Here is a 115,343-nt window from a genome sequence, read left to right as displayed (position 1 = left end):
GACCATTACCAACAAAGAGTAAGCTCATACCAAAAAAAAGCGGCAACATCGAACGGATCATGCGGATACTACTTGACATTTTTACTAACTACTCCAAATAAAAACGCCCCGATAGGCATAGGCGCAAGACCGATTAAAATACCTGCGATGTCAAGCATCTCTTTTCTTTTAAGCACTAAAAATCCCAAAATCAAAACCGCATAAGCAAGTAAACGATAAGGCACAAATGCGGCTGTTAAATTTAGATCTTTTAGTTTGATCTTTTGCTTTTTAAGCCTTTCTTTTTCATTTTTTAGACTAAATTCTTTAACATCTTCGCCCTGCTTATATTGGCTATCTTGCTCGCCCCACTCCTCTTCCTCTTCATCATCAAGCTCTTTTTGCATGGCTAAAATTTCATCTTTATCGTCTCTCATGCGAGCGTTTACTCGTCTTTGATAGCTTTTAAACGTGGCAAAAAGTATAAGTAGCGACGAAAAAAATGCAACCTGAGAGCTAAGTATGAAATTTAGCGATACAAACGAGCCTAAAACAAGCAAAATAAGCCAAAAAACAAGATAAAGCAAGGCAAGAGTTTTAATCACTCATCATCCTCTTTTGCGTCTTTGTATCCTTTGTATCTGTTTTCGTCCTTTAGTTCGTCAAGACTTTTTATCTGAGCCTTGTAAGCTTTATGGACGTTTAGTGCAGCAGCAGCGACACCAAAAGCAAGACCAACAAATATCATGGCGTTCCAGCCAGTTAAGCTTTTTAGCCAAAAGCCAAGCCCTACGCCGATAGCTACGGCTACGACCATGGATATACCAAGACTTAACTTCTCGGCTCCGTTTACAACTTCGTTTATTTTGATTTTAGCCATTTTTTATCTCGTTAAATGCCTCTTTTGCAGCGTTTACCGCAAATTCTATATCGCTTTCATTCATAGGCTCGCATATAAATCCCGTCTCAAACTGACTAGGAGCTAGATAAACTCCGCGCTTTAGCATAGCTGCATGAAATTTAGCAAACATTTTTGTATCGCTTTTTAATGCATCTTCGTAATTTCTAACAGGTTTGCTAGTAAAAAAGTATCCAAACATAGAGCCCCTAACATCGGTTTGGATGTCTATACCGACACTTTTTGCTGCGTCTTTAAAACCGTCCGTTAATTTTCTTGCTAAATTTTCAAGCTTAGCGTATAAATTTTTATTTGAGTTTATCTTGCTAAGAGCTGCTATACCCGCGCTCATAGCGACAGGATTACCGCTTAATGTCCCTGCCTGATAAACCGCACCATCAGGACTTAAGCAGTTCATTATCTGCGCTTTTCCGCCAAACGCCGCAACATTAAGCCCTCCTCCTATAACCTTGCCAAATGTCACAAGATCAGCCTTTACTCCATGAAAAGGCAAAGAGCCAAATTCCGAAGCCCTAAAACCGCTCATAACCTCATCAAGTATCAACACTGCGCCAAATTTATCGCACAACTCCCTAAGAGCTGCTAAAAACTCCTTTTGCGCAGGGACAAGTCCCATATTTCCCGCGATAGGCTCGATTATCACGGCTCCGATTTGCGCATCTGAATTAAAAATTTTCTCAACGCTTGATATGTCGTTGTATATTGCTAAATGCGTATTTTTTACCGTATCTTGCGGAACTCCGCCGCTTGAAGCATTACCGTAAGTAGTAGCGCCGCTTCCTGCTTTAATAAGCAAAGCATCAGAATGTCCGTGGTAACAACCTTCAAATTTGATAAGTCCATCTTTATTTGTATATCCTCTAGCAACTCTTATGGCACTCATTGTAGCTTCCGTGCCCGAAGATACGAAGCGAATTTTTTCTATATTTTCAAATTTATCGCAAACCATTTTTGCCAAAACTGTTTCATTTAATGTCGGCGCACCAAAGCTTAAGCCCTTTTTGGCTGAATTTATAACGGCATCTTCTATATCTTTATCGCAATGTCCAAATATTAGCGGTCCCCAGCTTTGAATAAAGTCAAGATATTTTCTGCCCTCGATATCATAAATATACGCACCTTCGCCATGGTCTATTATCAGCGGTTCACCGCCAACACTACCAAATGCACGAACAGGCGAATTTACGCCTCCCGGGATAAATTCTTTAGCTTGTTTAAAGGCCTCTTTATTTGTCATTTTTTCTTTCCTTTTGATTTAGTTTTTTTACTTTCTTCTTTTAAATTTGTGATGTATTCATATAGTATCAAACTCTCTTCTTCGGTCAAAAAGTAGCTTGGCATCATGCCTTTTGGCTCTTCTAAAGCCCGCTCAAATACCTCATAGCTTACATTATTTATCGCAGGAGCTCTTAGCTCTGCATCAACAAACTTTTCGCTATCTTTACTCTTTTGTTTAAATTTTGATATCACGCTACCTTGGGCGTTAGCTCCGTGACACTTATCGCAACCTATGCCGCGAGGGTTTGAGTATAGCATTTTTGCGTATTCTTTTTTAGTTATAAAGTCGGCTCCATATACCGAAAATAAAATCAAAAAAAATAAAAAAAATGCTCTCATCTACCTTCCGTTTTTTAAATTTTAATAAATTTTTGGATATGATACAATCTTTGTGATTAAAATAGCATTTAAGCGAGGTAAAAATGACCATTTTAGACGGAAAAGCCGTTAGTGCAAAAGTAAAACAGGAAGTTGCCATAGAAGCTAGCAAACTAAAAGCAGCAGGCGTTGAGCCGGCTCTTGCAGTGATATTAGTCGGAGAAGATAAGGCTAGTCAAACTTACGTAGCGTCAAAAGAAAAGGCTTGTATAGCTGCAGGTATCGGCTCTATAATGCACAGACTTCTGCAAAGCACAAGTCAAAGTGAGCTTTTAGCACTTATAAATGTTTTAAATTTAGACGATAGCGTTGATGGGATTTTAGTCCAACTTCCCCTTCCAAAACACATAGATACAAATAGCGTCCTTGAAGCGATCCGCCCTGAAAAAGATGTAGACGGTTTTCATGCCATAAATGTCGGAAAACTCGTTAGCGGACTTGATGGTTTTGCGCCGTGCACTCCATTTGGTATCATGAGAATATTAAAAGAGTACAACATAGATGTAGCTGGACTAAACGCCGTTGTTATCGGACGAAGCAATATAGTCGGCAAACCTATGGCAAATTTACTTTTAAACGCGTCTGCTACAGTTACAGTAACTCACAGCAAGACTAAAAATTTAAAAGAAATTTGTGCTGGTGCAGACCTTATCGTGGCGGCCATCGGAAAGCCTTATTTTGTAACCGCGGACATGGTTAAAGAGGGGGCGATAGTCGTTGATGTGGGTATAAACCGCCTTGATGACGGAAGACTTGTTGGGGATGTGGACTTTGACGGGGTTGCTTCAAAATGTAGTTTTATCACGCCGGTTCCTGGAGGCGTTGGACCAATGACAATAGCTATGCTTTTAAACAACACTATAATCTCAGCTAAAAATCGCGCAAAAAAATTAGGATTAAATTTTTAAAGAAAGAAGATAATGAAGAAATTTTTAGGTAAATTATACGATTTTTCAAGTAGCTGGACAGGTACTGTTATAATCGTATTATTAGTTATATTTTTTGTAGCACAGGCGTTTGTTATACCGTCTGGATCTATGAAAAATACACTTTTAATAGGCGATCATTTATTTGTTAAAAAATTTAGCTACGGGATTCCTACGCCTAGAATTCCTTGGCTTGAAGTAAAAGTCATGCCTGAGCTAAACAGCAACGGACATCTAATCACAGCCGATGGCCCAAAACGTGGTGATATCGTTGTTTTCCGCTATCCTTACGATGATAAAATTCACTATGTTAAAAGAAATTTTGCGATCGGCGAAGACGAAGTCGTCTTTAGTGAAAAACAAACTTTTTTGCGACCGCATGAAGGCGATGAGTATATAAGAGCAAATTACGATCAAAACGACATAGTAGAGCTTGATGGCAAACTCTTTGTTAAAGAACCTTATAAATTTAGCGGTGTTCACTATGATGAAAACGTAAATATGTTTGAGCAAATGATTTATTACCTAAATGCAGGCAAACTAGCCATGAAACCGCTAAGAGTAAGCTCTCTAGCACCAAATGACAAATACGGCTTTAACGCATTTTACTTTAAAGTGCCAAAAGATGAGTATTTTATGATGGGAGATAACCGCGATCACTCAAATGATAGTAGATTTTGGGGAAGCGTAAGATATGAGCATATAGTTGGTAAGCCTTGGTTTATTTACTTTAGCTGGGATAGCGACTATCGCATAAGATGGGAGCGCATAGGAAGATTTGTCGATACGGTACAAAACGACGATAAATTTATAAATTTTGCACTAAAAGAGAATGAAGTAGATGGACTTCACTAATATAAACATAGTTGAAATTTTAACCATAGTAATCTGCCTAGTCATAGCCATTGTAGGTCATGAGATAGCCCATGGCCTAGCGGCTTATAAATTTGGCGATATGGCCGCTAAAAATCAAAATCGCCTAAGTATAAACCCTATCCGTCACATTGATATGTTTGGCACGATAATCATCCCTGCGGCACTTTATCTAACAAGCGGTTTTGTACTAGGATGGGCTAAACCAGTCCCCGTTAATCTTACCACCGTTATGAGAAACGGTGGCCATAAAGGCGCTATCATAGTTGCTCTTGCTGGCATAGCATACAACTTTATCCTAGCGGCATTTGCATTTTTTGTGCTAAAATTTTTAAATTTTGGATTTGCGGAAGCTAAATTTATCTACACTTTTCTTGTTATAAATTTATTCTTAGGGCTTTTTAATCTCTATCCGATCCCGCCACTTGACGGATCAAAGGCATTAGAATACGCTTTAAGATCTTTTAGACTTAGCAGCATGGCAAATTTGATAACAAGCCTTGAAAAATACGGCTTTATTATACTTGTTGTGATATTAATATCACCGTTTAAAGAGCAGTTTTTTGCACCTATAACTTATATTTTTAAGCTACTTCATTCCATGCTTTGAGATTGAATTTTAGTTTAATGCTATTTGCGATATAATCTTGAAATTTTAAATCAAACGGAATACTCATGCAAATAGACAAAATTTTTATCGCTAGTGATCATGCAGGTTTTGGACTAAAAAAAGAGCTTAAAAACTCACTTTCAAACATCGGTTACGAGATCATCGACCTTGGTGCAGACGACGCTACTACAAGTGTTGATTATCCTGACTTTTCTCACAAAATGGCAAAAAATTTAGATGATAACTGCTATGGAATTTTAATATGCGGAACAGGTATCGGCATATCAATCGCAGCAAATCGCCACGCAAACATACGTTGCGCACTTTGCCATGATGAATTTACTGCTCGCCTAGCAAGACAGCATAACGACGCAAACGTCATCGCAATGGGAGCTAGAACTATAGGCACAGGAGTTGCACTAGATATGATAAAAGTCTTTCTAAACACCGAATTTGAAGGCGGAAGACACGAAAGAAGAGTTAAAAAGATAGAACCGCAAAAGGAAAATTCATGATAACCGAGTGGATATTTCTTACCTGCTTGATATGTGCGTGTATATATTTAGCAGTTATGGTTTTTTACTTTAAAACCTTGCTAAAAAAAGAGCGCGTCACAAAAGATTTTATGAAAAACAACCTCCAGGACACAGAGATCGTTATACGAAAACTACAAATCCAACTTCAACGAAGCCTTGGAAATATCGACATACTAACAGACGAACTAAACAAAAGCAAAAACGATGTAACTTCACTTAGAACGAGAAATTCGCAATACCGCTTAGAAAACGACAAACTTCGCGGCAGAATTCGTGAGCTTGAAGGCAAGATCGAAGCATTGCTATAAATATCATAAATTTTTAAGGATCAAGATGAAAGAACTAAATTTAGAACAAAAAGAGTATTTACTAAACTCCATCCGCCAAGTGCATGACTTTCCAAAGCCCGGTATCGTGTTTCGCGATATAACCACGCTTTTAAACGACAAAGAAGCATTTAACTTTTTAATAGACCACCTGGTTGCAAGATACGGCGAGATGGAGATTGATTTTATCGCAGGGATAGAGTCGAGAGGGTTTATATTTGGCGCGGCGCTTGCAGCAAGACTAAGGCTGCCTTTTGTTCCGATACGAAAACCTAAAAAACTGCCCTATATCACGATCTCTCAAAAATACTCACTTGAATACGGCGTTGATGAAGTGCAAATTCACATCGATGCCTTTAGAGAAAAACAAAATGCAAAAGTTCTTTTAATAGACGATCTAATAGCCACCGGAGGCACTGCAAAAGCCTCTGTAGAGCTTATAAATCAAACAAATGCAACCTGCATTGAAGCCTGTTTTTTAATAGATCTAAAAGAGCTTGGCGGGAGTAACAATCTAAAAAATTTAACCAAAATTTACAGCGTATTGGAGTTGTGAGATGGAAGAGACATTAAAAAATTTAATGTTAAACTACCATCAATACGCTTATGTTATATTGTTTTTTTGGTGCATTATGGAAGGGGAACTAGCTCTTATTTTAGGTGGTATACTAGCACACGAAGGTCATGTGGATGTGGCTTTGGCTATATTTGTAGCAGGTATAGGAGCTTTTGTCGGGGATCAAATTTACTTTTATCTAGGCAGGTACAATAAAAAATACATAGCTAAAAAATTAGTCGCTCAGCGGAGGAAATTTGCCATAGCGCATATCATGCTTAAAAAATACGGCTGGCCTATTATCTTTATCCAACGCTACATGTATGGATTTCGTGTAATAATCCCGATGAGTATCGGACTAACTAGATATAGCGCTAAAAAATACGCATTTATAAATTTAATAAGTGGCTGGTGCTGGGCTGCGATCACGATACTTTTAGCTTGGGTGTTTGGACAAGCCATTTGGGATACGATAAACATCATCGAAGCGCACTGGTATGTTGCCATACCGCTTATAGGTGCATTTTTGGCTGCTTTGTTTTTTGGTTTTAGAAGCATAGAAAATAAAATTTTAAAAGAAAGGAAAAACAGAAGAGATGAAATTTCAAATAACCGATAAAAACATCGGTAGCGTAAAAGCTGACTGTGAGTTGGTTTTTATAATAGATAAAAATTTTGAAAATAAATTTATAAAAGATAAAGAAGCTTTTGAATTTTTTGGATTTGACGGAGAGGGAGCGCAACTTGTTCAATCTTCAAATACAATTTACGTAGGCATACCAAAACTCGAAGCAGACGAACTAAGACTTGGTGCGTCAAAAGCTTATGGCGCGATTAAAAATTTAAAGATAAAAAGTCTAAAAGTAGCAAGCTATCACGTAGGTTGCGATAGATTAAGTATACAAAGTATAGTAGAAGGTTTTTTGCTTGGAAGTTATGAGTTTAATAAATACAAAAGTAAAAATCAACCGGTTTCATTAGAAGAAGTGATAATCTCAACCCAAGAGCTAAATGACGTAAAAATCGACCTTGACAAAGCCAAAAAAGGGGTAAAACAAGGTGAAATAATAGCAAGTGCAACAAATTTCAGCAAAGATATCGTAAACGAAATTCCTGAAATTTACACTCCTTTAAAAATGGCAAAAGATGCCAAGGATCTTGCAAAAGAGCTAAAAAACGTAACTTGCGAAGTATACGATGAGAAATTTTTAGAAAAAGAGAAGATGAATGCCTTTTTAGCGGTAAATCGCGCCTCGGCAAATCCTCCTCGCCTAATACATCTTACTTACAAACCAAAAGACGCTAAAAAACGCATAGTATTTGTAGGCAAAGGGCTTACTTACGATAGTGGCGGACTTAGCTTAAAACCGGCTGACTATATGCTAACAATGAAGTCGGATAAGAGCGGAGCTGCTGCTGCTATGGGTATCATAAAAGGAGCGAGCGAGCTAAATTTGCCTTTTGAAATTCATGCGATACTTGGTGCTACGGAAAATATGATAGGCGGTAACGCTTACAAGCCGGACGACGTGCTTATCTCACGCTCTGGCGTGACTATCGAAGTGCGCAACACCGATGCCGAGGGTCGTTTGGTTTTAGCCGACTGTCTAAGTTTTGCACAAGACTTAAAGCCTGATTTGCTTATAGATATGGCTACTTTAACAGGTGCTTGCGTAGTAGGACTTGGCGAATACACTAGTGCAATAATGGGCAACAACGAGGAGCTAAAGCACGAATTTAAGACAAAAAGTAAAGCAAGCGGTGAGTTAACCACGGTGCTAGAATTTAACCCACATCTAAGAGAACTTGTAAAAAGCCAGATAGCAGATATAAGCAACACGGCTTCAAGTAGATACGGCGGAGCTATAACGGCAGGCATTTTCTTAGATAAATTTATCAAAGATGAGTATAAAGATATCTGGATGCACCAAGATATCGCAGGTCCCGCATATACCGAAAAAGCCTGGGGCTATAACCAATCAGGCGCTACTGGTGCCGGAGTAAGAATGAATTTATACTATCTAAACGCCATGGCAAAGGAGCTGTAATGGGATTAAGCGTAGGTATTGTAGGACTTCCAAATGTTGGTAAATCAACCACTTTTAATGCACTAACAAAAGCACAAAATGCCCAAAGCGCCAACTATCCGTTTTGCACTATAGAGCCAAACAAAGCCGTAGTGGCTGTGCCTGATAAAAGGCTAAACGAGCTTGCAAAGATAGTAAATCCAAATCGCATACAATACTCAACTATCGAATTTGTTGATATCGCGGGTCTTGTTAAAGGTGCAAGCACCGGCGAAGGGCTAGGAAACAAATTTCTATCAAACATCAGAGAGACCGAGGTTATACTGCATATTGTGCGTTGCTTTGATGATGAAAATATCACGCACGTTGAAGGCGGAGTTGATCCTATAAGAGATATAGAGATCATTCAAACCGAGCTGATACTAGCCGACATAGAACAACTAAATAAAAAATGCGAACGCCTAACTCGTGAAGCCAAAGCAAATGCAAAAGGTGCTAAAGAAACTCTTGCTCTAGCAAATGAACTTCTAAACCATCTAAACGAAGGCAAAAGTGCTAGTAGCTTTGAAAAACGAGAAGATGAGGCTTTTATAAATTTAAATAAAGAACTAAGACTACTTAGTGCCAAAGAGGTGATTTATGGCGCAAATGTCAATGAAGACGGTATCGCAGAAGATAACCAATACGTAAAAGAACTAAAAGATTTTGCCAAGAGCTCTGATCACGAGGTTATCAAACTATGCGCAAAGATAGAAGAAGAGCTTGTGGGTATGGATGATGATGAGGCGCATGAGTTTTTGGCTTCGCTTGGAGCACAAGAAAGCGGTCTTGAAAAGATAATCCGCACAAGCTTTGCCAAGCTAAATTTGATCAGCTACTTTACTGCCGGAGTGGTTGAAGTTCGAGCCTGGACGATCACAAACGGCTGGAAAGCCCCAAAAGCCGCAAGCGTCATACATAACGACTTTGAAAGAGGGTTCATTAGAGCCGAGGTTATAAGCTATGACGACTTCATATCGTGTGGCGGTGAAAACGGAGCCAAAGAAGCCGGTAAAATGCGCCTTGAAGGTAAGGACTATGTCGTTACTGACGGAGATGTTATGCATTTTAGATTTAACGTATAAGCTTGTTAAATCCCGATCACAAATTCTCAAATTTAAAACACGGCACAAAAACGGCGAGAAATTCCTCGCCGATAATTGTTTTTTACTCTTAAATTTAACGACTCATGGTTGTTTTAATACCCTTTTAAAAAGAGATAATTGCTAACAAGTTGCCTAAAATAGGCTAAAAACACGCAAGCGTCGGTATTCCAATGATTATTTTATTCGATAAATTTTTACCTATTTTTACCACAATTTACCGCATAAAGTAAATCGCTTTGGCACAAATTTGGCACAAATTCTACGCCCAACCAATATCTCCACCATAGTTTCCAAAGTCCCCATTCACACCATTTGTTCCACCGTTAGTAGGATCTTGTCATTACACACTCTCCGCTCTATTCCTCCAACCATTAGCGTATATTTTTAACTTTGGATTTTTGGTTATTAACCTGTTATAATGTGTTAGCTCTAGAGTATCATACTTTTTATCAAACTCTTTTACATCACAGCTATTTATGTCCATTAGTGTCTGCTCGCCAAATTTTCCATCAGCGGTTACCCCTAAAACCATTTGAGCTGCTGCAATGGCTAATTTCATTCCGGCATTTACACCAAAAATAAATATCTCATTTGCTATAAGTTGTGAGTTTATCTCATCGCCTCTCATTTTATTCCAGTAATTATCTTTATAAAATTTAGCTGTCATAGATTGAAGCACTGGGTCTTTGTATAAAATCTTTGAAACTGCTTTTATGTCATACCCTGTTACTTTTAGAGTGTCTTTTATGGTGTAAGCTGTGTAGCCTTGTAAGTCATTACCTTCAAGCAGTTTGCGCTCAGTGCCAGTCTCACGTGAAGTAGCGCGTAGCTTGTTAAGGCTCGCACCATTTGCGAAAAATACCGCTTTGTTTGTGTCGATTTTCTCTCTATCAAGCAACGTGCTAAACTCAAGCGTTTTTGCTAGATCTGGTGTTTGGATGTAGCCATCAAGTGTCTGAACACCAGAGGTATTGAATAAGCCGTTTATCAAACGATATCCTATTATAATAGAATTAAAGAAAAACAATCCAAAAGATCATGCAAGAGTTACTTACATAAGCCTATATGAACAAGTCAAAAAATACAAAGAAGGGTTAAAACAAATTTTAACCGAACCAAATAAAAATGACATCAGACATGAGGACATCAAAGCAATATGTATCGTATCTGAATTTACTAGTACTGATGGATCACTTAAGATTAGTATAGATAATAATGAATTTAAAAAATTAAGAGATGATAATACCTATGTCTATACATATGCTCAATTGTTAGAAAATGCAAAAAATATGTATAAAGAATTTATAGATATTGTCAAAAGAAGAAAAATAATTCCTAGTTTATCTTAAGTTGAATACTATGTAAAATATAACACTAATTGGTATTTAAAATGAGAGTAAAAAGATTGGATATTTTAACCACTATCATTCTAAACGCAAGATTCTCTCGTTCTTAATGCACGGATACAGATAGCGTAACTTTGATCAAAGATCTTAAGGTAAAAGGTGCCGGTGCAACACTTAAAAGAGGTACTCTTGTAAAAAATATCAAACCTACAAACAAAGACACAGAGATCGAGGGCAAGATCGATAAAATGGGCGTTATAGTGCTTAAAACAGAATTTCTAAAGAAAGCATAACAACAAATGCCTACTTAAATTTGTAGTAGGCGCCCTACTTTATCTTTATAAAATTCCTCGTAAAGTCAAACCTAAAAGTCAGTAAATTTTGAAGTATACCAAATAGCACCATAAATGTTATAAAACTACTGCCGCCGTAACTAAAAAATGGCAATGGAACGCCGACTACAGGGGCGTAGCCGATAGTCATCGAGATATTAACCCCTACATATATAAATATCAAAACCGCGATCCCCGTCGTCACCACTTGTGTAAAATAATCTTTTTTAAGCATGTAGTTTAAGCTCAAAAGATGAAAGATCAAAAGTCCATAAGCCCCAAGAAGTCCGAGTGCACCGTAAAACCCAAAACGCTCGATATTATAAGCAAATATAAAATCACTAGTCGCAATGGGTAAAAATTTAAAATGCGTCTGAGTGGCTTCATCTTTTGGTTTGCCTTTTAAGCCACCGCTTCCGATCGCGATTATACTTTGTTGAACGTGATAGCTGGGCTTTTCCGATAAAAAGTCGGTTATGCGCTTTTTTTGATAATCATGTAAATTTTCATAAAGTATCGGAGCGCTAACACCTATTATCACGGCTATGCTTATCCAAATTTTCTTATCCACACCGATAACAAAAAGCACTGCGTAACCAACTAGTAAAAGCACAAGAGCCGTGCCAAGATCGGGCTCTTTCATTATCAAAACAAAGGGCAAAATTATATAAAAACTAAGTCTAAAAAACTCTTTTAAATTATAGCCGTTTTCACCCGGCGGTCGTTTTTTTATAAGATATGCAAGCATTAATAAAAATGCCGGTTTCATTATTTCCGAAGGTTGTATAGTAAAGTGCACGAAAGGGATTTCAAGCCATCTTCTTGCACCAAGCTTACTTACGCCAAATATATCAACCGAAAGCAAAAGCAAGATATTTACCCAGTAAAGTGCCGGTATAAGCCACTCAAGCCTTCTAATTGGTAGTAAGAAAAAAAACATAAAAGCCAAGCCGCCGACGCCAAAATAAACAAGCTGTTTATTTGCTAAAACGGCATTTGCCTCAGATACTAAAACATATGAAAGCACGATAATCGGAAGTATAAACAAAGGCTGCAAAAAGTCAAAATGTGTTAAAATACGCCTATCAAAAACTATCAATTACGCTAACCTTGTTTTTGGTTTAATCATAACACGAAAAGGTAAAATTTTGGTTGAAGTCATAATAACTTGTGCCGACAGACTTGACGTAAGCGTTGCAAATGAGCTTAAAATTTCACGCAACCAAGCTTCAAAACTTATTAAAGACGCCCTTGTAAAGGTAAATTCTAAAACTATATTAAAACCATCTTTTTTGACATCTTTACAAGATAAAATTTCTATAAATTTCGGCGAAGCAAAAGAGATTAAAAACGAATTTGAGGTAAATTTTGACATACCTATCATTTACGAAGACGAGGATTTATTGGTCTTAAACAAACCCCCACACATAGTGGTTCACGGTGCGCCAAGTGTTAAAGAAGCCACTCTTGTTGAGTGGTTAAACGACAAAGGATATATGCTTTCAAATTTAAACGGCGATGTTAGAGCAGGCATAGTTCACAGACTAGACAAAGGCACTAGCGGGGCTATCGTCGTAGCTAAAAATAACACCGCACACGCCGCATTAAGCGAGCAGTTAAATGACAAAAGCATGGGAAGAATTTACTTGGCGCTTACAGACTTGCCGCTTAAACAAAACTGCATCATCGATAGAGCTATTGGGCGCAATAGCTCCAACCGCCTAAAAAAAGCTGTCGTTAGCGACGGCAAAAGCGCAAAAAGCGCATTTTTAAATTTAGTCTCAAATGACGGCTTAAATTTGATCGCCGCAAAGCTTTTTACGGGCAGAACTCACCAAATTCGTGTTCATTTAGCAAGTATTAATCGCCATATTTTAGGAGATGATTTATACGGTTTTAAGAGCGAAAAGAGTAAAATAAATAGAGTTATGCTTCACGCGTATATGCTTTACTTCATCCACCCGCGAACCGGCGAGATGGTCGAATTTATCGCGCCGTTGTATGATGATTTTAAAAATTTACTAGATAAAAAAATATCCAAGGAGTTACTTGATGAAAAAATTTGTCCTAAGTTTATTAATGCCTCTTTTGGCGATACTTCTAGCTGGTTGTGCATCTAAAATTCCGACACAACAAAGCGCCTCTTTGCCGACCATTACAAATTTAAAAACGATCTCGGATATGACCGAAATCGGTTTTGAGTGGACGCCAACAAACGACGAAAATGTCGCCGGCTACTACTTATATCGCTCAAATCCAAACACACCTAATGCAAGTATGCAAATCGTAGCCGACATAAAAGATCGCTTTGCAACTCACTACGTAGATACAGACTTAGCACCTGAAACCACATACTCATATCAAATGAGAAGCTACTCGCAAAATGCGATTTCACCGGCTGGTGCTACAGTAAATGCAACGACTAAAGCCCTGCTTGAGTCAGTTCCGTTTCTACAAGCAATAGCAGGACTACCAAATCGCGTAAAAATCATCTGGAGACCACATCCTGATCTTCGCGTAGTAAGCTATGTCGTAGAAAGGAGCAATGCTTCAGAAAACAAATGGAGAAGCGTTGCAACCGTTAAAGGTCGCCTAAATGCCGAGTATATCGACACTGATGTTAAAAGTGGAAGATCTTATGAGTATAGAATTCTAGTAAAAACAAGCTCCGGGGTAACATCAAAACCAAGCGCGGTCGTAAAAGCAACTACAAAGGAGTTGCCCTAGCCCAGTTATAAATTTACAAGCAACGACCAATGTGCCTAAAAAGATCATTCTAAGCTGGGACAGCAACGTTGGAGAGGATTTTGCTCATTATAGAATTTATAGAACCTCAAGCAAAATTTTACCTTATACGCTAGTTGATAAAACCACGTCAAATTCATACGAGGATCTTATAAATTCCAACGGCGTTCAAAGATATTATAAAGTAACGGTTATGGACAAGGATCAGCTTGAAAGCCTAAAGCAAAAAGAGCCTACAGCCGGTCAAACGCTTAGTTCGCCAAGCACTCCTGCCTTTACTTCGATAAGTTTTGACGGCACAGCTATAAATTTAAGCTGGAATGTGGTTGATAGAGCTGTGTCATACACTCTTTATAGAGAGGGTGGCGGAGTTGAAAAAATCATAAGCGATATAGCTCAAACAAACTATAGCGACGCAGCGATACAAGTCGGCGTTACTTATAATTACAGGGTCATTAGCGTCGATGAATTCGGTCTTGGCTCGGACAAATCAGACAAAGTAGAGATAAACACAAAATAATGCCAAATTTCATAGCTAAAAATTTAGAAAATAAACCTTATCCATTCGGTAAAGACGATGTGGAATTTTTATGGGAAGCCTGCGGTAGAACAGAAAAGCTCATCTACACCAAAAGTGGCGATGAAGACTTTTTTATCATTACAAAAAAACAAGGTAGTGGCGAGAATTTCGTTATTAAAGGCGAAAAGCTTACCAAACCTTCACGTGTAGGACTTTTACAAAAAGCACTTTGTATTTATCGCGACGAAAACACGAGCGAAGTTTTAAGTGAAGCCTTTGCGGTAAAAAACAACCGTTTAACTCAAAAAACAAGCTTTATCGCAGATATTAAAGAATTTTTAGAAGAGTTTAACGAACTAAAAGAAAAATTTCCTAAAATTTTTATAGAGATAGGATTTGGCTCTGGAAGGCATCTTCTTTTTCAAGCGCAAAATAACCAAAACGCACTAGTTGTCGGCATAGAGGTTTATAAGCCGAGTATCGAACAAGTAGCAAAACTTGCAAAAGTTAAAAATTTAGACAACATACGACTTATAAACACTGACGCAAGGCTACTTTTATCACTTGTGGGCTCAAATTTGGTAGATAAAATTTTCCTTCATTTTCCTGTGCCTTGGGATAAGGCAGAGCATAGACGCGTGGTGTCAAAAAGCTTTGCCATAGAGTGCGAACGAGTGCTTAAAAGCGGCGGAAATTTCGAGCTCAGGACTGACTCTAGGGAGTATTGCGACTTTAGTATTATGCATTTTTTAAATTTTAAAGACTCAGAGCTAAGCATATATAAAAATAGAAATTTACAGATAAGTAGCAAATACGAAGATCGATGGAAGATGCAACAAAAAGACATCTATGATGTTATATATACCTGCAAGAATGATTCCGAACAAGAAAAATTAGATGATAGAATGGACTTTACAGGTGGCTATGACGTTAAAAATTTAACTAAAAATTTCAAGAATGAAACATTTAAATTTGATGACTTCTTCATACATTTTGAAGAAATTTATACTATAGACGACAATGAAATTTTACTCAAAGTAGCTTTTGGCGCATTTAATAAACCGGAACAATGCTTTGTTAAAGTAAATGAAAACGAGTGTGAGTATTTCATCAAAAAACCACTTTTAACAAGAGAGAATTTAAAAGCTCATAATGTCTTAAAGGAGTATTTGGCAAATGCAGCAAATTATCAGCGCTCGTAACCTAACCCTTGCTTACGAACGTAATGAAGTTGTTATAAATAGCGCAAATTTGGATATTTTTGCAAATGACTTTGTCTTTATAACAGGCAAAAGTGGAAGTGGTAAATCAACCCTACTAAAGTCATTTTATGGGGAGATAACGCCGAGTGCGGGTGACTTAAATATCTGCATGACCTCACTTGTGGATATCGATACTAAAAAATTAAGCGAACTTAGACAACGCATAGGTATTATCTTCCAAAACTATCGGTTAATAAACGAGTGGAGCGTGGAGCGCAATGTCATGCTTCCGCTTATCATAAAAGGCATAGCCCAAAGTGTATGCAAAAAGCAAGTCGCAAAGCTTTTAAAACATGTTAATATGCTACATAAAGCCGATAAATACCCAATGGAGCTAAGTGGTGGAGAGCAGCAAAGGGTTGCCATGGCAAGGGCGTTAGCGCACAATCCAAATTTGCTTCTTTGCGATGAGCCAACAGGAAATTTAGACGAATACTCAAGCGATGTTATATGGTCGCTACTTAAGTCTGCAAGGGAATTTTTAGGCACAACTATAGTTGTTGTAACTCACCACATACCGCCTACTTTTCGCATACCGTATAGGCATTTTTCTATAGAAAACGGGGGCGTTCATGAGATCGCTTAAAAACCACCTAGGCTTTCTTTTACCTCTTATCTCCCTGCTTTTTGCGGTAGAATTTAGCATAACTTCAGACAAGATCGTAAAAAACTATGAAGCTTTAATGGGCAGAGACTACAACATTGTAATAGTCTCTCTTAAAGAGCTAACCGATACCGACATAAAACCGGTCATAAAGAGCTTTTTATCGCTTGAGCCGCTAAGCGCACAAAAGATAATAGACAGGCTATCAGATGATATTTCAGCTAAAAATTTATCTATCCTACAAAATGCTTTACCGAAATTTTACTCGTTAAAACTTAGCGAATTTCCAACTCCAAAAACCATGAACGAGATAAAAGATAAAATTCAAAAAATGGAAAGCATAAGCAAAGTAGAAACTTTTTCAAGTACACACGACAAAGTCTATAAAATTTTAAATTTAACAAAAATGCTATCAAATATGTTCATGTGGATACTTGCCTTTGTAGGCTCTATGCTTATGTTTAAACAAGCTAGAATTTGGCTTTACGAACACAAAGAACGCATAGAGATCATGACGCTTTTTGGTGCACCGTTTTGGCTTAAAAGTGCTATGCTTTACAGGATCGCCGTAATAGACAGTATACTTTCTTCGATTTTAGTTAGTGTATTTTTTTACTTTTTGCCAGACATTGAGTTTTTTAACTCAATCGCAAAAGAGATAGATGTGGCATTGCCAAGACTAAATTTCGAGCAAGAACCAGCCATGCTTTTTGGCGTGGCAATAGCGCTTAGTATATTTACCGTAAGCCTTGTTATGAGAAGAGTTAAAAAAGATAATATATGAGAAAATTTCTTTCTTTGCTACTTATTTGTGCACTTTTTAGCTTAAATTTAGAGGCTTCACAAACAAAAGAAAAGATAAAAAGCTCAAAAACATCTCTAAGATCGAGCGAAGAAATGTCAAAGCAGCTTAACAAAAAACTAGAAGACCTTGCAAGCGATATCGTAAGCGGCAACAAAAAACTTAGACAAATCACAAACGATATAGCAAATTTAAAAGAGCAAATTTCAGCCCTTGAAGCAAACGCCACAAGTGCAAATAGCGAACTTGAAAAGCTAACCAAGCAAAACAAAGAGCTGATACAAACACAAAAAGAGCTTGAGCAAAATATCATTAGAATTATCGCCGAAGATCTTTCTTTTGAATTATTTTTATCACAAGATGAAAAGAGCCAAAGCACAGACTCCATAATGGTTTCTCAAATTTTAACAAAGCTAAATAGTATAGTTAAAGAGGATTATAAAAAATTAACAAAAACATACGAAGAGACCGTTAATCACATCAAAAACCAATCAAACAAAATAGAAAAAATTCAAACAAGTATAAAAAACTATAAGCAAAAACAAAATGAACTTCTAGCACTTGAAGAAAACCAAAAAAGCACGATCAGTAGCCTAAAACGCGATAAAGAAATTTATACAAAAAAGCTTGCCAAACTACAAATTCAACAAGACGAACTTAGAAAAACACTAGAACAACTATCCATCATGCAAAAAAGAGAGGACGCAAAAGCAGCCGAACTTGAACGCCAAAGACAAGCCCAAACCTCTAAAAGACAAGGCGGCACAAAGGATAGCAACCTAGATGTTAAACAAATGGGCTCAAGCTACCAAACAAGCGCGGTTAAAAAATACACCGGTACCAAAACTATAGCTCCGCTTGACGGATTTAGCGTAAAGCAAAAATTTGGCAACTACGTGGATCCGATCTACAATATTAAAATTTTCAACGAGTCCGTAGTCCTTCGCTCAAATACGCCAAACGCAAAGGTTAAAAGCGTGTTAAACGGCAAAGTGGTATTTGCCAAAGAAACACAACTGCTTGACCGAGTAGTTATTATCGAAAACGAAAATGGTATACACACGATATATGCGCACCTTAGCCAAATAGCACCTACTATAAAAGTCGGCACAAGGGTTCAAAAAGGCTATGTTATCGGACGCGTTATAGACGACTTAACATTTGAAGTAACGCAGAAAAACTACCACATCGATCCGCTTGAATTAATCAGCTTAAAATAAATTTACTCGGATATTAGCTAAATTTAAACCCTTTTTAGTTAAAATTCGTGAATTTTAAGGAGCATAATAATGAGTAAAAAGAAGCGTGTATTGGTAAAATTTTCAGGCGAGGCATTAGCCGGAGAAAACGGCTTTGGCATTGATAGCAGTATACTAAAATTTATTGCAGGCGAGATAAAAGAGCTCGTAGAAAACAACATTGAAGTCGGCATAGTGATCGGCGGAGGAAATATCATACGCGGAGTAAGCGCAGCAAAAGACGGTATTATCAGACGAACAAGCGGTGATCATATGGGTATGCTTGCAACCGTCATAAACTCTATCGCTATGCGTGAAGCACTTGAAAGAGGCGGGCTTGACGTTCGCGTTCAAAGCGCCATCAAAATGGAAGCGATCTGCGAAACATTTATCGTAGGAAGAGCCCAACGCCATCTTGAAAAAGGCAGAGTTGTTATCTTTGCCGCAGGAACAGGAAATCCTTTCTTTACAACCGATACTGCAGCTACGCTTCGTGCTATCGAGATAGGATCTGATGTTATCATAAAAGCAACAAAGGTAGATGGAGTTTATGACAAAGATCCTAATAAATTTAGCGATGCAAGACTACTTAAAGCCCTAACTTATGAGCAAGCTATGAGCGATGATATAAAAGTTATGGATGATACGGCAATAGCCTTGGCAAAAGATAATTCACTGCCGATTTTAGTATGCAATATGTTTAAAGAAGGCAATCTTTTAAAGATCATAAACGAAGACGAAAACGCACTATATTCGATTGTCAAATAAATAAATTCAAAGGATAAAAATGAGAACAGAACAAGTAACCGCAAGAGCGCTAAAGCAAACCGGAGATGACCGCTATAAACTATCACTTATCGTAGCTAAACGCGCCGAAGCACTGGCAAACGGTGCACCTGCGCTTGTTGATACGGATGTGAGCAAGATGAAATTTGCCGACATAGCACTGCTTGAAGTTGCAGAAGGAAAAATCGGTTTAGAGGCTATTGTTGAAGAATAGTATATTCATAGAAGAGCTCATAGACGAGATAGTAGCGTGCAAAAACGTCTCTGACGCTACGGCTTTGTTGTTTTCGCTATACGAACGAAGTGAACTGATAGAAAAAGGCGTAGAGCGTTGCATTATCTCACATGTTGGACAATACAGAAAAAGTGGTGAGCCTTACGCCATCCACCCAATACTTGTTGCTTGCATAGTAGCATATATGGGCGGAGATGAAAGCATGATAGCAGCCGCTCTTTTGCATGATGTAGTAGAAGACACAAGTGCTACGCTTGAGGATGTAAGAAGTGAATTTAGCGATGAAGTAGCAAAGCTAGTAGAGGGGCTTACAAAAATAGTTGCGATCAGAGAGGACAAGCTTGTAAGCTCGGACAGCAACGAAAAACTTGCAAATTCAGCTCTTACTTTTAGAAGAATGCTTCTTATATCGATAGAGGATGTTCGCGTTTTAGTCGTTAAACTTTGCGATAGAACGCACAACATGCTAACCCTTGAGGCACTTGCCCCTGAAAAGCAAAGAAGGATAGCCGAAGAGACGCTAATGGTTTATGCGCCTATCGCTCACAGACTTGGAATTTCTTCTATCAAAAATATACTTGAGGATCTTAGCTTTAAATACATACTTCCTCAAGAATTTCAAAAAATTCATGACTATCTTGACGAACACAAGCAACAACTTGCGCTTAAACTAAATTCTTTTCATGAAAAAGTAAGTCAATTTCTACTTCAAAACGGTTTTAGCGAAGGTTCGTTTGAGATACAAAAACGTATCAAACATTACTACTCGATATATCTAAAAATGCAAAGAAAAGGCATTTCGATAGAAGAGGTTCTTGACCTACTTGCCATTCGTATCATAGTCAAGGAGCCACTTGATTGCTATCTTGCACTTGGAAATTTACATATAAATTTCAATCCGCTCATCTCGCGTTTTAAAGACTATATAGCACTTCCAAAGCAAAACGGCTACCAAACTATACACACAACGATATTTGACGCAAAAAGTATTTTTGAAGTTCAAATAAGAACTTACGACATGCATAATACCGCCGAATACGGTGTAGCAGCCCACTGGAAATACAAAAACGGTGGCACTATGCTAAATCCAAAGCTTGACTGGCTAAATGATATAGGCATGCAAAATGAAGCCGAAAACAACCCCGAAGAGCTTTACGAATACGCAAAAGACAGCCTTTATATCGAAGATATCGCGGTATATTCGCCAAAAGGGACGGTATTTACGCTTCCTAGAGGCGCTACGGCTCTTGACTATGCTTATGAAGTGCACACAGAGGTTGGACTTTACGCAAAAGAGGCCTTTATAAACCGCATAAAAGTTCCGCTTCTAACCGAACTTAAAAACGGAGATATCGTTCGTATTGTAACAGGAGACGAAGCCAAATACCGCTGCTCATGGATAAGTAGCGTAAAAACAGGCAAAGCAAGAGCAACGATACGTTCGTTTTGTAAACAAAAGATAAAAGATATAAATAACAAAATAGCGATCGATATACTAAAATCAGCCTTTGACGTGCCAAAAGAAAAAATTTTAGATTGGCTAGAGCAAGAAAAATCAACCAAAAAGATATTTAAAGCCGCAACCGACTCGATCTATCTACAAGAAGTAGCAAATGCACTTAAAAAATATGTCAAAAAAGAAAAACCGTTTTTATTAAGTCTTGGCGACAAATACCAAATCAAAAAGCAAAAATTTGAAAATATCGTGATATATTCAAACCACAAAATTTCAAATGTAGAATTTGACTACTGCTGTAATCCAAAACGCGGCGATAATATCATCGGCTTTAAATCCGGTCACAATGTCATCGTTCATCACAAGCTTTGCGAACGAGCCGCTAAGATGCTAGAAAAAGATGAAGAAGTTATCTTTGTAAAGTGGACCAGAAATGCTCCACATAGGTATAAAATTTTGCTTAATCTTGAAAACCGCAAAGGAGCTTTGGCTGAATTTTTAACATATCTTGCACGACTTGACGTAAATTTGGCTACAATCACATTAAACGAATCAAAAGACGTGACAGGCGAAGTGTTTGTTCTAAGCATAGAAATAGCAGAAAACATAGATGCCAATATGATAAGAGATAAGCTTAAAGAGCGTTTTAAGATCATTGATTTTATCTCGACAAACGACCCGTATCATAATTAAATTTAAGTAAGGAGAACGAGTGATTGATTTAAATAAAATAATGCAAGAGATCAAAAAAGGCGTTGCCGAAATGATCGATGAAGAAAGAGTGCTTAATCTTATAAAAAATTTCTACGAAAATGGCGAGAATTTCTACGTAAAAGCAGGATTTGACCCAACAGCACCCGACTTGCACTTAGGGCACTCGGTTGTTTTAAACAAAATGGCACTACTTCAACAACACGGAGCCATTATACAATTTCTAATAGGTGATTTTACTGGACAGATTGGTGATCCTACCGGCAAATCTGCAACTCGCAAGAAGCTTGACCGAGAAACGGTTTTAAAAAATGCCAAAACATACGAAGAGCAAGTTTTTAAAATTTTAGACCCAAGCAAAACCAAGATAATGTTTAACTCTACTTGGTGTAACGAACTTGGAGCGGCAGGTGTTATCGAACTAACTAGCACATTTCCTGTAGCTCGTATGATAGAGCGCGATGACTTTGAAAAAAGACTAAAAGCAGGAACCCCGATAAGCATTAGCGAATTTATGTATCCGCTACTTCAAGGATACGACAGTGTTGCTATGAAATGCGACATCGAAATGGGAGGAACGGATCAGAAATTTAACCTTTTAATGGGACGAACTTTGCAACGTGTTTATAATATCGGTAAAGAGCAAGCAGTTATCATGATGCCTCTTCTTGAAGGTCTTGACGGTGTTAATAAAATGAGTAAAAGCTTAGGCAACTACATCGGTGTAACCGATAATGCAAATGATATGTTCGCTAAGACGCTAAGCATATCAGACGAGCTTATGTGGCGCTGGTATGAGCTTTTAAGTCAAAAAAGCGTTGATGAGATCGCAGCTCTTAAAGAGGCTGTCAAAAACGGCTCTTACCATCCTAAAAAAGCAAAAGAGGACTTGGCTTTTGAGATAACAGCTCGCTATCATGATGAAGAAGCAGCCCAAAAAGCACGTGATGAGTTTAATAACGTTCATGCCTCAGGCGAACTTCCAAGCGATATAAAAGAATTTAGTATGAATGAACCGGTTTGGATAGTAGAGGCATTAACACACTGTGGACTTACTCCTACAAATTCTCAAGCAAGGCGCGATATAGCGGTAAATGCTGTAAGTATCGATCAAAATAAAATAAAAGACGAACAGCTTAAACTAAACAAAGGCGAATACGTCTTACAAGTTGGCAAGAAAAAATTTGCCAGATTAAAGGTTATATGATGGATTTAAAACCGGTTAAAATAGGCCAATACGAGCTTAAAATTCCTATCATTCAAGGTGGCATGGGTCTTGGTATAAGCTGGGACAAACTTGCTTCTGCCGTTAGCATGGAGGGCGGACTTGGAGTCATTAGCTCCGTTGGAACAGGTCACTATGAAAATCGTAGCCACATAAGTAAAGAACTAAATTTAAAACCTCTTGGAAGTGAAAATTTCTACTCTGCAGCAGGATTAAAAGCCATAATAGACAACGCTCGCAAAGTATGCGGCGATATACCACTTGGCGTAAATATCATGTATGCGGCAAACGACTACGCAAGAGTAGTAAAAGACGCATGTGAAGCGGGTTTTAACATAATCATATCTGGCGCAGGACTACCTACAAATTTACCTGAATTTACACAAGAATTTAAGCATCTTGCGCTCGTTCCTATCGTAAGTTCAGCCAAAGCACTCAAAATCATCTGCAAACGTTGGACACAAAGATACAACCGCCTGCCAGATGCCGTTGTTCTTGAGGGACCTTTAAGCGGAGGACATCAAGGCTTTACGTATGAGCAATGCACAGACCCTGAGTATCAACTTGAAAAGCTAATCCCGCAGGTAAAAGAAGAGATAAAGCAATGGGGCGACTTTCCGCTCTTTGCGGCAGGAGGAATTTGGGATAAAAACGATATCGAAAAAGCCATCTCTCTTGGTGCAGACGGTGTTCAAATGGGAACTCGTTTTATCGGAACTCACGAGTGCGATGCCAGTGATAACTTTAAGCAAATGTTGCTTGATGCAAAACAAGAGGATATAGAGCTTATAAAAAGCCCTGTCGGCTACCCTGCAAGAGGTATTAAGACAAATTTATTTTCACTAATCGAGAAAAAAATAGCACCCAAAATTCAGTGCATAAGCAACTGCGTAGCGCCTTGTGGACACGGCAAAGAAGCAAAAATGGTAGGATACTGTATCGCCGATAGACTTTATGATGCTTATGCCGGAGTTAAAGAAACAGGTCTGTTTTTTACAGGCGCAAACGGATATAGACTAAACGAGATAATAAGCGTGAAAGAGCTGATCAAAAAGCTAACACAAGGCGAAAATGCATAAATTTTTAGCCCTGTTTTTGTTTTTAGCAATAGCGCTTTTTGGTGCTAATGAGAGCCAAGTGTTTGCAAATTTCGACAAGAGCTTTGCAAATGCTACGGCTACACAAAAAGCAACAATGCATGAAAATATTAAGCGAATTTATGTCCAAGCCATCATAAAAAACGATATAAATTTAAAAAAAGAGAGCTTAGAGCGACTCATAACTAGCGCAAAAGCACTAAAATTAGACTCTAAGTCATACATAGCCGACCTAAACAAATTAAAGGGTGTAAAAACAACAACCAAAACCACAAAAAGAGAAACTCCGCAGCAACAATCCACAAAACCTCTTTACATGTTAAGTGCAAGCAAGATGGATGATACATTGGTTTTAAAATTTAACCAATCACTTGATGGTATAAAACTTAAAAATTTCTCATTAAACCAAAAAGGAGCATATAGAAATGTCATCGACATAGAGGCGATTTTAAACGGAAAGAGTTTAAATTATAAAAATTTCATAGTCGATAGTATCCGCATAGCGCAATTTGATAAAAAAACAGTTCGCATAGTATTTAGCGACTCTTCACAAAAAACAATAAAAGCGGACGTAAAAGACAATACTCTAATCATCACTACGGATAATTTCATATCAAAAGAAAACATAAAAATCGCAAAAACAAGCACTAAAATACAAACTCAAACACAGAGTAAAGCTATACCGCAAACACCGGTGGCAAAGAAAAATAAAATAATAGTCATCGATCCCGGTCATGGCGGAACAGACCCTGGAGCGGTAAACGGCAGTTTAAAAGAAAAAGTTGCCGTCTTAGCGGTCTCACAAAAACTTGGCGAATACCTTCAAAAAAGTGGCTATACGGTATATTTTACAAGAAATAACGACAAATTTATCAACCTAAGGACAAGAACCAAATTTGCAAATGACAAAAATGCAGATCTATTTTTATCCATACATGCAAATGCCGCACCAAACGCACAAAAAGCAAAAACAATGCACGGCATAGAGACATTTTTTCTCTCTCCCGCAAGATCTGAACGAAGCAAAAATGCTGCCGCTCTTGAAAACAAATCAGATATCGAAGAGATGAATTATTTCTCCCAGCAAACATTTTTAAATTTCTTAAACCGCGAAAAAATCATCGCTTCAAACAAACTAGGCATAGACATGCAACGTGAAATTTTATCGCAGGCAAGACGTGTTTATAAAGCTACGGACGGCGGAGTAAGAGAAGCTCCGTTTTGGGTGCTCGTAGGAGCATTAATGCCTGCTGTGCTAATAGAAATCGGTTATATCACACACCCAACAGAAGGCAAGATGTTATATGATAGCGCATATCAAAACGCACTTGCAAAAGGTATAGCAAACGGCGTTGAAAGCTATTTTGCTAAAAACAGATGAATACGGCAATTATAAATTTCAAAGACAAGATCGCCTGTAACGAAGAATTTAACGATATTTACTTTAATACTAGCGATCCTCTATGCGAAAGTAAATACGTTTTTGCAAGTGCTGTAGATGAAATTTTTGAAGATCAAGATAGTTTCATCGTGGCAGAGCTTGGCTTTGGGGCAGGCTTAAATTTCTTAACGCTTTGCAATAAATTTAAAAATACAGACAAAAAGCTTCACTTTGTTAGTATTGAAATGACCCCCATTTCACCAAACGATCTACAAGAAATTTATAAAAAGCTTAACGCCTTTAAGCTTTTGAGTAAAAAACTAATTAGTCTATATCCTCCTATCATTAGTGGTATACACAGGATAGAATTTAGCCCAAATATCACTCTTGATCTGTGCTTTGGCGAAGCAAAAGAAATTTTACCGGAACTTGACTTTGAGGCTGATGTTTGGTTTATGGATGGCTTTGCTCCAAGTAAAAATAGTTCAATGTGGGACGAAGAAATTTTTAAAGAGGTCGCTCGTTTAAGTAAGATAGAGGCAGTTATAAGGACATATTCGTGTGCAAAAATCGTACGCGAAAATTTTATAAAATCAGGCTTTGAACTAACTTTACTAAAAGGATACGGCAAAAAACGACAGATGAGTCGTGCGGTATTAAAGCATAAAACACAAAGCAGCGTAAATCCATGGTTTCAAAGAGCAAAAACTACAAATTTAAGTAAAAATTCACACGTCATTATTGTAGGCGCGGGCATAGCAGGTCTTGCAACCGCTTATGAACTAAGTAAAAACGGCATACGGGTAACCTTAATGGAAAAAGAAAATTCAGTTGCCACAAACGGTTCCGGTAATATCTCCGGAGCGCTAATGCCGTTAATCACAAAGCCTGAAGTAAATTTAGGTCGAATGCATCTTAACGCATTTTTACAAGCGGTAAGATTTTATAAAAACACTCTAAGCAAACAAGAGATAAATTTTACAGGCTGTATCGAATACGCCTATGACGAACTTTTAAAAAGACGTTATGAGAGCAGGTTTAGCGATGACTCAAAAGGTATTTTTGACTATGACGAAAGCGCAAAGCCATATCCTGCACTGCTCATAAAAGACGGAGCGCATGTTTGCCCCATAAAAGCCTGTAAAAAACTAGCCAAAGAGTTTGAAGTCTTACTCTCGCACAAATACCTAAGCCATAAACACCTAAAAAACGGCAAAATAAGCATAAAATTTAAACACGATAAAAAGACAAAAAGCATAAAAGCCGACTTTTTGATCTTTGCGGCAGGAAGCGAAAGCACGGAAATTTTTGGCGACAAAGATATCACTATAAGTTCAGTTAGAGGACAGGTTACACATATAGAAAAAATTTTAAATAACACCATGCCTCTAAGTGCACTTGGCTATATCTGTCCTGCTAAAAACAACATACAAATAATCGGCGCAACATATGCCAGAGGTGATATTGACCCCAATCCAAGAGCAGATGATGACAACGAAAATTTAAACAAACTAAGCGATTTTATAGATATTAAAAATACCAGGATTATCTCGCAAAAAGTAGGATTTCGAAGCTATAGCGCGGATCGTTTCCCAATTATCGGCGCGCTACATGACGAAGAGTATTATAAAAGCGTTTACAAGGATTTGTTTTGGACAAAGCATAAAGCAAATAACGCCCTACCCAAATACGAACAAAATGTTTTTGTAAATTTTGCCCACGGTTCAAGAGGTCTAGGCACTGCGATACTTGGCGCAAAACTTATAGGAGATCTTGTTTTAAATCGCCCTCTTTGCATAGAAAAAAGTCTATTTAACGACCTTCATCCGGCTAGATTTTTAGTGAGAAAACTAAAACGAGCTAAAATTTAGCTCGCCGTTAAAGTCTGGTTTTCATCCTATCAAATTCGTCTTTTATGACTTGTTCGTTTGGCTCGGCAGTCATTTTATTTATCGCATCTCCCCAGATACTTACAACCACAATAGCAATACTTGAAGCTATGATACCCGGTAAAATTTCATAAACATAAGAATTTAACCCGGAGCTTATCCAAAACAACACCGTTGCACCGCCTGCTATCATCCCAACCAACGCACCAAGCGCGCTCATACGCTTCCAATACAAGCTAAAAAGTAGCACAGGACCAAAACTAGCTCCAAACCCAGCCCATGCGTTACCAACGACATTTAAAACGCTCTCTTTTGAGCCAAAAGCTAAAATAGTAGCCACCAAAGCAACCGCCACAACAGCGTATCTACCGATAGCAACCTGCGTCGAAGTTGAAATTTCTTTTTTATAAAAAGCTAGGATAAAGTCCTTTGTCACAGAACTTGAGCTAACCAAAAGTTGGCTTGAAATAGTGCTCATGATAGCGGCTAAAACAGCCGAGATTATAATTCCTAGCAAAAACGGCGAAAACAACTCTTCGCCAAGCTTTAAAAAGACCGTTTCAGGGTCTCCAAGCCCTCCTTTTGTAGAAAAATAAACAAATCCTATAAGTCCGCTCATCATAGCTCCGGCAAGACCTATCGTCATCCAGCCTATGCCGATACGACGAGCCTGGGCAAGCTCTTGCGAATTTCTTATCGCCATAAATCTAACAATGATATGCGGTTGTCCAAAGTAGCCAAAACCCCACGCCATAAGACCCAAAATTCCCCAAAAAGTTTGGTTGGCAAAAGGGTCTAAATGGGCAGTGCTAAGCTTTGAAATTTCCGCCCATAAATTTGTATTTTCCGGTAAATTTAGATTAAAAAAGGCAGTTAACGGGATAGCGACAAGCACAAAAAACATAAGTGTTCCTTGAAAAGCGTCTGTTATGCAAACAGCGCGAAAACCACCAAAAAAAGTATAAAACACAACTATTGCCAAGGTAAATATCGCTCCATAATTAAACGGCAAACCAAAAAAGGCCTCGAAGCTCTTTCCGCCTGCGATTATCCCGCTACTTACATAAAGCGTAAAAAACACAAGGATGATAAGCCCTGATACTATACGTAAAATTTTGGTTCTATCCTTAAAGCGATTTTCTAAAAAATCAGGTATCGTGATACTATCACTTGCAACCTCTGTATAAACACGAAGACGCTTTGCTAAAAGCAAGTAATTCAGATAAGCTCCTATGATAAGTCCAATTACCATCCAGATATTTGCGATACCAACGGCGTAAAGTGCTCCAGGCACGCCAAGAAGCATCCAGCCACTCATATCGCTAGCTCCCGCACTAAGCGCTGTAACTATGGGTCCTAAGCGACGATTATCAAGTAGATACTCTCCCATATTTGCGTTTTTATTATACGAATACCTTCCGACAAAAAGTAAAAATCCAAAATAAAGCGCAATCGCGACATAAGCCCCAATGCCCATGATAGTCCTTTTTAACAAAATATAAAGTTTTTATTTTATTAAAAGTTTTTTTAAAAGCTAATCAAACCCGCTTCAATTGTTGCAAATTTGATAAATTTAAGCAAAAAAATATCAATTTTTTCGTATTATTATAAGCTTATGAATTTGATAAAGGGCAAGTATTGTTTAACGAAAAATTTTTAAAAATTCTCTTTTTTGTTCTTATAGTAACCATAGGCGCTTACTACACATATCCGACAGAAATGAACGAGATACAACAAACGGCATACTTAAAGAGTTATGGCGTAACGCTTGGTCTTGCATTTGGTGGCATACTAATCGGCATTGCGCTTGGGTTTTTCCTAGCGTTTTTAAAATTTTTAAATGTAAAAGTATTAAATTTTATCATCGACGAGTATATTGATATACTTCGCGGAACTCCGATTATTATCCAGCTTCTTATATTTTCAGTAGTTATATTTGCAACTTGGAGTGATAACTTTTATGTAGCCATCATTGCACTAGGACTAAATAGCTCGGCTTATGTAGCAGAGATCGTGCGAAGCGGTATAAACAGCGTAGATCGCGGTCAAATGGAGGCCGCGCGAGCAATGGGACTAAACTACTATGTTTCCATGCGCGAGATAGTTATGCCGCAAGCTACTAAAAATATCCTACCCGCTCTTGCTAATGAATTTATATCTTTATTTAAGGAAACTTCGGTCGTAGGTTATATAAGCGTGGTTGACATAACTATGCAAAGCAAGAGCTTGCAGGCTGTATTTTACAACCCAAAACCGATACTTTTTACAGGACTTGTTTATTATGTTAGTATTAAATTTTTCGCGCTTTTGGTTAGACTACTTGAAAAAAGGCTAAATCGCCATGATTGAGATTAGAAATTTAAACAAAAACTACGGTGATTTGCAAGTTTTAAAAGACATCAACGTTGACATTAAAGAGGGCGAGATAATCGCCATAATAGGTCCAAGCGGTGGAGGTAAAAGCACATTTTTGCGTTGCATAAACCGCCTTGAAGAGCCGTCAAGCGGACATATAAAGATAAAAGGCGAAGATATAACTGACAAAAACACGGATATAAATAAAATTCGTCAAAAAGTAAGCATGGTTTTTCAGCACTTTAATCTTTTTGCAAACAAAAACGTCCTCGAAAATTTAATCCTAGCTCCGATAAAAGCGGAAATTTTAAACAAAGAAGAGGCCATCAAAAAGGCTGACGAACTACTAAAAAGTGTCGGACTAAGCGACAAAAGAGAAGCTTTCCCACACAAACTGTCAGGCGGTCAAAAACAACGCATTGCTATAGCAAGAAGTTTGGCCATGAGTCCTGATGTTATTTTGTTTGACGAGCCGACATCAGCCCTTGACCCAGAGATGATAGGTGAAGTGCTTGATATAATGAAAGACGTTGCAAACAAAGGACTTACGATGCTTGTTGTTACACATGAGATGGGCTTCGCTAAAAACGTAGCAAATAGAATTTTCTTCATGGACGGCGGAAGGATAACGGTTGATGATACGCCTAAAAATGTATTTGAAAATCCACAAAATCCACGCTTAAGAGAATTCTTGGGTAAAGTTTTAAATCACTAAATTTTAAAGGAGATAGATATGAGAAAATTTTTAGCACTTGTTGCTGTTGGGCTTTTGGGTGTATTAAACGCACAAACGTTAAAAGTTGGCATGAGTATGGATTACCCGCCGTTTGAATTTATAAACGATCAAGCTAAACCTAGTGGATTTGACGTAGAGTTAATAGAAGCAATATCTAAAAAAATAGGCGTTGAAGTAACTTTACACAACATCAGCTTTGACGGACTTATCCCTGCATTAAAAGCAGGCAAGATAAATGCCGTAATGTCGGCCATGAGCGCAACTGACGACAGAAGAAAATCGGTTGATTTTACAGACTCTTACTATGCTACAGAGAATTTATTTATCCGCAAAAAAGGCTCTGACATAAACGAAAACAACATAAAAGGTAAAAAAATAGGCGTTCAACTAGGCACTGTTCAAGAGGCTGCAGCAAACATGATAGAGGGTGCTAAAGTGGTTCCTTCTGATAATATCCTAGGCGCTATTATGGGATTAAAAGTAGGCAAAGTAGATATCGTTTTAGTTGATAGTTCTATCGGATATGGTTATTTAAAACAAAATAGCGACTTAGAAGAATTTTTAAAGCTACCTGACGGAAGCGAAGGCTTTTCGATAGCATTTGATAAAGGTAAACAAACAGAAATCATAGGCAAGATAAACAAAGCTCTAGAGGAGCTAAAAGCAGACGGCACTTCTGACGCCATAGCTAAAAAATACGATCTACAATAAGTCTTTAAATTTTAAGGAGAAGTGTGAAAAACATACTTATTATCGCCGGTTCTGATAGTGTAGGAGGAGCTGGCGCTCAAGCCGACATAAAAACTTGCGAAGCCTTTGGTTGTTATAGCGCAACAGCAATGACGGTTTTTGTTTGCGAAAACACTCAGGTTACTTACGATATTTCAGGTATTAGCGCGAATTTTGTTGATTCACAAATTAGAGGCATAACCGAAGAGCTAGAGATAGATGCGATAAAAGTCGGTATGCTTTTTAACAAAGACGTCATACAAGTTGTTAAAAACTGGCTACCTAAATTTAACGTCCCTATCGTAATCGACCCTGTTTGCATCAGTAAATCAAACGTAAAGCTAATCGAAGATGAAGCCATATCTGCACTCAAGGAGTTGCTAAGCTTTGCAACAATTGCTACTCCAAACAGATATGAGGCAAGAGAGCTATTTAACAACGACTTTACAAACATTCCTTGTGATGTTATCGTTAAAAAGCAAGTTGTGGACGACAAAAGCGTTGATACACTATATAGAAAAGATGGCTCAAGCCAAAATTTCGCCACTCCTTTGGCCGATCCGCTAATCATGCACGGAGCCGGTTGCACATTTTCAACCGCCATCGCTTGCTCTTTAGCACAAGGCTTAAGCTTGGAGGAGTCTATCGCGAAAGCTAAAAACTATGTCTATCAAGCCATACAAAATGGACTTACAACAAAACTTGGTAAAAATCTTCTAAACCATAAAATAAAAATATGAGTGAAATTTACGCTTTAAGCGACGATGTTTTAACGCCCGATGAAACTATCGTCGCACAAGTGGATGAAATTTTACGATTTGGCGTTAAATACTTTCAATTTCGCTCCAAAAAAGCTGTTAAAAATCAAGCAGTAGCGCGTGAAATTTTATCACTTTGCCAAAAATATAACGCCAAATTTATCGTAAACGATGACATATATTTTGCAAAAAGTATAGGAGCAAATGCCGTTCATTTAGGTAAAGATGACACTGATATAAATAAAGCTCGTGAAATTTTAGGCAAGGACACATTTATCGGGGTTAGCTGCTACAACGATGTAAATTTGGCCATAAAAGCCCAAGAAGACGGAGCTAGCTATGTGGCGTTTGGCTCTGTATTTTCCAGCCAAACCAAACCAAACGCACCGAGAGTTAGCCTAGAAACATTAAAAAAAGCAAAAGAAATTTTAAACATTCCAATTTGTGCGATAGGAGGGATAAATGCTAGTAATATAGATCAAATTTACGACCTAGACATCGACCTAATCGCTGTTGTAACCGCCATATATCGGCCAAATTCTATCACTAAAAATTTAAAAGCCCTATCCCATAATCGCATATAAAGAGCGCTCTTCCGCCCACATATCGCGATACTTTTTGATACTCTCTTTAATGGCATTAATCAAATAATCAACATCCTCAAATGTATGTGTATAGTGTAAACTTACCCTGACCCAGCCCGGCTTTTGCGAAGTGGCAACATCGTCTTTCATACCAAGTAGCTCATGACCATAAGGTCCGGCGCATGCACACCCTGCCCTAGTTTGTATGCCATAGTCGTTGCTTAAAAGCGCAGCAAAATCATACGGCGAAATATCTTTAATATTAAACGAAAATATTGGTAGTTTTTTAAGATCTTTCGGGCGATAATTTATCAAGTCTGGAATTTGAGCTATGCCTTGCTCAAAATACTCTCCAAGCTCGTTTTCATTTTCACAGATATTATCAAACCCTATCTCGCCTCTTAATTCATACGCAAATCTAGCTCTAACAAGCTGAGTAATGGGAGGTGTTCCACCTTGCTCTAGCTGTTCTGTATCTTTAACAAACATATGCGATCTTCTACTAACGTAACTTACGGTGCCTCCGCCGGCAAAAGTCGGCTCCTCATCGGTTGCTAGCTCTTTTTTGATAGCAAGTAGTCCACAGCTTCCAACTCCTCCAAGGAGTTTATGCGGAGAGAGAAAAAGAGCATCAAAGTAGTTGCAATCAACATTTGCATATGCACTAAAACTCGCTGCATCTAACGCCAAAATACCACCATAACGCCTTACAAGCTCATATACTTTCTTATAATCACTAATAACGCCAGTTACGTTTGAGGCTACGCTAAAGCTAGCTATGATCTCTCTTTTTGAGTTTAGTTGTAAAATTTGCTCTAAATTCGTAAAGTCTATGCCGCCCTCTTTGCTAAGCCCCACTCTTACAACATCACACATAGCCTCTCTAAAACTTACTTCATTTGAGTGGTGTTCATAAGGTCCGATGATAACAAGCGGGGAGTTTGACGTAGGTTTTATGTGGTATCTTTTTCTGGTTTTTGGAGGTATATAAAGCCCTGTTAGCTCTTGAAATTTTTTAATAGCTGCCGTAGAGCCGTATCCGCAAGGAAGCAGATAAAAGCTATCATCAAGCCCTAGCAATTGTTTAAGTTTTTTTCTTGATTCTTCATATAAATTTTGAGTCGCAACCGCGCTTGAAGAACTATCCGAGTGTGTATTTGCATAGCTTTTAAGCATCTGTCTTATGCGGTCTTCTATACTTTCATAAGCTAGTCCTGAAGCCGTATAGTCAAAATAATAAATTCCATCTTGTAAGATAATATTTCTTCTAATATGCTCTAAATTTATCAAAAAACAACCCTTTTATTTTAAGTGAAGATTATAGCCGTTTTTGCTAAATTTTATGTTACAATAAAGTCGCAAGGAGCCAAAAATCAAATCTTTAAACTCAACATATATCAGAATGAAACACCTTGAGATCGATGAACTTATTAAATTTCATCTTGTGTTTGATGATTTTGAGCTTAAAGGATCGTATTACGATGTTTTTGAAGCGATAGAGAGTGAAATTTTAAAAAACTACAAAAATTTCATGGCTAGATTTTACTTTCAAAGCGATAGAGAGCAAGCCATAAAATCAGCTCTTATAAAACTAGCAAGAAGCGATAGAAAAAAATTTAATATCCTTAAAATTCTACCTAAAAATTTAGCCAACAAAGTCTATGCCGAGCTTTTTAAAAAGGACTTTTTATTTGTAGAAAAAAGCAGAGAAGAGCCTGTAAAACGCATAAAACACCAGAGTTTAAAAAAGAGCGAACGCAGATATAAGATAGAAGATAAAATGCACTTTAGCAGCCATTTCTCAAGATTTTGGTTTAGGTTTATAGAGCCAAATTTAGAACTTTTAAAAAACGGGGACGAAAAAAAGCTTTTAGAGATCATCAAAAGCGAATTTGACCAATACGCAAGCCTTGGCTTTGAGCTTCTTTGCGGCGAGTTGATGGCTAAAATTTTAGGCATAAAAGATCATATAGACAGCTTTTGGAAAAAACGAATAGAGATAGATATTTTTTTGCAATTTAACGATAAGCTTGTAGTTGGTGAAGCAAAATACAAAGAGAGAAAAATTTGCAAAAACATATTAAATTTACTACTTTATAAGTGTAAAAAACTTGACATAAACCCGGACATTATAATGCTGTTTTCAAGAAACGGCTTTAGTAAAGAGCTAAGAGAGCTAAAAGATGAGCGGGTTAGACTTTATGAGATTAAAGATTTTGAAAGGTTGCTTAATGACTAACCAAAACATCCAAGACGGCTTAAAAAGCCTAATCGAACAAACATATCTTATCGAACAAGAGTATAAAAATTTACACTATTCTTATGAAAATCTACAAAAGATCATAAAAGACGTGGTGGACGTCATGCCTACCGCACTTTGGGTGCTAAATAGCGACGGAACGCTTTTTTTGCAAAATTCACAAGCCATAAAAGACTCCGAACTTTTTCAAAATATAAATTTAAACACTCCTGGCGAGATAGAATTTAAAGGTTGTGTTTATCTCATTAAAATCGCAAACAAAGATGATAAAAAAATCGTCTCCGCAGTAGATATAACAAATGAAAAGCGCAATGAAAGACTAGCTTCTATGGGACAAGTGGCGGCTCATTTAGCCCACGAGATAAGAAACCCAATCGGCTCTGTCTCGCTTTTAACAAGCACGCTTTTACGAAAAGCCGATGATAGGATCAAACCTATGGTTGGTGAGATACAAAAGGCGATCTGGCGAGTAGAACGTATCATAAAAGCAACTTTGCTCTTTACAAAAGGTGTTCAGATAAATCCTGATGTATTTAATTTTCTAGAGCTCAAAGAGGAGTGTGAAGAGGCGATAAAATCCTACACATACTCAAAGGATATTAAATTTGATCTCAGGTTTAAAAGCGCCTTTTATAACGCCGATAAAGACTTGCTTGGCATGGTTTTTCAAAATTTAATATTTAATGCGATAGACGCGATAGAAGAGAGTGAGGATGAGAGTGGCGAAGTCGCACTAAGCTATGAAAAGACCCCACAAGAGCATAAATTTTATATCAGAGATAGCGGAGTGAAAATCAATGATAAAAAGATGGTTTTTGAGCCATTTAAGACAAGCAAGCTAAAAGGCAACGGACTTGGTTTGTCCCTTTGCCTGCAAATTATTCTAGCTCACAAGGGCAGCATAGAAGTAACCTTGTCGCCAAAAACTTTTTGTATAAGCTTGCCGATATATAAAAAATAGCAAAAACTACTAAATTTGATGTAAAATTTAGTAGTTTATATGCGCTTTTGTATCCACACACAAAAAATGATAGTATCTTGCATTTAAAATGATAGTAATTAGGTTATTTGTATCGTTTTACTATCATTTTAAACACCAATTATTAAGCTTTTAAAAGTCTTTTAATTCTTAAAAACAACAATTTACTTACCTAATAGGTCTAAAATCCCTCATAAGCCCCATAAATTTACCAATTATATAACATTTATAAAAAGTCAAGATCGCCAATATCGTTTTGTAAGACGGAGGCGATAGGCTGATCCGCTCCGCTTGTTTTTACATTTAGCTTATTTTCAGTGGCTATTTTTGAAGCTATGCCAAACAAGCTAGTATTTTGCCAACTTCTACGCTTGGCTATCTTTCCTGGATTTGCAAAATTTACGGCAGTAGCTCTTACTTCTGTTGTGTTGGCTTTGTAATCACGCGTGGCGGTTTGGACTGAGAATTTACCGCAGTGAAATAGATTGTCGCTATACCCAAGCCAAAGATCTAGCTGATCCCCAAATATGGGTTTAGCATATATGCCATTAACAACTAGGCTTATCTCATCGCTTTCATGTCCTTCTTTATCTTCGTAATTTAAACTTATTAAATTTGATTTGATTTTGGCGGTTATGTCGTTACCTTTGGCTAGGAGTTTAAAATTTGGCACTCTTACCATAGCGTCTTTTCCTTTTTAACTACATTTTCTTTTATATCAGGTAAAAAGACTTTATCTCCAGCCTTTAAAATAGCGTTTAAATGACTATTAAAAGCTAAAATTTCAGCAAAGTTTTCCAGTGTGCTGTAATGTTTATAAACGATAGCATCTAAGCGCTCGCCGTCTTTTGCTATGTAGATTTTACTCATCATAATCCCTTTTAAGCTCCAAACTAAACCCTTGTGTAAAAAATAGTCCATTATCAGTAAAGACTGCTTGGCTCTCGCTTATCTTTGTTATCACAAATTTGCCTAGATATTTGCCATATCCAGTTACTAGCACATAGCTAAGTCCCGCACTAGCTAAATCGTAAAGTGGTTTTAATGCACTTTGTTTATCGCCATTATTTGGCAAAGTGTGTGCATCTATCTTTATACTCTCGCTTCCTAAATTTGTGCGAAATAGTGCTGGGTGATTAGATATTCTCTCGTTTGCACTGATGCTGTTAAAATCCTTGCAGAACTTTTTAGAGGACAACCCAGCCCTTTTATACTCATCCCACTCTTTTAGTATTTTTAGCTTCTCATTTACGCTCTCTTGCTCACTTTGGCTTAGGTTAAAGTATGATATTCTCTCACTTTCGCTTGTTTTTGTGCTGTTTTTACCTACTATCTCACTAAATTTTATTTGGCTATACTCACCATCTTTTAGCATACACACACCCACATCACTATCTAGTTTTCCGCTCTTTATGCATGAAGTTATTTGAGCCACTTCTACCTCAAAGAGTAGCTTCACGCCGCCACGACTTCGCACCTTAGCATCAGTTATACGGATAAATGGGTATTTTTGGGAATTTCTACGAGTTGCTTCTTTTAAGGCACTAAGACTAACATTGAAAATAACAGAAGCAACCGCAGTTTCAGCATATAACATCAGCTAGCCTTTTCATTGTCATCGCTCTTAAATACGTCAGGCATATTTTCTATTATCCCTTCACTCAAAAGTGCTTCAAATACCTTCTTTGAGCTTCCTTTTGCTGTGTTGTATTTTCCGACTGTTTCGCCATTGATTACAGCATATGTAGTTCTTTGTTCTAAATTGTGCTTTTTAGCCCATTGTCTAATGCTTATACAATTATCGTCAAAGTATTTTCTTATCACTTTTGCTCCTTTCGTATAAATTCAGCAAACATTTGCAGAATTTATATTTTTAAGATATAATTCAGCAAACATTTGCAGAATTATATAGTATTTTAACCTTATTGTCAAGGTATAAAAACTATATTTTGAATAAAACGAGGTATAAAAACTATGGATGATAAAGTAATTTTTGAGAATATGAAAAAGTTTTTTAATGTATCAAGTCTTGAAGATGTAGCCGAAAAAATGGGCTATAGTAGAAATACTGCGAGCACTTGGCGTTCAAAAGGACTAACATCATCAGTAAAATTAAAATTTACAAGCCTAAGTGTTGATAAGGTAAAAAAACCACAAAATATCAAGGTAAATCTAAGGTATTTTGATGATGTTGCTGCAAGTGCAGGATATGGAGCTATAAATTCTAGTGAAAATTTTAGTCTTATTCCAGTTAGTGGTGAATTTTTAGAAAAAGTTCTAAAAGTACCTGTAAAAAACTATGATGTTATAAGGGTTTTTGGTGACAGCATGGAGCCATTTGCCCAAAACGGAGATATGGTTATTATTGATTTAGATGCGGATATAAAAAATGGAGATATAATCATAGCTAATATCGGCGGTGATGTGTATATGAAAAAATTTCTTAGAAATCCAATACAAAAAGAGATTAAACTAACATCGCTTAATAGTTTTTATCAAGATATAGTATTGACAGAAGATGAGATTGTAGAGCTAAAAATCATTGGCAAGGTTAGATGCAAATTTTCCCTTGATATGAAAGTCTATTAATGAAAGCTTAAAACGTGTCTTAATTAAAAAATGTATTTTTAAGTTTAGTGGCATATTGTTTATTGTTTTATGATTGTGTCTTAATATAAGTGCTTGAAAAAACGCTATTTAAAAGCATTAAGCCACATTAAGTTTTATTAAGACACATTTTTTGCTAAATTTTGTGTCTTAATCGCCTATAAAAATAAACCATATTTTTATAGTAAAGTATCAAAGCTTAAAATTTTCCTTGATTTTTTCCAGCCTTTAAAGGGCTTTTAAATGTCGTTTATTTGGGTTTTTAAGGTGTTTAAAGCAGAGCCATTTTTCCACTACGTTTGGGACAAAACAGCCATTTTGGGACTATAGGGATTTTTTGGCACAAAAATTTCCGCATTTAAAATGCTTACAACTATCCACACAATCCCCATATTTAGGGACTTTCATAAAAAAATCGCTAAAATTTTTCACTCTCATTTTCTCTACCCCCTCACAGCTTTATCCAGCCATTAAATTTAAGGCTTTTTGTCCGAAGTTATCTCCAACGATAAATTCCGTGTTGTAGACAAAAATTTCATCCGTTTGGCTGTTTTTAATCTTTAACACAAGGCGTTTGTTGTTTTTATCGACTCCTGCTTGATGTTCGTCAAAACCAAGCGTGTAAAGTTTTGTTATCTTGTCTTTACTTAGTTCATTTAAATCCAAAATAACCTCTAAAAGCTCGTATTCTTTTACTTTTTGCGGAGCTTGTTTCTCATCTTTTTTAGCATAGTTGCCAAACTGTTTTAGTTTTCTAGTTTCAAATTTAAGCTCACCTGCCTCACTAAGAGTGTGGATGGAGTTTAATTTTGCTCTTATAAATTGATCATCTTTGCTTATGTTTATCTTAAATGCAAAAGGTAAATTTTTCTCCTCACTGCTTGCTAGAATTTCTTCCACTCTAACAAGCTCTCTTTCAAAGACCGCTATCTCGATACTTCCATGAAAGTCAAGTATGTTTATAGTGCCCATTTTTTTACCGCTTTTGGTTATCCTGGTACTAAAGTCCTCTATCTTACCTACTACCATTATCTCTGAATTTTGCGGCAAGGTATCAAACTGCGAGCTTAGAGTGTATTTGATACTTTCGATCTGCACTTTATACTCATCAAGCGGGTGTCCAGAAAGATAAATTCCGACACTTTCTTGCTCAAACTGAAGCATATCTTTTTTGTTATACTCGACATCAGTTGGTAAAAGTTTGACCTTAACTTCATTCATGCTTTCATCCTCGCCAAAAAGGCTCTCTGTGGCATTTTTGCGAAGTGTGGCGGCATTTTTACATGCTTCTAGGATATTTTCTATATTATTTATCAAGCAAAATCTAGTCAAGTGAAAACTATCCATTGCACCTGATTTTACAAGGCTTTCAATAACCTTTTTATTAACTTTAAACGAATCTACGCGAGAAACAAAATCATCAAGATCTTTAAAGCCGCCGTTTTCTCTCTCACCTATCATGCTTTCTATCGCGGCTCCTCCGACACCCTTTATTGCGCCAAATCCAAATATGATCTGATCTTTACCATCAGTTTCAACAACACTAAATTCTTTCATAGAGTGGTTTATATCAGGTCCTACCACATCAATCTTTAGCCTTTTACTCTCATCGATATATCGCACGATTTTATCGGTGTTATTTTCCTCGCTTGTTAAGAGTGCCGCCATAAATTCAGCTGGATAGTAAGCCTTTAGATACGCAGTTTGAAACGTGACATAGGCATAAGCCGCTGAGTGTGATTTATTAAAGCCGTATCCCGCAAATTTTAAGATAAGGTCAAACAAGTCACCCGACTTATCCGCATCAAAGCCCATCTTTATAGCGCCTTCAACAAATAAATCCTTTTGTTTCTTTAGCAGCTCTGGATCTTTTTTACCCATGGCACGACGAACAAGGTCGGCACCGCCAAGGCTAAAACCACCTATTTTCTGAACTATTTGCATAACCTGTTCTTGATAGACTATAACTCCGTATGTAGGGCTTAAGATAGGCTCAAGCTCAGGAAAAGCATAAGTTATCGCCGCCTCTCCGTGCTTACGCTTGACGAAGTCATCAAGCATGCCACTCTCCATAGGTCCCGGACGATAAAGAGCAAGCATCGCGACGATGTCTTCAAAGCAGTCGGGTTTTAGGCTAGTTCCTAGCTTTCTCATGCCCTCGCTTTCTATCTGGAATATCCCTATCGCATCGCCGCCTTGTATCATGTCGTAAACTTTTTTATCGTTCTTGTCGATATTTTCCCAAACTATGTCTTTGCCGGTTCTTGCCTTAACCAGCTTTATAGCGTTATCTATAACGGTTAAAGTTTTAAGTCCAAGAAAGTCGAATTTTATCAGGTCGACATCTTCTAAATATTTTAGACTATACTGCGTCACATAGTGATCTTCAGGACTGTTTGGTTGGCGAAACAATGGCGTCTTGTTCCAAAGCTCTTCGTTTGAGATAACCACACCTGCAGCATGCTGACCTGCGTTTCGGTTTAGCCCCTCTAAGTCAAGCGCAAATTTCCAAACACGAGCCGCATTACCGTCTCTTGATATGAGCTCAGAAATTTTTGGTTCTTTTTCAAAGGCGTCTTTTAATGTTATGCCCAGCTCGTCCGGTATGAGCTTTGCCATAGTATCGGCTTCGGCATAAGGCATACCACAAACCCTGGCAACGTCACGTATAACACCCTTTGCAAGTAGCTTACCAAAGGTTATAACTCCTGCGACGTTAAATTTACCGTATTTATCAGTAACATAATCAATAATCTCACCGCGTCTTGTTTGACAAAAGTCCACGTCTATATCGGGCATGCTTACACGTTCTGGATTTAGAAATCTCTCAAAAAGCAAGCTATAAGGTATCGGGTCAAGGTCAGTTATCTTAAGCGAATACGCAACCAAACTTCCCGCAGCAGATCCACGTCCCGGACCCACCGGAACACCGCGCTTTTTCGCCTCATTGATAAAGTCCCAGACTATCATCATATAGCCCGGGAAATTCATTTTATTTATGATATCTATCTCTGTCTTCAAGCGACTTCTATACATCTCATGTTGTTCTTGAGGAACGAATTTTAGCCTCTCTTCAAGCCCTTTTTTACATTCGTATTCAAAAAATACCGCATCATTTACAAAGCTATATCTGTTTTGCGGCTCAGGAAGCTCTAGTCCACGCTCGTTAGCGTATTCGATAGTAAATTTAAAATTCGGAGGAGTTGGATTGCCAAGATCAAGCTCTAAGTTACATTTATTTACTATTTCCTGCGTATTTTCTATCGCTTCTGGGATATCTAAAAAAAGCTCATTCATCTGCTTTGGAGTTTTCACAAAAAACTCATGAACACTGTGACGCAAGCGATTTGGATCGTCTAAGTTTTTGTTCATCGCGATACACATAAATACTTCATGAGCATCTGCTCTTTCCTTGAAAGTATAGTGTGTATCGTTTGTCGCGATAACCTTTATGCCAGTTTCTCTTGAAATTTTTAGTATATCATCATCGATCCTGCGCTGATCGCCTATACCGTGACGCATGATCTCAAGATAAAAATCATCTCCAAAAATTTCTTTATATTCAAGCGCTACTTCTTTTGCTTTTTCGTAACCTTTCGCTCCGTATTTTAGGTTTCTCTCGCTTAAATTTAAATGCCAACTAACCTCACCTTGCAAGCACGCAGCAGTACATATCACGCCCTCGCTATGCTCTTTAAGTATTTTTTTATTTATGCGCGGATAGTAGTAAAATCCCTCGACATAGCTCATCGAGCTTAGATACATTAAATTTTTATATCCGGTTTGGTTTTTTGCGATCAAGATAAGGTGAAAACGCTGCTTAGTGCTTTTATCATTTAGCTCGTCTTGGTTGTGGATATAAGCTTCGATGCCAATAAGTGGCTTTATGCCCTCTTTTTTCATGGTTTGATAAAAGTCGATAGCGCCAAACATGTTGCCGTGATCAGTAATTGCAGCGCTTTTTACTCCCTGCTCTTTTAGTGTCTTGGCAAGCTCTTTTATCTTGTTTGCCCCATCTAACAATGAGTATTCCGTATGTAGATGCAAATGTGTAAAATCACTCATATTTTTCCTTTTTAATGGCGCAAATTCTACCCAAAAATAGCTAATAAACGTATGAAATTTGTATGAAAAATTTTATATTAAATTTATACTTTACGCGGATGTTTAAAAAGAAATTTTTGTTTGAAATTCATAAAGTAAATTTGACAAACTATCGGCACAACCTGGATTTAATTTTAGCCTTTTAGCCACAAGCGAGTAGTAAATTTTTGGATCTTCTTTTAAATTTATTGCGGGAGCATTTGAGGATTTGCTTAACTTTTTACCATCTTTTATAAGTAGTTCGTGATGGATGATTTTAGCGTCAAAAAATCTAAAACCAAGCTTTTTTGCAAGATAAATTTGAGCCGCGGAGCACTCATTTAGATCCTCTCCTCGCACGATAAAATTTACACCTAAAAGTTCATCATCAACAACACTTGCAAAGTTATACGATGGCGTATCGTCTTTTTTAAATAAAACAAAATCCCCAAGATAAATTTCACCATTAGTATTTATGCGAAGTGCTGTTTTGTCTTTTTCGTATTTTAAATTTTTATCTCTGCAAAGACCTGTATAAACGCCGTCCACATAAGCGTTTGGTGTCTTTTTTGTGCAATCGCAAAAATACGTATCGTCAAGTCTTAAAAGCTCTTTTTTGTAAATTTCAAAGCGGTGCTTAAAGCTAAATTTACTCTCAAACTCAAGAACACTTCTAGCCCCACCATCGTAATCAACACCCAAAAATTCAAGCACATCAAAGATATTTTGGACATACTGCCTTTGATATCTAGTGACATCATAGTCATCTATACGTAGATATAAAAAGCCGTTTTTTGAGCGTGTGTAAAGATAGGTCAGTAGAAAGTTATAGGCATTTCCCGTATGCAAAAAGCCACTTGGAGTCGGTGCTATACGCGAGATTATTTGACGATTTTCATGAATGCAAAGCATGAATGAGATATAGAATTTAGCTACAAATATAAAATGTTTAACTAAAAATTTACACGCTATAGCACGAGATATCTTTAGATAAACATATAAAAAGCGAAACTATATAAAAGTTTAAATTTGCCACCCATCCGGTGGCAAATGGTTTTTAATCTCTTGGGCGAGCTTCATTAACTCTTAACGCACGTCCGCCGATCTCTTTACCGTTTAGTTCAGTAATGGCATTTTGAGCAGCCGTATCATCATCCATCTCTACAAAACCAAAACCTTTTGAGCGGTTAGTCTCACGATCCATAACGACTTTAGCACGTCTAATTTCACCAAACGGCGCGAACGCCTCCTTAAGCTCTGCGTCTGTCATACGGTATGACAAATTTCCAACATAAATATTCACAGGAATGTTTCCTTAAAAAAATTTCCGATAACTCGGTTGCTGTATTGTATCTAAATTTTATGCAAAAAGCTATAAAATTTAAGAAATTAATTTAAAAATAAAACATTAAATTTTTAAAGTGCGCAAATAGCCTAAAAATAGTCGTTTTCTGCTAATTTTAATTTTAAATTTTTACTCTAAACTTAAGAGGTATAAATTTAAAAAATAAATTACATATTTTTTATAATCTATCATAAAGTAATTCACTCATAACACTCTCATACACGCCGATGCCTTTTAACTCTTTAACAAGCTCAAGCGCAAATTCCATAGCCATAGCAGGACCGCATGATGTAATTATATTATGATCAAAGACAACTTTTTTATCACTCGTATAGCCTGATTTGTTGGCTCTTACACTGCTTTCAAAGCCAGGATAGCATGTAAATTTTTGCTTTAAAACACCGGCTGCTTCAAGCGCCATCGGTGCAGCACAGACAGCAGCTATTAATTTTGCGTTATCATCAAATTTTCTAAGCAAAGAACATAGTTCTTCACTTTTTGCTAAATTTGTAGCTCCAGGAAGACCGCCTGGCAAAACTATCATGTCAAATTCCATCTCATTTAACTCAGAAAGCAAGATGTCGCTTTGCACTGCGATACCGTGCGACCCCGTAACAAGTGCTCTATCAAGACCGACAGTTACGGTATCAATCTGTGCGCGTCTTAAGATATCAACAACACTTAAAGCCTCTATCTCTTCAAAGCCGTTTGCCAAAATAACCGCAACTTTATTCATTTTTAGTCCTTTAAATGGTTTTTTATATTATAAAACTATTTAGTAAAATTTAGATAAAATCTCTCTGCCTAAAAGGCGGAAAGGATAAAAGATGCAAGTAAAAATCACTTACTGCAACTCTTGAAACTATCGTCCTGTAGCTTCTCGTGTAGAAGAAGAGTTAAATAAAAATTTTGACGATATCAAGGTTGAGAAGATCATAGGAGATGGTGGAAATTTCATCGTTGAGTTAAATGGAGAGGTTCTTTTTTCAAAAAAAGATCTAATTGGCACAAATGAGCCACGTTTTCCACATGGAGACGAGATCACTCGCCTGATAAGAGCTAAAATAGCATAAATTTAAGGGGCTATTTGCCCCTATATTATTTATTTGCGCGTTCGATGTATTCGCCTCTAACGGTATCTACGCGTATAACCTCGCCCTCAAGCACGTGAAAAGGTATCTGCACAACAGCACCCGTTTCAAGAGTAGCAGGTTTTTTACCACCTTGAGTATCACCTTTGAAATTTGGCGGAGTCTCAACAATCTTAAGTTCAACCACTTGTGGAACTTCAACTCCGATCGCTTTACCGTTGTGAAATAAAATATCAACCATCATTCCATCGATCATCCATTTTTTTGCGTCACCCACATCTTCATCTGATATTGCAACTTGCTCATAAGTAACAGTGTCCATAAATTGGCAATATTCGCCATCGTCATAAAGATATTGCATTTGTTTATCTTCAAGATTGGGCTGTTCGCATTTATCTCCTGCGTGAAATGTTTTTTCAAGAACTTTTCCATCAATAAAAGACTTGATTCTAGCACGAACAAATGCCGCACCTTTACCAGGTTTTACATGTTGGTATTCTACGATCTTGTAAGGAACACCGTCGATTTCGATTTTTAAGCCTTTTTTTAAATCCCCCATTGAATATGAAGCCATATTTTCTCCTAATAAATTTATTAAATAACTGCGTATTGCGCCCAAACGCAAGTTTCAAGCGCATTTAGTTTTGCTAAAGTCTCTTTGCTGATGTTTTCATCAACCAAAATAACAGCAAGTGCCATGCCGTGCTCATCTCTACCAAGACGGAAGTCTGCGATATTGATCTTTTCAGAAGCAAGTATTGTGCTGATTTGTGCGATAACACCTGGAACGTCGTTGTTTTTAAAGACGATCATCTTGCCTTTTGGCTTAAAGTCAGTCTTAAAGCCATTAACTGTTACGATGCGCTGCTGATTTTCGCCAAATACTGTTCCGCCAACACTCACAACATCATTTTCTGTTGTGATGCGAACGGTAATTTTGTTTTTAAATATACTATCGCCGCCAACTGTAGCTTCAGTTGCTATACCTTTTTCATCACATAAAAATTTAGCGTTTACATAATTAATCGCATCTCCCAAACTCTCTTTAAGTGCTCCAACTATCGCAAATGTAAGCATTGAGTTTGCATAGTTGCTAATAGCGCCGTGAGTTTCTATGCGAATAGCTTTTATCGCTTTTTTGTTTAGCTGGGCAGCTAAGAAGGCCATCTTGCTTGTTAGCTCGATATAAGGCTCAACAAACGGCGGTAGATCGTCTGTCTTGATCGGTAAATTTAAGGCATTAGGATAGCTAATACCTCTTGCCGCACTAATAGCTTGCTCTACTGCTTCTACTGCGATATTTCTTTGTGACTCAAGCGTATTTGCTCCAAGGTGCGGAGTAACGCTAACATTTGGTAAGTCTAAAAGAGGATGAGAAGTTGCGGGCTCTTTTGTAAATACGTCAATGCCAGCAAAAGCTATCTTGCCACTTTTTAAACCCTCTGCAAGCGCTTCTTCATTATAGAGTCCACCGCGCGCGCAGTTTATTAGGCGCACGCCGTCTTTCATTTTAGCTATTTCATCTTTACCGATTATGTTTGTTGTTTCACTATTTTTTGGTGTATGTATAGTTATAAAATCGCAAGCCAAAATGTCATCGAAATTTCTAGTGTATACACCTCCCATATCAACGACTTTTGTCGGGTCGATATATGGATCATATGCAATGATATTCATACCAAATGCCTTTGCACGAACCGCAACACGAGAACCAATATTTCCAAAGCCTATAACACCAAGTGTTTTGTTAAAAAGTTCTACGCCATACCATTTCTCACGCTTCCAAATTCTATCTATCTTTAAGTCATTGTGAGCATACGGGAAATTTCTAGCAGCTGCCAGCATGTGTGCCATAGTAAGCTCAACTGCCGCAATAGTGTTAGCTGTCGGGACATTCATCGCTATTATACCGCGACGAGAGCAGCCATCTATGTCTACGTTGTCTACACCAACACCCGCACGAACGATAGCTTTAAGTTTTTTACCTGCATTTAAAAAGGACTCATTTATCTCAGTAGAGCTTCTAGTTATAGCAACATCAACCTCTGGCAATATCTCTAAAAGTTTATCTTTTGGCACATTGACAGCATCAATGATTTTTAGGTTTTCTTCCTTGTTTAAAAGTTCAAAACCAACTGGATGTATAGCATCACAAACGATAATAGTCTTCATAGCTTAACCTCTCTTACACTTGAATGAATGTCGTAGTTTTTAAGTTCCAATATAATATTTTGAAGCAACTTTGAGTCCTGAGTATTTAAAAAAATTTGGCTTTTAACACCATCTTTTATGACCGTAAAATCAACAAAAGTATTTTTTAGTGTCTGCATTAGACAAAATATCGAGTAGATATCATTTTTATCGATTATAAGTTCATATGCGGTAATTTGACTTTTTTGAACCTTTGGCTTATTGTATTCGATAAAAATTTCATTAGCCGATAAAGCATAGTCTTTTTTATCGATGGAAGCAAGCTCACCCATCCAACCGCTATTATTTTGTGTTTGAACTTGGGTAGACACATCTTCTTGGCCAAAATGCTGAGTCGGAGTCTCCGCCAAATTTAAATTTGCGTATCGCCATAAAAAGAACCCGCAAACTCCGAGTATCAGCAATAAAAAAATCACTACGCAAAAAAGAGCATTTCTACCCATTTACACTACTGTAATTGTTCCTTAATAATGTCGCCAAGAGTTATCTTGTCATCATCATTGATTTCATTTAATACTTCGCGCTCTTTTTGTTTAGCAAGACGACGAATGCTTAAGCGAATTCTATTTTTCTTCTCATCTATAAACGCTATAGCAGCCTCTATCTCATCTCCAATTTTAAGCGTGTCACTATCAACGCTTCCAAGATCTTCTTTGCGAATAAGCGCATCAACGTTATTTCCAAGCTCAACAAAAACGCCAAAGTCTTTAATATCACGGATAGTACCTTTAACGATATCTCCGATATTAAATTTGCTGGCAAATTCCTCAACAGGACTTTTAACAAGATCTTTTAAGCTAAGAGAAATTTTTTGCTCTGCATCATCGATCTTAATGATCTTAACTTCAAGCTCATCTCCGACTTTAAACATGTCTTTACACTTGTTGTTTCTATCCCATGAAGCATCTTCATTATGAAGTAGTCCTTCAACGCAATCAATGCGAACAAATGCACCAAAATTTGTTACTGTCGTTACTACACCTTTTACAACATCACCCTCTTTAAATTTTGCTTTAAATTCATCAAAAGGTTTAGGAAGTAAATTTTTAAGACTAACTCTTAAACGATGTCCCTTAGCGTCGATCTCTATAACCTCTACATCGATCTCTTCGCCTTCGGAGATGTGATCTTTTGGATTTTTAATGTTTTTATCCCATGAAATTTCAGAAATATGTAAAAATCCCTCTATATCATTACCAAGATCTACGAAAGCACCGTATGGCTCGATATTGCTAACGATAACTTTAATAGTATCGCCAACTTCTAGACCATCTTTTATCTCTTCCCAAGGATTTGGCATAGCAGCTTTGATAGATAATGATAAATGACGTTTTTCATTATCGTAGCTAATAACTTTAACAGGAACTTTATCGCCCTCTTTATATAAAGAATTTGGATTTACCGGACCTTTGTAGCTGATCTCACTATAGTGAACAAGACCATCAACTCCGCCAACATCAACAAACATACCGTAAGTTGTTATTTTTTTAATAGTTCCCTCAAGCACATCGGTATTATCAACTATGCTTGATAAAGCCTCTTTGCGTTTTCTGCGCTCATCATCTAAAATTTTCTTGCGAGATACAACTATGCTTTGCTCATCTTTATCTACTTTTATAACTCTTACTTTGCAACTTTTACCAACAACATCATTTGTGTTTTTAAAGCCACTTTGAGTTTTAGGTAGGAAAAATTCAATACCATTTGCATCAACAGCGATAAATCCACCCTTGTTTTTATTTATGATTTTTACGTCAATCTCGCCTGAATTTTCAGGATCAAAAAAGTCTATAAAGGCTTTTACTTTCTCTTTTCTAAGAGCTTTTTTGTGTGACAAAACAGGTCTTCCACTGCGTGAACCAGTTATGGCAACCTTGATAGTATCGCCAACTTTATACATTAAATTTCCATCTGCGTCAGTGATCTCAGAAATATTTAAAATACCTTCTGATTTCTTACCTACGTTTACAGAAACCTCTTCGCCTTTTATATCGACGATAACACCGTCACTATCCTCTTCAGTCTTTTTAAAAGACTCCTCTAACATCGCAGCAAAATCTTCTTCTTCATTTGCTTCAATTTGAACGTTTTTGTTCACAGCCATCTTGGTCCTTTTTATGTTTTTTTATGCCACGCAGGGCAAAGTATTTTATTATATTTAATAATCGCTTATTTGCGGTTGAATTTCAAGAAAATTTATTGCGGGGAATTTATATTTTTTCTATTTTATTAACAACTTTTTGAATGATCCAATCAGGAGTGCTAGCTCCCGCGCTAATCCCACAAAGCTCTTTGTTTTTAAACCACTCTTTATCGATCTCATCTTCGCTCTCGATAAGATAGCTATCTTTGCAGAAATTTTTAGATATTAAGTAAAGTTGTTTTGTGTTTGAGCTGTTCTTGCCGCCGATAATAATCATAATGTCGGCTCTTTTTGAAAGCTCTTTTGCTGCTTCTTGGTTTTCAAAAGTTGCATTGCAGATTGTATTAAAAACACGAACTTCTTTAACTCTAAGCATGAGATAATTCACAATTTGCATAAATTTTTCAACTTTGCGCGTTGTCTGACTAACTACGGCTACTTTTTGTTTTAGTTTGATATCATCTAGCTCATTTTCTTCAAGCACTACAAAAACACGCCCATGAGAGTATGATTTTACGCCTTTGACCTCTGGGTGATTTTCATCGCCAAATATCACTATATCATAACCCTCTTCGCTCATTCGTTCACAAATTTGTTGAGGCTTGGTTACAAATGGACAAGTCGCGTCTATCACATCAATACTACTTTGTTTGAGCTTAGCAAGATCGTCTTTTGTTATACCGTGTGTTCTAATGATAGCTTTTCTTTCATCACTTAGCTCATTTATGCCGTTTAGTGTCTTGACATTAAAATTTATGGCAAGGCGGTTTATCTCTTCGTTGTTGTGTATCAAAGGTCCTATAGTGGCGGCATTTCCTGCGCTTTCTGCGATTTTTATCGCCCTTTTTACGCCAAAACAAAAACCGTAACTACTAGCAAGTTCAATCTTCAACGCTAACGCCTATCTTTCTTAAAATACTTACAAAATTTGGAAAAGATGTTGCGATAAATTCGCTTTTTTCTACCATCATGCCACATTTTAAACCAAGGATAGCAAAACTCATGGCTATACGGTGATCACCGTGACTATCGATAATAGCACTGCTTGCAACCCCTCCTGTAATCTCAAATCCATCATCTAGTTCTTTTGCATCTATACCGCATTTGCGAAGTCCTGCAACAGTTACAGCTATACGGTCGCACTCTTTAACACGAAGTTCTTTCGCATTTCTTAGCACGCTTGTGCCTTGTGCATTTGCAAAAGCTATGGCAAGAGCCGGTGCCTCATCAATCAACCAAGATATATTTTCACTAACATCAACCGACTTCAAAGGAGCATATTTGATTTCAATTTCGCCGATCGTTTCATATTTATCAGAAAGCTCTTTTATCTTAATATCCGCACCCATTTTTTGCAAAACCCTATAAGCTTCAATACGAGTTTTGTTTAAAAGTATATTTTTTAAAACAATATGCGACCCAGGAATTATCGATGTGGCAACAGCAAAGAAAAATGCCGAACTAGGATCATTTGGCACATCTATGTCAAGAGGAGAAAGCGGCTTTTTCATCGCTTCTAGCGTGATATTTAACCCATCACTTTTTATATTAGCACCCATCCCTTTTAACATTCTTTCCGTATGATCACGACTTAATTCATCCTCGCTGAATTCACATCCATTTGAATAAAGCGCAGCAAGAAGCAGTGCGCTTTTTATCTGTGCTGAAGCGACCGGACTTTTATAATTAAATCTATCAAGCTTTTTACCGCGTATGCAAAGTGGAGCCAAATCACCGTTTTTTACTCCATCTATCTTAGCGCCCACTGCCATAAGCGGCTTGCCAACACGAGCCATTGGTCGCTTGTTTAAATACTCATCTCCGCTTAAAACAAAAAACCCATCTTGAGCGGCTAAAAGCCCCATAAAAATACGCATCGCAGTACCGGAATTTCCGCACTCAAGTACGGAATTTGGTTCGCAAATTTTACTTGGTGGAGTGATGAGTATCTCATCACCGTTATCTTGCACCTTTGCACCTAGTTTTTGTACTATTTGTAGTGTATTTAGAGTATCTTCGGCGCGTAAAAAATTTCTAACACGTGAAGGCTTGTCACTTAAAAGCGAAAATATCGCACTTCTATGCGAGATAGACTTGTCTGAAGCCACACGATCTAGCGTTATATTTATAGGTTCTTTTAAAATACAAATTTTCATCTTATACCTATATTTAATTTTTCTTTCAAGCTCACTAAAATTTTATCCATAAGCGCATTAATCTCCTCGTCCTCAAGGGTTTTTTGCATATCTTGGAATGTAAATTTAATGCTTATACTTGATGCATTCTCAAGTCCTGTTCCACGGTAAATATCTACAGGCAAAAATTCTTTTAACTCTTTAAGCTCTAAATTTTTTATACATTCGTAAATTTTTGCAAACTCAAAACCATCAGGAACTACAAGGCTTAAGTCTCTACTCACGCTTGGGAATTTAGAGTATGCATTTGCTTTAATGCTTACAAATTTTAACTTATCAAATTCTATCTCACAAAAATATGTCTTTGGTAGATCTCTTGAGTCCTCTACTCTAATATCAACACGTCCGATATAGCCGATAACTTCTCCGTTTTGACAAATTTTAGCTTGCTCGTAAGGGCTTAAAAATTTCTTCTCATCGCTTGCTATTAGCTCAAATTTCCCAACCACATCTTGAGCCATTGCAGCAAATGAATAAAAACTTATCTCCTCACCCTTTGCACCGTTTATCAAAGTAGCCTCTTTTGCAAGTCCACACACCACAAACGCAATGTTTGAGCTTTGAACTCCATCTTTGTTAAATACCTCGCCTAACTCAAAAAGCCTGACTGATTTTTTAGAATTTTTGATATTTCTTTCGCAAGAATTTAGCATGTGATTTAGCAGTGTTGGTCTAAGCATGTTAAGTTCGTTGTTTATTGGATTTGCTATCTGAACTTTACAAGGCTCAAAACCTAACTTGGCTAGCCTATCAGCATCATCAAAAACATAATGAATACTCTCGAAAAATCCACAATCCGCCGCACGCTTTCTTAAATTTAAAGAATTTTTATAATTTATATAAGTATTTGTTAAACGATTTTGTTCTGCAAAAACAAGCGGAACGGAGGTGATATTATCAATGCCTACGATACGAACGATCTCTTCGCAAATATCGTGAGAATTTAGTATATCGTGACGGAAAAAAGGAACTTTTACGTTAATACTTTCTTGTTCGACATTTACGCTAACTTCAAAGCCTAATTTCTTTAAAATTTTAACTATATCATTACGAGCGATCTCTTGTCCGATCATATTTTTAAGCTCGTTTAAAGAGATGCTTAGTGTCACTTGCTCTTCTCTCATAGTTGATTGTTGCGAGCCGGCAAAGAGGCTTAAATTTTTATGAGAAGACAATCTTTTAAAAAGGTAATCAGCGCCATAAGCAAGATTTGGCTCACTTCCGCGAGTAGATCTATAAACATGGTCTCCTTTTGGTAAATTTTTATTTTCACCGATAGTTTCAGCAAGCACAGAAGGGACTGAGTAGTTTGCTTCGATGATTACAAATTTTGAGTTCTCATCAAGCATGCTACATTCGTCTTGATAAATTCCTGTTATGCCTAAATTTTTACCATTACAACTTACATAAGACTCTCCGTGCTTTCCGTTTTTAATGTCAAAAACCACGCGCTCGTCCACTCCGCCAAGTTTAGCGTAATCATACGCCTTAAATAATACACCGGTGCAATGCGTAACATAATCAAGCAATCTTTCAACTACATTTGTCTTTTTGCTTTCTATCAAGGCAAGACGCAAACGAGTTAATAAATTTTCATTTATATCGCCCTTGATCTCAAACGCACGATATAAAAATGAGCTTTTTTGCCCCTCATCCGCTCTTGTTGCCACAACTCTGCCTATGCCGAGCAAATTTTCTCCATCTTCATATGGTAAATTTTCTCTTGGACTAAGATCAAGTGCAGCGCAAATTTCACGAGCTATGCCATTTATGCTTTGGCAGTCGCCTCTATTTGCCGTGATATCTACTTCTATAATAGCATCTTTAAAAATTTCAAATTGATTTAAACTTGCACCCAGTTTTAACGCTCCGATACTTTCGTCAAGCACCATGATCCCGTCATTTATCTTAACCATACCAAGTTCGGTAGATGAGCAGATCATGCCACAACTTTCTATGCCGCGAAGTTTTGCTTTTTTTATCTCAAGCCCATTCGGCATAACAGTACCTATAAGCGCAACTGGGACAAACTGACCAGCGGTGACGTTTTTTGCTCCGCAAACAATTTGCAAAATTTCGCCTCCGACATCGACTTGGCATACATTTAGTTTGTCGGCATCTGGATGTTTTTCTTTATTTATCACATATCCCACAACTATACTATCTGGGATCTTGATCTCCTTATAACTATCAACCTCAAGTCCTATAGAATTTAATGTCTTTAAAAGTGTTTCACCGCTAATATTTTTAAGATCAACCCACTCATTTAGCCAGCTTTTTGATATTATCATTTAAATTGCTCCATTAATCTTAAATCTCCTTCAAACAAAGAGCGCAAATCAGGCACGCGGTGCAACAACATCGCAAAACGCTCAACTCCAAGACCAAATGCATATCCGCTTACATTTTTATACCCGACCGCGTTAAATACATTTGGATCAACAACACCACATCCCAGCACCTCAAGCCAGCCGGTATGCTTGCACACTCTACAACCCTCTTGTTGGCAAAATATACAACTAATGTCAACCTCTGCACTTGGCTCGGTAAATGGGAAAAAGCTAGGGCGAAAACGCACTTTTACATCGCCAAACATATGTTTTAAAAATTGTTCTAACATGCTTTTTAAATTTGCAAAACTCACCTTATCTCCGTCTTCCACAACAAGTCCTTCGACTTGATGAAACATCGGAGTATGAGTAAGATCCATATCGCGACGAAAAACAGTTCCTGGAGCTATCATGCGGATAGGAGGCTTGTTTGCAAGCATGGTTCTAACTTGCACAGGACTTGTGTGCGTGCGAAGAAGTCTAAAGTCGTTTAGATAAAACGTATCTTGCATATCTCTTGCCGGGTGGTATTTTGGCAAATTTAGAGCTTCAAAGTTATGAAAATCATCCTCTATCAAAGGACCGGTCTCGAGTGAGAAATTTTGTAACATAAAGTACTCGATAATCCTATCCATCGTAGCCATAACAGGATGTAGTGCTCCGGTTGAAATAGGCTCATTAAATAGCGTAATATCAACGGCTTCACTTTTCATTTTTAAAGCAACTTCAAGCTCACTAAGTTCGCTTTTTCTAGTTTCGATAAGCGCACCCAATTCATCGCGTTGTTTATTTAAAAGAGCGGCAAATTCTTTCTTTTCGTCTTCGGGCATATACTTAAGCTTAGCAAATCCCTCCGATAAAATTCCTTTTTTGCCAAAAATCTCAACTCGAACTTTTTCAAGATCCGCAAGTGTTTGACACTCGTTTTTTATCCTATTTACAAATTCTTCCAATTTTAAGCCTTTAAAATTTTTAATAGATTGTATAGAAAAATGTTTAAAAGATAGATAAAATACCTTTATTTGGTGCTTAAAAATTTAAATTTTAAGTGCCTCTTTGATATAATTATGCAAATTTACTAAGGAGTTAAAATGACAATATTTGAAAAAATAGTCGCAGGTGAAATTCCTTGCAACAAAGTCCTGGAAAACGATAAATTTCTTGCTTTTCACGATATCAATCCAAAAGCGCCGATACACATCTTAATAATCCCTAAAAAACATTTTGAAAATATTCAAGAGATGGAGCCTGAACTTATGGGAGAAATGCTACTTTTTATCCAACAAGTAGCAAGACTAATGGGTGTAGACAAGAGCGGTTATCGCTTGGTTACAAACTGCGGTGAAAACGGTGGTCAAGAGGTTATGCATCTTCACTTCCATATGCTTGGTGGCGCAAAATTAGGCTGGGTAGACAGCGCTACTGATCCACAATCAACATTTTAAAATTTTACTCCTAAATTTTCATAAATTTTAGCTTTCTTGCTTTTATTTTTTAAATTTAGGGGGTTACCGCTTTTTATGATAAAAATTTTTCCAACATATTTATAAGTCGTGCTTTAAAGCATGCCATTTGCATAACTGTCTAAAGCTCTCATGCTAACGCCATCTTTTACCTCAAAATCTAACACATTTTACCGGTCTCATTATCAACTAAGCCTCATGCTTGTCTTTGGCTACGCTAAAGCCCACAAAATAGCGTAAAGCCATATTGCGTTCATTGTATTGGGTTAAATTTTAACTCATCCCCTTTGATATTATTTTCGGATAGAAGCTCATGATTTTTATTTTGATTTGTTAAAAAAATTGTTTTGCATTTTTAAAGCAGTATCATAAAATCGACAAATTTAAACCTTTTGGAGACTAAAATTTGGTAATAAAATCGTGAAATTTGAGTGTAATATAAATTTTAGAAATAATGTAGTACTTTTGGGCTAAAATTTAGCCCAAAATTTTATTATAAAAGTGAATTTATAAGATCCTTCATGTCGGCAACGATCGGCTCAATACCTCTTTCGCCGTTTATCACATGAAGCAGACTTTTGCCTTTATAAAATTCGCGTATAGCCACGATTGGCTCTAGGTAAACTTTCATGCGATTGCTAAACACTTCATTGTTATCATCAGCGCCGCGTGCACGACCTAAAACACGCTCTCTAGCTACATCCTCGCTAACATCAACTTCTATAACGCCTTTTAAGACGATCTCATTTTGCGCTGCTAGAACTTTATCAAGTTCGCTCATTTGCTCTACGCTTCTTGGATATCCATCTATTACTACATTTGGCGTTTTGGCGCTTTTGATAGCTGAAACTATAGTGTTTACAACTACTTCAAGAGGGACCAAATTTCCTTTTGATATGAAGCTGTCTATAAGTTTGCCAAGCTCACTTCCGCTTGCAACTTCCGCACGTAGTAAATCGCCTGTAGAAAAGTGCGTAAAGCTCTCGTCAGCCTTTGCGATCAAGTCCGCGTCTGTTGTTTTACCGCTACCAGGAGCGCCGATGATTAAAAATAGTTTTTTCATTTTCTTTCCTTTTACGGCTTGCACCGCTTTGCTATGTGTTGCTGGATTTAAATTTTACTCCACAGACTTTTTGCCTAACACAAGCTTAAATTTAAGATCCATAGCCTAGCTTTTTTGTTTTACTACGCCAACAACAAGCAGAAGCGATGCCTCGCCTTTAAATTTTTATAATTTGCCTAATTTAAATATTATTAGGTAAAAAATCCTATCAATAATAGGCTTTGCGCCGAAAACCTTTCATAGGATTTATCATTTGCGACTAAAATTCGCTATTTATTTAGCTTCTTAAGCTTGCTTTTCTTTCTCTCTAAGTCTTAGCCCAAGCTCTCTTAACTGCTCGCTATTTGCCTCACTTGGTGCTTTTGTAAGCGGGCATTGGGCGCGTTGGGTTTTAGGGAAAGCTATAACATCTCTAATGCTGGTTGATTTGGTTGCTAGCATTATAAGGCGGTCAAATCCTATCGCAATACCACCGTGTGGTGGCGCACCAAAGCTTAGCGCATCAAGCAAGAAGCCAAATTTCTCACGTTGCTCTGCCTCATCTATACCAAGTAGCTTAAATACTTTTTGCTGAACATCATTTTTGTGAATTCTCACAGATCCGCCACCTAACTCAAAGCCGTTTAATACAACGTCGTGAGCAACAGACAGTATGTCTTCTAAATCCTCTTCATCTATATTTTTTGGCATAGTGAATGGATGGTGCATTGCCGAGTAGCTTCCGTCATCATTTTGCTCAAACATCGGGAAGTCAAGCACCCATAAGAACTCCATTTTTTCCTGATCGATTATACCCATTTGCTCGGCTAGGAAAATTCTAAAGCGTCCCATATAGTCAAGCACGACCTTTTTCTTACCTGCGCCAAAGAATACGACGTCGCCGACCGCTAGCTCGCATCTTGAGACGATCTCATTTAGATCACTTTCTGAGAAAAATTTACAAAGTGGTCCTTTTAAACCATCCTCTTTCATTTGGAAGTATCCTAGGCCTTGAGCGCCAAATTTACGGACAAATTCCTCAAATCTGTTCATCTCGCGCTTGCTAAATATATTATCTCCATTTGGAACTTTTAGCGCTTTTATGCGGTTACGCTTAGCATCTTTTGCGATAGAACTAAAAATTTCATTTGTAGAACGCTCAAAAATATCAATAACATCAATCATTTTAAGATCATATCTCAAGTCGGGTTTATCGCTTCCGTATGTTTCGGTAGCCTCTTTGTAGCTCATACGACGAAACGGTGTTTTAACCTCATATCCGCAAGCGGCAAAGATATCTTTTAGCATGTTTTCAGCCATATTTAGGATATCTTCTTGCTCGGTAAAGCTCATTTCAACGTCGATTTGCGTAAATTCAGGCTGTCTATCGGCGCGCAAGTCCTCGTCACGGAAGCATTTTGCTATTTGGAAGTATTTATCAAATCCGGAGCACATTAAAAGCTGTTTAAAAAGTTGCGGGCTTTGCGGAAGTGCGTAAAATTGTCCAGGATAAACACGACTTGGGACAAGATAGTCACGTGCGCCTTCGGGTGTTGCGCGGGTTAAGATAGGTGTTTCAAATTCTATAAAGCCCATTTTGCTTAGGCTGTTTCTAGCTGCTATCGCTGCCGCCGAGCGCATTTTAAATATATTTTGCAATCTCTCATTTCTAAGATCAAGGAAGCGGTATTTGAGGCGGATATCCTCATTTACGCTTTCGTCGCCTATCATAAATGGCAACGCCTCACTTGGATTTTCAACTATTAATTCACTTACCACAACTTCGATATCACCTGTTTTTAAGCGTGGGTTTACAAGTCCTTCGCCACGCGCGCGCACTTTACCTTTTATGCGTAAAACATACTCGTCACGCACCTTTGAAGCAGTTTCGTGAGCTGTCTTGCTATCTGCCGGATCGCATACAAGCTGTATAAGACCAGTGCGGTCGCGAAGATCGAAAAATATAACTCCACCGTGATCCCTATAAGTATTGACCCAACCACAAAGCGTAACCTCTTTGCCGATATCTTCTTTGTTCAAATCGGCGCAATAATGGCTTCGCATTCAAACTCCTTTAAATTTCAGTTTAAAACCCCTGATTATACTAAAATTTTGCTTTTGCACAGCTTTGTTATTTGTTAAATTAAAATATGATAAAATCAACTCATGAAAATTTTAGGTATACACAATATAAAAAAAGTCGGTATAGTCGCAAAAGTAAACGCCGAATTTATACAAAATTTAAATGTTATAAGCGAAATTTTAAATAAATTTAATATTGAAATTTTACTTGAAAACAGTTGTGCAAAAGCTGTAAACAAAAACGGATACGATCTAAATTCCTTAGCCTTGCAAAGCGATTTTATCATCTGTTTAGGAGGCGACGGAACCATCATCAGCGTTTGTCGCAAAAGCGCTGAGATTTCTCCTTTTATTCTAGGTATCCATGCTGGAAGACTTGGTTTTTTAACAGAAATCACGATGCAAGATTGCGAGTGGTTTTTTGATGAATTTTTTAAAGGAAATTTCATAGTTGAAGAGCCACACATGCTTGACGTAAGACTTAATAAAAACGGCAAAATAACACACAAAGTAGCATTTAACGATGCAGTTATCATGCGACCAAAACCGGCTTCTATAGCAAACGTCGAAGCTTTTTTAAACAAAAAATACTTTAACACATACTTTGGTGACGGCATCATCGCTAGCACTCCGATCGGCTCAACGGCTTACAACATGAGTACTGGCGGAGCTATCATCTATCCACTTAGTAATGTTTTTTCGCTAACTCCGATCTGCTCACACTCTCTAACGCAACGCCCCATAATCATGCCTAAAAATTTAACGGTCGAGCTAAAAGCCTATAAAGACGAGGTGCTTGTAATAGACGGTCAAGATACCTTTAAAATGAAAGACTACGAGAGCGTTTGTGTAGGTCTTAGCGACAAAAAGGCAAAATTAATACGCCATGTATCAAGGGATTATTTTCAAATTTTAAAAGAAAAACTTCATTGGGGTCATAATGATTGAGCGAATTTTAATTAAAGATTATCTTAATTTTAGTAATGTAGAGTTAAATTTCAAAGATGGGCTTAGTGTCTTTACCGGTGTTAGCGGCGCCGGCAAGTCGGTGCTTATGAGTGCTATAATGGCTATTTTTGGCTTAAAAGACAGCGAAGCAAGAGTCATAGAAGCTGACATCGACCATAAATTTGATATGGATGAATTTGGTATCGAAAACGAACCCATAAATAACTTCAAACTTATCAAAGATAAAGCGACTCGTTACTTTATAAATTCCCAGTCTGTTTCAAAGAAAAATTTAGCAAAAATAGCAAAAGAGCATATCAAATATCTCTCGGCAAAAGAGATAAACGAGTTTGAAAATGAGAGATTTTTAAATTTACTCGACTTTTTGGAGTGCAAAAAAGAGCCCAAATTTAAAGCTTTAAAGGAGGAATTTAAAGACAAATTTGAAGAGTTTATCAAAATAAAAAAAGAGCTAAATTCCATCTTAGAAGATGAAAAAAAGGTTGAAGAGCTAAAAGAATTTGCTGCTTTTGAGATAAACAAGATAGAAAGCGTAAGCCCAAAAATAGGTGAATTTGACGAGCTGATGGATATTAAAAAACGTCTTAGTAAAAAAGATAAGATAAATGAAGCATGGAATAAAGCAGAAGCGATATTTAGCACGGAAAAGGCTGTTATTGACGCACTTCATATAAGCGATATTGACGTTAGTTTTTTTGAAGAAACCATGAATGAGCTTAGGATCGTAAGAGACAACTTAAACATGGACGAGCTTGAGGATATCGATATCGAAGCAGTGCTTGATAGGATCGAGGCGTTAAATTCTATCGTGAAACGCTACGGCAGCATAGAAGAAGCGCTTCAAACACTTGAAAAAAGAAAGATCGAGCTTAATAAGTATGAAAACATAAGTTTTGAAAAGGGTCAATTAGAGCAGAAATTTAAACAAACAAGCTCGGAAATAAACAAACTGGCTAAAAATTTGAACAAAGCTAGAAAACGAAATTTAACAGAGCTTGAAAATTTGATAAATTCCTACTTAAAAGAGCTTTACATGAGTGAGATTTCACTCTTTATAGAGCCAAAAGCTCTTGACGAACTAGGCATGGACGAGATTATTTTAAAGCTAAATGAAACTGCTCTTAAAAATTTAAGTTCAGGCGAACTAAACCGTTTAAGACTAGCATTTATAGCAAGTGAAACACAGATAACACAAGAGGGAAACGGAGTTATAATTCTAGATGAAATAGATGCAAATTTAAGTGGAAAAGAGGCGATGAGTATCGCAAATGTCCTGTTAAAACTAGCCAAATTTTATCAAATTTTTGCCATCTCACACCAACCACAACTTAGCTCAAAGGCAAATTCTCACTTCTTGGTTGAGAAAAACGGCGAAATTTCAACCGTTAAAGAGCTTGAAAAAGGCGAAAGAGCAAACGAGCTAGCACGTATGATAAGTGGCGAGCACATCAGCAAAGAAGCTATGGAATTCGCAAGAGGGCTTTTGAAGTAGTAAGTTAAAATTTATTTTTAAGTTACATAAAATAAAAATTCGATAAAATTGAAAGTTACAAATTTTAGATTAGATAGGTAGACAAATGGAAAAAATTCTAGTAGTTGACGACAATAAAGCTTTAGCAAAACTAGTAGTAAAACAGATGGAAAAAAACGTAACCGACATGCTAGTAGACGTTGCGTATGACTTTGCTCAAGCCAAACAACTCATAAAAGACAACCAAGATGAATACTTTATGGCTCTGCTTGATCTAAATTTACCAGACGCTCCAAATGGCGAGATAGTTGATTATGTATTATCCAAAGGAATTCCTGCAATAGTCTTAACCGGCAGTCTTGATGAAGAGACAAAATCAACATTTATACATAAAGATATCGTAGACTATGTCTATAAAGGCAATATGGACGATATAAATTACATATTTAACATGATAAACAGGCTAAGTAAAAACAGACAATACAAAGTCCTAGTCGTAGAGGACTCCATGCCTTTTAGAAATAACCTAAAAAAAATATTAACAAGCCTTCAATTCCAAGTTCTAACCGCTGCTCACGGCGAAGAGGCGATGAATTACTTTGCCGATAATCCAGACATCAAACTTATAATCGCAGACTACAGAATGCCTGTCAAAGACGGTCTTGAGATACTAAAAGATATACGTAAAGAATACGATAAAAACAAAATAGGCGTAATAATCCTAACCTCGCCTGACGAGCATGTAAGCGCAGCTACTTTTCTTAAAAGTGGTGCAAACGACTTTATAGCAAAGCCTTTTGGCAAAGAGGAGTTGATATGTCGTGTAAATAACACCATCGAAGCCATGGAAAATATCAACAAAATCGCAAATTTTGCTAACAAAGACTTTCTAACTGGAGTATATAATAGAAGGTATTTCTACTCCGATATGAACGAATACCTAGCCATGATCCAAGACACTGATGAGCCTTATGCAGTCGCCATGATTGACATAGATCGTTTTAAACACATAAATGACGCTTATGGACACGAGGCTGGGGATAAGGTTTTACAATACCTTTCAAAAAAACTGATAGACGAAACAAAAGACAAAGATTTGGTTGCGCGTTTTGGCGGAGATGAACTTTGCGTAGTTTTAAAAAATACAAGCAATGAAGACGCAGTCAAATTTTTCGTAAATTTAAGAACAAGCATAGCTTCTCATAAAATTTCACTCAAAAAAGATACGATAGAATTTACAGTATCTATAGGTCTTACTTTTGGTGGAAACGACTATAGTGTAGACGAAATTTTGGAGCTAGCGGACGAGGCTTTATATATTGCAAAAGAGAGTGGAAGAAATCGCATCGAGGTTACTAAGTGATCATTGACACACATTGTCACTTAAGCGATACTTGCTACGATAACGACCTAGACGCCGTTATATCTAATGCTATAAATTCGGATGTGATTGGCTTTATACTTCCGGGTGCTGATGTTAATGATTTACCAAAAGCGGCTAGAATATCGCAAAAATACAAAAATGTCTATTTTGCCGTTGGTGTTCATCCATACGACATAAGAGGCTATAACGAAGAGACCTTACGCAAATTTGCCTCGCATGAAAAATGTGTAGCTATCGGCGAATGTGGGCTTGATTATTTCCGTTTACCAAAAGACGAGATGGAAAAGATAACCGAAAAAGAGGAGCAAAAACGTGTTTTTCTAGCTCAACTTGAACTTGCAGTTGAGTTAAACAAACCCGTTATACTTCACATCCGTGATGCAAACGAGGATTGCTACAATGTTCTAAAAGAGTATGCGCCAAGGCTTACGGCAGGAGCTGTTTTGCACTGCTACAACGCTTCGCCATTACTTTTAGAACTTGTAAAATTTGGAAATTTTTACTTTGGCATAGGTGGTGTTTTAACCTTTAAAAACGCTAAAAATTTGGTTGAAATTTTACCAAACATACCAAAAGATAGGATAGTTATAGAAACCGATGCTCCATATCTTACCCCAGAACCTTATCGCGGTAAGAGAAACGAGCCGATGTTTACGACATTTGTTGCTAAAAAGATAGCTGAAATTCTAAGCCTTAGCGAGAGCGAAGTTAAAGAACTTACCTCAAGCAATGCCAAAAGATTATTTAAGTGTTTTGACACGTAAAAAAGGACAAAAATGAAAGCCATGCTTAAAATTTTTATGATATTTGCCTGTGCGATAAGCTTATTTGCAAATACATCCGATAGAGATTTTTATGAAGCTCAAGTTAAAATTTTAAAAGAGCTTGATATAAATCCTAGCTTTATAAAAACTTCATACTATACAAATATGAAAAAAAGCATAAAAAATTCCCACATCAAGACTTTTACGGATGCTCTTAAAAACGGATATGTCTATATTCCGATGATTAAAGAGCATATACAAAACTCAAAAGTCCCCGACTCGTTTTTCTATCTTGCGATGATAGAATCTGGCTTTTCAAACCATACGGTTTCAAAAGCAAAAGCTGCCGGGATGTGGCAATTTATGCCAAAAACAGCCAAAATGCACGGACTTAACATAAACGAATATGTTGATGAAAGAAGAGACCCATTTGCTTCAACAAAGGCGGCAACAACATATCTAAGCACGCTTAAAAAGCAATTTGGCAAATGGTACCTAGCCGCAATGGCCTATAACTGTGGCGATGGATGTCTTTCTAAGGCTATAAAAGCCGCCGGCACAGATGATCTTGCGACGCTTATAGATCCTCAGAAAAAATACCTTCCACCAGAAACTAGACAGTTTGTCATTAAGATTTTAAGAGCGGCATATATCGCGAGAGAGACAAATTTCTTGCTTTCTAAGGACTCGTCGCTACTAAATCCAAAAGGTGGGCTAAAGCTTGTTCAAGTAACAGTTCCTGGAGGAACTAATCTAATGCACGTAGGTGACGGCATAGGTTTAAGCCTTAAAAAAATGAAAACAAATAATCCACATTTAAAATATGTATTTACCGAGCCTAACTTAAAAAATACCTATGTGTATATACCTGAAAACAAAAAAGAGATTTTCTCACAAAATTTTAAACCGCTTACAGGCAAGAAAGACTTTTTTGCATATACAGTAAAAAGAGGAGATACGCTTTTAGCTATAGCTAAAAAAACCGGCGTAAGTCATAAGGCCATAAAAGATTTTAACGAGCTTAAAACAAATGCTATTTCTCAAAACCAAAAGCTAATAATCCCTCGCTCAAAAGATAATTCTATACAAAACTACACTGTGCAAAACGGCGAAACACTTGCTGAAATTTCAAAGAAATTTAATGTCAAAGAAAAAGATATCCGCGATGCAAATTCTTTAGCTAGCTCAAATTTAAATGCCGGAGAAAGCATTGTCATACCTTAATATCAAATTTGCGATACCTGTATTTATAATATTTTTATTCACCGGATGTTCTTGGAGCGGTGCTCCATTTACTCCAAGTGGGCCGACTAGCGTTAAGCCAAACAACTCTCCCGCCGTTCAAAGAGCGACAATGCGCCCATACACCATAAACGGCAAAACTTACTACCCGACAGTAGTAAGTGTCGGAGATAGAGCAAGCGGCATAGCAAGCTGGTATGGACCAAATTTCCACGGCAAAAAAACATCAAATGGCGAAATTTACAACATGCACAATATGACGGCCGCACATAAGACATTGCCGATGAACACCGTGCTAAAAGTTGTAAATTTAAGAAACCAAAAAAACGTAATCGTGCGTATAAATGACCGTGGTCCATTTGTGGGAGATAGGGTTATAGACCTTTCAAAGGCTGCAGCAACAAAGCTTGACATGATAGCTGCAGGAACTGCTCCTGTTAGTATGGAAGTTATAGGTTTTAACGCGCAAACCATGACAGTGCCGGTTCAAACACAAAGTCCTAAACAACAGCAAACAGGCGTTTCGATATCAGCTCAACAAAGCTTTATCGGTGGCGAATTTATGGTGCAAATCGGTGCCTTTAAAAACCAAAGCGGTGCAAATAGATACCAGCAAGAGCACAGAAGTATCGACGGATATAAATCTGTGGTTAAAAGCTTCATGCTAGACGGCGAGACAATATATCGCGTATTTTTAAGCGGATTTAGAAGCGAAGATGAAGCTAGAGACTATGCTAGAAGCGGAAAATTTGTAGGTGCATTTATCGTAAGAGGATAAAAATGAAAGATGAAATTTTAAAAACACAACGAACAACAAAAGAAACTGACATAAACGCAGAGCTTAAGCTTTACGGCAATGGAAAATGCGAAATTTCAACAGGTATTGGTTTTTTTGACCACATGCTTGAAGCATTTGGCAAACATGCCCTGCTTGACCTTAAGATAACCTGCAAGGGCGATACGCATGTTGATTTTCACCATAGTGTTGAAGATGTGGGTATCGTTATAGGCTCGCTTTTAAAAGAGACGATCTATCCGGTTAGTGGCGTAGAACGCTTTGGAGATAGCGTTGTTGTTATGGACGAAGCAGCAGTTAGTTGCGCGCTTGATCTTAGCAACAGAGCATTTTTAGTCTATGAAAATTTAGACGAAAAAGGCAAGATAGGTGAATTTGACATAGAGCTTGCCGAGGAATTTTTTAGAGCGGTTGCGATGAACGCAAACATAACGCTACATATCGCAAAAATAAGAGGCAAAAATAACCATCATATTATCGAAGCTACATTTAAAGCCTTTGCGGTAGCTCTTAGACGCGCACTTAGCAAAAATAACCGCATAGCCACTCCAAGCACGAAAGGTGTTTTATGATAGATATTATTTTTTTAGATATTGACGGCTGTATGACCGACGGCAAGATCGTATATGATGCAAAAGGTGAACTTTTAAAGTCATTTGACGTAAAAGACGGCTGGGCGATAGAGAGTTGGTTAAAACTTGGTAAAAAAGTAGCCATCATAACAGGCAGAAAGTCAGAAATCGTAGAGCGAAGAGCCGAAGATCTAAAGATCACACACGTTTATCAAGGCGTTGGAGATAAACTAGAAGTTGCCAAAGAGATACTTAAATTTGAAGGTCTTAGTTTTGAAAACGCAGCCGCCATCGGCGATGACTACAATGACTACAAAATTTTAAATGCCGTGGCTTGGAGTTTTAAACCAAAAGATGCGATAAAAGATCTTGAAGTAAGGACAAAGCTTAAGCACAAAGGCGGCAACGGTGCAGTTAGAGAGATGATAGAAATGCTCATTGAAGCCGAGAATTTAAAGAGCGAGTGGTCTAAACGTTGGTTATAAAAATTTTTTATTTCGTCGTTGCTGTTTTTAGTGCAGTGATGATATTTTTGGCGTTACAAGATCCGTATTTTGCCGAGCAATTTAAACGCGACATGAGTGTTTCAAACATGCAGATGAACGATGTAGTTAATCACGAGATAAACTCAAGTATAGTAAGTGGAATTTACGAAGCTGATGAAGTAAATAGATACGCCAAAAAGGATGAATTTTTAAAATTTAAAGCCGACATTATAAGGGGAAATTTAAATCACAAAATGAGTTCTGACGTAGCCATTTCACAGGGTAACTTGTTTATATTTAAAGGCAATGCCAAGTATGATAATAACGAGAGTTTGAACTTTATCTCAGAAGAAATTTTGTATAATCTCAAAACCAAAATCGTAGCTTCAAAGGTTGATTTTGTGATGACGCAAAATGGCGACAAGATAACTGGCAACAGCATAACATATAACACAAACAAAAAACAGACGCAAATAAAAGGGTTAAAAGCATGGATAGAGCAAGAGCGGGATTGATACTGGGATTAATCCTAAGCTTCACAAGTCTTAGCGCAGAACAAGTAGAGATCACTTCGGATAGTTTTTTCGCCGATGAAAATAAACAAATAAGCGAATTTAAAGGCAATGTTCATATAAAAAAGGGCTCTTATGATGAGCTTTTTGCAGATAAGGTCGTCGTGCATTTTGACGCTAAACGCCAACCTACAAAATACATAGCCACAGGCAATGCTAAATTTAAGGTTTTCATGAAAGAAAAACACTATAACGGCAAGGGCGAGACGCTTACTTATGAGCCTGTAAAGGAAATTTATACGATAAGCGGTAACGGTCATTTACATGAGCAAGAAAGCGATAAAAATGTTTACGGAGAAAAGATCACGATCAATCAAACACAAGGCACATATAACGTAAATAGCAACGACAACAAGCCTGTTAAATTTATATTTCAGATCGAGGACAAACAAAAGTGATAAGAGCAGTCGGAGCCAAATTTATAACCTCAAGCGCAAACATCAGTCAAGCTCCTGACTTTGCTTCAAGTGAAATTGTATTCCTAGGTCGTTCAAATGTTGGCAAAAGTAGCCTTATAAACGCTCTAGCAAACCACAACGGCTTAGCCAAAAGTTCATCAACTCCCGGCAAAACTCGCCTTATAAATTTCTTTGAGATAGAGCTTATGGAAGATGATGATACAAAAGACAAGCTAAAGGTTATGTTTGTCGATCTTCCAGGTTTTGGATATGCAAAGGTAGCCAAAACTATGCATGAAGAGTGGAAGAAAAGCTTAGATGAGTTTTTAAAATTTCGCTCAAATATAAAATTGTTCGTTCATTTAATCGACGCAAGACATTTTGACCTTGATATAGATACAAACGTGAATTCATACATAAATAGCTTCCTAAGAGCGGATCAAAAAGTTTTAAATTTATACACAAAAGCCGATAAGCTTAATCAAAGCTCAAGAAGTGCCGTAATGAAATTTGACCCAAAAGGAATCCTGGTCTCAACGCTTAATAAAAACAACATAGACAAAGCAAGGGATAAGATCATAAATTTAGCCCTAGGCAGGGAATAGCCCGTGATAACACTAGTAAAGCCAAAACCAAAAGACATAAAAAATATGCAAGAGCTTGTAGCTCCCGAAGTGGCAAGCGGAGTGATACTTCCTAGAAGCGACGACGAGATCAGCACAAATATCCGCTCATACATCATAGCAAAAGATGATGACAAGATAGTCGGCTTTTGCGCTCTTCACATCCATGCTCCAGATCTTGCCGAGATAAGAAGTCTTATAGTGGATAAAAATTTACGAGGTGGAGGGATCGGCTCTATGATGGTAAATGCTCTTTTAAAAGAAGCTAAAGAGTATGAAATTTCACGAGTTTTTACCCTAACATACCAAAGGCGTTTTTTTGAAAAACTAGGCTTTAAAGAGATACCTAAAAGCGAACTACCTGCACAAAAAATTTGGGCGGACTGCATCAAATGCAAACACTTTCCCGTATGCGACGAAATAGCACTAATTCACAATTTATAACCAAAATATCAAGCGTTGCGTTTTTATTTTTATATGAGATCGCAACTACTCAATTTGGTTTTTTACCACCCCTACTGGGACTTTTTTTTACATTTTTAATACTTGAATACAATAAAAAACAAAAATCATACGAAAATTTTGACATATCGTGGTATTTTTGCCTTGCATTGTTACTTTTTACCGAACAAATTCATGGATTTTATCTTTTTTCAAGTATCGTAGCATTCTTGCTATTTTTTCATTTTGTAGTTGACTGGCTTATTTTAACGCTTAAATTACGAAATTTGCTCCTAGTTGTGTTTGTTGCAAGCGGATATGCTACAACATTTTTAATAAATAACATCATAGCCTACACGCAAAATGCACAATTTTTAAATTTTGATATAGAGTGCCTGTTTTATATTATTATCGAAAGTGCTTTAGCGGTTGTATTTCTAAAAGAGCGAGCACTATGAGACTTCGTATAGTTTTTACCATCATCGCTTTATTTTGGATAATTTTACTAAGCAGAATTTATCATCTAAGCGTAAATTCAAACGAATACTACGAAAGCATAGCCGAACAAAATGCCGTAAAAACGATATATCTTCCTCCCGTTAGAGGCATCATCTTTGATGCGAAAGATCGTCCGATGGCGATAAACAGACTAGGCTTTTCCATACTTTTAAAACCTCATCTTAATAGAAAAAACGGCACATTAGATAGTGAGATAGACGAGATCGTAAGGTATTTTCCCGATCTAAATGCCACAAAACTTAAAAAAGAGTATATAAAAAACGACTCACCATATAACCAAGAATTTATAAGCGTCGTGGAGTTTATCGACTATGATAGCTTTTTACCACACTTTGCCACGCTATCTTTAAGGGAAAATTTAAAGGTAAATCCAACAAGCAAACGTCACTATCCATATGACAATCTAGCCTCGCACGTCATCGGTTATGTAGGAAGAGCAAATCAAAAAGATATGGATAACGACCCGCTAACTAAGCTAACAAACTACATCGGACGAAGCGGAGTTGAGAGGTATTACAACTCTGTTTTGCAAGGCAGCGAGGGCTCAAAACGCATAAAAGTAAATGCCCTAAACGAAGAGATAGAGCAGATAAATTTCAATGCCCCAAAAAGCAAAGACATAAAGCTAAGCATAGACCTTGAGCTTCAAAAATTTGTAATGGATATTTTTGACAAGGACGCAGGAAGCGTTGTTGTTATGAACGTGCACGATGGCGCTATACTAGCAGCCGGAAGCTTTCCTGAATACAACCTAAACCCATTTGTATCAGGCATAAGCAAAGACGAGTGGGATAAACTTATAAAAGACCTTGATCACCCGTTTACAAACAAGCTAGTAAACGGTCTTTATCCTCCCGGGTCTGTAGTTAAGATGGGTATGGCTTTGGCATTTTTAGATAATGGCATGAGCAAGAACGATAGCTTCTTTTGCTCTAGCTCATATGAGCTTGGTGGACGCAAATTCCGTTGCTGGAACTCATACGGTCACGGTAACGTAAACATGAACACCGCCATAAGAGAGAGCTGTGATGACTATTTTTACAAAGCCAGCCAAAAGATCGGCATAGACGCTATCGCACCCATACTTGAAAGGATAGGTTTTGGCGTAAAAACAGGAGTTGACCTACCAAACGAATTTATAGGAACGCTCCCTAGTCGTGAATGGAAAATGAGAAAATACGGCAAAGCCTGGTTTCAAGGAGAAACACTCATAACATCCATCGGTCAAGGAAATTTTCTAGTAACCCCTATGCAAATAGCAAGACACACGGCGATGCTTGCCACAGGACTAAATGTCACGCCTCACTTTCTAAAGAGCATCGACTCCCAAGATGTAAAATTTGAACCAAAAGATGACATTTTCACAGACTTTGAAAAGGCTCAATTACCAGCCATTAGACATGCTATGTATGAGGTAGCAAATCACCCAAGAGGCACGGCAAGTAGACACTTTGCTTCATCAACGATAAAGGTAGCAGCAAAGACCGGAACAGCACAAGTCGTAGGTATATCTCAAGCTGATAAAAAACGTATAAAAGAAGAAGATATGGCTTACTTACAACGTTCGCATGCGTGGATGACGACTTATGCACCATATGATAACCCACAATATGTCGTCTCAATGGTTATCGAGCATGGCGGACACGGCGGAAGCGCCGCTGGTCCAAAGATAGTTGAAATTTATAAAAAACTAATCGAAATGGGATATATAAACCTAGAACAATCAGCGCAAAAGCCCTAGTCCATAGTTCTGACTATCAAGCTTTTAGGTAGGTTAAATTTCTCTATGACCTCGCACTCTTTTTCCCTCATCTCACCTTCGTCCTTCTCATGGTCAAAACCTAAAACATGCAAAAGCCCATGCGTAAAAAGCAAGGCTGTTTCCTCATCATTACCATGGCCTAGTTCGGTTGCTTTTTGTTCTACTAGGTCTAAATTTATAACTATACAGCCAAGCGGTGCATGCAAGACTGTTTCAAAGGGAAAGCTTAAAACATCAGTTGTCTTGTCTATATTTCTTTGAGATAAATTTATTTCTCTCATCTCATCGCTACGAACAAAACTAAGCTCGACCTCTCCAATTGTCAAATAAGAACAAATTTCATCTAAAATTTGAGGATACGCCTCATCACAAAGTATCATTTTTCTCTTTCAGTTAAATTTTCGTATAATTCTAGCGAAATTTTAAAATTTAAGACATAAAACTTTCAACAAACAGCCTCTTTATGCTGGCGATATAAATTTGATACACAAAAAAGGAAATCACATGAGTAAAAAAGCCGTTGTCATAATGTCAGGTGGCATGGATAGCACGCTTTGTGCCACGATAGCCGTTAATGAAGGATATGAAGTTATCGCACTTCACTTTGACTACGACCAACGCACGATGAAGCGAGAAAAGCGCGCATTTAATGAAATTTGCGATAAATTAGGCATTCAAAAAAGACTAAATTTAAACGCAAATTTTATAGCTGATATAGGCGGAAATTCACTAACAGACAAAAGCCTATCGGTGCCAAAAACCGGTTTAAGCGATGATGTGCCAAATACCTATGTACCGTTTAGGAATGGAATTTTTATCTCCATAGCCGCAGCCGTTGCCGAAAAAAACGGTGCCGAAGCGATATTTATCGGTGTAGTTGAAGAAGATAGTAGCGGGTATCCCGACTGCACGCACGAATTTATAAAACAGATAAACCTAGCTATCAACCATGGAACAGCACCAAGCTTTAAAACCAAGATCATCACTCCGCTAGTAAATTTAAGCAAAGCTCAAATCGTAGCAAAATCCCTAGAGATAGACTCTCCGCTTGAGTTAACATGGAGTTGTTATGAGAATGAAAACGAAGCATGTGGATTATGCGATAGCTGCCGCTTAAGACTAAACGGCTTTGAAAAAGCAGGAGCAAAAGACCCGATAAAATACATAAGTTAAGCAAACATACATCCATGTGGTAGTATAATAATATATATTTTTATAAAGGTTGGTTTTATGAAAAATTTAATTACCATTTTAATCTTGATTTTTACATTTAACGGATGTGCGATTAGTAGCAACAACAACCTTTTAAGCTTGGATGACGAGCAGCGTTACTGCAACGAATTTTATGCATTTTCTCGTGCTTTACTTGGAGATAGTATCTCTCACGAATACCAAAATAACACAACAAAGCAATATGTAAAGGCGGAAGTAAAATTTTATGAAATCCTTTCAAGTGTCGTTAAAACAGGTAAAATCTCAAAACAAGAGCATACGGAGTTTTGGGCGTCTATAAATGAGCTTCAAAAGTTTCACTACATCGAAAAAGAATGCATAGACAAATACTCTGCCATGATGGGCTTTTTATCCGAGTTTTATCGATCGGCCAAGCTGAGTTATGAAAATAAAAGCGTTGTTAAGACACAAGGCTTAACAAAGATACTAAACCACCCGTCACAACTTAGACCAAAGTCATGCTATTACGCAGACGGAGAAAAATACAACCGACTATATGTTGCCACCCATTTGCCACGAGTATACAGACAAGAATTGAGCGAATTTAAAAAATGCTTCGCACCATATAATGATATGCTTTTGCAAATTTCACAAAGAAAAGATGGCGTGAGTTTTAGCACTCACGGCGGACGACTTGTTAGCACATATGAATTTAATCAAGACGCTTACAAGCAAATCGCAGAACACGCAAAAAAAGCGGAAGAGTCGCTTAAAATTTTACTAAACAAGGATTATCAATAAAAGCTATTCACGCCTAAATTTATTTTAATTTATAAAATTTTTAATCCAAAACAGACAAGAGTTACACTCTTGTCTCATGCCATAAATTTATCTTTCAAAAATAATCTTGCCTCTTATTAGGATATATTTTATCTTGATTACTATCAATTACTTATTTTTAAAATTTACGTAAAATCGCACTTACCGTTTAACTAAAAATAAGGAAATTAAATGAGCAAAGAATTACAAATGTTTTGTCATCAGTGTGAAATGAGTATGGATAATGGCTGTGGCTCAAAGGGTCAGCCTATGGGAACCTGTGGCAAAGACGCGACTTTGGCACGCTTGCAAGATACAATGGTTTTTGGGCTAAAAGGACTTAGTGCATATCGCCATCATGCCGCAGAGCTAGGCGCTGATACAAACAATGTTGACCGCGTTATGGCTGATACGCTTTATTTTACGCTAACAAACTCAAATTTTAATTTTAATGAACATATTAAACAACTCCTTGCCGTAGGAAGCGCCGGAGTTGAATGCATGAACCTACTAAGTGAGGCTCATACGGCAAAATTTGGAGTACCGACACCAGTAAAAGTTAGTCAAAACAAGGTTGAAGGCAAAGCGATACTTGTAAGCGGTCACAACCTAAGAGCGCTTGAATTACTACTAAAACAAACCGACGGCAAAGGCATAAATATCTATACTCACTCAGAAATGCTTCCTGCACACGGCTATCCTGAACTTCGCAAATACTCCCACTTAAAAGGCAATGTCGGCAAGGCATGGTTTGATCAGACTAAACTTTTTAATGAATTTAAAGGTGCGATCTTGATGACAACCAATTGTATCGTGCCACTTCGCTCAAACTGCACATACCAAGAGCGTTTGTTTGGCTACCAAATAGCCGGCACAAACGGCATAGCGCAGATAGAAAATGACGACTTTGCGCCTCTCATAGAGTGTGCGCTTGCTTGCGGTGACGTAAGTGGATTTGACAGTGATGATACGCTAGTAACAGGAGCACATTATAAGACGATTTTAGGTTTAGCGCCACAAATTTTAGATGCCATAAACACTGGTAAAATTCGCCGTTTCTTTGTGATAGCAGGTTGTGACGCGCCTGGCAAAGGACGTGAATACTACCGTGAGTTGGCTCAAAATTTACCAAGTGATTGCGTGATACTAACATCAAGCTGTGGCAAATTTAGATTTAATGACATTGACTTTGGTCTAGTGCCAGGCACTCAAGTCCCACGCTACCTCGATCTTGGTCAGTGCAACGACAGTAACGGAGCGGTTAAGATAGCTATCGCCTTAAGCGAAGCAACAGGTATCGCCATAAACGATCTGCCGATATCTATCGTACTTATGTGGATGGAGCAAAAAGCGGTAATAATCCTACTCGCGTTATTTAGCCTGGGTGTAAAAAATATAAATATAGGACCAAGTGTGCCACAGTTTTTTAACGAAGCGATAGTAAATTTCTTGGTTGAGAATTTTAATCTTCGCCTAATTAGCGGTAATGCGAAAGCAGACATGAAATTTTTCCTTGGCGAGGGAGAGGATCCTAATAAAATAAAAGCATAAGCACAAAGCGGATGGAGAGCAGATCTCTGTCCGAAAATTTAAAAAAGCGAATCTTGAATTTCGCTTTCGCTTAATAAATTTAAAATTTCACTCTTTTGAGACAAAACAAGCATATAGCGGAAATTTTTAAGCTCTTTTACCTCATATAAATTTTCAAACCTCACAGCATTATCAACCTGCAACAAGCTATCTTTTGGCAAACATATAACGACTTCTGAAGGATCAAAATTTTTCTTTAGATACAAGGCTTCGATGGCAAAAAGCTCTTCGTCATTTTCAATAATTATCGCGCGAAAACTTGATCCAAATGGCGCTTGATGGAAATTTTTATCTATAAAAATAGGCTCAAAATGCCCAAGCGAGCGAGTATCATTTAGCTTAAAAGAGATATTGTTTTGTTTAAGATAATGAAGCAGTCCGCATAAAGCTCCGATAAAAACACGAGGTATATTTAAATTTTGATAATAAACATCATCGCATATCATCGTAGTAAAAAATATCGAGCTAGGATTTAACGCTTGTGCTTTAATATCGGTCCAAACAGTATCATAAAGCGGAGTTATGCGCTGTAAAATTCGAATTTCATCTCCAAAAAAGATGTCACCGTTTTTTGACGACATGATCTTGTAAAACAATTCGGTTAAATTTTTTGGTATGATAGCTGCATTTTTACCAAGGCTAGAATGTTCCAAAATAGCCATTTGCACAGCATTTACCGAGCAAAATTTCAAATTCTTATGTGTAGCTTCAAACCGCATAAGTCTAATAAGAGCAGTTTGAAAATTATCTACTTTAATGTATGCTATCTCAGTATCGCTAGGCGTTATCTCCTCGTCGCTTATAACAGCATATGCACCGTGTTTTACGGCTAATTCTATCTCTTTTTGGTCTGCATCAACAGCCATAAAGGCAAAACCACGCTTAACGTTTTTTGCCTCGAAAGCAAAACCTAAAACGCTAGAAACGCTAGGCTTATTTAGTGTTTGTCCGTTGATAAGACGAACCAAATTTTCTATTGTCATTAGCCTACTATCGAGCCGTTTTTAACTTTTGCATCGGTGCTAAGAAGCGAGAGAGAGCCATCTTCTGCGCTTAAGATCATGCCTTGAGAGACGTATTTTTTCATCATAGTTCTCTCTTTTAAATTTGCTAACACACAAACTTGTCTACCAACAAGCGTGCTCGGATCGTAAAATTTAGCTATGCCTGATAAAATTTGACGCGGTTTTTCCTCGCCCAAGTCTATTTGAAATTTAAGCAGCTTATCACTTCCTTCGACCTTTTCGCACTCAAGCACAGTTCCTACTTTTATAACGATCTTTTTAAAATCATCAATCGTAATAATGCTTTCATCACAGCCATCTTTTGGCTCTTCTTTTAAAGCAGCTTCAGGCTCACTCGGTCTTGCCATAAGCTCTGTTTCTATGCGAGGAAACAGCGGTTGCGTAGGTTTGGCTATAAAATTTAAAAGCTCATTTTGTAAAATTATTTTATTATAAATTTCAGTTGAAATTTCAAAACCTAAAGCCTGCGCTATCTTATCGCAAGTATGCGGCATAGCAGGACTTAGTATCACTGCTATTTTAGCAAGCAAATTCGCACAAAGAGCAACGAGAGTGTTTGCCTCTTCGCTCTTTCCTGCTTTTATCATGGCCCATGGCTCATACTTGGCAACGGCACCGTTTGCAAGCGCTACAACTTTCCATATCTCTTCTAAGTAGCGATTTGTCGCAAAATTTTCTAAATTTTCAATAGCATTTTTAAGGTACTCGTGCGCTTCGTTTAGCTCGGCTTCGTAAAATTTAGCAGTTTGCATGGAGTTGATTTTATACTCGCTATACTTTGAGCTCATGCCGATTATTCTACTCAAAAGGTTACCAAGTCCGTTTCCAAGCTCGGAATTTATCCGCTCGATTAGAGCCTTTTGACTAAAGTCGCCATCTTGACCAAATGGAACTTCACGAAGTAAAAAATATCTAAAATTTTCAAGACCGTAAGCACTTGCTACCTCGTGAGGATTTACGACATTGCCTTTGCTTTTACTCATTTTCTCACCATCTCTCGTCCACCAACCATGCGCTGCGACATGTTTTGGCAAAGGGAGATTTAAGCTCATCAAAAACGCCGGCCAGTAAATCGCGTGAAAGCGCAAAATATCTTTTCCGACGATATGAGTAGTATCTTGCCAAAATTCCATTTTGTCATCGCCGCGAGTGTAGCCAAGAGTGGTTAGATAGTTTAAAAGTGCATCAAGCCAAACATACATAACATGCTTTGGATCGTTTGAACTTGCGGGTAGTTTTATACCCCAGTCAAAACTTGTGCGTGTTATAGAAAGATCTTTAAGCCCGCCTTTTACAAAGCTAATTACCTCGTTTTTCTTTCCTTTTGGCATTATACAACGTTCATTTTCTTCATACCATTTAATAAGCGCATCTTGGTATTTTGATAGTTTAAAAAAGTAGCTCTCCTCTTTTACAATGCTTGTTTTGCGTCCGCAATCAGGACAGCACTCCTCATCAACAAGCTGTGTTTGCGTAAAAAACGTCTCACAGCTAACGCAATAAAACCCCTCATACTCACCCTTGTAAATGTCGCCGTTTTTTTGCATTTTTTCAAAGGCATTTTGCACGGTAAGTTTGTGATCGGCATCTGTTGTGCGGATAAAATGATCATAACTTATCTCAAATTCATCCCACAACGAGCGAAATTTGCCGCTTATCTCATCAGCATACTCTTGCGGTGTTTTATTACGAACAAGGGCTGCTTGCTCGATCTTTTGCCCGTGCTCATCAGTCCCTGTCATAAAAAATGTATCATATCCTTGCAAACGCCTAAAGCGTGCTAAAGTATCGGCTATTATAGTGGTGTAAGCGTGTCCTATATGAGGGACGTCATTTACATAATAAATCGGTGTGGTTATATATTTTTTTTCTTTCATTATTTATTCCTTTAAATTTAAAAATCAAATCCGCCTTCGTCGGTATCGCTTTTTGACATCGATTTATAAGCACTATCCACATAATTTTTTCGCGTTTCACATTCAAAAAATTCACTACATTTCATGCAGCTCATCAAACCCTTTTGACTTTGGCATGAAAGTAAAATTTCAGAATACTGCTTTAAGGCAAGTTCAAATTTGTCAAGATTTTGCGAGGATTCACTCATTTTGCTTACTCATAAAATTTATGCATAAGATTTATCTCAAATTTAGAGCCGAAAAAGCAAGGTGTAGTCTGGTGAGTTTTACTTATCGTTATATCAAACAGACTATCGTTTATACCATTACTTGTTGCTCCGCCGGCATTTTCATATATAAATGCAAAAGGTAGCACTTCAAAAAGCACTCTAAGCTTACCATTTGGCGCGTCGCTGGTTGCAGGGTAGCTAAAAAGACCGCCGCCTTTTAATAAAATTTGATGCAAGTCGCTAACCATGGCTCCTGAGTAGCGAAGTCTGTGACCTTGTAAAAATAGCTCTCTTATAAATTTAATATGCTTCTCGCTCCAGCCTTTTTGCGTGGCCCCGGTAGCATTTAGCTTACCTTTTTCGTTTAGTTTTAATTCTTTTACAAATTTAAACTCTCCGTCTTTTGCCAGCCTATAAAGAGATGGTAAAGAGCCCTTTTTGTCATTTATCACAAGCTCTAAGCGAGGACCATATATGCTATAAACGGCAGCAACTAAATTTTGAGGATTTAACTCGTTTTCATAAATTCCAAATATCGAGCCGACAGCGAAATTTACATCAACAAGACTTGAGCCGTCAAGCGGATCATAAGCGATTATATATTTTGAATTTTCGTTTAAATTTAAAGCATCGTCTTTTTCTTCACTAACCAATGCTTTTACACACTCTAGCTCTTTAAATTTCGCGGTGATGATCTCATCGCTTAAAACATCAAGCTTTAGCTGCGTATCGCCGGTAGCGTTCTCATGCGCCGTATAGCCTAGATCGGCATACTTTATCTCTTCGCTAATGCGTATCACTACTTCTTTTATAGCCTTAAAAATTTGCTCTAATTGTGTCATTATACAGCCTTTGCATGTTTTAATATCCACGCGCAAATCGCGTCTATATCGTCTAAATTTATATTTTCTATTTTATAATTTAAATCAGTTTTGTAACTAGCTATGGCGTCTGAAAAGCCAAGATAGCTTTCATCAATCTCATCTTTAAAAATGCTAATACGAGGAAGAGGAAGCGTTTTTAAGCCTTCAACAAGCAGTATATCAAACTCTCCGATCATCTTTATAACATCATCAAGATCAGACTTATCTTTGCTAAAATACGTCGTTCTTGTTGGGCTAAGCACCACAACATCAGCTCCTGTCTGGCTAAATTTAAAGCTATCTTTACCTTCTACGTCAAAACAAGCCTTGTCGCCCGGATCGTGCTTGATAACTACGCATTTTAGGTTTTGCTTGATAAAATTTTCTAAAACTTTTAAGATTGTTGTAGTTTTGCCGCTATTTGATGGACCGGAAAACGCGATAGCAAGTCGTTTCATTGTCGCCTTTTTGTACTTTTTCACGTGATTATAGCTAAATTTGGCTTTAAATTTAATGAGTGATTATAAAATAAAATGCTAAAATACGATTAAATTTAAAAGGCAAAATATGAAAAAAACTATAATATTTTTATGTCTCGCACTATTTTTTATCGGCTGTTATGATAAAAAAATCGTAGTCCACGAACCGCTTAAAAACGAACTTTTGGCTTATACAAGCAAGGCTGAGATCATAGACGAGCAAAACCACATTTTAATCATAGCAACCTACCTAAACCCGATCTATCAAAGTAAAATTTCAATCAACAACGAAGAAAAATTTCTAGTAGCCGTAAGTCCTAAAGAAAACGCCATAAATTTAACAAGTATAAAAGTAAATAACGACGCAAACACAATCGTGGCAAGAGAGCTTGAGCCAAGTGACGAGCTCTTAGAACTTGCAGGATTTAACATGCCTTGGGCCGGGTATTATGAAATTTCATCGCCCACAAAAGATAGTGACAACCTAAAACTTACTTTCGAAATTTATCCGTCAAATCAGGTAGAGTTAGACTTTCGAAAAGTGTCGAAATCTTTATACTGGAACCCATAAGCGAGCGGTAAATAACATAGTTTGAAAGCACTTTTTTACCGTAATTTCTAGTTTCTGTCACAGGAACTAACTCGAGCGATAAAAATGGCTCGTATCTGCCCTCTTTAAACATATCATCCCTAGTTATAAGCTTTTTAGTAAAACCTATGCCGCCGTTATAGGCATAAGCAATAAAAAGTGGATGATATAGAAATTTCTCAAGATAGTTTAAGTGGTGATTTGCAAAACGATAGGCGATATCCGGCTTAAACATGTCATCTTGATCAAAATTTTTTATCTTTAACTCTTTTTTACCGATAGCATTAGCAAGAAACGGCATAAACTGCATAGTTCCTAGCGCATAAGAAGTTGAAATCACAGCCGGGATAAAAAGGCTCTCTTGCCTAGCAAGTGCGAATATAAGCGACTTTCTTGCTATATTTACATCCTCAAGCTCCACACTTTTTGGCATCACAAAATACTGCTCATCCCAACCGTTTGCCATCTGCATAAAGTATGCATATGCACCAAGACTTTCATTTGTATAAAATTTTTTTGCGTATTCTTGTAGCTGCTGTGGTGTCATATTTTTAGCTTTTAAAACAGTTTCTTGCCATAAAAACGGATCGCTGACGTCAAAACCGCTTATTTTTTGCTTGTTTGGTTTAGGGACGATAACTTCAAGCGGCTCGCTTTTGATAAAATCCCTAGCGTATAACGAGTAGATATTTGCATCTTTGCTCTTTGAAAGCTGGGTTAAAAACTCATCATCTCTTGTTACAAGATACAGCCAGTGCGTTGCATTATCTTTTTGCCACTGCCTCTCAAAGCTGTCTTTTGCGCGTGTAAAAAATTTAATCGCACTCTTTTCATCATTAAGCGTGACAGCGTTTAAAGCTAAAAAAAATGCGTCGTTTTGCGAAGTCTTTTCGGGGGTTATTTTTAGGAAATTTTGCCTAAATTTATCAAATTTTCTCTCCAAAACAAGCGAATTTAAAAATGCCGAAAAGCCCTTTTCGTCATAAAGCTTATCCATGAATTCAGCCGAGAATTTCTGCGAGAAAAGCTCCTCTTTTTTATCTTGTTCGCTTGCGTTAAAAAGTGCCATAAAATGTGCTGTTAAAAATTTATCCGCAAATTTTTTTGCAGGATTTTTTTGATTTAGGATATTTAGAATTTCAGCCTTGTTTGGATGAGTTTGAGCAAGATTTTGTGCTATTTGCTCGCGTGTTTGAGGAGAGAGCTTTAGGCTAAAGGCTATCGTTGTTCGAATATTTTGACAAGTAGCGTTTGCATCAAGGATATTTTTAACGCCCACACCATTACAAGGATCTTCTTTTTGAGCAGGCGGTAAAATTTTATCGATATTTTTTTGAACCAAGCCACTTTTACGAAAAACATCGTTTGAAAGATCCAAAATTTGCTTTTTTGTGTAATTTCCGTCGTTGATAAGACGGTTTATATAGTAGTCTTTTGCAAAACCTTTTGGTTTGCCTTTTAGCTCCTCATAACTTAAAATTTTTGCGTCTAAACAGAGCAAAAACAGAGCAAATACACTAAATAGACGAAGCAAATTCAAGCAAAAGCCTTACTAAAAACAGATCCAAAAACTGAAGTGCAAGTAAAATAATAATCGGAGCTATATCAATACCTCCAAAAACAGTCGGTATAAAACGTCTAACAAAGGCATAAGCCGGCTCGGTTACCCTGTAAAGTAGCTGGACAATTTGATTATATGGGTCAGGTCTTACCCAGCTTACTATCGCAGCTGTGATTATGACCCAGATGTAGATGTTTATAACCGTATGCAAGATCGTGGCTATCGCCGAAATAAAGGTTGAAACTATCATTTTGCTATCTCTTTTAAATTTGTTTTTATAAGCGGATAGAGCTCGCTAAGCTCCGGCCCATGCAGTTCACCTGTTAAGAGCGCGCGTAAAGGCATGAAAAATTTCTTACCCTTTAGACCGCTTGATTGCATTAGCTCGTTTTTAAACTCATCATACGTTTGGCAATCTTTTAAAATTTTAATACTATTTTTTAAAATCTCAAACTCATCTTCGTATTCGCTAGGTGCGACTTTTTGACTGAAAATTTTTTCTATCTTTTCTTTTATCTCAGGCAACAAAGAGCTCTCTTGGGTGTAAAATTTAATAAGCTCCGCCCTGTTTTCGTCAAGTCCGGTAAGCTCGCTCAAGCGTTTTGGCGATGCGAGTTTTATATGCTCGCGATTAACGTGTTTTAGCATATTCATATCAAATTTAGCAGGAGAGCGTGAAATTTTACTTATATCAAACCACTGCGCCGCTTGTGTAATGGTAAAAATTTCAACCGGAGTTTTGTTGCCAAGCAAGATAAGATAGTTAGCTATAGCTTCTGGCATAAATCCGCTTTGAAGCATCCATTTAACACTACTTGCGTCATCGCGCTTGCTCATCTTTTTACCTTCTTCGTTTAAGATAATAGGCAAGTGCGCATAGTTCATCGTCTGCGTATAGCCAAGTCCATCACGTATAAGGTCTTGTTTTGGGGTATTGCTCACGTGATCTTCGCCACGTATAACAAATGTCACTCCCTCAAGCATATCATCAACCGCGCAAGCAAAGTTATAAGTAGGCGTCTTATCGGCTCTCATAATGACAAAACTATCTACCGCTTCGGGTTCAAAACTAAGTTCGCCCTTTATAGCATCTGTAAATTTCATCGTGTTTTTTGGCTTTTTCATACGTATGACAAACGGCTTTTCGCAAGCTAAGACTTCCTCATCACTCATGCGCTCACAAGTGCCATCATATCTGTATGCCCTGCCCTCGTTTTTAGCCTGCTCCTTTTTTGCTTCAAGCTCTTCTTGCGTGCAAAAACAAGCAAAAGCCTTTTTGTCTATGAGAAGTTTTGAAGCTAACTGTCGATGGAATTTTAAATTTTCGCTTTGTATATAAATTTGTTTTGGCGTTATGCCAAATTTTGCTAAAATTTCTACGATCTCTTTCTCCTTACCGTCAATATTTCGTTCATTGTCAGTGTCTTCTATGCGAAGTATAAACCCGCTTTTATCTTGCAAAGAGCAGATGTAGTTAAATATCGCTGCGCGTAGATTTCCTATATGCATATCACCCGTTGGTGACGGAGCAAAACGATACATTTATAGTCTTCCTTACATTAAATTTATAACGGAGATTATATCATCTGCTTAATAAATTTAAAGTTAGATTTTTTCTTTTAGACGTTATAAAGTAAATTTTAAATACAATCCCTAATTCTTAAAAAACAAAGGAGACAAAGATGAGTTTCATTAAGGAATTTAAAGAATTCGCGATGCGTGGAAACGTCATCGATATGGCAGTCGGTGTTGTCATCGGCGGAGCGTTTGGAAAGATCGTTTCGTCATTAGTTAGTGATGTTATCATGCCTGTTGTAGGCGTTTTAACTGGGGGAGTAAATTTTACAGACTTTAAAATCACACTAAAAGAAGCGGTTGATCAAGCGCCTGCGGTCACGATAAACTACGGAAATTTTATCCAAACTGCGGTTGATTTCTTGATCATTGCATTTTGTATTTTTTGTGCTATTAAAGCTTTAAATTCGCTAAAACGCAAAGAAGAGCCGGCGCCAGAAGCTCCTGCTAGCGTGCCTGCCGACATCGAACTTTTAACACAAATTCGCGACCTACTTAAAAAATAATCCCTTTTGAAGAGCTTAGTCTCTTCAAAATTTCACTCTCATTAAGTTTAAATCACTAAAATATCCTCAAAATAAATTTCGGAGAGATAAGGTGCTAGATAAAATTTCCATATTTAAAAACCTAAGCAAAGAGCAACTAGAAGAGCTTGAGGAGATAACTTTAGTCAAAAAATATAAAAAAGGCGAATTTTTATTTATCGAAGGCGAGGAGCCAAAATGGCTCATATATCTACTTAGCGGTTCAATAAAACTTTACAAAACGACACAAAACGGAAAAGAAATTTTTCTTCATCAACTGCCACCTATGAATTTTGTTGCGGAGATGGTAAATTTTGAAAATATACCGTATCCTGCAAGTGCGATATTTGTGGTATCTGGCGAAGTTTTAAAGATAGATTACGAAAAATTTAAAGCCAAATTTTTAAATGATCCAAAAATTTGCATGAATTTAATAAAATCAATGTCCGAAAAGCTAAGGATCACAAGTAATTTACTCCATCAAGAGTTAATTTTAAACTCTGAGGCAAAGGTTGCTAAATTTATACTGATGCACGAAGATTTATTTAATGAATTAAAACATACAAAAATCGCATCCATCTTAAACATAACCCCGGAAACGTTCTCAAGAATTTTAAATAAATTTAAAACATTGGAGATAATAAAACTTAGCGAAAAGAACGAAATACTCGAGAAAAATGTAGATAAGCTAACGGAGATTTATTCGTTCTGATAGTTAATATCAAATAAATATTAATTGATCTACATCAAGAGTTTTTTATTTAATTTATGATAATATCCATTTAAAATTTATTAAAAACTTAAACAAATTAAATGAGTTTATTAATAAAAGCTAGGAGGATATTTTGGCAAACGTTAAAAAGAAATTTTTTGTTTGGTCTTCGGTTGTTATCGGTATAGTCGTAGGTCTTATAGCCTCGATGGGAATTTCCGATGCACTACACGCAACCGGAAGCGGCTTTGTTTGCACTATGTGTCACACTATGGATCCTATGAATGCCGCATATCATGAAGACGTACACGGGGGAAATAACAAACTTGGCATAAAAGCTGAATGTTCAGCCTGTCACCTTGACCACACAAGTGCTTATACCTATGTCTTAACAAAAATCAAAGTCTCGATCAATGACGGATATAAAACGTTTTTTACAGATACAGACAAGATCGACTGGCGTAAAAAACGCGAACACGCTTCGCATTTTACATACGACAGTGGTTGTTTAACCTGTCACTCTAACCTAAAAGATGTTATAACCTCAGGTCCATCATTTTTACCACACCGCGATTATTTTGTACTCGGAAACAAAGCCGAAAAAAGCTGTGTTGATTGCCATAAAAATGTAGGACATAAAAATTTAGGCTTTCACATTGATAAATTTGAAGCAAAAAAATTAGAAGATAAAACCAAATAAGGAGGAAAGAGATGTTTAAAAAAGTCGCTATATTACTAGCCTTTGTCGCATCTGTTGCTTTTGCAAACACTGATGCGAATCAAAGCTCTGACGTCAAGATAAACCTTGTTAAAAATATCAAGGTAAATCACAAAATGACTAAAGAGTCAAAAGCCTGTGTTGAATGCCACGCAGAAAAAACACCCGGTATCGTTGCTGACTGGAAAGAAAGTCGCCACGCCCACGTTGGTGTTAGCTGTATGGACTGCCACGCTGTAAACGCTGACAACCCAATGGCTTCTGTAGAGGTTCACCCAAAAGGTTCAGATACACACGTTTCTATGCTAGTTAGCCCGAAAACCTGTGCTAAATGCCACGAAGACGCATACAAAGAGTATACTCAAAGTGGCCACGCTAGAGGCGGTATGCAGATGTATGCCAACCCTGCAATGGTTAAACTAATGTATCACTACGAGGGTGCCGATCATCCTGAGTTCAAAATGTCTCCGGATATTACAGGTTGTGCGCAATGCCACGGCTCTATCATCAAACTTGATGCTAACCACAAGCCAACACCTGAAACATACCCTAACTACGGTATAGCAAACGTATATCCTGACGGAAGCGTAGGCGGTTGTAAATCTTGCCATACTATGCATAAATTTAGCATAGCTGAAGCCAGAAAACCTGCGGCTTGTGCATCTTGCCACCTTGGACCTGATCATCCGGATATTGAGATTTTTAACAACTCAAAACACGGTCATATCTATAACGCAGAGGGTCATACATGGAAATACGACGCAGCTCCTGATACTTGGGACGTACCTGACTTTAGAGCTCCAACTTGTGCGGCTTGCCACATGAGCGGCGTAGGCGAAACAAGCATGACTCACAACGTTTCTAAACGTCTAAAATGGAACTTATGGGCTCCAAGAACAGAGCTAAGAACAGGCGGATACGATAAAGCTGTAGAGACATTTGAAAAAACAGGCAAAATAAACGTAGGAACACCACTTGCCGGACACCCTGAGGGTCCTGAGGCTGCAAGAGCCGAAATGAAACAAGTATGTAAAGCTTGCCATACAACACATAATACAGAGAACTTCTTTATTATGGCTGATAAGCATATCCAACTTTACAACGTATACTACGATGAAGCCAAGAAAATGCTTGACGATCTAAAAGCTAAAAATTTATTGCTTGATGATATGTGGGCTGATGAATTCCAAGATGTGTTCTATCACCTATGGCATCACGAAGGTCGTCGTATGAGACAAGGTGCTGCGATGAATGCGCCTGACTATGCTCACTGGCATGGTGTATTTGAGGTCAAAAACGACATCAGAAAACTTCGCAAAATCTACAAAGAGAGAATCGAAACCGGCAAGGTTCATTAAGATACTCTTCTAGTAACAGGGCGGAACTTTCCGCCCTTTTTAAATTTCATCTAATTTTTATTCATATTTTTCTTATGTAATCTTTCATTTAAATTTAACTTCTGGAAAACAAATGGGTTTATTGCGTATTATTATCGGCGGTATTATTTTCTCCGCACTTATAAATTTATACTCTTACAAACGTTTTGTAAAAAATATCGGCTTTTTAAGGCCTTACTTGCGTTATATTCGTATCTTTTTTTATGTTATTTCGATACTTGAATTTGGCTTTGTTTTACAAATTATATTTCATTTCTTTAACATTGAAATGTATATTTTTACAGGAACTCTTATAGGATTTTCGCTATTTTTGTTTGCCGTAAGCGTTATCTACGATATTCTAAGAGTGCTGTTTAAAAAAACAAAATTTGACTCAAATAGGCGCAAATTTATAAAGCTTTGCTTTGATTTAACATTTTTCATACTGCTTTTTAGCTACTTTTTTAAAGGCATGTTTAACGCCCTAACTCCACCTGTGATACGTCACACACAAATAAAGCTTAAAAATTTAAAAGAGCCTATGCGTATAGCTATGATTACAGATGTTCATATAGGAGAATTTTTACAGAAAGAATTTTTAGCATCGCTTGTTTATCAGATAAACAGCACAAAACCAGATCTTGTCGTGATAGTTGGTGATATGATAGATTTTAGCAGCGAGCACATCGGAGACTTTTTAGATCCATTAAAGGACATAAAGTCAAAACATGGTATCTTTTATGTCCCTGGAAATCACGAGTATTATCACGGGATAGATGGAATTTTAGCAAAGATAAGTCAAACAGGAGTTAAAATTTTAGGCAACGCAAACATCAAAATAGATGGGATAAATTTAGCCGGTGTTTATGATATAGCAGGTTTTAGGTTTAAACATTTGGAGCCTGATTTAGACAAGGCGCTAGAGGGCACGGATAAAAATTTACCAACCGTCCTACTCTCACACCAGCCAAAATTTATAAAAACAATGGCGCAAGATGTTGATCTAGTGCTTTGCGGGCACACGCACGCAGGGCAAATTTTTCCTTTTCAAGCCCTTGTGCTTATCGATCAAGGCTATCTGCACGGGCTATACACGCATAATGACAAAATGCAAGTTTATGTTAGCTCGGGAGCCGGCTTTTGGGGTCCGCCTGTTAGAATATTTGCTCAAAGCGAGATCGCGGTTCTTGACTTAAAGCCCGACTTGTAGATCCTTAAGGCTTTGGTTTAAGAACGAAATGATAAAATAAAAAGCTTAAATTTAAATTCGGAGACGATGATGAACTTTGATAAGAATTTTTCCAAAATATTTGGCATAATAGGCGGCTTAAAGCTACCGAAATTTATACAAAATTTCATAAACAACCAATACGTTAAATTTTTTAACATTAACATGAGTGAATTTGAAAAACCTGAAAAATACAATAGCCTAAACGAACTTTTCACGCGTTCACTACTTTTGCCTCGTAAATTTGACGAAGACGAACAAATCTTCATAAGTCCTTGCGACGGCACATGTTTAAGCTCGGGAAGCACAAGCCAGGGCATGGCATTTAGCGTTAAAGGTATGAAATACAGCCTAAAAGAGCTTCTTGGAACAGCCATAAGCAACAAAGAGCTAAGTCTCCAGTATGACTTTGCAAACATCTACCTTAGCCCACGCGACTATCACCATTATCACGCTCCTTGTGATATGCAAATTTTATCAGCCACATATATCCCGGGTAAGCTTTATAGCGTGGCTAGAAGCTGGCTAAAAAAAGTAGACGAACTTTATGCCAAAAACGAACGCGTTGCCTTAAAATGCAAAATACGAGATAATAAAATTTTATGGCTTGTATTTGTAGGTGCACTAAATGTCGGCAAGATGAAATTTAGCTTTGATGAGCGTATACAAACAAATGCCAAGGCGGACTTTACACAAATTTACGGTTATGAAAATTTATATGTTAAAAAAGGCGAAAGGCTTGGAAATTTCGAGCTTGGTTCAACCATCTTGATTATTGGTGAAAAAGACGCGATAGAGTATAATTTATTTGAAGAAAAAGAGCTAAAATTTGGAGATAGTATAGGTATAATCAAGTAAATTAAAATATGTCGATTTAGATTGCAATACCGCTAAAAGCAAAGGCATAAAACGCAGATAAGTGATCTAAACGACATTCGTCTTAAAACCTAAAACCACAAAGCATTAAAAATTCAAACCAAATTCATAATCCAAAATTTAAAAGCACTATCGCACTAAAAACAAATCAAACAACCAAAACCAACAGTTTAAGCACTGACACAGACGATATAAAAAGCAGTTACAAAAGCTACAACAGAAGCTAAATAAGATAAGAAAACAAATAGCACAACTTGCACATAAAAAGATAAAACATCAACACAAAAGCTTATATATCTAAATGCAGCTCAATCAAATATAATAAGAGCATAAGCCTACAGCCAAGCTTATGCAAAGCATGAAAATTTAGCACGGCATAAAAGCAAGAAGCTACCTTTATGCTCTTTGTTTTATACCAAAAATATCTTGTAAATTTTTACAAAAGTCCTCTAAAAAATATCCCATCGCACCATAAAATTTACTCTGCGCTTTAGCTTTTATGTCTTGGCTTAGGGCCGTAGCATAAGGTAAGAAAAAGCCGGTTAAAAACACTTTTAAAATTTTCTCCAAGTTTTCGTTTAGTTCGTTTTTTAGCACAGCAGCGATAAAAACAAGCTGGTTTGATATACTATCTACTTCACCCATTTTAGGAGTAAAATTTATGCTTTTATAAAATTTAGACAGATCCTCATCAGCTGCGTTAAAATAATATCGCGCCTTAAAATACGGCTCTAAAATAACAAAATCATCACAAAGCGCCGCGCTACTTTCATTTTGTAAAAATTCGCTATAAAGTGCCGATCCTGCACGAGAAGCCTGCGTATCATTTTGCACGAGCCAAGTTTTTGACTTTTTTATCTGCATAAACTGCGTTACATCTAAAATTTTGTTAAAATGATTAGCCAACGCGATAGCTAAAACACCATAAATTTCACCAACTCTCACATTTAACCTCTGAATTTTAAAAATCTAAGTCTAATTGAATTTAACACAACCGTAACCGAACTAAAACACATAGCTATGGCGCCGTATATTGGATTTAAAAGTAGTCCAAATACAGGATAAAGCACACCGGCAGCGATTGGGATACAAATGATATTGTACACAAAAGCCCAAAATAAATTTTCTTTTATCGTTCTCATCGTGCTTTTACCAAGCTCTATAACATGCAAAACGCTTCTTAAGTCATTTTTAACAAGCACGATATCTCCTGCGCCTTTTGCTATATCAGAGCCGGAGTTCATCGCTATGCCTACATCAGCTTGTTTTAGTGACGGAGAGTCGTTTATACCATCTCCGACAAAGATAACCCTGCCTTGCTTTCCAAGCTGTGATATAAGCTCAAATTTATCGCTTGGAAGCGCATTTGCATAATACTCATCAACACCAAGTGCAAGAGCTGATGCACTAACCACGCTCTCATTATCACCAGAGAGCATTACGGTTTTTATGCCGTGTTCTTTTAGTGTCGAGATAACATGCACACTCTCGTCTCTTAGCTCATCGCCAAGAGTTATAAAGCCTGCAAATTTTTGATCTATCGCAACAAGTATAATTCCGCTTCCGTCTTTTACGATCTCAGCCATCTCGGCTCTTTGCTGCGCATCTATCTCTATACCTTCACCTCTTAAAAGTTTTTCGTTGCCTACGATGACCGAATTTTCATCATCATAGTATGCCACACCGTGACCTACTATGGTTTTAAAATTTCCGGTAAGTTTTTTTATTTTGATATTATTTTGTTTTGCGTATTCAACTACAGCCTTTGAAATAAGGTGTTCGCTTAAATTTTCCACGCAAGCTACAAGAGATAGATGATGCTCGCTTAAAGAGTGCTTTTTAACGGCAATTTTACCCTTGCTAAGCGTTCCTGTTTTATCAAAAACAGCAAATTTTACATCTTTGATAATCTCTAATACTTCTGGATTTTTAATCAAAATTCCACCCTTTGCACCACGTGCTAATGCAGATATTATCCCTATAGGAGTAGCAAGCCCAAGGGCGCAAGGACAAGAGATGATCAGCACACAAATCGCATTTGAGATAGCGTAATCAAAATTTTTACCAACTAGATACCAAACTAAAAATGTAGCAATAGAGATCAAAATAACGCTTGGCACGAAAATATTTGCCACACGATCTGCAAGTCTGGAAATAGGCATTTTTTTAGTGCTTGCATCGCTTAAAAGAGCTACGATCTGCGAAAGAAGCGTTTGAGTAGGTTTTTTGGCGGTTTTTATACTAAGATAACCGTTTGTATTTAACGTCCCGGCAAATACATTATCGCCAACCGCCCTATAAACAGGCAAGCTCTCTCCTGTTAACATCGAGGTGTCTATCTCGGCTCCGCCTTGCACGATAACACCGTCACACGGGATGTTATATCCGCTTTTAACGACTACGATATCGCCGATATTTAGCTCATTTATATCAACTTGTATATTTTGACCGTCAGGCTTTATCACAAGTGCGATTTTTGGTGAAATTTTAAGCAATGTTTTTAGATAATCCCCCGCTTTTGCCTTTGAACGCTCCTCTAAATACTTACCCAAAAGCACAAAAGAGATTATCATAGCAGAGCCTGAAACATACATGTTTCTAAGATCGCTAGGTAGAAAGTCTGGAAATAAAAATACAAATAACGAATACAAAAATGCGCTTGCCGTGCCAAGTGCCACAAGGACGTTCATGTCGTAATTTTTATTTCTCACGGCACCCCAAGCATGGACGTAAAAGCCTCGTCCGCTAAAGCAAAGAACAAATAACGCAAGCAAGATCATGGCTAAATTTATAATAAAACTAGTCTCACCAAACATTTCAAGCACCATAATGACGGCGCTTATAACTATGGCTGCTATAAAACGGTCTCGCAAAGAGGCTATATGGCGCTTTCGTTTTTGCTCAAATTCATCAGCGCCAAAAGCGATGTCGTATCCTAATTTTTTTATCTTGTTTTCAAGTAGGGTCTGCACCTGGGCGTTTGATACTTCAAATTCACCCAAGCCATTTGCAAAATTTACCTTTGCAAAGCTTACTCCTTCGATCTTTTTAGCAACTCTTTCAATTGCATTTGAGCAATTTACGCAAGTCATTCCTGCTATATTTAGCTTAATTTTTTGCATTAAATTTCTTCTATAACACCAAATCCCAAATCGCTCATTTCCGATTTAAAATTTGCAACTTTTTCATCTGAAATTTCAAGACTAACCACTCTAGGCTCAACGCTTAAATCAACTTCAATCACTCCAAAATCATCCTCTAGTGCATTTTTTATAGTATTTGCACAATTAGAACAATGAACGTTTTCAACTTTAAATTTTCTCATATTATCTCCTTAATCAAATGGTTGTACTCATGACCGTAAATCATCTTTTTCTTATTAAATTTAAAACCCAAACTCTCATAAAACAGCAGTGTTTTTGGCTTATCTTCATCAACAATGAGTGAAATTTTACTAAAATTTCTCTCTTTTGCAACCTTGCAAACATATTCTATGAGCTTTGTGGCGATGCCCTGCCCTCTAAATTCTTTGCTAACGGCGATACTGTCGATATAAAACTCATCCTCTTCGCATTCGTTAGCAAGAGTAAATTTACTATTTTTGTTGCTATAGTTTTTTAAAATTTGAGCATCCAGCGACTCTAAATCACCGCCAAAATACACACAAATCGCACCTACGATTTCGTCTGAAATTTTAAAAACATAGACATTATTATAACTTACTCTGTTTACTTCACTTTGAAAAAATTTAACTAAAATTTCATCGCAAAGCAAGTCATTGTCGGTCCCCGCAAGATAATAAGCGGCATCCTCCATAGCAAGCCTAAGTAAGGCTATACATCTGCTTGCTTCTTCTTTTTTGGCTTTAAAAATCATTCGCAAATTATAAGCTTTTTAGCTTAAATTTTTTGCAAACACCGCATAAATCTCACTCTTTTTAAGTAAGCCTTTTGTATAATATGGCTTTTTATTTTAAATATTCGCAAAGGAAACTTATGGGACGAGCATTTGAATACAGAAGAGCCGCCAAAGAAGCACGCTGGGATAAAATGAGCAAAGTTTTTCCAAAACTTGCCAAAGCTATCACTATCGCAGCTAAAGAGGGCGGAATAGACCCTGATATGAACCCAAAACTTCGTGCGGCTATCTCTGCGGCAAAAGCCGAGAATATGCCAAAAGACAACATAGACGCTGCTATAAAACGCGCAAACGGAAAAGATAGCACAGATATCAAAACTATATTTTACGACGGAAAAGCAGCACATGGAACACAAATCATCGTAGAGTGCGCTACGGATAACCCGACACGAACCGTGGCAAACGTCAAAGCGATATTTCACAAGAACGGAGGTGAAATTTTACCAAGCGGAAGTCTTAGTTTTATGTTTTCAAGAAAGAGCGTTTTTGAGCTTGAAAAACCTACCAAAGATATCGAAGAGCTTGAGCTTGAGTTGATTGATTTTGGGCTTGAAGAGATAGAACTTGAAGGTGAGTCACTTTATGTCTACGGCGACTATACAAGCTTTGGTACACTTAGCGAAGGTATAGAAAAGCTGGGGCTTGAAGTTAAAAAAGCAAGACTTGAATACATCCCTACATCAAGCATATCTTTAAACGAAGAAGAGATGTCTGAAGTAGAAAAACTTCTTGATAAGTTAGAAGATGATGATGACGTTCAAGCTGTTTATACAAATATAGAATAAATTTAAAAAGGAAAAATATGCGTTTTGACGAATTAAAAATTTACGAACCAAACATGGATGAATTAAGTAAGGCTAAATTTGCAATTTTAGACACAGACAAGGGAGAGATAAAACTTGAACTTTTTGCAGATGAAGCGCCTCAAACAGTGGCAAATTTTGTTGAGCTCATAAAAAGCGGCTTTTATAATGGGCTAAATTTCCACCGTGTTATACCAAATTTCGTTATCCAAGGAGGATGCCCTCACGGCACAGGCACCGGCGGTCCAGGCTGGAGAATAATATGCGAATGTGACGATCAAAATGTGCGCCATGAACGCGGAAGTCTTAGTATGGCTCATGCCGGACGTGATACGGGCGGAAGTCAATTTTTTATCTGCCACAGCGCACAGCCACACCTTGACGGCGTGCATACCGTGTTTGGCAAATGTGTAGACGATGAGAGCTTAAAAGTGCTTGATAGCATAAGAGCGGGAGATAAGATAAATTCGGCTAGTGTTAAAGAAAACCTCTAAAGGATAAGCCTTGACAACAACACAAGCAAAAAAACCTTTAGCGATCAGGCTAATGACAAATTTAGCCTTTTGGGTCGTAGTAGGTATCGTAGGCGGTATTTTAGTTGGCGTTTTTGCACCAGATCTTGGTGTGGCAAGTAAGCCTGGTATTGATTATTTTATCAAAGCTCTTAAAATTTTAATAGGTCCTATTATATTTTTAACGATAGTTTCTGGCATAGTCGGACTTGAGAGTTTAAAAGACCTAGGAAGTATAGGACTAAAAGCATTTATATACTTTGAAGTGGTAAGCACTCTAGCTTTGGCTTCAGGTATATTTTTTGGCGAAGTTTTACGACCTGGTCATGGCATGAATCTTGACTATACAACGCTTGATCCAAGTAGTGTCGATAAATACACTCACGTTGATCGCGATGTAGGCTCAATGTGGTCGATATTAAAAAGTGCTGTTCCAAGCGACCCGATAAGTCCGTTTATAAATTCAAACACTCTTCAAGTGCTTTTTATGGCTCTTGTTGTAGCGATCGTTCTTTCGTTTTTAAAGCATGACTATAAAAAAGCATGTCTAAGACCACTTGAATTCGTTCAGCATTATGTGCTTAAGCTACTTACTTGGCTTATGCTATTTAGCCCTGCGGCTGCATTTTCAGCAATGGCGTATCTAATCGGCAAATTCGGCCTTAGCTCACTTTTTGGCATGATGGAGCTTCTTGCAGTAATGGCACTTGCTAGCTGCTTTTTTATATTTGTCATACTTGGCATTATCTGCTACTTTGCAAAAGTCAATGTCTTTAAATTTATGCGCTTTATATCAAAAGAGGTTTTGGTTGTATTTGCAACAAGCTCAAGCGAAACCGCTCTTGCACCGCTTATGCAAAAGCTAGAAGCCGCCGGTATCCACAGAGGCGCAGTAGGACTTATCATACCTACAGGATACTCTTTTAACTTAGATTGCACAAACATCTATCTAAGCTTAAGTATTATATTCCTAGCACAAGCCTTTAACATACCGTTAAGCTTCGAACATCTAATCAGCATACTTATCGTGCTAATGATAACAAGCAAAGGCGCGGTTGGTGTTACAGGTTCTGGATTTATCGTATTAGCAGGAACTCTAGCAGCTCTTCCTTCAACAGGTATCCCGGTTGTAACAGTTGCAGTCTTACTGGGAGTTGATAAATTTATGTCAGAAATGCGTGCCGTTGGAAACCTATGCGGCAATGCCGTAGGATGTCTGATCGTATCGATTTGGGATAAAAAGGTCGATATGGAAAAATTCAGATATGCTATCGATCATCCTGAAGAATTTCACTTTCATGCTTAAATTTAGGGCGATTATCCGCCCTAAATTCATCTAAAAACAAATTTGGGCTATGGTTTGGGTATAAAATTTATACCATAGCCGCTTAATTTAAAATATCTCTCTTTCAAGACCAAACTCGACACCGACTTTAGCAAGCTCAAGAGTAGCGTCTATAAATTTATAATCCCCATCCAAATAAGGTAAAAACATAGGAATTTCAGTGCATGCAGCGATATAAACATCTGCCTTAATCTCGCTTATTATTTGGTTAAATTTAGGCACAAATTCTTGCGTTTTACCGGCTTTTACTCCCTTATATATACAGTCCATAAGTCCGTCTTGTTGCTCTTTGCTAAAACCAACGCTATTTAAACCATATTCTTTAAGAATATTGTCGTAAACTCCGGCTTTCTTTGTTCCGCTAGTTGCTATAACAGCGATATCTTTTGCATTTGGATAGCGCTTCTTTACTGCATCTACGGCAACTTTTGCGATATGTAAAATTTTTACACCGGCTTCTTTTTCTACATCAGGAGCAAAGAAATGCGCCGTGTTGCAAGCCATAAGCATAGCCTCGCAACCCGCCTCCTTTAATCTTTTAGCGCTCTGGACTAATTTAGCAAGAGGACTCACACCCTCTCCCATTATAAATTTTGTTCTATCCTCGATCTGTGCGAAACTGTCTATGACTATATGTAGATGTTCCTGGTCACAAGTAGCCGGGGTTAGATCTATGATTTTTTTATATAAATCCGCCGTAGCAAGGGGTCCCATACCGCCTATTATACCTAGCTGTTTCATGAATTCCACACCTTTTCATTAAGTTCGTTTTCACTTTTTGCGATAACAACCGCGCCCATCATATCTCCAACTACGTTCATAGATGTTCTACCCATATCAAGTATAGCATCTATGCCAAGTATCATGCCGTAAGCGATAGCTACTACGCTACCTGCCTCTACTTTTAATCCTACTGACTCAAGTACCATAAGTAGCATAATGGCTCCAGCTCCAGGTACTCCGGCTGTTCCTATAGAGGCCAAAACAGCTGTTAGAACAACGGTAAGCTGCTGTGATAAATCAAGCGGAGAACCGACCACGTTTGCTACAAATATCGCACAGACTCCAAGATATATCGTTGTTCCGTCCATATTTATAGTAGCACCAACAGGAAGAGTAAAGCCAAATATACTTCTTGGAACACCCATGCTTTTTTCTGCTGTTTCCATAGATACAGGTATCGTTGCACCCGATGAACGAGTAACAAATGCCGTAATCATCGGCGGTCTTACCTTTTTAAGAAAAGTCATAGGACTTAGTTTACAGAAAAAGCAAATAGCAAAGTAAACAAGCACAATTTGCAATACCAAACCAATATAAACACTGATCGTTACATTAGCAAGCGGTCCAAACGCCTCCGCGCCATTTTTGGAAAATACGATGAAAATAAGAGCAAAAACACCTATCGGAGCATACTGCATAACCCAGCCAACAACTCTAAACATAACATCGCTCATACCTTCAAAAAAGGCATAAACCGTATCGGCAGCTTTTTTTATGTTCTCTTCTTTACTATCTCTACTAAATGCAAGAGCGATACCAAAAAATATACAAAAACAAATGATAGGCAAAACATCACCTTTTGCAATTGATCCAAATGGATTTGTAGGGATGATATTTAGTAAAATTTCAACAAGAGTAGGCGCTTTGACTTCTTTTGCCACACCTGAAATATTAGCAAGTTCAAGCCCCTCTCCAGGAGATAAGACTACACCAACTAAAAGACCTATAATGATAGCGCATAGCGAGGTAAACATATAAAATACAATAACCTTTAAGCCGACCTTGCCAAGATGTGATGGCGCAATAGAACTAGTTCCTACTATAAGCGTGCAAACTATCACCGGCACCATTATCATTTTTAACAATCTAATAAATAGATCGCCAAATGGTGCTAAAAATTCAATCGCTCCATTTGCTTTTTGAAAAACAATACCAAAAATTGCACCCAAAATAAGACCTACCAGAATTCTAACAAGAAGGTTTGTTCTAAAATATAGGGAAAATATCCCGCCTTTGTTCTCACTCATATCAAGCTCCTAATTGTGATTTAGTTCATTATTATCTTACTCCCTAAAAGCAAAATTTTTTTTTAAATTTAAAAAAAATATACTATCTTGATATTTTTATTCAAAAAGTGTTTAAATTTTACCCATAATTAAAAAAGGTAAAAATTTATTTTAAGATGATTTTAAATTTTTGTGTGAAAATTAACAAAAGAAGAAGAGCGATGAGACTTGCTCATCGCTTAAAATATTAGTTTTTTGGACCTGCTTTTGCGTACTCGATACCCTCTTTAACATCTTCATAACGCTTAAAATTTGCCTCAAACATAGCAGCAAGCTTATCACGAGTTACACGGTATTCATCAGCATTTGCCCATGTATTTATAGGATTAAGAAGTTTTGTTTCAACGCCATCAAGTGCCTTTGGTATAGCTAGATTAAATTTATCAAAATTTTCAAATTCACACTTTGTTATACTTCCATCCAAGATAGCATTTATGCAAGCACGAGTAGCTTTTATGCTCATTCTCTTGCCTACACCGTATGCTCCGCCACTCCAGCCGGTATTTACAAGATAAACATTTACACCGTGCTTATCGATCTTTTCGCCAAGAAGTTTGGCATAAACGGTTGGATGCAAAGGCATGAAAGGCTCACCAAAACATGCGCTAAACGTAGCTACCGGCTCTGTTATACCACGCTCTGTTCCTGCTACTTTTGCAGTATAACCACTTAAGAAATAATACATTGCTTGTTCTTTTGTAAGCTTTGAAACAGGAGGTAGTACGCCAAATGCATCTGCAGTTAGGAAGATAATATTTTTAGGATGACCTGCGCTTAGACTTGGCTCATGGTTTTGGATATGTTCGATAGGATAGCTTACGCGAGTATTTTCTGTTTTACTACCATCTTTGTAATCAACAACGCCGTTTTCATCTGCTACAACATTTTCAAGCAGAGCATTACGTTTGATAGCGCCGTAAATTTCAGGCTCACTAGATGGGTCAAGGTTTATACACTTTGCATAACAGCCGCCCTCAAAGTTAAACACACCATCATCATCCCAGCCGTGCTCGTCATCTCCTATTAGCTTGCGGTGCGGATCGGTTGAAAGTGTTGTTTTGCCTGTTCCGCTTAGTCCAAAAAACAGTGCAGTATCTCCGTCTTTGCCGACATTTGCCGAACAGTGCATACTAAGCTTTCCTTCAAGCGGAAGCCAGTAATTCATCATGGAAAAAATTCCTTTTTTCATCTCGCCGCCATACCACGTTCCGCCGATAACAGCGATGTTTTCTTCGACATTAAATATAACAAAAACTTCGGAATTTAGTCCATCTTCTTTAAAGCTATCATTTACGCATTTACAAGCGTTAAAAACAACAAAATCAGGTTTAAAATTTTTAAGCTCTTGTTGGCTTGGACGAATAAACATATTTTTTACAAAATGAGCTTGCCATGCAACTTGAGTTACAAAGCGAACCGAGCGTTTTGATTTGGCACTTGCACCACAATAAGCATCTTGAACATAAAGGTCGCTTCCGCTCAATTGTTTTTTTGCTTTAGCTAAAAGCTTATCAAAAAGTTCTTTTGTGATAGGTTGGTTTATCTTACCCCATGCAATGTATTTTTGGCTTTCGTCTTGTTTTACGAAGTATTTATCTTTTGGACTTCTACCTGTAAAAATTCCAGTATCCACCATAAAAGTACCGTTGTCGCTTACTCTGCCTTCGCCGTTGCGCTTTTCGTGTTCAAAAAGCTCATCGTAGCTTATGTTGTGAAAAATTTCTTTCACACCGTTTAGTCCAAGCTTTGCAAGTTCACTGATCATAACATTTCCTTATAAATTTATTTAAATATGGACAAAAGCACACCGGCTGCGACCGCAGAGCCGATAACACCCGAAACATTTGGTCCCATAGCATGCATAAGCAAAATGTTAGTGCAATCTTCCTTAATACCCTCTTTATTAGCAACTCTAGCCGACATCGGAACAGCGCTAACACCGGCTGCACCTATAAGTGGATTTATCTTGTCTTTGCTAAATTTATTCATAATTTTAGCCATTATAATACCAGCTGCAGTTCCTATAGAAAATGCAACAAGACCTAGCATTAAAATACCTAGCGTGTTTGGTACAAGAAATTTTTCAGCGGCCAATTTAGAGCCAACAGAAAGTCCCAAAAATATCGTTACGATATTTATAAGAGCGTTTTGCATGGTATCGCTCAAGCGCTGAACTACGCCACATTCACGCACCAAATTTCCAAAAGCAAGTGCGCCGATAAGCGGAGTTGCATCAGGAAGCACAAGGACACAAAGCATCAAAATCGTAATAGGGAAGATGATCTTTTCACGCTTGCTTACCTCTCGCAACTGCACCATGCGAATTTTACGCTCTTCTTTTGTCGTAAGCGCTCTCATGATCGGTGGTTGTATAATCGGAACTAACGCCATATACGAGTATGCTGCAACGGCTATAGCTCCAAGCAAATCAGGCGCAAGTCTGGAAGCTAAAAATATCGCCGTAGGACCATCCGCTCCACCTATAATACCAATCGCAGCGGCATCCGCTAAAGAAAAATTAAAAATGGAAGTATGTTGGCTAAGAGCCAATGCGCCAATAAGTGTTGCAAAAATTCCAAACTGTGCCGCGCCTCCTAGCATAGCTGTTTTTGGATTAGCTAGAAGTGGTCCAAAGTCAGTCATCGCTCCGACACCCATGAAAATGATAAGAGGGAAAAGTCCGCTTTCTATACCAAAACCGTAAATAATACCCAAAAATCCGTTTGGACCAGCGATTTCGGCAATTGGGATATTTGCCAGTAGTCCACCAAATCCGATAGGAAGCAACAAAAGCGGCTCAAATCCTTTTTTAATCGCTAAATAAAAAAGCAAAAAGCAGACAAAAAACATTATGATCCTGCCCCAGCTTTGAGTAAATTTGCTTAACTCATGTCCCGAACTATCTTTTAGCCCATCGGTCGGATTTAAAAAAGCATTTATGCCGGTAGTCTTGTAAAAACCCCTAAAAAGATCGCCTATGCTTTTTTCTTTATACTCAACCTTTGGCGCACTAGGAGCGGCTTGAACAGTATCTGCATAACAAAATATCGATGCGAAAGTAACAAGCATCATATAAAGTAAAATTTTTTTCATAAATTTTTACATCCTAGCTAAGACTTGTCCATTTTGGACATTTTGACCCTGTATCACTTCAATGACGCTTATTACTCCATCATTTGCAGCAGGAACTTCGATCTCCATCTTCATTGCTTCTAAAATAACAACAGCTTGTCCTTTTTTAACACTATCGCCTACTTTGACTAAAATTTTACTAACAGTACCTGGCAGGCTACTAAGTATCGCTTCTCCGGTTGAAGTTTTAGATGAAGTCTGGACTTGTGGCGCAGACACAGGAGTTATACTTTTTGCCTCTACACCATCACTAAAGCCCTCTTTAACTTCGACATTATAGGTCGTGCCATTTACAACTACGCTGTATTTTCCATTATTTGAGCTTGCAACTTGATTTAAAGCAACCTCTTTTGTTTTTTGCATTTGACTTATCTTGCGAACATTAACCTTTGCTTCACCTTTTAAGAATGCGATACCTTTTTCTTTACAGGCGGCGGCTATAAATAAATTCTCATCATTTATCTCAATGCCCTCTTTAGTTAAAATTTCTCTTGTATGAGCCAAAGATTTACTTTCGTCACGATCTGCTATATCAAGCGCTTTTTGCGTGGTAGGTTCTAATTTTAATTGCTCGGCAGCTAATTTTACGACTTCACTGTCTGGAGCGCAAGGGGTTTTGCCGAAGTAACCAAGAACCATTTTGCCATACCCTTCGGCGATATTTTTCCATTTTCCAAACATTACGTTATTAAATGCTTGCTGGAAATAAAACTGACTAACAGGCGTTACACTTGTGCCATATCCACCCTTTTCAACGACTTCGCGCATGGCGTCAATTACTTGAGGAAATTTATCAAGTATGTTATTATCACGCATCATTTGAGTGTTTGCCGTAAGTGCGCCGCCAGGCATAGGAGAAAATGGTATCAAAGGACTTACTTGCGTTGCCTCAGGCGGAGTGAAATAATCACTCAAGCAACCTTTTAACACATCTTCGTATTTTAAAATTTTCTCTACATCAAGACCGCCAAGATCATAATCCTTACCTTTAACAGCATGAAGCATAGTTAGGATATCAGGCTGAGATGTTCCGCCGCTAAGAGGCGCGGCAGCCAGGTCTATACCGTCAGCCCCTGCTTCAAGTGCAGCCAAGTAACATGACACGCTCACGCCAGCCGTCTCATGAGTATGAAGTCGCACATGAGTGCCTTCAGGCAGTAGTCTTCTAGCCATTTTTATGGTTTCGTATACTTTTTGGGGGCTACTTGTGCCGCTTGCGTCTTTAAAGCAAACACTATCATAAGATATGCCTGCATCTAAAATTTCACGCAAAATTCTCTCATAAAAAGCAACATCGTGAGCACCAACACAGTTTGGCGGTAGATCCATCATCGTAACGACGACTTCGTGTTTGAGTCCGTGATGAACTATCCTTTCGCCAGAGTATTTTAAATTTTCAACATCATTTAAGGCATCGAAATTTCGTATCGTAGTTGTGCCGTGTTTTTTAAACATTTTTGCGTGCAGGTCGATAAGCTCTCTACTTCCAGTGTCAAGCATAACGGTATTTACACCGCGTGCGAGTGTTTGTAAATTTGCATCTTTTCCCACGATAGATCTAAATTTATCCATCATCTCAAAGGCGTCTTCGTTTAGATAAAAATACAAACTTTGAAAACGTGCGCCTCCGCCAAATTCAAAGTGAGTTATGCCGGCATCTTTTGCAGCCTCAAGAGCCGGGAAAAAGTCATTCATAAGCACGCGTGCACCATAAACCGACTGAAAACCGTCACGAAAAGTCGTGTCCATAATGTCAATAAATTTCTTTGCCATTTTTTACCTTCTTGTGTTTTTCTTGTATTGATTTATAGCGGCGCCTATGACTGCCACCAACTCGTTATTGTTTATCGAAGTTTGATTTGGTTTGGATGGGGGTGGTAAAACATCAGGCATACTTGCAAAGCGTTCAAAAATTTTAGCCTGAACCTTAAGCACAAGAACCATTAGCATGAGAAATAAAAATACACTACTCATGCCAAGGATCATAAATCTAAAACCTTCAGCAACTAGATTTACTTGCATAAAAATTTCCTTTAAGATCTCAAATTTTCTAAAAATATATCAAAAAACAACTAAAAAAGAGTTTGTCTACACTAAAAATATATCAAAAAATTTAAAAGTGTAGCAATCAGAAAACGGCACCTTTAAAACCAAAAAGATGCCGTTTGTCTATCAGCTAAAAAACAACATATTTATCATAATAGCTAGCACGAAAATAGGCGATACGTATCTAACCAGAATATACCAAACATCAAACATAAAATCAGTCATATATGGGCTAAATAACGTATATAGCGCCTCTTTTTTGATAATATATCCGGCAAATATAGCCCCGCCTATACCACCAAGCGGAAGTAAAATTTTCTCAGCCGTAAAATCAAGGAAACTAAAGAAATCTTTGCCAAACACCATGTATTTGTCACCAACTCCTTCGATATTTGCAAATATACAAAGTATACCAAGAGCAAAAATTCCACCGCCAACGATAGCTAGCGACTTTGCACGACTTATATCAAATTCACGTATAAGGAAAAATACAAAAGGTTCAATGATAGATATCGCAGAGGTTAGTGCCGCAAAACTAAGCGCCGTAAAGAACATGATCGCAAGAATATTGCCCGTAAAGCCTAAATTTGCAAAGAGTGTAGGAAGCGACATAAATACCAGCCCAACACCTTGAGACGGTTCTGCATCAAATTCAAATACAAATGTAAATATCACAAGTCCTGCTATGATAGCTATGAGGATATTTATACCGACAACGCTTATTGTAGACCTAAATAAATTTGCATCATCAGAGAGTGAAGCCGAGTAAGTAATAATAACTGCCATACCTAACGACATAGTAAAAAATGCAAGTCCAAGTGCTGAAAAAAACGAAGCTAATGTTATTTTGCTAAAATCAGGAACAAGTAAAAACTGTGCAGCTTTTATAAATCCATCCATGGTGCATGAGTAAAATAACATAAATAAAAGCATCAAAAAAAGAGCAGGCATCATCCATACACTTATCTTTTCTATACCGCTTTTAACACCGCGAGAAAGGATAAGCAAGCAAGTAGCAAACGCTAAAGCAAAAAATACAAACTGCCCCAACGAATCTTTTGTTAAAAACTCAAGAAAATAATCCTTAGAGCTTTCGATATTTTTAGGCAAAGATGTAAAAGAGAGCGTAAGATACTTAAATACCCAACCTATAATCACTAGATAATAACTAGCGATAACAGCCGCAGTAACCATAGTAAGACCGCCGACATAACCCCAGAATTTTTTGTTTTTAAACGCTAATTTTCTAAAGGCGTTTACACTATCACTTTCACTAAGCTTACCTATGCTTAATTCTGCTAAAAAAACCGGTATCGCTACTAAACAGCAGATCAAAATATAAAGCATAACAAAGGCTGAGCCACCATTTTCTCCTACGACATAAGGAAATTTCCATATCGCACCAAGTCCTACGGCAGAGCCTGCCACCGCAAGAACATAACCTATCCTACTAAACTGTTCTTTTTGCACTATAAAATTCCTTTCACTAAAACTATAAATACACACACGGGAGCAATGTATCGGACTAGAAAATACCAAATTTTAAAGACCCTTTCTCCCATATATGGTACAAATAATTTTTTTAATGTATTAACTTGCATGAAGTATCCGACAAAAATCGATATAACTATACCACCAAGAGGAAGCATGATGTTTGAGCTTAGATAATCAAGACAATCAAAAAAACTTTTATCAAAAAATTTGAGTATCTCCTTAACCTCGTTTATATTTGAAAGCGCACAAAGTACACCCAAAACATAAACTACGCTACCTACTATAAGAATTGATCTTACGCGACTTAAGCCAAAATTTCTATTTAGATAGAAGATGCATGGCTCCACCATCGAAATGGCAGATGTAAGTCCCGCAAAGACAAGTGTTATAAAAAACGTAAAACAAAGCACATTACCAAGCACTCCCAGCTTAGCAAAAAGTGTAGGAAGCGAGATAAAGGCAAGACCGACACCTTGAGACGGCTGGGCATCAAATTCAAACACAAAGGTAAACACGATCAGACCGATGATAATGCTGATTATGATATTTAAAAAAACTACATATAAAGAAGAGGTAAATAAATTTGTATTATCATCAAGACTTGAAGAGTATGTTAAAACCGCCCCTATACCGATGCACATGGTAAAAAACGCAAGCCCAAGCGCCATAAAAATACTATCTGAATTTATCTTAGAAAAGTCAGGGACAAGCAAAAACTCCGCCGCCTTATCAAATCCATTCATGCTTGTAGAATAAGCAAGCATTAATAAAAGTAGGACAAAGAGTATCGGTATAAGCCATAAATTTATACGCTCTATGCCACTTTTAATACCCTTTGTAAGTATAAAAAAGTAAGCAAAAAATGCTATGGAAAAATACAAAATTTGTTCCCAAGCGTTAGTTGAGATAAAATTTCCAAACAAATTTGTCGAAGTCTCAATATCGGCAGGTAGCTTTGAAAGCGCAACGACGCTATATCTTATGACCCAACCGATAATAAGTGTATAAAAAGAGGCGACAAATAAACCAGTGATCATAATAACGCCGGCAAATCCCCACTCTTTAGAATGAGAAGGGGCTAGCTTTTTAAATGCATTTACCGTATCGCTAAGTGAAATTTTACCCATAGCCATCTCGGCAAAAAATATACTAAGCCCAACGACAATGGCGAAAAACAGATATAATAAAACAAATGCCGAACCGCCGTTTATGCCTACTAGATAAGGAAATTTCCACGCATTTCCAAGCCCTATAGCTGCTCCGACGATAGATAAAATAAAGCCTATTTTGCTAAATTTTTCACTCATATCAACTGCCAAAAATTTGATAAAGCATGATAGCAATTATCGCAAGCGGAGTAATATAACGAAGTAAAAAATACCAAATTTCAAACACTTTCTCATTCATAAATGATCCAAAAAGTGTAAGTAAAGCCTCTTTTTTAAGCATAAATCCAACAAAAAAGCTAAATACAATGGCACCAAACGGCATTAAGACGTTTGAAGTAGCATAGTCAAGAAGGTCAAACATCGGCTTACCTAAAAATGTAAAACTCTCAGATGTCGGCTTATAGTAAGAAAATATACAAAATGCACCCAAGACGTATACGACCATACCGATATAAATCAAAGCATTTAGACGAGTTATTTTAAATTTATTTACAAGATAAAAGACAAATGGCTCTATCATGGAAACCGCACTTGTAACACCTGCAAACAAAAGTGATGTAAAAAATGCAACCGATAAGATGTTACCCACTATTCCAAGCTTTGCAAAAAGAGTCGTTAAAGATACAAAGATAAGTCCTGGTCCAGCCTGTGTAGTGTCTCCGCCGTAAGCAAAAACAAAGGTAAACACGACAAGCCCCATCATGATACCGATTAAGATATTTATAAATATGATAGAAAGCGTAGCTTTTACCAAATTTGTTCCGTCAGAGAGATTTGCAGCGTATGTAGGAACAGTGCAAACGCCCATGGATAGTGAAAAAAACGCAAGACCAAGAGCCATCAAGACTGTATCTGCAGTTATAGCACCAAAATTTGGAACAAATAAAAATTCAGCCGCTTTTAAAAATCCATCAGCCATTGAGAACGAATAAAACAGCATTAAAACCAGCAAAACAAAAAGTGTCGGCATCATCCATATATTTAGCTTTTCTATACCGCCCTTTATGCCTTTTGAAACTACAAAAAATACAATAAAAAACACGACACTAAAACAGATTAAAGCACTAAAGACATCGCCGCTTAAAAGCAGGCCAAATATCGCTCCGGCCTCTGACACATCTTTAGGAAGCGCAGTAAAGCTTATGTATATATAGTATAGGATCCAGCCGATAACAACCATATAAAACGAAGCTATCAAAACAGCCGTTATCATAAAAAACCCTGTAAGTGACCATGCTTTTTTGTGTTTTGGTGCTAATTTATACATGGAATTTACTATATCCGTCTCACCTAATTTTCCTATGCTCAATTCAGCCAAAAAAGCAACAAAAGCAACACCAAAGGTAAGAGCCAGATAAAGCACTATGAAGGCAGAACCTCCGTTATTTCCAACCATAGTTGGAAATTTCCAAGCATTACCAAGTCCTACGGCAGAGCCTGCCATCGCCAAAACAAATCCTATTTTTGAAAACTTATCATTTAACATTTGTAGCCTATTTTAAATTTTTTTAAAATAAATCAAACGATACCATAAAAATCATAAAAAAACTTTTATTTTTGGATAACTTTAAGAAATTTTACACTGTTTTAAAAAGCTTATGTTTTTATTTGAAACACAGCATAAAACTTTAAGAAAATCAAAGCTTTATTTTTGTATCATACGACTTCAAAAGTCAAGTAGGGGACAGATCCGAAAGCTTTTAAAAATTTCACAAGGAGTTACGATGAAAAAAGTCGTATTTTTAATGTTAGCTCTTGCTGGTTTTGCATTTGGCGCAGACGGCGAGATGGTTAGATCTTATTCTGTTATCGCAGCCGGTATCGGTCTTGGTCTTGCTGCTCTTGGCGGCGCTATCGGTATGGGTAACACAGCTGCAGCAACTATTAGCGGTACAGCTAGAAACCCTGGCGTAGGTTCAAAACTTATGACTACAATGTTTATCGCACTTGCGATGATCGAAGCACAAGTTATTTACGCACTTGTTATTACACTTATCGTTCTTTACGCAAACCCAATGCTTGGCTAAGCGCTAGACGTTAAATTTAGCCCCATTCTTGGGGCTTTTGTTCTTTCTTAAAAATTCTTTTTGCGATCATGGTGGAATTGGTAGACACGCTATCTTGAGGGGGTAGTGCCAGTAGGTGTGCGAGTTCGAGTCTCGCTGATCGCACCATACACTTAAATTTAAAACTACCGTCTTACATATCTTATATAATTAGACTCAATTGTTAAAAATACTTATTAACAAAGAGGACAAAACGGCAAAGTGCCGTTTTGCGTGGATTACATAAATACAGGGATATTTGTATGCTCTAGGAAAAATCTTGATGTTCCGCCAAGCACCATTTCCATTAAGCCATTTTCTCCGTGTCTTCCGGCTACTATAAGGTCGGCATTTGCTTCATTTGCCACCTTAAGAAGAGCTTCGCCCGGTATAGAAGTTGTATCTACGACATCAAAAGTAGCTTTTATGCCGTGAAGACCAAAATACTCTTCAAGCTTTTTAAGATTAATCTCCGCATTTTCTCCAAGGCTTGCCTTAGATGTTACGCAATGGACATTTTGGGCACGTTTTAAAAGATCTAGTGAACTAGTTAACGCACGTGAACTTTGTGGAGTAGCCGTCCAGCTTACAAGGATATTATTTGCACTAAATTCTTTTAAATTTCTTGGTATAGCTATCACGTTTTTGCCACTTTTTATAACAGCGGCTTCAAAAGTCCCGGTTATCTTACCGTTTAAAGGAACGGCAGCAACAACCATATCACAAAATTTAGACTCTTGCTCTACTATCGCGCTACGCTTTCCTTGATGTGTTACGAAATTTGCAGTGCACATGCCATCTATTGACTTGTCACTGATTTTAATATCAAGCTCTTTGCAAATTCGTTTAAACATCGCTTCATTTTGCTCGTGTTCTTCTTTCATGTCTGCCTTTGCCGACTTTAAAAATTCCTCAAACAAAACTCCGCCTCTTAACGTCATTTTCATGTTATAAACAATGCTAGGATCAAGCTGGCAAGCCATGATCTCCATGTGTGAATGAAACCACTTTGTAACTTTTAAAGCACCATAAACGCGTTGCTCTATATCATCACCTGCACCTATTGGAAATAAAATCTTTTTATACTTCATGTCAGATCCTTTGTGAAATTTTACTCTGCTAAAGATAGCGAAATTTTATTACCTTTTTGTTCGCTAACTACAACCTCTACAACATCGCCTACTTTTAGTGGAGTTTTTATTTTAGATATATGTAAAAGCCCGTCTACACCATCTTTTAATTCGACAAAAACACCAAAATCGACAACATTTTTTACAGCACCTTGAAATTTATCTCCGATATTAAACGTAGGCTTTACTCTATCTTTATCACGGTCGCGCCCATGTGGTTTCTTAGAAAAACCTCTTGAGTTATCTTTTGACGTGATTTCTATAATATAATCTTTTGCCGCATCAACATTTCTCTTAGCGCCACCGGCTATTTTAACCTCACCTTTTTCTCTATCAAGATCAATTGATACTTCAAAGCGTTCGATTATCTCTTTTATGGTTTTGCCGGCTTGTCCGATGATATCTACTATCTTACCCGGATCAACACTAAAGAGCTCAAGCTTTGGCAAAATTTCTTCATTAACAACGATCGCATTGTCTGCTTCTTCCATTAAATTTAAGATATGCTCGCGACCGCGTTTTGCCTGTTCAAGCGCCTCTTTAAGAACTTCAAGGCTAATTCCGCCAAGTTTTATATCCATCTGAAGCGCAGTTATACCGTCACGACTTCCAGCGACCTTAAAGTCCATATCGCCATCATGGTCTTCAAGCCCCATAATATCGGTTAAAACAGCATGCTTGTCGCCTTCAAACACAAGGCCCATCGCAACTCCCGCAACCAACTTTTGCGTGTCTACACCGGCTGCACGAAGCGCCAAAGAGCCACCACAAACACTTGCCATAGAGCTTGAGCCGTTACTTTCTAAAATTTCAGAAACAACACGCATTGTATATGGAGAATTTACATCTATGCTTGGAGTTAGTGCACGTTTTGCAAGGTTACCGTGTCCTAGTTCACGTCTGCCCGGTGCCTTAAGAGGGCTTGCTTCGCCAACGCTAAATCCAGGGAAGTTATAGTTAAACATAAATTTTTCTACAAGAGCTGTTTTTTCTGTTAAGATATCATACATCTGTGCATCGCTGTCAGTTCCTAGCGTAGCAACAACCAAGGCTTGTGTCTGACCGCGAGTAAACAAACATGAGCCATGTGCATTTGGCAGGACATTTGTTTCAATGCTTATTGGACGAACCTCGTCAAGTCTTCTGCCGTCAGCACGAATTCCTTCGTTGATGATTTGTTCGCGGACGATTTTTTTCTTAAATTTACCAAGAACATTTGAGATAACGCCCTCTTCCCATCCTTCTTGCTGGGCTATTTCGTCGCTTAAAATTTGCTTGGCTATCTTTGTAAGCTCGCTTGCACGCTCGCTTTTTGCCATTTGGTTGATAGCATTTTTAACATCGTTTTTATAAAATTTATCGATATAAACAGCTATGTTTTCATTTTCTATTTCAGGTTTTAGCTCAAGGACTGCGTCATCTTTTTTATGTTCTTTAAATGCCTCTTCGTAGGCATTGCTCGCGCGAAGTATCGCCTTAGCCGCAAAGTCTATCGCCTCGACCATTCTATCTTCACTAAATTCATTCATGCTTTGTTTGTCGATAATGTTATCTTCAAGGCTAGGACTCATTATCGGATCAATAGCCGCGATAGGTATTATCTGTGCGCTTTGTTGAGGGAGGCTTCTCATCTCTATCATCAAAAGCTCATCTTTTGTACCGGCTACGTAAAGATCAAGCGCGCTCTCTTTTAATTTAGAATTGCTTGGATTTATGACAAATTCATCATCTATATATCCAACCCTAACACCGCAAACAGGACGATTAACCGGTATATCACTTAGATAAAGTGCAACCGAAGCCGCATTAAGTCCTACAACTTGCAAATCAACCTCTGGATCTGCAGATAGCACCATAACAACTATTTGTGTAGGATAGGCGTAGCCTTTAGGAAAAAGTGGTCTTAAAGAGCGGTCAATAATACGCGCTGTTAATGTTTCAAAATCACCCGGCTTAGTTTCACGCTTTACATAACCACCAGGTATCCTTCCTGCGGCGTAAGCTTTTTCTATATATTGGACGGTAAGCGGTAAAAAGTCCTCGCTAACTTGCGTATCTTCCCTAGCTACCGTAGCCAAGACAACCGTGTTTTTAACACGTAGTAAAACCGCCCCAGCTGCTTGTTTTGCAACTTTATTTAGGTCAAAAATTTCAACCTGATTATTTACTTCTATACTATATTGCATTATTTTTCTCTCCTTGTTGTTTTTGTAACGGTAAATAGTAAGGACTCTCTTCTAAAATAGACATTATACTTTCACTTGTTACGGCTATCTTTTTAGCATAATAACTATCCACATCTATAAAGTCGGCTATTTTATTTATCATATAAATTTCATCTACTAAATCATTTAAGCTAGCAGCCACATCGGTTGCTATGACGGGTGTGGCATACGCGATTGATTTTACTTTTAAGCCCATTAAAGTCTTTATGCAAACTGATGCGGTAAGCCCTGTTTCGCAGCCTTCATCTATAAGCAAGATATTTCTATCTTTTAGCTTGCCAAGTAAATTTCCTTTTCTATACTTGTATACGTTTTTTAAAATTTTCTCTTCGTATTTTCTATGTGCTTCGCCGTATACAAAGTCATAACTTATATTAAAAGCTCTTATCAAGGCATCATCTAAAACGATATCTTCGGTTTCGCTTACTATGCCTATGCTACACTCCGGGTTATTTGGCGCAAATATCTGTTCGCTAAACAGCATCTCGTAGCTAAGCCCCAGACCTTTGCATATAAAATCCGTCAGTAAAACAGAATCAAGCGACATACAAACCATTATGGTCTTTCTGTCGACAAGCTCCTTTTTTGGCAAAATTTCAAGTAGTTTCGCCGCCGCATCGAGCTGGTCTTTAAATTTATCTATATTTTCAGCCATTAGTTGCTTCCGGTGCTAGGGTCAGACTCTACTGAGAAATCATAATTAATACCGCCCATAGGGTAAAAATTTACAGTGAATAAAAAGCCGTTTACTTTTCTTGTGGCTGAACCATCGGTTGTAGTTACAGGCTCTATGTCTTTTTTGTATATAAGACCGTAGTTCCAACATTTTCTATGATGTAGCACGCCAACACTCCATGTCTTCGTATAATCCCGCTCAAGGTCATATTGCCAAGTGCCTGTTATTTTATACTGACGAGGTAAATTTATAGATGTAGAGCTAGTTAAATAGCTGTCTTTATCAGAATTTCCTTTTTTTAACATAGTATGCATAATGCTCGCACCAAATCTATCATTTGAGTATCTTGCTCCGCTTTGAAGCTTTTTAAAATCATTATCTACGTGAGAATACTCAAGCTTGTTGTAAAAAGATAAATTTTTAGTCGGATATAGTGCGATGGTATTTTTTAAATTTCCATACTCGTCTTCGCCGGTATAGTATCCTTGAGAAATGGTATGCCTTATAATTTTTCTGCCTTCTGAGTTGTAAAAATACTGAGTCGCATATGCTAAAAATTCATCTTTTGTTTTTTCTTGTGCTAAGAAATTTTCGTATTGGTTTTTAAGCCCTGCATATACGGTATCCGAGTAAATATACTCATCACTTAGATCACCCCTATTGTAGCCCTTTTTGATATACTCGACACCAAAATTTATAGCATGAAAGAAGTCATCATAAGGCTTAGCAAGGTCTGTGTGAAGCGCTAGTCTGTGATAATTATTTACATAAATATCGCTCTTGTCCTCGCTTAAATCAATCGCAGAGATTGCTTTTCTATTATAATCTATACGGCTTGCATAGAAATTTTCATAAAAAGAAAATGTCGCAGCTTCGTCAAATACCGGCAAGTGAAATGAAACAGGAACATTTAACTCATACTGAGTCGCCGTTACACCGATATAACGGTCGTATCTATGCGACTGAACATCAACAGAGTAAAGCAAATTTGGCAACACTAAAGTGTCGGTAAATTTATGATACTGAAGACTTGGTAGCTCTTGAAGGGTGGTTTTGTTTTCATATCTGCTACCTACTTTTTCAGTATCTATATAATACTTCGCGTAAGCTCCCAAAAAGTGCTTTTCATTTGCTATAAAATAGTTAAATTTAGAAGTCACCAACGAGTCAAAGTCGTCTTCTCTTCCCTTTAAATTTAAATAGTCTATGTCATTTAAATCAGTAGCATTTATCCACAAACCCTCTTGTAAAGGTGCGTCAGTTAGGTATTTTACAAGTTTATCGCGCTCATACTCAAAGCTAATACCTTTGTGAGTTTTGTTTTTTAGACTTAGCTCTTTTGTGTTTTTATTTGCCTCTCTTTCGCGGTAACTCTCACGGTCTCTAAAGGCTCCAAAGCTAAACTCTCCTCTTGAATCAGGCGAATCAACAAACCTAAACGAGCCATAAAGTCCGGCACCTCTTTTGGTGCGTATTTGCGGGTCAAGTTGCAAGTCCCACTCGTTATACGGGGCAAAATAAACAGGCTGTTTAAAATAAACCCCCTCGCCTGCACTATATCCCATATCAGGCGGCAAAAGTCCAGTTCTTCTAGTAGTATCTGTTGGAAATCCAAAATACGGAAGGTAAAACACCGGAGTATCGCCGACAAATGGTAGATCGACGGTAAAAACCGGGTTAAACATATGCAAAAATTTGCTTTCTTTATTTAACATGGCAGAGCTTGAAGATATACTCCAGTCCGGATCTTGCACATTACAACTTGATACTAAAGCTCTTTTTGTGCGGTAATACTCATCATCAGAGCTACTTTCGTCGCTCTTCATCCAGACTTCCATCTCTTTATCCATCATAAAAAGCGCTTCAAAACTACTTTCGTTGTTTTTTAGATTTATCTTTGCATAACTTGAGCGTGAAATTTCTCCAGCACCTTTCATCATGTTTACATTGCCAAAGAGTTCTATTATGGAATTATTTTGATCATAAATAGCACGGTCAGCCGTAACAAGGTATGTTTGAGAGTAGACAACAACGTTTTTTTCGGCAGTTATTACACCGGCTTCTTGGCTTACGTTATCGGCTAAAAGCTGGACATTTTGGATATCGGCAAAAGAATTTAAGCAGCAAGCTAATGTAAGCGGTAAAACTTTACGCAACATTTACTACGACCGTCTTTGCTAACTTATCATGCCATGTTTGACGAGCCGAGTTGCCAAATGCCCATACAAATCCAAGATAAAAAGACATCTCGCCAAACACTCTCATAGCCGCCCTTGAAAGACTAGCCGCCAAATTTGGCTTATCAAGGACATCAACATCTATGCAAATTATTTTCATCATGATTTTACCGATACTGGCACCATAATACCAAGTAAAAAATGTCTGGTATATTATCTTTAAAACCACCATCTGAAAGACAAGCGCCGAGGCCAATAAAACCGTCTCTTCATATGTGGTCACTTGCGCAAATTTATCCCAGTAAATCACCATAAACAAAATGCTTATAAGCACCTCATCTATGCAAAACGCATAAATTCGTCTTGCAAAACTTGCCAAAGAGATATTTTCTCGTTCAAGCTTTTGGATTATCGTATCTGCGCTCATCTAAGAGCCTGCCAAGCTATATCTTTGCGGTATTGCATGCCTTTAAATTCTACATTTTTACAAAGCTCATATGCCCTTTCTTGCGCATTTTTTATACTATCTCCAAGACCGACACAGACCAAAACGCGTCCACCACTGGCATAAATTTCACCATCTTCTTCACTAACTCCTGCATAAACTAAATGTGAATTTTCAGGAATTTGCTTAACGCTTATCTTTGCTTTTGGTGAATTTTTATAAGGGTAATTTTCGCTTGCTATCACAACACCGACAGCACATTGTGCTTTTAGCTTAACCGCTTCAAGCTTACCATTTGCTGCATTTAGTAAAATTTCACTCAAGTTTCCGTCTATTAAAGGCATTAATACTTCACACTCGGGATCGCCAAATCTCACATTAAATTCAAGCACATAAGGTTCATCTCCAACTACCATCACGCCTACAAAGAGCACTCCGCAAAAAGGTGCATCCTCGTTTTGCATACCTTTTAAAGTCGGTTTTACAACCTCATCCTCAAGACTTTTTATCAAATTTGCACTAGCCAATGGACTTGGGGCATATGCGCCCATTCCGCCGGTATTTGGACCTTTGTCGTTATCAAGAAGACGCTTATGATCTTGAGCCACAGGCAAGCTTACGAAATTTTCTCCATCACAAATAGCAAAAAAGCTTAATTCAAATCCGTCCAAATACTCCTCGACGACAATTCGTTTTCCAGCATCGCCAAAGCTATCTCCGCTAAGCATATCACTAACTGCGTCTTTTGCCTCATTGTAGGTTTGAGCGATAATAACGCCTTTACCCGCACATAGTCCATCAGCCTTAACGACAACAGGAAGCCCTAATGTGTCTATAAATTTAAATGCCTCTTCCTTGTTGTCCGTGTTTAGGTACTGCGCGGTTTTTATATTATTTTTAGCCAAAAAGTCCTTCATATATGCCTTACTACCCTCAAGTCTAGCCGCGGCCCTACTTGGTCCAAATACAGCCAGCCCATGTGCTTTAAACACATCTACTACGCCGGCACTAAGCGGGGCTTCAGGCCCTACTATGGTGAGGTCTATGGCATTATCTATGGCAAATTTGGCCAGTTGTTCAAAATCAGACATTAAGATATTTTCGCCGATTTTTGTAGTTGCGCCGTTACCGGGAGCAAAATAGATCTTTTCAACATTTGTTTCGCTTTGTAGTTTTAAACCGATGGCGTATTCTCTGCCACCGTTGCCAATGATAAGGATTTTCATGTCTTCTCCGTTTTAAAAACCCGAGTGAGCGTCGCATAAAAGAGTGGCCCAAAATTAAGCCAATCTTGCAAATAGATGACTGACAAACGGTTGCAACTTCTCGCACCCAATGTGCTCAAACGAAGCCACATCACAAGACAACCATACATCTTCGCTAATACAATAGTGTTGGACCCCGTTAAAATGCTTACTCGCTTCACTCAGGCTTAGAAATTATATAAAAAATTTACTTAAACTAACGTTTTGGCTATATTAATACATTCATTTACGCTTTGAAGCTGTGATATTTTTAAATTTTTAGCAAATTTAAGCTCGTTTGCGGTAGTTTTGCCGATAGCAACCGCCTTATAACTCTCGTCAAAGCCAAAATTTTTGATAAAATTTATAACAGCAGATGGAGCGGTAAAGATTATCACGCTACCGTTTGGCGGTCTCTGCTCATCCCTTAACGGCTTGTATAAATTTTCATAAGCTATGATCTGATCTATGCTAACGCCATCGTTTTTTAAAATTTCAAAGATATTTGAAGCGGTGGTTTTGGCTCTTAAAAAAACAACTTTTTTCGCAGCCAAAAACGGCAAAATTTCATGCGCAAATTCATTTCCGTGAGCATTTTTGGCAGTATAAATTTTATTAAAGCCAAACTCCATCGCGGCCTTACTTGTCGCCTTACCTATGGAGTAAATTTGCAAATTTTCAACTGGTAAAATTTCATTAAATTTTAAAGCATTTATGCTGTTTTTTGAAGTTATAATAAGAGCGTCGTAATTATTTAAATTTACATCAAATTTTAAAAAAGAAATTTCGTTTAAAACAAGTGTTTTAACACCTTCAAATTTTAAATCAGAACCGACTAGATAGATCATTTTCATCCTTTTGTCGGCTAATTTTAACGTATTTATTTAAATTTCTATAAATTTAGCTATCTTGCCTTTAAATATCCAAATTTATTTACCATCACGAACGATATAAGCACACCTAAAAAACACAAGCATATCACTATAGTCGTGCTGACAAATATATCTCCAAGCCCAACAAGTGGCGAAACTATACCACCTAGGAAAAACGGGCAAAAACCAAGCATAGCAGATGCCGAGCCCGCATACTCTCTGCCACAATTCATCGCAAGTGCCGAAGATGTCGGCAGTAAAAAGCCCGTAAAAAACATCTGGACAAAAAAGCAAGACACCACAAACCAAACATCAAGTCTTAACCCAAAAACCACGCTAAGATACACGCATGAAACAAAAAGTCCTATAACTCCGACATAAAGAGAGCGCCTTTCTTTAAGCTTGCTTGAGATACCGGCACCAACGCTTAAAGCAAAGCCGTTTGCACCAAAACAAAGTGCATACTCAACTTCACTAAGACCTATCCTTTCTCACTTTTTTCGTAAAAAATTTTCTCATTTTTCACCCAAACGTAAAAAATGAGAATTTCACCCCTCAAACTCCACATCAATCATATAGCTTGTAGCATTTGTATCCACGCGTTAAAACTGACAGTAACTTGCATTTAAAATGAC

General features: G+C 37.5%; 119 protein-coding genes, 1 tRNA gene and 1 pseudogene (1 of these 121 running past the window's edge). 65 read left to right on the top strand and 56 right to left on the bottom strand.

Annotated elements, in window-relative coordinates:
• The 5 genes in view from CCAL5182_RS01325 to CCAL5182_RS01305 are tightly spaced (each overlapping or abutting the next) and all read right to left on the bottom strand, a layout consistent with a single transcriptional unit that may run on beyond the window.
• Positions 1-79: the beginning of an MFS transporter gene (locus tag CCAL5182_RS01325; protein WP_169972120.1), read on the bottom strand. Its footprint begins 1,142 nt before the window's first position; only the first 79 of its 1,221 coding nucleotides appear in the window; it begins with the start codon at positions 77-79; its stop codon lies beyond the left edge, outside the window.
• A complete protein-coding gene (locus CCAL5182_RS01320) occupies positions 69-584 on the bottom strand; it encodes a hypothetical protein (RefSeq protein WP_169936351.1) in 516 nt (171 codons plus the stop codon). The genes CCAL5182_RS01325 and CCAL5182_RS01320 overlap by 11 nt, the downstream gene beginning before the upstream one ends.
• Positions 581-859, bottom strand: a complete 279-nt coding sequence (locus CCAL5182_RS01315) for an AtpZ/AtpI family protein (RefSeq protein WP_169936349.1) — start codon at positions 857-859, stop codon at positions 581-583. The genes CCAL5182_RS01320 and CCAL5182_RS01315 overlap by 4 nt, the downstream gene beginning before the upstream one ends.
• Complete coding sequence (hemL, locus tag CCAL5182_RS01310) at positions 852-2,135, bottom strand: glutamate-1-semialdehyde 2,1-aminomutase (protein ID WP_336610059.1); 1,284 nt, start codon at positions 2,133-2,135, stop codon at positions 852-854. Before hemL ends, CCAL5182_RS01315 begins: the two co-directional genes overlap by 8 nt.
• Positions 2,132-2,515 carry a c-type cytochrome gene (locus CCAL5182_RS01305; RefSeq protein ID WP_169936345.1) on the bottom strand — a complete coding sequence of 128 codons (384 nt, stop codon included), beginning with the start codon at positions 2,513-2,515 and terminating at the stop codon, positions 2,132-2,134. The genes hemL and CCAL5182_RS01305 overlap by 4 nt, the downstream gene beginning before the upstream one ends.
• An 83-nt stretch (positions 2,516-2,598) precedes the next feature.
• Between CCAL5182_RS01305 and folD the strand changes: the two genes are divergently transcribed.
• From folD to ychF, 9 genes are all read left to right on the top strand, one after another.
• Positions 2,599-3,462 carry a bifunctional methylenetetrahydrofolate dehydrogenase/methenyltetrahydrofolate cyclohydrolase FolD gene (gene folD, locus CCAL5182_RS01300; RefSeq protein WP_169936343.1) on the top strand — a complete coding sequence of 288 codons (864 nt, stop codon included), beginning with the start codon at positions 2,599-2,601 and terminating at the stop codon, positions 3,460-3,462.
• Positions 3,463-3,474: 12 nt separating this feature from the next.
• Entirely contained in the window at positions 3,475-4,335 is an 861-nt protein-coding gene (lepB, locus tag CCAL5182_RS01295; RefSeq protein WP_336610058.1) for a signal peptidase I, read from the top strand.
• The gene (locus CCAL5182_RS01290) at positions 4,322-4,963 is read left to right on the top strand and encodes a site-2 protease family protein (protein WP_336610057.1); all 642 of its coding nucleotides are present in this window, start codon (positions 4,322-4,324) and stop codon (positions 4,961-4,963) included. Before lepB ends, CCAL5182_RS01290 begins: the two co-directional genes overlap by 14 nt.
• A 65-nt stretch (positions 4,964-5,028) precedes the next feature.
• Positions 5,029-5,478, top strand: coding sequence for a ribose 5-phosphate isomerase B (gene rpiB / locus CCAL5182_RS01285; RefSeq protein ID WP_169936335.1), 450 nt, complete (start codon positions 5,029-5,031; stop codon positions 5,476-5,478).
• Positions 5,475-5,807, top strand: coding sequence for a hypothetical protein (locus CCAL5182_RS01280; RefSeq protein ID WP_169936333.1), 333 nt, complete (start codon positions 5,475-5,477; stop codon positions 5,805-5,807). The genes rpiB and CCAL5182_RS01280 overlap by 4 nt, the downstream gene beginning before the upstream one ends.
• 25 nt (positions 5,808-5,832) lie before the next feature.
• Positions 5,833-6,381: an adenine phosphoribosyltransferase gene (locus tag CCAL5182_RS01275; RefSeq protein ID WP_169936331.1), complete on the top strand. Its 549-nt coding sequence runs from the start codon at positions 5,833-5,835 to the stop codon at positions 6,379-6,381.
• Between the two features lies 1 nt (position 6,382).
• Positions 6,383-7,000: a DedA family protein gene (locus CCAL5182_RS01270; RefSeq protein WP_169972116.1), complete on the top strand. Its 618-nt coding sequence runs from the start codon at positions 6,383-6,385 to the stop codon at positions 6,998-7,000.
• On the top strand, positions 6,978-8,429 hold the full coding sequence (locus CCAL5182_RS01265) for a leucyl aminopeptidase (protein ID WP_336610056.1): 1,452 nt from the start codon (positions 6,978-6,980) through the stop codon (positions 8,427-8,429). Before CCAL5182_RS01270 ends, CCAL5182_RS01265 begins: the two co-directional genes overlap by 23 nt.
• Positions 8,429-9,532 carry a redox-regulated ATPase YchF gene (gene ychF / locus CCAL5182_RS01260; protein WP_336610055.1) on the top strand — a complete coding sequence of 368 codons (1,104 nt, stop codon included), beginning with the start codon at positions 8,429-8,431 and terminating at the stop codon, positions 9,530-9,532. The genes CCAL5182_RS01265 and ychF overlap by 1 nt, the downstream gene beginning before the upstream one ends.
• A 361-nt stretch (positions 9,533-9,893) precedes the next feature.
• On the opposite strand, the gene CCAL5182_RS01255 is transcribed toward ychF, so the two are convergent.
• Positions 9,894-10,544 carry a putative peptidoglycan-binding domain-containing protein gene (locus CCAL5182_RS01255; RefSeq protein ID WP_336610054.1) on the bottom strand — a complete coding sequence of 217 codons (651 nt, stop codon included), beginning with the start codon at positions 10,542-10,544 and terminating at the stop codon, positions 9,894-9,896.
• Between CCAL5182_RS01255 and CCAL5182_RS01250 the strand changes: the two genes are divergently transcribed.
• A complete protein-coding gene (locus tag CCAL5182_RS01250) occupies positions 10,525-10,902 on the top strand; it encodes a hypothetical protein (RefSeq protein WP_336610053.1) in 378 nt (125 codons plus the stop codon). The genes CCAL5182_RS01255 and CCAL5182_RS01250 overlap by 20 nt on opposite strands.
• Before the next feature lie 119 nt (positions 10,903-11,021).
• A pseudogene (locus CCAL5182_RS01245) lies at positions 11,022-11,192 on the top strand (PhnA domain-containing protein); the annotation flags it as partial.
• Positions 11,193-11,226: 34 nt separating this feature from the next.
• On the opposite strand, the gene CCAL5182_RS01240 reads toward CCAL5182_RS01245, so the two are convergent.
• Complete coding sequence (locus tag CCAL5182_RS01240) at positions 11,227-12,330, bottom strand: FtsW/RodA/SpoVE family cell cycle protein (RefSeq protein WP_169972043.1); 1,104 nt, start codon at positions 12,328-12,330, stop codon at positions 11,227-11,229.
• Between the two features lie 49 nt (positions 12,331-12,379).
• Here CCAL5182_RS01240 and CCAL5182_RS01235 point away from each other — a divergent pair, with 49 nt between their 5' ends.
• The 14 genes from CCAL5182_RS01235 to mnmC all read left to right on the top strand — a co-directional run bounded on the left by CCAL5182_RS01235 (position 12,380) and on the right by mnmC (position 27,164).
• On the top strand, positions 12,380-13,351 hold the full coding sequence (locus CCAL5182_RS01235; protein WP_336610052.1) for an RluA family pseudouridine synthase: 972 nt from the start codon (positions 12,380-12,382) through the stop codon (positions 13,349-13,351).
• Positions 13,284-13,958: a fibronectin type III domain-containing protein gene (locus CCAL5182_RS01230; protein WP_336610051.1), complete on the top strand. Its 675-nt coding sequence runs from the start codon at positions 13,284-13,286 to the stop codon at positions 13,956-13,958. The genes CCAL5182_RS01235 and CCAL5182_RS01230 overlap by 68 nt, the downstream gene beginning before the upstream one ends.
• 31 nt (positions 13,959-13,989) lie before the next feature.
• Positions 13,990-14,496 (top strand): fibronectin type III domain-containing protein, encoded by a 507-nt coding sequence (locus tag CCAL5182_RS01225; protein WP_336610050.1) that lies wholly within the window; start codon positions 13,990-13,992, stop codon positions 14,494-14,496.
• Positions 14,496-15,698, top strand: a complete 1,203-nt coding sequence (trmB, locus tag CCAL5182_RS01220; protein ID WP_336610049.1) for a tRNA (guanosine(46)-N7)-methyltransferase TrmB — start codon at positions 14,496-14,498, stop codon at positions 15,696-15,698. The genes CCAL5182_RS01225 and trmB overlap by 1 nt, the downstream gene beginning before the upstream one ends.
• Positions 15,673-16,344, top strand: coding sequence for a cell division ATP-binding protein FtsE (locus CCAL5182_RS01215; protein WP_169936315.1), 672 nt, complete (start codon positions 15,673-15,675; stop codon positions 16,342-16,344). The genes trmB and CCAL5182_RS01215 overlap by 26 nt, the downstream gene beginning before the upstream one ends.
• The gene (locus CCAL5182_RS01210; protein WP_336610048.1) at positions 16,331-17,146 is read left to right on the top strand and encodes a cell division protein FtsX; all 816 of its coding nucleotides are present in this window, start codon (positions 16,331-16,333) and stop codon (positions 17,144-17,146) included. The genes CCAL5182_RS01215 and CCAL5182_RS01210 overlap by 14 nt, the downstream gene beginning before the upstream one ends.
• Complete coding sequence (locus CCAL5182_RS01205; RefSeq protein ID WP_169936311.1) at positions 17,143-18,384, top strand: murein hydrolase activator EnvC family protein; 1,242 nt, start codon at positions 17,143-17,145, stop codon at positions 18,382-18,384. Before CCAL5182_RS01210 ends, CCAL5182_RS01205 begins: the two co-directional genes overlap by 4 nt.
• Before the next feature lie 69 nt (positions 18,385-18,453).
• A complete protein-coding gene (gene pyrH / locus CCAL5182_RS01200; protein ID WP_169936309.1) occupies positions 18,454-19,170 on the top strand; it encodes a UMP kinase in 717 nt (238 codons plus the stop codon).
• A gap of 19 nt (positions 19,171-19,189) precedes the next feature.
• On the top strand, positions 19,190-19,402 hold the full coding sequence (locus CCAL5182_RS01195) for a DNA-directed RNA polymerase subunit omega (RefSeq protein WP_169936307.1): 213 nt from the start codon (positions 19,190-19,192) through the stop codon (positions 19,400-19,402).
• On the top strand, positions 19,389-21,572 hold the full coding sequence (locus tag CCAL5182_RS01190; protein WP_336610047.1) for a RelA/SpoT family protein: 2,184 nt from the start codon (positions 19,389-19,391) through the stop codon (positions 21,570-21,572). The genes CCAL5182_RS01195 and CCAL5182_RS01190 overlap by 14 nt, the downstream gene beginning before the upstream one ends.
• A gap of 22 nt (positions 21,573-21,594) precedes the next feature.
• A complete protein-coding gene (gene tyrS, locus CCAL5182_RS01185) occupies positions 21,595-22,797 on the top strand; it encodes a tyrosine--tRNA ligase (RefSeq protein ID WP_336610076.1) in 1,203 nt (400 codons plus the stop codon).
• Positions 22,797-23,894 carry a nitronate monooxygenase gene (locus CCAL5182_RS01180; protein ID WP_169936304.1) on the top strand — a complete coding sequence of 366 codons (1,098 nt, stop codon included), beginning with the start codon at positions 22,797-22,799 and terminating at the stop codon, positions 23,892-23,894. Before tyrS ends, CCAL5182_RS01180 begins: the two co-directional genes overlap by 1 nt.
• Complete coding sequence (locus tag CCAL5182_RS01175; RefSeq protein ID WP_336610046.1) at positions 23,887-25,293, top strand: N-acetylmuramoyl-L-alanine amidase; 1,407 nt, start codon at positions 23,887-23,889, stop codon at positions 25,291-25,293. The genes CCAL5182_RS01180 and CCAL5182_RS01175 overlap by 8 nt, the downstream gene beginning before the upstream one ends.
• Positions 25,290-27,164 (top strand): bifunctional tRNA (5-methylaminomethyl-2-thiouridine)(34)-methyltransferase MnmD/FAD-dependent 5-carboxymethylaminomethyl-2-thiouridine(34) oxidoreductase MnmC, encoded by a 1,875-nt coding sequence (gene mnmC, locus CCAL5182_RS01170; protein ID WP_336610045.1) that lies wholly within the window; start codon positions 25,290-25,292, stop codon positions 27,162-27,164. The genes CCAL5182_RS01175 and mnmC overlap by 4 nt, the downstream gene beginning before the upstream one ends.
• A gap of 7 nt (positions 27,165-27,171) precedes the next feature.
• On the opposite strand, the gene putP is transcribed toward mnmC, so the two are convergent.
• The gene (gene putP, locus CCAL5182_RS01165; protein WP_336610044.1) at positions 27,172-28,659 is read right to left on the bottom strand and encodes a sodium/proline symporter PutP; all 1,488 of its coding nucleotides are present in this window, start codon (positions 28,657-28,659) and stop codon (positions 27,172-27,174) included.
• Positions 28,660-28,820: 161 nt separating this feature from the next.
• Between putP and CCAL5182_RS01160 the strand changes: the two genes are divergently transcribed.
• Genes CCAL5182_RS01160 through thiE form a run of 5 tightly spaced genes read left to right on the top strand, consistent with a single transcriptional unit; the run spans position 28,821 to position 32,344 of the window.
• The gene (locus CCAL5182_RS01160; RefSeq protein ID WP_169936296.1) at positions 28,821-29,531 is read left to right on the top strand and encodes an amino acid ABC transporter permease; all 711 of its coding nucleotides are present in this window, start codon (positions 28,821-28,823) and stop codon (positions 29,529-29,531) included.
• Positions 29,524-30,252 carry an amino acid ABC transporter ATP-binding protein gene (locus CCAL5182_RS01155; RefSeq protein WP_169936294.1) on the top strand — a complete coding sequence of 243 codons (729 nt, stop codon included), beginning with the start codon at positions 29,524-29,526 and terminating at the stop codon, positions 30,250-30,252. Before CCAL5182_RS01160 ends, CCAL5182_RS01155 begins: the two co-directional genes overlap by 8 nt.
• Positions 30,253-30,270: 18 nt before the next feature.
• Positions 30,271-30,984, top strand: coding sequence for a transporter substrate-binding domain-containing protein (locus tag CCAL5182_RS01150; RefSeq protein ID WP_336610043.1), 714 nt, complete (start codon positions 30,271-30,273; stop codon positions 30,982-30,984).
• 23 nt (positions 30,985-31,007) lie between these two features.
• Positions 31,008-31,742: a bifunctional hydroxymethylpyrimidine kinase/phosphomethylpyrimidine kinase gene (gene thiD, locus CCAL5182_RS01145; protein ID WP_169972053.1), complete on the top strand. Its 735-nt coding sequence runs from the start codon at positions 31,008-31,010 to the stop codon at positions 31,740-31,742.
• Positions 31,739-32,344: a thiamine phosphate synthase gene (thiE, locus tag CCAL5182_RS01140; protein ID WP_169936288.1), complete on the top strand. Its 606-nt coding sequence runs from the start codon at positions 31,739-31,741 to the stop codon at positions 32,342-32,344. Before thiD ends, thiE begins: the two co-directional genes overlap by 4 nt.
• Here the strand turns inward: thiE and CCAL5182_RS01135 are convergent.
• Complete coding sequence (locus CCAL5182_RS01135) at positions 32,324-33,634, bottom strand: aminotransferase class V-fold PLP-dependent enzyme (protein ID WP_169972054.1); 1,311 nt, start codon at positions 33,632-33,634, stop codon at positions 32,324-32,326. The genes thiE and CCAL5182_RS01135 overlap by 21 nt on opposite strands.
• Positions 33,635-33,746: 112 nt before the next feature.
• Between CCAL5182_RS01135 and CCAL5182_RS01130 the strand changes: the two genes are divergently transcribed.
• Together CCAL5182_RS01130 and CCAL5182_RS01125 are read left to right on the top strand one after the other, a co-directional pair.
• On the top strand, positions 33,747-34,583 hold the full coding sequence (locus CCAL5182_RS01130; protein ID WP_169936284.1) for a DUF234 domain-containing protein: 837 nt from the start codon (positions 33,747-33,749) through the stop codon (positions 34,581-34,583).
• Positions 34,576-35,565: a sensor histidine kinase gene (locus tag CCAL5182_RS01125; RefSeq protein ID WP_283240773.1), complete on the top strand. Its 990-nt coding sequence runs from the start codon at positions 34,576-34,578 to the stop codon at positions 35,563-35,565. Before CCAL5182_RS01130 ends, CCAL5182_RS01125 begins: the two co-directional genes overlap by 8 nt.
• Before the next feature lie 244 nt (positions 35,566-35,809).
• On the opposite strand, the gene CCAL5182_RS01120 is transcribed toward CCAL5182_RS01125, so the two are convergent.
• The 4 genes from CCAL5182_RS01120 to CCAL5182_RS01105 are packed head-to-tail and all read right to left on the bottom strand — an operon-like array spanning position 35,810 to position 37,407.
• Entirely contained in the window at positions 35,810-36,265 is a 456-nt protein-coding gene (locus CCAL5182_RS01120; RefSeq protein ID WP_336610042.1) for a phage late control D family protein, read from the bottom strand.
• The gene (locus CCAL5182_RS01115; RefSeq protein ID WP_336610041.1) at positions 36,259-36,453 is read right to left on the bottom strand and encodes a tail protein X; all 195 of its coding nucleotides are present in this window, start codon (positions 36,451-36,453) and stop codon (positions 36,259-36,261) included. Before CCAL5182_RS01115 ends, CCAL5182_RS01120 begins: the two co-directional genes overlap by 7 nt.
• The gene (locus tag CCAL5182_RS01110; protein WP_336610040.1) at positions 36,446-37,180 is read right to left on the bottom strand and encodes a phage tail protein; all 735 of its coding nucleotides are present in this window, start codon (positions 37,178-37,180) and stop codon (positions 36,446-36,448) included. The genes CCAL5182_RS01115 and CCAL5182_RS01110 overlap by 8 nt, the downstream gene beginning before the upstream one ends.
• On the bottom strand, positions 37,180-37,407 hold the full coding sequence (locus CCAL5182_RS01105; RefSeq protein ID WP_169937045.1) for a hypothetical protein: 228 nt from the start codon (positions 37,405-37,407) through the stop codon (positions 37,180-37,182). Before CCAL5182_RS01105 ends, CCAL5182_RS01110 begins: the two co-directional genes overlap by 1 nt.
• Positions 37,408-37,557: 150 nt before the next feature.
• Here CCAL5182_RS01105 and CCAL5182_RS01100 point away from each other — a divergent pair, with 150 nt between their 5' ends.
• A complete protein-coding gene (locus tag CCAL5182_RS01100) occupies positions 37,558-38,172 on the top strand; it encodes a S24 family peptidase (protein ID WP_169937047.1) in 615 nt (204 codons plus the stop codon).
• A 477-nt stretch (positions 38,173-38,649) separates the two neighbouring features.
• Here CCAL5182_RS01100 and dnaE read toward each other — a convergent pair whose 3' ends face one another.
• From dnaE to CCAL5182_RS01080, 4 genes are all read right to left on the bottom strand, one after another.
• Positions 38,650-42,255: a DNA polymerase III subunit alpha gene (gene dnaE / locus CCAL5182_RS01095; protein WP_169999781.1), complete on the bottom strand. Its 3,606-nt coding sequence runs from the start codon at positions 42,253-42,255 to the stop codon at positions 38,650-38,652.
• A gap of 102 nt (positions 42,256-42,357) precedes the next feature.
• Complete coding sequence (locus CCAL5182_RS01090; protein ID WP_336610039.1) at positions 42,358-43,185, bottom strand: glutamate--tRNA ligase family protein; 828 nt, start codon at positions 43,183-43,185, stop codon at positions 42,358-42,360.
• A 145-nt stretch (positions 43,186-43,330) separates the two neighbouring features.
• Positions 43,331-43,576 carry an RNA recognition motif domain-containing protein gene (locus tag CCAL5182_RS01085; protein WP_169936276.1) on the bottom strand — a complete coding sequence of 82 codons (246 nt, stop codon included), beginning with the start codon at positions 43,574-43,576 and terminating at the stop codon, positions 43,331-43,333.
• A 220-nt stretch (positions 43,577-43,796) separates the two neighbouring features.
• The gene (locus CCAL5182_RS01080) at positions 43,797-44,354 is read right to left on the bottom strand and encodes a DJ-1 family glyoxalase III (protein ID WP_169936274.1); all 558 of its coding nucleotides are present in this window, start codon (positions 44,352-44,354) and stop codon (positions 43,797-43,799) included.
• Between the two features lie 91 nt (positions 44,355-44,445).
• On the opposite strand from CCAL5182_RS01080, the gene CCAL5182_RS01075 reads away from it, so the two are divergent.
• Positions 44,446-44,691, top strand: coding sequence for a SelT/SelW/SelH family (seleno)protein (locus CCAL5182_RS01075; RefSeq protein WP_257792146.1), 246 nt, complete (start codon positions 44,446-44,448; stop codon positions 44,689-44,691).
• A gap of 25 nt (positions 44,692-44,716) precedes the next feature.
• Here CCAL5182_RS01075 and efp read toward each other — a convergent pair whose 3' ends face one another.
• The 8 genes from efp to pheS all read right to left on the bottom strand — a co-directional run bounded on the left by efp (position 44,717) and on the right by pheS (position 54,541).
• Positions 44,717-45,283, bottom strand: coding sequence for an elongation factor P (gene efp, locus CCAL5182_RS01070; protein WP_169936272.1), 567 nt, complete (start codon positions 45,281-45,283; stop codon positions 44,717-44,719).
• 20 nt (positions 45,284-45,303) lie between these two features.
• A complete protein-coding gene (serA, locus tag CCAL5182_RS01065; RefSeq protein ID WP_336610038.1) occupies positions 45,304-46,881 on the bottom strand; it encodes a phosphoglycerate dehydrogenase in 1,578 nt (525 codons plus the stop codon).
• Positions 46,878-47,363 (bottom strand): hypothetical protein, encoded by a 486-nt coding sequence (locus CCAL5182_RS01060; protein WP_336610037.1) that lies wholly within the window; start codon positions 47,361-47,363, stop codon positions 46,878-46,880. Before CCAL5182_RS01060 ends, serA begins: the two co-directional genes overlap by 4 nt.
• Before the next feature lie 5 nt (positions 47,364-47,368).
• Entirely contained in the window at positions 47,369-49,024 is a 1,656-nt protein-coding gene (locus CCAL5182_RS01055; RefSeq protein ID WP_336610036.1) for a 30S ribosomal protein S1, read from the bottom strand.
• A 106-nt stretch (positions 49,025-49,130) separates the two neighbouring features.
• Positions 49,131-49,955: a 4-hydroxy-3-methylbut-2-enyl diphosphate reductase gene (locus tag CCAL5182_RS01050; RefSeq protein WP_169972058.1), complete on the bottom strand. Its 825-nt coding sequence runs from the start codon at positions 49,953-49,955 to the stop codon at positions 49,131-49,133.
• Positions 49,945-51,219: a 3-phosphoshikimate 1-carboxyvinyltransferase gene (gene aroA, locus CCAL5182_RS01045; RefSeq protein ID WP_336610035.1), complete on the bottom strand. Its 1,275-nt coding sequence runs from the start codon at positions 51,217-51,219 to the stop codon at positions 49,945-49,947. Before aroA ends, CCAL5182_RS01050 begins: the two co-directional genes overlap by 11 nt.
• On the bottom strand, positions 51,216-53,549 hold the full coding sequence (gene pheT, locus CCAL5182_RS01040) for a phenylalanine--tRNA ligase subunit beta (RefSeq protein ID WP_336610034.1): 2,334 nt from the start codon (positions 53,547-53,549) through the stop codon (positions 51,216-51,218). The genes aroA and pheT overlap by 4 nt, the downstream gene beginning before the upstream one ends.
• Positions 53,546-54,541 (bottom strand): phenylalanine--tRNA ligase subunit alpha, encoded by a 996-nt coding sequence (gene pheS, locus CCAL5182_RS01035; RefSeq protein ID WP_336610033.1) that lies wholly within the window; start codon positions 54,539-54,541, stop codon positions 53,546-53,548. Before pheS ends, pheT begins: the two co-directional genes overlap by 4 nt.
• 138 nt (positions 54,542-54,679) lie before the next feature.
• On the opposite strand from pheS, the gene CCAL5182_RS01030 reads away from it, so the two are divergent.
• Entirely contained in the window at positions 54,680-55,033 is a 354-nt protein-coding gene (locus CCAL5182_RS01030; protein WP_169936255.1) for a histidine triad nucleotide-binding protein, read from the top strand.
• 511 nt (positions 55,034-55,544) lie between these two features.
• Here the strand turns inward: CCAL5182_RS01030 and CCAL5182_RS01025 are convergent.
• Together CCAL5182_RS01025 and aspS are read right to left on the bottom strand one after the other, a co-directional pair.
• Positions 55,545-56,114, bottom strand: coding sequence for an adenylate kinase (locus tag CCAL5182_RS01025; protein ID WP_169972062.1), 570 nt, complete (start codon positions 56,112-56,114; stop codon positions 55,545-55,547).
• A gap of 285 nt (positions 56,115-56,399) precedes the next feature.
• A complete protein-coding gene (gene aspS, locus CCAL5182_RS01020) occupies positions 56,400-58,157 on the bottom strand; it encodes an aspartate--tRNA ligase (RefSeq protein ID WP_336610032.1) in 1,758 nt (585 codons plus the stop codon).
• A gap of 102 nt (positions 58,158-58,259) precedes the next feature.
• Between aspS and CCAL5182_RS01015 the strand changes: the two genes are divergently transcribed.
• From CCAL5182_RS01015 to mrdA, 14 genes are all read left to right on the top strand, one after another.
• Entirely contained in the window at positions 58,260-59,123 is an 864-nt protein-coding gene (locus CCAL5182_RS01015; protein WP_336610031.1) for an NAD(+) kinase, read from the top strand.
• Complete coding sequence (locus CCAL5182_RS01010) at positions 59,116-60,636, top strand: AAA family ATPase (RefSeq protein ID WP_169999789.1); 1,521 nt, start codon at positions 59,116-59,118, stop codon at positions 60,634-60,636. Before CCAL5182_RS01015 ends, CCAL5182_RS01010 begins: the two co-directional genes overlap by 8 nt.
• 85 nt (positions 60,637-60,721) lie before the next feature.
• Positions 60,722-61,978: a GGDEF domain-containing response regulator gene (locus CCAL5182_RS01005; RefSeq protein ID WP_169972065.1), complete on the top strand. Its 1,257-nt coding sequence runs from the start codon at positions 60,722-60,724 to the stop codon at positions 61,976-61,978.
• Positions 61,975-62,763 carry a TatD family hydrolase gene (locus CCAL5182_RS01000; protein WP_169972066.1) on the top strand — a complete coding sequence of 263 codons (789 nt, stop codon included), beginning with the start codon at positions 61,975-61,977 and terminating at the stop codon, positions 62,761-62,763. Before CCAL5182_RS01005 ends, CCAL5182_RS01000 begins: the two co-directional genes overlap by 4 nt.
• 12 nt (positions 62,764-62,775) lie before the next feature.
• Positions 62,776-63,987 carry a lytic transglycosylase domain-containing protein gene (locus CCAL5182_RS00995; protein WP_169936241.1) on the top strand — a complete coding sequence of 404 codons (1,212 nt, stop codon included), beginning with the start codon at positions 62,776-62,778 and terminating at the stop codon, positions 63,985-63,987.
• The gene (locus tag CCAL5182_RS00990) at positions 63,974-64,783 is read left to right on the top strand and encodes a septal ring lytic transglycosylase RlpA family protein (RefSeq protein ID WP_228026613.1); all 810 of its coding nucleotides are present in this window, start codon (positions 63,974-63,976) and stop codon (positions 64,781-64,783) included. The genes CCAL5182_RS00995 and CCAL5182_RS00990 overlap by 14 nt, the downstream gene beginning before the upstream one ends.
• A 2-nt stretch (positions 64,784-64,785) precedes the next feature.
• Entirely contained in the window at positions 64,786-65,373 is a 588-nt protein-coding gene (hisB, locus tag CCAL5182_RS00985; RefSeq protein ID WP_194239022.1) for an imidazoleglycerol-phosphate dehydratase HisB, read from the top strand.
• Positions 65,370-65,858 (top strand): KdsC family phosphatase, encoded by a 489-nt coding sequence (locus CCAL5182_RS00980; protein WP_169936237.1) that lies wholly within the window; start codon positions 65,370-65,372, stop codon positions 65,856-65,858. The genes hisB and CCAL5182_RS00980 overlap by 4 nt, the downstream gene beginning before the upstream one ends.
• Positions 65,849-66,373: an LPS export ABC transporter periplasmic protein LptC gene (gene lptC, locus CCAL5182_RS00975; RefSeq protein ID WP_169936235.1), complete on the top strand. Its 525-nt coding sequence runs from the start codon at positions 65,849-65,851 to the stop codon at positions 66,371-66,373. The genes CCAL5182_RS00980 and lptC overlap by 10 nt, the downstream gene beginning before the upstream one ends.
• Entirely contained in the window at positions 66,349-66,828 is a 480-nt protein-coding gene (gene lptA / locus CCAL5182_RS00970) for a lipopolysaccharide transport periplasmic protein LptA (RefSeq protein WP_169936233.1), read from the top strand. Before lptC ends, lptA begins: the two co-directional genes overlap by 25 nt.
• A complete protein-coding gene (gene yihA / locus CCAL5182_RS00965) occupies positions 66,825-67,433 on the top strand; it encodes a ribosome biogenesis GTP-binding protein YihA/YsxC (RefSeq protein ID WP_169936231.1) in 609 nt (202 codons plus the stop codon). Before lptA ends, yihA begins: the two co-directional genes overlap by 4 nt.
• A 3-nt stretch (positions 67,434-67,436) precedes the next feature.
• Positions 67,437-67,895: an N-acetyltransferase gene (locus CCAL5182_RS00960; RefSeq protein ID WP_336610030.1), complete on the top strand. Its 459-nt coding sequence runs from the start codon at positions 67,437-67,439 to the stop codon at positions 67,893-67,895.
• Positions 67,844-68,350, top strand: a complete 507-nt coding sequence (locus CCAL5182_RS00955; protein WP_336610029.1) for a hypothetical protein — start codon at positions 67,844-67,846, stop codon at positions 68,348-68,350. The genes CCAL5182_RS00960 and CCAL5182_RS00955 overlap by 52 nt, the downstream gene beginning before the upstream one ends.
• On the top strand, positions 68,347-70,152 hold the full coding sequence (mrdA, locus tag CCAL5182_RS00950) for a penicillin-binding protein 2 (protein WP_169936227.1): 1,806 nt from the start codon (positions 68,347-68,349) through the stop codon (positions 70,150-70,152). The genes CCAL5182_RS00955 and mrdA overlap by 4 nt, the downstream gene beginning before the upstream one ends.
• Here the strand turns inward: mrdA and ybeY are convergent.
• Positions 70,149-70,553 carry an rRNA maturation RNase YbeY gene (ybeY, locus tag CCAL5182_RS00945; protein ID WP_169972067.1) on the bottom strand — a complete coding sequence of 135 codons (405 nt, stop codon included), beginning with the start codon at positions 70,551-70,553 and terminating at the stop codon, positions 70,149-70,151. The genes mrdA and ybeY overlap by 4 nt on opposite strands.
• A gap of 124 nt (positions 70,554-70,677) precedes the next feature.
• Here ybeY and queC point away from each other — a divergent pair, with 124 nt between their 5' ends.
• The 3 genes from queC to hcp all read left to right on the top strand — a co-directional run bounded on the left by queC (position 70,678) and on the right by hcp (position 73,716).
• On the top strand, positions 70,678-71,346 hold the full coding sequence (gene queC, locus CCAL5182_RS00940; protein ID WP_336610028.1) for a 7-cyano-7-deazaguanine synthase QueC: 669 nt from the start codon (positions 70,678-70,680) through the stop codon (positions 71,344-71,346).
• A gap of 57 nt (positions 71,347-71,403) precedes the next feature.
• Positions 71,404-72,147, top strand: a complete 744-nt coding sequence (locus CCAL5182_RS00935; protein WP_336610027.1) for a hypothetical protein — start codon at positions 71,404-71,406, stop codon at positions 72,145-72,147.
• 210 nt (positions 72,148-72,357) lie between these two features.
• On the top strand, positions 72,358-73,716 hold the full coding sequence (gene hcp / locus CCAL5182_RS00930; RefSeq protein WP_336610026.1) for a hydroxylamine reductase: 1,359 nt from the start codon (positions 72,358-72,360) through the stop codon (positions 73,714-73,716).
• Between the two features lie 38 nt (positions 73,717-73,754).
• Here hcp and CCAL5182_RS00925 read toward each other — a convergent pair whose 3' ends face one another.
• Genes CCAL5182_RS00925 through mobB form a run of 5 tightly spaced genes read right to left on the bottom strand, consistent with a single transcriptional unit; the run spans position 73,755 to position 78,226 of the window.
• Complete coding sequence (locus CCAL5182_RS00925; protein ID WP_336610025.1) at positions 73,755-74,738, bottom strand: ferrochelatase; 984 nt, start codon at positions 74,736-74,738, stop codon at positions 73,755-73,757.
• The gene (gene metG / locus CCAL5182_RS00920) at positions 74,738-76,657 is read right to left on the bottom strand and encodes a methionine--tRNA ligase (RefSeq protein ID WP_169936215.1); all 1,920 of its coding nucleotides are present in this window, start codon (positions 76,655-76,657) and stop codon (positions 74,738-74,740) included. The genes CCAL5182_RS00925 and metG overlap by 1 nt, the downstream gene beginning before the upstream one ends.
• Before the next feature lie 17 nt (positions 76,658-76,674).
• The gene (locus tag CCAL5182_RS00915; RefSeq protein ID WP_169936213.1) at positions 76,675-76,884 is read right to left on the bottom strand and encodes a hypothetical protein; all 210 of its coding nucleotides are present in this window, start codon (positions 76,882-76,884) and stop codon (positions 76,675-76,677) included.
• Positions 76,885-76,889: 5 nt separating this feature from the next.
• A complete protein-coding gene (locus tag CCAL5182_RS00910) occupies positions 76,890-77,747 on the bottom strand; it encodes a class 1 fructose-bisphosphatase (RefSeq protein ID WP_169936211.1) in 858 nt (285 codons plus the stop codon).
• On the bottom strand, positions 77,747-78,226 hold the full coding sequence (mobB, locus tag CCAL5182_RS00905; RefSeq protein ID WP_169936209.1) for a molybdopterin-guanine dinucleotide biosynthesis protein B: 480 nt from the start codon (positions 78,224-78,226) through the stop codon (positions 77,747-77,749). Before mobB ends, CCAL5182_RS00910 begins: the two co-directional genes overlap by 1 nt.
• Positions 78,227-78,335: 109 nt before the next feature.
• Here mobB and CCAL5182_RS00900 point away from each other — a divergent pair, with 109 nt between their 5' ends.
• The gene (locus CCAL5182_RS00900) at positions 78,336-78,818 is read left to right on the top strand and encodes a hypothetical protein (protein WP_169936207.1); all 483 of its coding nucleotides are present in this window, start codon (positions 78,336-78,338) and stop codon (positions 78,816-78,818) included.
• On the opposite strand, the gene CCAL5182_RS00895 is transcribed toward CCAL5182_RS00900, so the two are convergent.
• Genes CCAL5182_RS00895 through gltX form a run of 3 tightly spaced genes read right to left on the bottom strand, consistent with a single transcriptional unit; the run spans position 78,739 to position 81,939 of the window.
• Positions 78,739-80,376 carry a lytic transglycosylase domain-containing protein gene (locus CCAL5182_RS00895; RefSeq protein ID WP_336610024.1) on the bottom strand — a complete coding sequence of 546 codons (1,638 nt, stop codon included), beginning with the start codon at positions 80,374-80,376 and terminating at the stop codon, positions 78,739-78,741. The two genes, CCAL5182_RS00900 and CCAL5182_RS00895, sit on opposite strands and share 80 nt — an antisense overlap.
• Positions 80,354-80,647 carry a YggT family protein gene (locus CCAL5182_RS00890; RefSeq protein WP_336610023.1) on the bottom strand — a complete coding sequence of 98 codons (294 nt, stop codon included), beginning with the start codon at positions 80,645-80,647 and terminating at the stop codon, positions 80,354-80,356. Before CCAL5182_RS00890 ends, CCAL5182_RS00895 begins: the two co-directional genes overlap by 23 nt.
• Positions 80,644-81,939, bottom strand: coding sequence for a glutamate--tRNA ligase (gene gltX, locus CCAL5182_RS00885; protein ID WP_169936201.1), 1,296 nt, complete (start codon positions 81,937-81,939; stop codon positions 80,644-80,646). The genes CCAL5182_RS00890 and gltX overlap by 4 nt, the downstream gene beginning before the upstream one ends.
• A 140-nt stretch (positions 81,940-82,079) precedes the next feature.
• Here gltX and mscL point away from each other — a divergent pair, with 140 nt between their 5' ends.
• The 6 genes from mscL (at position 82,080) to CCAL5182_RS00855 (ending at position 87,388) form a co-directional block, all read left to right on the top strand.
• Positions 82,080-82,478, top strand: coding sequence for a large-conductance mechanosensitive channel protein MscL (gene mscL, locus CCAL5182_RS00880; protein ID WP_169936199.1), 399 nt, complete (start codon positions 82,080-82,082; stop codon positions 82,476-82,478).
• Between the two features lie 91 nt (positions 82,479-82,569).
• The gene (locus CCAL5182_RS00875) at positions 82,570-83,208 is read left to right on the top strand and encodes a Crp/Fnr family transcriptional regulator (protein WP_336610022.1); all 639 of its coding nucleotides are present in this window, start codon (positions 82,570-82,572) and stop codon (positions 83,206-83,208) included.
• A 133-nt stretch (positions 83,209-83,341) separates the two neighbouring features.
• Positions 83,342-83,908 carry a cytochrome c3 family protein gene (locus tag CCAL5182_RS00870; RefSeq protein ID WP_169972075.1) on the top strand — a complete coding sequence of 189 codons (567 nt, stop codon included), beginning with the start codon at positions 83,342-83,344 and terminating at the stop codon, positions 83,906-83,908.
• Positions 83,909-83,919: 11 nt separating this feature from the next.
• Entirely contained in the window at positions 83,920-85,284 is a 1,365-nt protein-coding gene (locus tag CCAL5182_RS00865) for a multiheme c-type cytochrome (RefSeq protein WP_336610021.1), read from the top strand.
• A gap of 112 nt (positions 85,285-85,396) precedes the next feature.
• Positions 85,397-86,512 carry a metallophosphoesterase gene (locus CCAL5182_RS00860; protein WP_336610020.1) on the top strand — a complete coding sequence of 372 codons (1,116 nt, stop codon included), beginning with the start codon at positions 85,397-85,399 and terminating at the stop codon, positions 86,510-86,512.
• 69 nt (positions 86,513-86,581) lie between these two features.
• Positions 86,582-87,388 (top strand): phosphatidylserine decarboxylase, encoded by an 807-nt coding sequence (locus CCAL5182_RS00855; protein ID WP_169936190.1) that lies wholly within the window; start codon positions 86,582-86,584, stop codon positions 87,386-87,388.
• 414 nt (positions 87,389-87,802) lie between these two features.
• On the opposite strand, the gene CCAL5182_RS00850 is transcribed toward CCAL5182_RS00855, so the two are convergent.
• Genes CCAL5182_RS00850 through CCAL5182_RS00835 form a run of 4 tightly spaced genes read right to left on the bottom strand, consistent with a single transcriptional unit; the run spans position 87,803 to position 91,282 of the window.
• Positions 87,803-88,351 (bottom strand): hypothetical protein, encoded by a 549-nt coding sequence (locus CCAL5182_RS00850; RefSeq protein WP_336610019.1) that lies wholly within the window; start codon positions 88,349-88,351, stop codon positions 87,803-87,805.
• Between the two features lie 2 nt (positions 88,352-88,353).
• On the bottom strand, positions 88,354-90,528 hold the full coding sequence (locus tag CCAL5182_RS00845; protein WP_336610018.1) for a heavy metal translocating P-type ATPase: 2,175 nt from the start codon (positions 90,526-90,528) through the stop codon (positions 88,354-88,356).
• On the bottom strand, positions 90,528-90,731 hold the full coding sequence (locus CCAL5182_RS00840; RefSeq protein ID WP_336610017.1) for a heavy-metal-associated domain-containing protein: 204 nt from the start codon (positions 90,729-90,731) through the stop codon (positions 90,528-90,530). Before CCAL5182_RS00840 ends, CCAL5182_RS00845 begins: the two co-directional genes overlap by 1 nt.
• Complete coding sequence (locus CCAL5182_RS00835) at positions 90,728-91,282, bottom strand: GNAT family N-acetyltransferase (RefSeq protein WP_336610075.1); 555 nt, start codon at positions 91,280-91,282, stop codon at positions 90,728-90,730. Before CCAL5182_RS00835 ends, CCAL5182_RS00840 begins: the two co-directional genes overlap by 4 nt.
• Before the next feature lie 119 nt (positions 91,283-91,401).
• On the opposite strand from CCAL5182_RS00835, the gene CCAL5182_RS00830 reads away from it, so the two are divergent.
• The 3 genes from CCAL5182_RS00830 to CCAL5182_RS00820 are packed head-to-tail and all read left to right on the top strand — an operon-like array spanning position 91,402 to position 93,945.
• Positions 91,402-92,109 (top strand): YebC/PmpR family DNA-binding transcriptional regulator, encoded by a 708-nt coding sequence (locus CCAL5182_RS00830; RefSeq protein ID WP_336610016.1) that lies wholly within the window; start codon positions 91,402-91,404, stop codon positions 92,107-92,109.
• 53 nt (positions 92,110-92,162) lie between these two features.
• Entirely contained in the window at positions 92,163-92,621 is a 459-nt protein-coding gene (locus tag CCAL5182_RS00825; protein ID WP_394352344.1) for a peptidylprolyl isomerase, read from the top strand.
• A gap of 52 nt (positions 92,622-92,673) precedes the next feature.
• Positions 92,674-93,945: a cation:dicarboxylate symporter family transporter gene (locus CCAL5182_RS00820; RefSeq protein ID WP_169936582.1), complete on the top strand. Its 1,272-nt coding sequence runs from the start codon at positions 92,674-92,676 to the stop codon at positions 93,943-93,945.
• 87 nt (positions 93,946-94,032) lie between these two features.
• Here the strand turns inward: CCAL5182_RS00820 and CCAL5182_RS00815 are convergent, their stop codons facing one another.
• From CCAL5182_RS00815 to CCAL5182_RS00775, 9 genes are all read right to left on the bottom strand, one after another.
• A complete protein-coding gene (locus CCAL5182_RS00815) occupies positions 94,033-94,725 on the bottom strand; it encodes an aspartate/glutamate racemase family protein (RefSeq protein ID WP_169936176.1) in 693 nt (230 codons plus the stop codon).
• Positions 94,722-96,014 (bottom strand): dicarboxylate/amino acid:cation symporter, encoded by a 1,293-nt coding sequence (locus CCAL5182_RS00810; protein WP_336610015.1) that lies wholly within the window; start codon positions 96,012-96,014, stop codon positions 94,722-94,724. The genes CCAL5182_RS00815 and CCAL5182_RS00810 overlap by 4 nt, the downstream gene beginning before the upstream one ends.
• A gap of 226 nt (positions 96,015-96,240) precedes the next feature.
• Positions 96,241-97,818: a phosphoenolpyruvate carboxykinase (ATP) gene (pckA, locus tag CCAL5182_RS00805; RefSeq protein ID WP_194239023.1), complete on the bottom strand. Its 1,578-nt coding sequence runs from the start codon at positions 97,816-97,818 to the stop codon at positions 96,241-96,243.
• Positions 97,819-97,835: 17 nt separating this feature from the next.
• Positions 97,836-99,146 (bottom strand): sodium ion-translocating decarboxylase subunit beta, encoded by a 1,311-nt coding sequence (locus CCAL5182_RS00800; RefSeq protein WP_169936173.1) that lies wholly within the window; start codon positions 99,144-99,146, stop codon positions 97,836-97,838.
• Positions 99,147-99,152: 6 nt separating this feature from the next.
• Positions 99,153-100,958, bottom strand: a complete 1,806-nt coding sequence (locus CCAL5182_RS00795) for a biotin/lipoyl-containing protein (RefSeq protein ID WP_336610014.1) — start codon at positions 100,956-100,958, stop codon at positions 99,153-99,155.
• A gap of 3 nt (positions 100,959-100,961) precedes the next feature.
• Positions 100,962-101,207, bottom strand: a complete 246-nt coding sequence (locus tag CCAL5182_RS00790) for an OadG family transporter subunit (protein WP_169936169.1) — start codon at positions 101,205-101,207, stop codon at positions 100,962-100,964.
• Between the two features lie 150 nt (positions 101,208-101,357).
• Positions 101,358-102,701 (bottom strand): sodium-dependent transporter, encoded by a 1,344-nt coding sequence (locus CCAL5182_RS00785; protein ID WP_169936167.1) that lies wholly within the window; start codon positions 102,699-102,701, stop codon positions 101,358-101,360.
• Complete coding sequence (locus CCAL5182_RS00780; RefSeq protein WP_336610013.1) at positions 102,701-104,032, bottom strand: sodium-dependent transporter; 1,332 nt, start codon at positions 104,030-104,032, stop codon at positions 102,701-102,703. Before CCAL5182_RS00780 ends, CCAL5182_RS00785 begins: the two co-directional genes overlap by 1 nt.
• 1 nt (position 104,033) lies before the next feature.
• On the bottom strand, positions 104,034-105,380 hold the full coding sequence (locus CCAL5182_RS00775) for a sodium-dependent transporter (protein ID WP_169999821.1): 1,347 nt from the start codon (positions 105,378-105,380) through the stop codon (positions 104,034-104,036).
• Positions 105,381-105,618: 238 nt separating this feature from the next.
• Here CCAL5182_RS00775 and CCAL5182_RS00770 point away from each other — a divergent pair, with 238 nt between their 5' ends.
• Entirely contained in the window at positions 105,619-105,921 is a 303-nt protein-coding gene (locus tag CCAL5182_RS00770; RefSeq protein WP_169936161.1) for a F0F1 ATP synthase subunit C, read from the top strand.
• 62 nt (positions 105,922-105,983) lie between these two features.
• Positions 105,984-106,068: transfer RNA gene (locus CCAL5182_RS00765), tRNA-Leu, on the top strand.
• Between the two features lie 110 nt (positions 106,069-106,178).
• On the opposite strand, the gene CCAL5182_RS00760 is transcribed toward CCAL5182_RS00765, so the two are convergent.
• The 7 genes from CCAL5182_RS00760 to CCAL5182_RS00730 form a co-directional block, all read right to left on the bottom strand.
• Positions 106,179-107,030 carry a universal stress protein gene (locus CCAL5182_RS00760; protein ID WP_169972085.1) on the bottom strand — a complete coding sequence of 284 codons (852 nt, stop codon included), beginning with the start codon at positions 107,028-107,030 and terminating at the stop codon, positions 106,179-106,181.
• A gap of 20 nt (positions 107,031-107,050) precedes the next feature.
• A complete protein-coding gene (locus CCAL5182_RS00755; protein WP_336610012.1) occupies positions 107,051-109,255 on the bottom strand; it encodes a polyribonucleotide nucleotidyltransferase in 2,205 nt (734 codons plus the stop codon).
• Positions 109,245-109,949 (bottom strand): phosphoribosyltransferase family protein, encoded by a 705-nt coding sequence (locus CCAL5182_RS00750; RefSeq protein ID WP_169972087.1) that lies wholly within the window; start codon positions 109,947-109,949, stop codon positions 109,245-109,247. Before CCAL5182_RS00750 ends, CCAL5182_RS00755 begins: the two co-directional genes overlap by 11 nt.
• The gene (locus CCAL5182_RS00745; protein WP_336610011.1) at positions 109,949-112,129 is read right to left on the bottom strand and encodes an LPS-assembly protein LptD; all 2,181 of its coding nucleotides are present in this window, start codon (positions 112,127-112,129) and stop codon (positions 109,949-109,951) included. The genes CCAL5182_RS00750 and CCAL5182_RS00745 overlap by 1 nt, the downstream gene beginning before the upstream one ends.
• Positions 112,119-112,574 (bottom strand): RDD family protein, encoded by a 456-nt coding sequence (locus CCAL5182_RS00740; RefSeq protein ID WP_170016241.1) that lies wholly within the window; start codon positions 112,572-112,574, stop codon positions 112,119-112,121. The genes CCAL5182_RS00745 and CCAL5182_RS00740 overlap by 11 nt, the downstream gene beginning before the upstream one ends.
• Entirely contained in the window at positions 112,571-113,818 is a 1,248-nt protein-coding gene (gene purD / locus CCAL5182_RS00735) for a phosphoribosylamine--glycine ligase (protein WP_336610010.1), read from the bottom strand. The genes CCAL5182_RS00740 and purD overlap by 4 nt, the downstream gene beginning before the upstream one ends.
• 230 nt (positions 113,819-114,048) lie before the next feature.
• A complete protein-coding gene (locus tag CCAL5182_RS00730) occupies positions 114,049-114,684 on the bottom strand; it encodes a uroporphyrinogen-III synthase (protein ID WP_169999826.1) in 636 nt (211 codons plus the stop codon).
• Between the two features lie 141 nt (positions 114,685-114,825).
• Between CCAL5182_RS00730 and CCAL5182_RS00725 the strand changes: the two genes are divergently transcribed.
• Entirely contained in the window at positions 114,826-115,089 is a 264-nt protein-coding gene (locus CCAL5182_RS00725; protein WP_336610009.1) for a hypothetical protein, read from the top strand.
• Positions 115,090-115,343 lie beyond the last annotated feature (254 nt).

The organism is Campylobacter sp. 7477a (assembly GCF_014892335.1).
GTDB lineage: Bacteria > Campylobacterota > Campylobacteria > Campylobacterales > Campylobacteraceae > Campylobacter_A > Campylobacter_A californiensis.
This window is presented reverse-complemented; position numbering and strand designations above follow the sequence as displayed.

What these genes read in the sequence shown, in the direction of transcription:
- CCAL5182_RS01315 (WP_169936349.1), bottom strand. Translation starts at nt 859, where the DNA reads ATGGCTAAAATCAAAATAAACGAAGTTGTAAACGGAGCCGAGAAGTTA.
- hemL (WP_336610059.1), bottom strand. Translation starts at nt 2,135, where the DNA reads ATGACAAATAAAGAGGCCTTTAAACAAGCTAAAGAATTTATCCCGGGA.
- CCAL5182_RS01305 (WP_169936345.1), bottom strand. Translation starts at nt 2,515, where the DNA reads ATGAGAGCATTTTTTTTATTTTTTTTGATTTTATTTTCGGTATATGGA.
- folD (WP_169936343.1), top strand. Translation starts at nt 2,599, where the DNA reads ATGACCATTTTAGACGGAAAAGCCGTTAGTGCAAAAGTAAAACAGGAA.
- lepB (WP_336610058.1), top strand. Translation starts at nt 3,475, where the DNA reads ATGAAGAAATTTTTAGGTAAATTATACGATTTTTCAAGTAGCTGGACA.
- CCAL5182_RS01290 (WP_336610057.1), top strand. Translation starts at nt 4,322, where the DNA reads ATGGACTTCACTAATATAAACATAGTTGAAATTTTAACCATAGTAATC.
- rpiB (WP_169936335.1), top strand. Translation starts at nt 5,029, where the DNA reads ATGCAAATAGACAAAATTTTTATCGCTAGTGATCATGCAGGTTTTGGA.
- CCAL5182_RS01280 (WP_169936333.1), top strand. Translation starts at nt 5,475, where the DNA reads ATGATAACCGAGTGGATATTTCTTACCTGCTTGATATGTGCGTGTATA.
- CCAL5182_RS01275 (WP_169936331.1), top strand. Translation starts at nt 5,833, where the DNA reads ATGAAAGAACTAAATTTAGAACAAAAAGAGTATTTACTAAACTCCATC.
- CCAL5182_RS01270 (WP_169972116.1), top strand. Translation starts at nt 6,383, where the DNA reads ATGGAAGAGACATTAAAAAATTTAATGTTAAACTACCATCAATACGCT.
- CCAL5182_RS01265 (WP_336610056.1), top strand. Translation starts at nt 6,978, where the DNA reads ATGAAATTTCAAATAACCGATAAAAACATCGGTAGCGTAAAAGCTGAC.
- ychF (WP_336610055.1), top strand. Translation starts at nt 8,429, where the DNA reads ATGGGATTAAGCGTAGGTATTGTAGGACTTCCAAATGTTGGTAAATCA.
- CCAL5182_RS01230 (WP_336610051.1), top strand. Translation starts at nt 13,284, where the DNA reads ATGAAAAAATTTGTCCTAAGTTTATTAATGCCTCTTTTGGCGATACTT.
- trmB (WP_336610049.1), top strand. Translation starts at nt 14,496, where the DNA reads ATGCCAAATTTCATAGCTAAAAATTTAGAAAATAAACCTTATCCATTC.
- CCAL5182_RS01215 (WP_169936315.1), top strand. Translation starts at nt 15,673, where the DNA reads ATGCAGCAAATTATCAGCGCTCGTAACCTAACCCTTGCTTACGAACGT.
- CCAL5182_RS01210 (WP_336610048.1), top strand. Translation starts at nt 16,331, where the DNA reads ATGAGATCGCTTAAAAACCACCTAGGCTTTCTTTTACCTCTTATCTCC.
- CCAL5182_RS01205 (WP_169936311.1), top strand. Translation starts at nt 17,143, where the DNA reads ATGAGAAAATTTCTTTCTTTGCTACTTATTTGTGCACTTTTTAGCTTA.
- pyrH (WP_169936309.1), top strand. Translation starts at nt 18,454, where the DNA reads ATGAGTAAAAAGAAGCGTGTATTGGTAAAATTTTCAGGCGAGGCATTA.
- CCAL5182_RS01195 (WP_169936307.1), top strand. Translation starts at nt 19,190, where the DNA reads ATGAGAACAGAACAAGTAACCGCAAGAGCGCTAAAGCAAACCGGAGAT.
- CCAL5182_RS01180 (WP_169936304.1), top strand. Translation starts at nt 22,797, where the DNA reads ATGGATTTAAAACCGGTTAAAATAGGCCAATACGAGCTTAAAATTCCT.
- CCAL5182_RS01175 (WP_336610046.1), top strand. Translation starts at nt 23,887, where the DNA reads ATGCATAAATTTTTAGCCCTGTTTTTGTTTTTAGCAATAGCGCTTTTT.
- mnmC (WP_336610045.1), top strand. Translation starts at nt 25,290, where the DNA reads ATGAATACGGCAATTATAAATTTCAAAGACAAGATCGCCTGTAACGAA.
- putP (WP_336610044.1), bottom strand. Translation starts at nt 28,659, where the DNA reads ATGGGCATTGGGGCTTATGTCGCGATTGCGCTTTATTTTGGATTTTTA.
- CCAL5182_RS01155 (WP_169936294.1), top strand. Translation starts at nt 29,524, where the DNA reads ATGATTGAGATTAGAAATTTAAACAAAAACTACGGTGATTTGCAAGTT.
- CCAL5182_RS01150 (WP_336610043.1), top strand. Translation starts at nt 30,271, where the DNA reads ATGAGAAAATTTTTAGCACTTGTTGCTGTTGGGCTTTTGGGTGTATTA.
- thiE (WP_169936288.1), top strand. Translation starts at nt 31,739, where the DNA reads ATGAGTGAAATTTACGCTTTAAGCGACGATGTTTTAACGCCCGATGAA.
- CCAL5182_RS01130 (WP_169936284.1), top strand. Translation starts at nt 33,747, where the DNA reads ATGAAACACCTTGAGATCGATGAACTTATTAAATTTCATCTTGTGTTT.
- CCAL5182_RS01125 (WP_283240773.1), top strand. Translation starts at nt 34,576, where the DNA reads ATGACTAACCAAAACATCCAAGACGGCTTAAAAAGCCTAATCGAACAA.
- CCAL5182_RS01120 (WP_336610042.1), bottom strand. Translation starts at nt 36,265, where the DNA reads ATGGTAAGAGTGCCAAATTTTAAACTCCTAGCCAAAGGTAACGACATA.
- CCAL5182_RS01115 (WP_336610041.1), bottom strand. Translation starts at nt 36,453, where the DNA reads ATGAGTAAAATCTACATAGCAAAAGACGGCGAGCGCTTAGATGCTATC.
- CCAL5182_RS01110 (WP_336610040.1), bottom strand. Translation starts at nt 37,180, where the DNA reads ATGTTATATGCTGAAACTGCGGTTGCTTCTGTTATTTTCAATGTTAGT.
- CCAL5182_RS01100 (WP_169937047.1), top strand. Translation starts at nt 37,558, where the DNA reads ATGGATGATAAAGTAATTTTTGAGAATATGAAAAAGTTTTTTAATGTA.
- dnaE (WP_169999781.1), bottom strand. Translation starts at nt 42,255, where the DNA reads ATGAGTGATTTTACACATTTGCATCTACATACGGAATACTCATTGTTA.
- CCAL5182_RS01090 (WP_336610039.1), bottom strand. Translation starts at nt 43,185, where the DNA reads ATGCTTTGCATTCATGAAAATCGTCAAATAATCTCGCGTATAGCACCG.
- CCAL5182_RS01080 (WP_169936274.1), bottom strand. Translation starts at nt 44,354, where the DNA reads ATGAATAAAGTTGCGGTTATTTTGGCAAACGGCTTTGAAGAGATAGAG.
- efp (WP_169936272.1), bottom strand. Translation starts at nt 45,283, where the DNA reads ATGGCTTCATATTCAATGGGGGATTTAAAAAAAGGCTTAAAAATCGAA.
- serA (WP_336610038.1), bottom strand. Translation starts at nt 46,881, where the DNA reads ATGAAGACTATTATCGTTTGTGATGCTATACATCCAGTTGGTTTTGAA.
- CCAL5182_RS01060 (WP_336610037.1), bottom strand. Translation starts at nt 47,363, where the DNA reads ATGGGTAGAAATGCTCTTTTTTGCGTAGTGATTTTTTTATTGCTGATA.
- CCAL5182_RS01055 (WP_336610036.1), bottom strand. Translation starts at nt 49,024, where the DNA reads ATGGCTGTGAACAAAAACGTTCAAATTGAAGCAAATGAAGAAGAAGAT.
- aroA (WP_336610035.1), bottom strand. Translation starts at nt 51,219, where the DNA reads ATGAAAATTTGTATTTTAAAAGAACCTATAAATATAACGCTAGATCGT.
- pheT (WP_336610034.1), bottom strand. Translation starts at nt 53,549, where the DNA reads ATGATAATATCAAAAAGCTGGCTAAATGAGTGGGTTGATCTTAAAAAT.
- CCAL5182_RS01030 (WP_169936255.1), top strand. Translation starts at nt 54,680, where the DNA reads ATGACAATATTTGAAAAAATAGTCGCAGGTGAAATTCCTTGCAACAAA.
- CCAL5182_RS01025 (WP_169972062.1), bottom strand. Translation starts at nt 56,114, where the DNA reads ATGAAAAAACTATTTTTAATCATCGGCGCTCCTGGTAGCGGTAAAACA.
- aspS (WP_336610032.1), bottom strand. Translation starts at nt 58,157, where the DNA reads ATGCGAAGCCATTATTGCGCCGATTTGAACAAAGAAGATATCGGCAAA.
- CCAL5182_RS01015 (WP_336610031.1), top strand. Translation starts at nt 58,260, where the DNA reads ATGAAAATTTTAGGTATACACAATATAAAAAAAGTCGGTATAGTCGCA.
- CCAL5182_RS01010 (WP_169999789.1), top strand. Translation starts at nt 59,116, where the DNA reads ATGATTGAGCGAATTTTAATTAAAGATTATCTTAATTTTAGTAATGTA.
- CCAL5182_RS01005 (WP_169972065.1), top strand. Translation starts at nt 60,722, where the DNA reads ATGGAAAAAATTCTAGTAGTTGACGACAATAAAGCTTTAGCAAAACTA.
- CCAL5182_RS00995 (WP_169936241.1), top strand. Translation starts at nt 62,776, where the DNA reads ATGAAAGCCATGCTTAAAATTTTTATGATATTTGCCTGTGCGATAAGC.
- hisB (WP_194239022.1), top strand. Translation starts at nt 64,786, where the DNA reads ATGAAAGATGAAATTTTAAAAACACAACGAACAACAAAAGAAACTGAC.
- CCAL5182_RS00980 (WP_169936237.1), top strand. Translation starts at nt 65,370, where the DNA reads ATGATAGATATTATTTTTTTAGATATTGACGGCTGTATGACCGACGGC.
- lptA (WP_169936233.1), top strand. Translation starts at nt 66,349, where the DNA reads ATGGATAGAGCAAGAGCGGGATTGATACTGGGATTAATCCTAAGCTTC.
- CCAL5182_RS00955 (WP_336610029.1), top strand. Translation starts at nt 67,844, where the DNA reads ATGCAAACACTTTCCCGTATGCGACGAAATAGCACTAATTCACAATTT.
- mrdA (WP_169936227.1), top strand. Translation starts at nt 68,347, where the DNA reads ATGAGACTTCGTATAGTTTTTACCATCATCGCTTTATTTTGGATAATT.
- ybeY (WP_169972067.1), bottom strand. Translation starts at nt 70,553, where the DNA reads ATGATACTTTGTGATGAGGCGTATCCTCAAATTTTAGATGAAATTTGT.
- queC (WP_336610028.1), top strand. Translation starts at nt 70,678, where the DNA reads ATGAGTAAAAAAGCCGTTGTCATAATGTCAGGTGGCATGGATAGCACG.
- CCAL5182_RS00935 (WP_336610027.1), top strand. Translation starts at nt 71,404, where the DNA reads ATGAAAAATTTAATTACCATTTTAATCTTGATTTTTACATTTAACGGA.
- hcp (WP_336610026.1), top strand. Translation starts at nt 72,358, where the DNA reads ATGAGCAAAGAATTACAAATGTTTTGTCATCAGTGTGAAATGAGTATG.
- CCAL5182_RS00925 (WP_336610025.1), bottom strand. Translation starts at nt 74,738, where the DNA reads ATGACAATAGAAAATTTGGTTCGTCTTATCAACGGACAAACACTAAAT.
- metG (WP_169936215.1), bottom strand. Translation starts at nt 76,657, where the DNA reads ATGAAAGAAAAAAAATATATAACCACACCGATTTATTATGTAAATGAC.
- CCAL5182_RS00915 (WP_169936213.1), bottom strand. Translation starts at nt 76,884, where the DNA reads ATGAGTGAATCCTCGCAAAATCTTGACAAATTTGAACTTGCCTTAAAG.
- CCAL5182_RS00910 (WP_169936211.1), bottom strand. Translation starts at nt 77,747, where the DNA reads ATGACACAATTAGAGCAAATTTTTAAGGCTATAAAAGAAGTAGTGATA.
- mobB (WP_169936209.1), bottom strand. Translation starts at nt 78,226, where the DNA reads ATGAAACGACTTGCTATCGCGTTTTCCGGTCCATCAAATAGCGGCAAA.
- CCAL5182_RS00900 (WP_169936207.1), top strand. Translation starts at nt 78,336, where the DNA reads ATGAAAAAAACTATAATATTTTTATGTCTCGCACTATTTTTTATCGGC.
- CCAL5182_RS00890 (WP_336610023.1), bottom strand. Translation starts at nt 80,647, where the DNA reads ATGATAGTTTCAACCTTTATTTCGGCGATAGCCACGATCTTGCATACG.
- gltX (WP_169936201.1), bottom strand. Translation starts at nt 81,939, where the DNA reads ATGTATCGTTTTGCTCCGTCACCAACGGGTGATATGCATATAGGAAAT.
- mscL (WP_169936199.1), top strand. Translation starts at nt 82,080, where the DNA reads ATGAGTTTCATTAAGGAATTTAAAGAATTCGCGATGCGTGGAAACGTC.
- CCAL5182_RS00865 (WP_336610021.1), top strand. Translation starts at nt 83,920, where the DNA reads ATGTTTAAAAAAGTCGCTATATTACTAGCCTTTGTCGCATCTGTTGCT.
- CCAL5182_RS00860 (WP_336610020.1), top strand. Translation starts at nt 85,397, where the DNA reads ATGGGTTTATTGCGTATTATTATCGGCGGTATTATTTTCTCCGCACTT.
- CCAL5182_RS00855 (WP_169936190.1), top strand. Translation starts at nt 86,582, where the DNA reads ATGAACTTTGATAAGAATTTTTCCAAAATATTTGGCATAATAGGCGGC.
- CCAL5182_RS00845 (WP_336610018.1), bottom strand. Translation starts at nt 90,528, where the DNA reads ATGCAAAAAATTAAGCTAAATATAGCAGGAATGACTTGCGTAAATTGC.
- CCAL5182_RS00840 (WP_336610017.1), bottom strand. Translation starts at nt 90,731, where the DNA reads ATGAGAAAATTTAAAGTTGAAAACGTTCATTGTTCTAATTGTGCAAAT.
- CCAL5182_RS00835 (WP_336610075.1), bottom strand. Translation starts at nt 91,282, where the DNA reads ATGATTTTTAAAGCCAAAAAAGAAGAAGCAAGCAGATGTATAGCCTTA.
- CCAL5182_RS00830 (WP_336610016.1), top strand. Translation starts at nt 91,402, where the DNA reads ATGGGACGAGCATTTGAATACAGAAGAGCCGCCAAAGAAGCACGCTGG.
- CCAL5182_RS00825 (WP_394352344.1), top strand. Translation starts at nt 92,163, where the DNA reads ATGGATGAATTAAGTAAGGCTAAATTTGCAATTTTAGACACAGACAAG.
- CCAL5182_RS00820 (WP_169936582.1), top strand. Translation starts at nt 92,674, where the DNA reads ATGACAAATTTAGCCTTTTGGGTCGTAGTAGGTATCGTAGGCGGTATT.
- CCAL5182_RS00815 (WP_169936176.1), bottom strand. Translation starts at nt 94,725, where the DNA reads ATGAAACAGCTAGGTATAATAGGCGGTATGGGACCCCTTGCTACGGCG.
- CCAL5182_RS00810 (WP_336610015.1), bottom strand. Translation starts at nt 96,014, where the DNA reads ATGAGTGAGAACAAAGGCGGGATATTTTCCCTATATTTTAGAACAAAC.
- pckA (WP_194239023.1), bottom strand. Translation starts at nt 97,818, where the DNA reads ATGATCAGTGAACTTGCAAAGCTTGGACTAAACGGTGTGAAAGAAATT.
- CCAL5182_RS00800 (WP_169936173.1), bottom strand. Translation starts at nt 99,146, where the DNA reads ATGAAAAAAATTTTACTTTATATGATGCTTGTTACTTTCGCATCGATA.
- CCAL5182_RS00795 (WP_336610014.1), bottom strand. Translation starts at nt 100,958, where the DNA reads ATGGCAAAGAAATTTATTGACATTATGGACACGACTTTTCGTGACGGT.
- CCAL5182_RS00790 (WP_169936169.1), bottom strand. Translation starts at nt 101,207, where the DNA reads ATGCAAGTAAATCTAGTTGCTGAAGGTTTTAGATTTATGATCCTTGGC.
- CCAL5182_RS00780 (WP_336610013.1), bottom strand. Translation starts at nt 104,032, where the DNA reads ATGAGTGAAAAATTTAGCAAAATAGGCTTTATTTTATCTATCGTCGGA.
- CCAL5182_RS00775 (WP_169999821.1), bottom strand. Translation starts at nt 105,380, where the DNA reads ATGTTAAATGATAAGTTTTCAAAAATAGGATTTGTTTTGGCGATGGCA.
- CCAL5182_RS00770 (WP_169936161.1), top strand. Translation starts at nt 105,619, where the DNA reads ATGAAAAAAGTCGTATTTTTAATGTTAGCTCTTGCTGGTTTTGCATTT.
- CCAL5182_RS00760 (WP_169972085.1), bottom strand. Translation starts at nt 107,030, where the DNA reads ATGAAGTATAAAAAGATTTTATTTCCAATAGGTGCAGGTGATGATATA.
- CCAL5182_RS00755 (WP_336610012.1), bottom strand. Translation starts at nt 109,255, where the DNA reads ATGCAATATAGTATAGAAGTAAATAATCAGGTTGAAATTTTTGACCTA.
- CCAL5182_RS00750 (WP_169972087.1), bottom strand. Translation starts at nt 109,949, where the DNA reads ATGGCTGAAAATATAGATAAATTTAAAGACCAGCTCGATGCGGCGGCG.
- CCAL5182_RS00745 (WP_336610011.1), bottom strand. Translation starts at nt 112,129, where the DNA reads ATGTTGCGTAAAGTTTTACCGCTTACATTAGCTTGCTGCTTAAATTCT.
- CCAL5182_RS00740 (WP_170016241.1), bottom strand. Translation starts at nt 112,574, where the DNA reads ATGAGCGCAGATACGATAATCCAAAAGCTTGAACGAGAAAATATCTCT.
- purD (WP_336610010.1), bottom strand. Translation starts at nt 113,818, where the DNA reads ATGAAAATCCTTATCATTGGCAACGGTGGCAGAGAATACGCCATCGGT.
- CCAL5182_RS00730 (WP_169999826.1), bottom strand. Translation starts at nt 114,684, where the DNA reads ATGATCTATCTAGTCGGTTCTGATTTAAAATTTGAAGGTGTTAAAACA.